This is a genomic window from Vicinamibacteria bacterium (assembly GCA_035570235.1).
Classification (GTDB): Bacteria; Acidobacteriota; Vicinamibacteria; order Fen-336; family Fen-336; genus DATMML01.
Genome location: DATMML010000103.1, coordinates 1 through 113,112, shown reverse-complemented (window position 1 = coordinate 113,112; position 113,112 = coordinate 1). Strand labels below are relative to the sequence as shown.

The following is a 113,112-nucleotide window of genomic DNA, read 5'->3' as shown; positions in this document are numbered from 1 at the left end:
AAGCTCGCGCGGGCGGTGACCGGGAGGAAGGTCAGATCAGCGGGACGGCTGCGAGCCCCTACTTCGTGGCCGGGACGACCGTTACCTGGACCTTGATCTCGAGGAGGGCGGTGGTGGGGTCGTTGGAGCGCACCAGGATCGTGCGCTCCACCTTTCCCGAGTACTCGCGGGTCTGCAGGGAGACGCGCAGGGGGGTGGTGCCGCCGGGCTTGACCACCTTGCTGTCCATGAGGGCGGCCGTGCACCCGCAGGTGGTGGAGACGTTCTCGATCACCAGATCCTCGTTCCCGAAGTTGCGGAGGCTGAACTCCTTGTCCAGCGTCTTGTTGGGCAGGGCCTTGCCGAAATCGAACGTGGTCGGCTCCACCCGGATCTTGGGCCCCTTGGGGGCGGCCTCCCCCTTTGCCCCCTTGTCTTGCGCCCACGCGGACGAGACCAGCAGGACCACCGCCACCGCGGTCAACGCTCTTCTCACAGGGACCTCCCGGCGGCGCGTCCCCCCCGCCCCTTCTTCTTGGCGGCGGTGAGCTTCCGCATGTAAGCGTCCAGCATCTCGTTCTCGTAGGTCACCGAGTTCAGGAACAGGCTCTCGACAAGGTAGCGCTTGCGCTCCTCCTCGTCCATCTGGGCCACCAGCCCCTCGATCTCGCGCATCATGTCCTCGAAGCTGACCCGGAGCTGGTGCTTCAGGGTAACCTCCCGGTAGAGGGCCTCCAGGATCCCGAGGAGATCACCATCCAGGCTCAGTTCGTGACCGGTGGTGAGGCGCACCCTACGCATCGCTCTTACCCCGCCCCTTCTTGATCCCGAATGAGCTCAAGGCCTCCGCCACTTCCCGGCGGATGTCGATGATCTTGTGCACCCCCGTCATGGAGATCATGGTCTCCACCCGCGGCTGCAGGCCGGCCAGCTTCACCGCCCCCGTCTTCTCCTGGAGCAGGCGGTGGATGTCCATGAGGCAGCCGATGGAAGCGCTGTCGATGTAGCTCACCGCCCCCAGGTCGATCACCACCTTGCGGATCCCCCCGTCCACGAGCTGGCGGACCTCGCTGAAGAAGGAGGATAGGACCGGGTAGGTCAGCTTAGCCTCCTGCACCCGGACGATCCGGACGTCACCGCGTTCCTCCACTGCGAGCTGCATCACCTCACCTCCGGACCTCTGCGCGCGGCCACCCGGCCCCTCTTCCCCCGCAACGGCTGCTGGGCCCGGAGCAGGAGGCGGGAGAGCTCCTCGCGTCCGCGGTTGATGCGGCTCTTCACGGTCCCCTCCGGCAGTTCCAGGCGGTCCGCCATCTCCTGGTAGCTCAGGCCCTGCAGGTCCCGCAGCACGACCGCCTCCCTCAGCTTGTCGGGGAGCATGTCCAGTCCCCGGCGGAGAAAGCTGCGCCGGTCCTGGTCCTCGAGGGCCCGATGAGGGTTGCCGGAGGAGGCGGGGGCGAGGTCGAAGGCCACCAGGTCCTCGACCAGCACCTCGCGCTCCCGCTTGCTCGCGCGATAGTGGTCGATGCAATAGTTGCGGGCCACGCTGCTCAGCCAAGTGGAGAAGTCGGCGTCGCGGTTGAACTTGTCCAGGCTCTTGAAGACCTTGAAGAAGATCTCCTGGGTCAGGTCCTCCGCCTCGTCGTGTTTCCCGGTGAACTTGTAGGCGATGTGGAAGATCTTCCGCCGGAAACGGGCGACGACCTGGTCCCACGCCGAGTTGTCCTTCCGGAGGCAGCGCTCGATGAGCTCAGCGTCGGAAGGGGACACCATTCCCTCGTCCAAGGGCCTCGTTCCGTGAAAGTGTACCGGGAGAACCGCCGTGATTCTCCGATGATAATGACATGCTCGGGGACGGTCAAACCGCGCGGAGGCCGCGCCCTTCCCTTACTTGAGCTCGGGGCGTCCGGCCTGCGTCCAAGCCGTGTACCAGTAGCTCCCCGCATCCGAGGCCGCGCGGCTCAGGCGCTCCTTGGTGATGGGCCCCACGCGGCGCTCCAAGTCCTCGTAGTAGATTTCCGTGTATCCCGCCTTCCCCCGGCGGGCCAGCTCCTCCTGGTAGAGGAGGTTGTCCAGCCAGATGTAGGTCCCGTTGATGATGGAAAAGACGTACTGCTTGGGGTCGTCGAGAAAGACGGCCGTCTCCGGGTTCAGGCCGAGCCGGGTCTGCCAGGCCTCCAGCGAGCGCTCCGAGAACCGGGCCCCCAGGCCGTTCTGACCGGTCTTCTGGCCGTCGGAGTTCTCGGTCAGGGAGAGCGGGTTGTTGAGGTCGGCCACGAGCCCGGCCAGGGTGTCGGACTCGGTCAGGATCTGACCCTTGTCCCGAGAGCGGAACGCCTCCAAGAGCCGCGCGTAGGATTCTTGAATGAGCCAGGGCAGGCGGCCCACCTTGGCCGACACATCCTCCCCGAACTTCTCCTGCAGGCCCTTCTCCGTTCGGGGCAGCTCGAGGAAGGGGAAGGGCAGCAGCCGGTCCACCTCGAAGCGGCGGTCCGGCGTCCTCGGCCCCGGCCGGCTGTCCGGGGCGAGGGAGGGCATCTCTAGCCGATGGTCCTTGTAGAACTTGTTCAACGGTTTGGGCAGGGTGTCGACGGCCCGCGCGATCACCAACCGCTCTCCGATAGGACCCCAGGCCCCGGCGGGCGCGGCCAGCAGCAGCAGCCCCAGCGCCCCCACGGTCCCCGCCCGCTTCCCTCGGCTCCGCTCTTTCAAGACGTCCTCCCCTCGTAGACCCCTAAGCGACCCTCGCCACCGTCAAGAGTCGGACCTCGGCCGCGCCCGCGGCCCGCAGAGCCCTCGCGCAGGCCCGGGCAGTGGCCCCGGTGGCGAGCACGTCGTCCACGAGGACGACCACCCGCCCCGCGATCTTTGTCCGCCGCCTCACCGCGAAGGCCAGGGCCATGTCCTTCCGTCGCCGGGCCGCGGAGAGGCCGGCCGGGGGCGGGGTGTCCAGGCGCCGCACCAGGGCCTCCTCCGAGCAGGGCAGGCCGCTGCGCCGCGCCAGCTCGCGGGCCAAAAGCGCGGACGGGCTGAAGCCCCGCTCGCGCCGGCGCCGCGGGTGGAGGGGGATGGGCACGAGGAGGCCCCCCGTGGACAGCACCCGACGCGCGGCCCCGTCCGCGAGGAGCGTTTCCGCCAGCCGCGCCGCTAACCGGGGTCGCCCCCGGTCGGAAAGCTCGTGGACCAGAGCGCGAAGCCCGCCCTCGTAGGGGCCCAGGCTGGCCCCCGCGGCCAGGGGCTGGAGGCCGCGCCGACAGCGCCCGCAAGGGGTGCCCCGGCCGGCCATTCCGCAGGCGCACGTGGGGCCGCGGTGGCGGGGCAGCGCCTGCCAACACGGATCGCAGAGCGGGCCCCCCCGGAGCGCGAGGGGCTCCGTGCAGACCCGGCAGAGGGAAGGGAAGACCACGGCCAGGACCGGCTCCACCAGGCGGCGGGCGGTGCCCGCGGAGAGCAGGCTCACCGCCGCCTCACAGCAGCCCCTGCTCCTGCTTCTCCTGACAGGGCAGGCAGTGGCGGGCCCAGGGCACGGCGTCCAGCCGCTTTTGGTTCATCTCGTCCTCACATGAGACGCAGTACCCAAACCGGCGGCCGTCGATGCGGCCCAGAGCCTCGTCGACCATCCGCAAGAGGTCCCGCTCCGTGTTGGACAGGCTGAACAGGAATTCCTTGGTATAGGAGTTCGAGGCCTTGTCGGCGATGTCCTGGGCCCCCTCCTCGTCGGCTTCCTTGCCGTAGGTCTTGTTCTTGTTGTACGCCTCCAGGATGTCCTGCTTTTTTTGGACCAGCTTGTCCCGGAAGAGCTTGAGCTTCTTTTGTTCCATTGTCATTCCTTAAGGGATCCCAAAGCGTCGACGTTTCTCCCAGAGCGCCTTGCGGCTGATGCCCAGGATGGCGGCGGCGCGGGTCTGGCTGCCCCCCACCTGGTCCAGCACGTAACGGATGTAGGCCTGCTGCACGTCTTTCAGGGAGGGGCGGCGGTCCCGCCCCGCCCACAGGGTCGAGGGCTGCTCGAGGATGAATCCAGGCAGGGCCGCGGGCAGGATCGCCTCTCCCGCCGAATACAGGGCGGCCCGTTCCACCACCGACCGCAGCTCACGCACGTTGCCGGGCCACAGGTAGCCCCGGAGGGCCTGCGCCGCCTCGGGGTCGAAGTCTTTGGCTTTGGTCGTCCCCCTCTCCCTCTCGCGGAGCAGGAAGAGCTCGGCCAGGGGCCGGATGTCCTCCCGCCGGTTGCGCAAAGGGGGCAGCTTCAAGGGGACGACGTTCAGACGGTGAAAGAGGTCCTCCCGGAAGCGTCCGGCCCCCACCGCCTCCCGCAGGTCCACGCTGGAGGAGGACACGACGCGCACGTCCACCTCGATGGTGCGCGTTCCCCCCAGTCGCTCGAAGGACCTCTCCTCCACCACCCGCAGGAGCTTGGCCTGCAGCGCCATGGAGAGCTCCTGGGCCTGGTCGAAGTAGAGGGTCCCCCCCGCCGCCATCTCGATCTTGCCCAGCTTGGCCTGCTTGGCGTCCGTGAAGGCCCCCCGCTCGTGGCCAAACAGCTCCGACTCCAGGAGGTCCTCCGGAATCGAGGGGCAGTGGACCTTGATGAGGGGGCCGTCGCGGCGGGCCCCGGCGTAGTGCAGCCAATGGGCGACCAGGTCCTTGCCGGTGCCGCTCTCCCCTTCGAGGAGGACCGCGCTCTTGGCCTCGGCCAGCCGCAGGATCACGGGCAGGAGCTCGCGCATGGCGGGGGACTCCGCCACCACCCCGGTCAAGCCCTCGCGCAGCGAGGCCGGGCTCATCCCGCTATCTCCACCCGGGTGGCCCCCCCCCAGAGCCGCTCCAGGTCGTAGAAGCTCCGCATGCGGGGGGTGAAGATGTGAACCACGAACGCCGAGTAGTCGAGCAGGATCCATTCCTGGCGCGGGTATCCCTCCATGTGGTCGGGGCGATAGCCCTCCCCGCGCAGCGCCTCCAGGACCGCGTCCGCGATGGCCAGGATCTGCCTCTGGCTCGTTCCCGAGGCGAGCAGGAAGTAATCCGTGAACGCGGCCCCGCGCCGGAGGTCGAGCACGACCACGTCCTCCGCTTTCTTGCCCAGGGCGGAGTGCGCGGCGACCTTGAGGGCGTTGATCAAGAGTAGAGCCCCCGCTTGGCGATGTAGTCCGCGACCGCGTCCGGGACCAGGTAGCGGACGGAGAGCCCCCGCCGGACGCGCTCCCTTATGGCGGTGGACGAGATGGCCAGGCCGGGGCCCTCGACCCGCTCGACGCCCCGGACCTCCGGGAGGGGGGGTGCTTGCTCCCCGCCCTCGCCCGGCCGGCCCACCACCGCCACGGCGCAGAGCGCGAACAGCCGCTCCGACTCCTTCCAGGTGCGCATCTCCGGGAACGTGTCGCTGCCCACGATCACCACGAGAGCGTCGTCCGGCCGTCCGGCCCGCAAGGCGGCCAGGGTGTCCACGGTGTAGCTCGGCCCCTCCCGCTCGAGCTCGAGGTCGGAGGGTACGAAGTGGGGATGGCCAGCGGTGGCCAGGGCGACCATGGCGAAGCGATCGAGGGCGGGCGAGAGGGGGCGGTCTCGATGGGGTGGGATGCGGGCGGGCACAAAGGCGACCTGGTCGAGGCCCAGACCCTCCCGCGCATTTTCCGCCGCCCGCAGGTGTCCGAGATGGATGGGATCGAAGGTCCCGCCCATGAAACCGATCCTCAAGCGCGCTCCACGAGAGCGTCCACGGGTGTCGTCCGCGCCATCTCCACCCGACGGGCGAGCGCCCGCTTCAGCTCCAGGAGCCCCGCCCCCGTGACCGCGGACACGGGCACGACCTCCATCCCCAGGCCGCGGGCCTCCTCGAGGAGGGCGGGCAGGGGGTCGGGCTCCGTCACCGCGTCGCGCTTGGTCGCGACCAGGAGCTGCGGGCGGGTGAGGAGCGCGGGGTCCCAGGCGCGCACCTCATCGCGCACGGTGCGGAGGTCGGCCACGGGATCGCGGCCGCTGGTGCCGGAGGCGTCCACCACATGCAAGAGCACCCGCGTGCGCTCCACGTGGCGCAGGAAGCGCAAGCCCAGGCCTGCCCCCGCGTGCGCCCCTTCCAGGATGCCCGGGATGTCCGCCACCACGAAGCTGGCCTCCTCCACCTCCACCACGCCCAGCACGGGGGTGAGGGTGGTGAAGGGGTAATCCGCCACCTTGGGCCGGGCCGCGGAGATGCGCGAGAGCAGGGTGGACTTGCCCGCGTTGGGCACCCCCAGGAGCCCCACGTCGGCGATCAGGCTCAGGTCCAGGATCAGCCAGCGCTCCTCCCCCGGCTGGCCGGGCTCCGCCTCGCGGGGCGCCTTGTTGCGGTTCGAGAGGTACGACCGGTTGCCGCGGCCCCCCCTCCCGCCCCGGGCCAGAAGCAGGCGCTCCCCGTCGCGCAGGACCTCGCCCAGGCGCTCGCCGGTGTCCTCCTGGCGGGCCGAGGTCCCGGGGGGAACGGAAACCAGCAGGTCCTCCCCTCGCCGGCCGGTCCGGTTCCCGGAGCCGCCATGCCCTCCGCGCTCGGCCCGGAACTCCGTGTGGTAGCGCAGGGGGAGAAGCGTGTTCTGGTGGGAGACGGCTAGGAGGACGACGTCGCCTCCCCCCCCGCCCACGCCGCCGTCGGGACCGCCCTTGGGAACATAGGGCTCCCGTCGGAAGCTGGAGCAGCCGCGCCCCCCGTCTCCCCCCTTGACGAAGATTTTGACTTGGTCGACGAACATGGATGGGCCGCCCCTTTGGGGGTGGCCTAAGAACTAACTCGCGGCCGGGAGCACGCTCACCCTTTGCCCGCGGGAGCCGTGGTCCTCGAACTTCACGACCCCCTCCAAAAGCGCGAAGAGGGTGTGGTCCTTGGCCAGCCCCACATTCTTCCCCGGCTTCCACGTGGTGCCGTGCTGACGGATGATGATCGTGCCGCTCTTCACCTGCTCACCGCCGAATCGCTTCACGCCCAGGCGCTGCGAATTGCTGTCGCGCCCGTTGCGGCTCGAGCCCTGCCCCTTCTTGTGCGCCATGTGTTGCCTGCCTTCGCCCTAGGCCTGGACGCGGTCGATCCGGACCGCGGTGAAGGACTGACGGTGTCCCTTGGTTCTGCGGTAGTGCTTGCGCTTCTTGTACTTGAAGATACGGATCTTGGCGTCCCGGTCCTGCTCCACCACGGTTCCCTGGACGGAGGCGTTCTCCACCCGGGGGGCGCCGATTCGGGTCGAGCCCTCGTCCCCGATCAGGAGCACGTCGTCCAGGGTGACGCTCGCTCCCACCGCCGCCGCCAGGCGCTCCACGCGGACGACATCCCCGGCCTGGACCCGATACTGCTTGCCGCCCGTCCGGATGATCGCGTACACCGCTCATGCCTCCCGCGACAGAGTCCCGCTAAAACACAACAATTTAGCACAGGGTGGAACCGGCCGTCAAACCTAGAAGTCGAACCCCAGCCAGAAGTCGAACTTCCACCCGCTGGAGTACACCTTGAGGTCGGTCAGCTTGGTGAAGTCGAAGTGGAGGGGGTAGCCCAGGAAGAACATCTGGAGGCCGTAGCCGACCGAGGCCCGCGCGTCCACCAGATGGAAGCCGGAGACGGGGTCGCCGAAGGCGCAGGCCGGATCGCCCTGGTTGATGCAGTTCACGTAAGAAGTCCCGGAGGCGCTGCTCGAGAAGCTGTAGGGCTGACCTTTGTACTTGGCCCCCCCGATCCCGAAGTAAAGGCTGCCCCGCACGGGACCCAGGATGCCGATGGGGGTGAGCATGGCGTGGATGAGGGGCAGGCGCAGCTCCGCGTTGGCGAAGAAGCCCTCGTTCCCGGAGAAGGACAGGTATGGGTATCCCCGAAGCTCCATGTTGCCGCCGAAATAGTAGATGGCGGGGTTGGAGCCGGTGGAGTAGAAGCCCCGGGCCCGCAGGGCGAGGAGGGTGGAGGTGGAGCCCAATCGGAGGTACTTGCGCGCGTCCACGTCGACGACCTGGCGGGAGAGCAAGCTGCCGATGGGGGGCGCCACCGAGTAGCCGACCGAATACGTGCTGCCGTCGAGGGGGCCCCAAGGAGCGAAGCGCGTGGTCTCGGAGACGAGAGTCAGGCTGATGGGCGCCAGGCTCCCGTTGTTCAAAACGAAGGGAACGCCCAAGGCCTGGGCCTGCGACTGGACCTGGGCTTGGGTGGTGGGGTCGGGGAACTCCTCGGCCAGCCGGTAGAACCCGGCCGAGAAGTCCAGGCGCCGGAACTTGTCCAGGGGATAGGTGCCGATTACGTTTGCGCCCGTCAAACGCTGGGTCGCGATGGCGCCCTGCCGGGAGAAGTAGTTGGTGAGAATGGCCCCGTAGGGATCGGCGTAGAAGAAGCGGGTGGTGTCGAAGGCCTCGATGCCCCAGTGGAGGCGGCTCGCGAGGTTGATGTAGGTCCCCTCGTAGGTGCGGAACTCCCGGAGGGAGTACGCGGTCAGCACGAACTGGTGGTCGCCCAAGACGTCGGTGAGCGCAACCTGGCTGCCCCCGAAGAAGTCTCCGCTCGAGGTCACCCCCAGGTTGAGGGGCGGCCGGCCCTGGAGGTAAAGACCCTCGAACAGCCGCTTGCGGCGCTTGTTCTCGGGCACCACCTGGTGGCTCAGGTCGGGCTGGAAGTCCACCGATCCCTCGGAGGCGGCCTGGACTTCCTGGTCGACCTCCTTCATGGGCTCGCTCAGGTCCTTGGTCTGGAGCCGATACTCGCCCTTGAAGTAGCTGATGAAGGCCAACCGATCGCCCGTCCTCCCCTTGAGGGGCGCGGGGGCCATGTTGCCCCCTAGGACGTCGGTGTATTGCTCGATCACCCCCGTCTCCAGGTCCAGGCTGCGCACGTTGTAGATGTCCTGGTCCTCGTTGGAGGAGTAGAAGATCTTCTTCCCGTCGGTGGAGAAGGAGGGGGCGTTGTCGTCGTGGGGCCCGAAGGTGAGCTGGGTCTTGTGGGCGGGGTCACTGAGGGGGAAGGCGAAGATCTTGTCGTGCCCGCTGATCCTTCTGGTGTAGACGACCAGGTTGCCGTCGGGGGAGACCTGGGGGTCGGCGTCGTAGAAGGGGTCCCGGGTGAGGTTCTCGTACTTGCCCGTCTGCATGTCCAGAAGATAGATGTCGGCCACCCCTTCCTTAAGGGCGGCGAAGAGGGCGTGCCGGCCGTCGGGGAGCAGGCAGGGGGCCTGCGCCTCGTCGAGGTCGAGGGAGACCCGGCGCAGGACGTTGCCGTTCAGGACCGAGACCAGGAAGAGGCTCCGCCCCTTCCCCACCCTCCCGAAGAAGGCCACGCTGTCGCCCTTGGGATCGAAGCTCAGCATGCGCCCGGCCACGAAGTCGTCATTGAAGGTGATGTTCTCGAACTCGGAGTGGCCCCGGGTCAGGTTCTGGAACACCGTCCCGTCCCGGGCGGAGAGGAGCACCACGTCGGCCTCGCCCTCCGAGCGGTTGGCGGTGACGGCGGCCACGATCTCTCCCGAAGGGCTGGGAGCGAAGCCGAAGACCTGGGTGTAGGGGGTCTTGTCCTTGTTGGGGGAGAGGTCCCTTCCGTAGTCGCTGGGCCGCTGCTTGTCGCGGTAGGGCTTGAAGCGCTCCTTCAGCCACTTGTCGAACGCCTCGTCGAACTCCTCAGGGGTGGTCCGAAACGCCTGCTTGTAGATGTCCTCGGTGGACCCGCCCAGGATCCCCTTGCGGAGGGTGTAGAGGAACTGCCGGATCCCCTCCTTTCCGTAGCGGGCTTCCATGAACTCGAAACAGGCGTGGCCCATGTTGTAGACGAGCCGGCCGCTGAAGGCCTCGAACTCGGCCCGGGAGAGCTTGGGCACCTGCTCGGTCACGGCCGCATCGCGCACCTGCATGAGGTCCAAGGGGTCCCAGATCCCGCGGAAGTAGTCGGCCAGGCCCTCGTCGATCCAGAGGGGGATCTGCCGCTGGGCGAACCCGTAGCCCATGAAGCGCGGGATGAGGTCGAACTCGAAGATATGGGTGAGCTCGTGCTGGATCAGTCCCTGCAGCCGATCGGGCGGCTCGTCGATGGGCAGCACGAGCCGTCCCCGCAGGGGCTCCGCGAAGGCCAAGACACCCTCGGGAACGAAATCGCCGAAGAGGTTGGTCTGCTCGAATTCGGAATGGGTCTTGTAGAGGATGGCGGGGATGGGGTTTGAGATCTCGTGCTTGAGGCCGGTGGCCAGCTTCAAGTAGGCGCTCTCCAGGTAGGAGACCAGCCGCGCCAGATGCTGCTCGAACTCGGGATAGTAGAAGACCTCGAAGTGGGGGCTCTTGTAGACCCGCCAGGCGAAGTTGTCGTACTTGACCTTGTTCTTCCCGTAATAGGGGATGAACTGGGCGGAGGCGGGCGCCGGCCCTCCCAGGTTCAGAAGGAAGGGGAGAGCCAGCACCCTCCCCAGCCTCCGGAGAGCAACGCCGTGCGTGTTCATGGGTTTCCTATCGCAGGAGGACCCGGGTCCCGCGGATCTTCTGGGGCGAGATCACGCCCAGGAAGTTCGGCAGCAGACGGTCCATGAGCTCGAAGTACGACGAGAGGGGGGAGATCTTCTGGTCCTCCCCGTAGAGGACTTCTTCCGTGAACTTCTCCTTGTGGAGGGTCTGCCCGGTCCGGCCGTCGACGAAGTAAAAGTCCGCGCTCAGGCTGTAGCCCTTCCGCTCCAGGTAGCGGTTGCCGCGCACGACCTGGGCCGTGTTCGAGTTGGGCCGGCGGAGCACGCGCTCCTCGGGCTGGAAGCCAGAGCGGTTCTGGGTCTCGAAACCCAGGCGGCCGGTGACGATCAGGGGATTCTGGTACTCCTCGCCGATCTTCCGCCAGAACTCGGGGTCCTGCAGGACCCGGTCGGTCTCCAGGCGGTACTGCTCCTTCTCCTGCTTGTTGTACCTGCCGCCCGGTCCCAGCTTCTCCAGCACCTTCTCGAGGGCGTCGTTCAGGGGCGGGTGGTCGGGGTCGAGGACCTGCAGCTTGGTGTTCGAGCGCAGCTGGTTCTGGAGGAGGCGCGAGGTCTCCGCACCCAAGTCCACGTCCGCCTCTCCGGGATCGGTCACGAAGCCAGCGATGAGAACGCGGCGGAAGGCCCCCACGTCCAGCTTAGACGAGAGGGGGGTCTCCACCGGCACCTCCACGAAGCTCGCGCAGGCCACGCTCGAAAGCACGGCCAGGAAGAGGAGGCTAACGTTTCTTGGTCTTGCGGTTTCGCTTGTCATCGGCCTCTCGGAAGAGGTCGTAGTTCTGCTGGATGTAAAGGCTTCCCGGCTTCTTTTTCAGGGCCTTCTCGTAGCTCTCGCGGGCCTTCGCGAACTCGCCCTGTTGCTCGAGGGCCACGGCCAAGTCGTTCAGAGCCTCCGCGCTGTCGGGGTTGAGGGCCAGCGCCTTTTCGAAGCGGAAGCGGGCTTCCCCCCAGAGGCCCTTGCGGGCCACCTCGATCCCAAATCCCAGCTCCTCGGCACCGGTCGTGCTCTTGGCCGGATCCGGGGCGGGTGCGAGGAGGAGCCAAAGGAGCGGAAGAAGCGCGTTCACGAGCCCTCTCTCGAAGCGAAGGCTTCGATGGTAGCTGGCACGCTCGGCGAAAGCAAGGGCGGTGCCACGGCTCTCCCACCGTACAATGGGGCGCGGAACGCCGCAAGGGCCCGGGATGAGGGCCCCGGGCCCTTCGGGCCGCCTCCGCTTTGTCCCGCGTCAGGGACACCCGCTGCCCCCTGACACGGACACTCCGCCTGCCTCCCAAAAAGAGCCGGACCTTGACAGGCAGGGGGTCGCCCATACAATGATCAACCCTTGGAGCGGCCGGTGACACGCAGCCATGAGAGCATTGACCCGATGACGATCGAGCGACAAACGGGGGCGGAGCGCGGCCGGGGCCGACCCGCCGGGTCGCGGTGCGCTCAGAGCGCGGCGGAGTTCGCCTTGAAGCTCGGCGTAGTGACGCCGGGCACGGTGATCGCTCCTTCACGGCACCAAGATGTGCGAATGATCTCGCGGCCGGATCCGCCTGGGAACCGGCCCCGCCTTCGAGCGCAGAGGGGCCGCGCGCGGCTTCTCTTGCTCCGCACACCTCGTTGGCGGCGGGAGGCGAGCCCGAAGCGGCGCCGACGTCTTTGCCCGCTCTTCCCGAGGAACTGAAACAACAAGGTGGCGAAAAACCTAGTCATTGTCGAGTCCCCCGCAAAAGCCAAGACCATCAACAAGTACCTGGGCCGCGACTACAGCGTGAAGGCTTCCATGGGCCACGTCCGCGACCTCCCCAAGAAGAAGCTGGGAGTGGACGTCAAGCACGGCTTCCTCGCGGAGTACGAGGTCCTGGCCACGCGCAAGAAGGTCCTCGACGAGCTCAAGGCGGCGGCCAAGGACGCCTCCACGATTTTCCTGGCCGCCGACCCCGATCGCGAAGGGGAGGCCATCTGCTGGCATCTGGCGGAGGAGCTGGCGGGGAAGAGCGTCCGCGCGCGGAAGAAGGTCCGACGCGTGGTCTTCAACGAGATCACGAAGAAGGCCATCGACGAGGCCTTCCGGAACCCGGTGGAGGTGGACGAAAAGAAGGTCGACGCCCAGCAGGCGCGCCGCATCCTGGATCGCCTGGTCGGCTACAAGGTGAGCCCCATCCTCTGGGAGAAGGTGCGGCGGGGCCTCTCCGCGGGGCGGGTGCAGTCCGTGGCCCTGAAGCTCATCTGCGACCGCGAGCGGGAGATCCGGGCCTTCGTCCCCGAGGAGTACTGGACGGTCCTCGCCCACCTGGCGGCAAAAGAGCCGCCCGTCTTCCCCGCCAGCCTCATAAAGAAGGAGGGGAAGAACCTCGAGATCGGGGGCGGGGAGGGGGCGACGGCGGTTCGGAAGGACCTGGAGGCGGCCACCTTCCGGGTGGAAAAGGTCCAGCCCAAGGAGCGGAAGCGCAATCCCGTTCCTCCCTTCATCACCTCCAAGCTCCAGCAGGAGGGCTTCAAGAAGCTGCGCTTCCCCGTCCGCAAGACCATGCAGGTGGCCCAGCGGCTCTACGAGGGGATCGAGCTCGGGCCCGAGGGGAGCCAGGGCCTGATCACCTACATGAGGACGGACTCCACGCGGGTCTCCGCCGACGCCCTGACCGCGGTGAGGGGACACATCGCGGCCACCTACGGCGAGGACTATGTACCCGAGAAGCCGGTCTTCTACCGGAGCAAGAAGGATGCGCAGGACGCGCACGAGGCGATAAGGCCGACCTACCTCGAGCGAGACCCCGAGTCCATCAAGAAGTATCTGGGCAAAGACGAGCTGGCCCTGTACACCCTCATCTGGAACCGCTTCGTGGCCTCCCAGATGCGTCCCGCGGTCTACGACGAGACGGTGGTGGACATCACGGCCGGGCCGTACCTGCTGCGGGCCAAGGGCTCCAACCTGAGATTCAAGGGATTCCTGGCCGTCTACGAGGAGACCGGGGAGGAGAAGGTGGACACCCGGCCCCCCGCCCCGGCCGGAGAGGATGGGGAGCCGGAGACGGGGGGGGCCGTGCTGCCGCCCCTGGCCGTGGGCGATGTGCTCGAGCTGAAGAAGCTCGACACCGACCAGCACTTCACCCAGCCCCCGCCCCGGTTCAGCGAGGCCAGCCTGGTGAAGGAGATGGAGGAGAACGGGATCGGGCGTCCCAGCACCTACGCCTCCATCATCTCCACCATCGAAGCCCGCGAGTACATGGAGAAGCGGGAGGGCAAGCTCTACCCCACCGAGCTCGGGTTTCTGGTCACGGATCTCCTGGTCCAGCACTTCCACGACATCATGAACGTCGAGTACACGGCGGCCATGGAGCTGGAGCTCGACGAGATAGAGGAGGGGCGGGACAACCTCCTCAACACCCTGAACCAGTTCTGGAAGAAGTTCAAGAAGGATCTCGACAACGCCAACCGCGACATGAAGGACATCAAGCGGATGGAGGAGAAGACGGACGAGGTCTGCGACAAGTGCGGCTCTCCCATGGTGATCAAGTGGGGCCGCTACGGGAAGTTCCTGGCTTGCTCCGCCTATCCCGAGTGCAAGAACACCCGCCAGCTCGCGGGCGGGGAGGGGACCGACTCTCCCGATGTGCACGAGGACGTGGCCCAGGCGGTCTGCGCCAAGGACGGCAACCCCATGGTCCTGAAGAAGGGCCGGTTCGGCCCCTTCCTGGCTTGCACGCGCTACCCGGAGTGCAAGGAGACCAAGCGCCTGGTGCGGGGAGAGGGGGGCAAGCTCCAGGTGGAAGTCCTGGCTCCCATCGAGGAGAAGTGCCCCGCCTGCGGCAACGACCTCATGTGGCGCCGGGGGCGCTTCGGGGCCTTCATCGCCTGCAGCAACTATCCCACCTGCAAGTACATCAAGAAGAAGGAAGCCCGGGAGATAGGCCTTTTGTGCCCGGACTGCGGCCAGGGCCAAGTGGTGGAGCGAAAGGGACGCTGGGGGCGCTTCTTCTATGGTTGCCGGCGCTACCCGGAGTGCAAGTTCACGGCCTACCACAAGCCCATCCCCGAGCCCTGCCCGGACTGCGGCCGCCCCTACCTTCTCGAGAAAGAGACCAAGAAAGAGGGCAAGGTCGTCTTCTGCGGCAACGAGGCCTGCCACTACAAGCGCGCGGCTTGAGCGCGCCCGCCTAGGCTCCACCCCTCCCTTCGGGGGGCGCTATACTGTTTCGAAGATGAGCTCGCCGGTGACGATCGTCGGGGGCGGCCTCGCGGGCAGCGAGGCCGCGTGGCAGCTGGCCCGGCGCGGGGTAAAGGTGGAGCTCCACGAGATGCGGCCCACCCGCCCCACCCCGGTTCACCAGACCTCTAACCTGGCCGAGCTCGTCTGCTCGAACAGCCTGCGGGGGAACGCGCTCGACCAGGCGGCCGGCCTCCTCAAGGAGGAGATGCGGCGGCTGGACTCCCTGATCATCCGGGTGGCGGACGAGGTCCGGGTGCCGGCGGGGAGTGCGCTCGCGGTCGACCGCGGTCTCTTCGCGGAAAGGGTCACCGCGGCCGTGAACGCCCTACCCGGGGTCACCATCCATCGGGACGAGGTGCTCCGCATCCCCGACGCACCCGTCTCGATCGTGGCCACCGGGCCCTTGACCTCGGAGGCGCTGGCCCAGGACGTGGCCGCTTTCGTGGGCCAGGCCCACCTCTACTTTTATGACGCGGTGAGCCCGGTCGTGGAGGCGGAGAGCATCGACTTCAGCAAGACCTTCCGAGCCTCGCGCTACGGCAAGGGGGGGGATGACTACGTGAACTGCCCCCTTACGGAGGCTGGGTACCACGCCTTCCAGGAGGCCCTGATCGCGGCCGAGTGCGCCACCCTCCACGACTTCGAGCACGAGCTCTTCTTCGAGGGCTGCCTCCCGCTCGAGGTCATGGCCCGCCGGGGCCCCGAGACCCTGCGCTTCGGCCCCCTGAAGCCGGTGGGCCTCAACGACCCCCGCACGGGCGCCCGCCCCTTCGCGGTGGTCCAGCTCCGCCAGGACAACCTGGCGGCCAGCCATTTCTCGATCGTGGGCTTCCAGACCCAGCTCAAGTGGGGCGAGCAGAAGCGCGTCTTTCAGATGATCCCCGGCCTGGAGGGGGCGGAGTTCGTGCGCCACGGGATGATCCACCGGAACACCTACGTCAACGCCCCCGCCACCCTCGAGCCCACCTTCGAGACCCGGCGGCGCCCGGGCCTCTTCTTCGCGGGTCAGATGTCGGGGGTCGAGGGATACGTCGAATCCGCGGCCTCCGGACTCATGGCGGGCATCGGCGCCGCCTTCCGGTCCCAGGGCGGCGCCCCCCCCGTCTTCCCGGAAGACACCGCCCTGGGAGCGCTCGGCCGCTACATCGCCCGGAGCGATCCCCGCCACTATCAGCCCACCAACATTGCCTTCGGCTTGCTGCCCGACCTTCCCGTCCGCATCCGGGACAAGGCGCGCAAGCGCCTGGCCATGGCGCAGCGAGCCCTGGACAGCCTGCGACGGTTCGCTCCGCGGCTCCAGGAGGGCGTAGCAACCCCCGCGCCCCGGGCCGCCACCACCGTCTAGGCCCTCTCATGCAGCGAGCGGTGGCCGCGTTCCTCCGGCACCTTGAGGACGAGCGAAACGCCTCCCCCCACACCGTCCGCGCCTACGGGGAGGATCTCAAACAGTTCCGCGCCCACCTGCGGGCGGCCGTGGGGAGGGAGGCCCACCCGCGAGACGTCGATCACCTCCTCATACGCTCCTTCCTGGCCCACCTCCATGAGCGGGGGGTCAAGAAGGCGACCGCGGCCCGGAAGCTGGCCAGCCTGCGGACCTTCTTCCGCTTCCTCTGCCGCGAGGGGACGGTGGAGCGGAACCCGGCCCGGGCCCTGCTGTCGCCCCGCACCGAGCGTCGGATCCCCGCCCACCTCGAGGAAGCGGAGGTGGCCGCGTTCCTGGACCTGCCCGGAGTGACCGACGGGGCGCTCAGGAACCGCGCCATCTTGGAGCTCCTCTATGCCACCGGGATCCGATGCGCCGAGCTCGTGGGCCTGGACCTGGGCGAGGTGGATCTCGACGCGCGGCTGGTCCGAGTCCTGGGAAAGGGGAGAAAGGAGCGGGTCGTCCCGTTCGGCACCGTCGCCCGGGCCGCTCTCATGGCCTACCTGCCCGCCCGCTCGCGCGCCCAGCCACGGACCGACGCCCTCTTCGTCAACCTCCGCGGGGGGCGATTGACAGATAGAAGTATTCGTATGATCTTCAGCAGGCGGCTGGGGGAGACGGCCCTGGCAAAGAAGATGAGCCCCCACACGCTCCGCCACAGCTTCGCGACCCATCTCTTGGAGCGGGGCGCGGATCTGCGTACGATTCAAGAGCTTCTGGGGCATAGCAGCCTCTCGACCACCCAGAGATACACCCATGTGGATGCTCGACATATACTGCAGATTTACAGAGAGCATCATCCGCGAGCATCCTGAATCTGTCTATAGACAGAATATTGGACTCTTACCAGCCACACCGCGTCCTATCTGATGCGGAGGGACATGGGGCGCACCGATGAAGCGCTGGTGGAAGCGTGTCTGGCCGGGGAGTGGTCTGCGTTCGATGAGCTGCTGGTGCGATGGGAGAGGAAGATTCGAGGCGCTATCTACAGGCTGGTGGGTTCGGAAGAAGAGGCCCGCGACCTGTGCCAGGAGGCCTTCCTTAAGGCTTACCGCGGCCTCGGAACCTTCAAGAAGGAGGCCCGCTTCTCCTCCTGGCTCTACCAGATCGCCCTCAACCTCTGCCGGGACCGGGTCCGTCGACGAAAGGGAAGGACGCTCGTGAGCCTCGATGAGTTGGAGGAGGGCGGGGAATCGCTCCCCGAGGCCCGGCCGAGCGCGCTCGATCTGCTTCAGAGGCGAGAGGTGTGCCGGACGGTGGCGGCGGCGGTGGCGGCGCTGCCCGAGGAGCAGCGCGAGGTGATCGTGCTCAAGGAGTACCAAGAGCTCACGTTCCTCGAGATTTCGCAGGTCCTCGACGTGCCGCTGTCGACGGTGAAGACACGGCTCTACCGCGGGCTCGGACAGCTCCGGCAGAGGCTCGAGCACCAGGGCCTGCGGGGCACGACGCCCCTGCCCGCCCCCACGCCCTAAAGGACGAGGAGAGACGGCTATGGAATGCAGCGTTCTTCGTGACGAGAGGTTGGACGTGCTCTACGGGGAGGCTGACCCCGCCACCCGCGAGCGCGTGGAGGAGCATCTGGCGGCTTGCTCCACCTGCCGCGAGGAGATGGCGGCCCTGCGCGGCCTTCGCGGGCAGCTCGCGGCCTGGGAGGTTCCGGAGGGTCTGCGGAAGACCGTGCGGCCCCGCTCCGCCCCCTCCCGGTTCCTGGCCGCGGCCGCCGTCCTCCTCCTGGCCGTGGGCGCGGCCTTCGGCCTCTCCGGCTCCGAGGTGCGCTACGAGAAGGGCCAGCTCGCCATCCGCCTGGGGAGCGGAGACCGGGATCTGCGGCGGCTGCTCGCCGAGCAGGACGCCCGCCACCACGAAGAGATCCAGGCCCTGCAGGCCACGCTCTCGGCCGCCCCGCGTGCCGAGCCGGCGGTCCTGCCCCAGGTCGAGGAGATGATCCAGAAGAGCGAGTTGCGTCAGGGGGAGCTCCTGCGCGCGAGCCTGGAGGACTGGACCGCGAAGAAGGAAGCCCAGCGCCGGTACGATATGGCCCGTATCAGCGCGGGCCTCTCCTATCTGGACGGCAAGAACGGACAGCAAGTGGCCCGCACCACCGAGCTCATGGGCTACGTGCTTGAGGCCGCACAGAAGAGGTGATGACCATGCCCTGGCGTCTTGCCCCCGCCGCCGCCCTGGCGACGGCGCTCCTTGTCCTTCCCGCGCGGGCCTTCGCTCAGGCGACCCCCGATCCGCGCGCCGACCTCCAGGCCGTGCAGTCCGCTCTCGTAGGGGCGGTGGCCAAGGTGAGCCGAAGCGGGACGAGCCTCGTCTTGGGGGGAGATTCTTGCCGGGCCTACCACCTCAAAGGCATGGGCGCGGTCTTCATCCTCGCCCCCCGCGCCCTCCCCGAGGAAGGGCGCGTCTTCATCATGCGGGGGCGGGCGCAGACGGGGGTGGCGCGGCTCCGCCAAGAGCAGCGACGGCTGCAGCGTGAGGCCCAGAGTCTCGCCCAGCAAGGCCGCACCGACGAAGCCGAGCTGCGGGAGCAAGACGTGAAGACTATGGTGGAGCAGGCGGAAGACCTGCAGCGTCAGGCGGAGCGTGACCGACAGAAGGCCGAGCACGACCTCGAGGAGTTCACGCAGGAGATCCAGATCCGGTTGGGGCCGCCCCCCGCCCCTTCGCCGCCCTCCGGTCCCGTCCCCCCGCCCATCCCGCCCCCCTGGCGCTTCTGGTTCGAGTCCGAGGGCCCGGAGGACACCCGCGGCCCCGGGCAGGTCATCTCCGATGTCCGCGCCGCCGTCACCAGCGCGCTCGAAGGCCAGGGTCACAGCCTGCGGATCGTGCGCCCGGAGGAGTCCGTGGTGGTGGCGGTGGACTTCGTCCCCGGGTCCCCTTTCGTGATCGCGCGTCCGCTGCGGACCCTGGTGGTGCGCGTGCGCAAGAAGGAGCTGGACGACCGGGCCGCGGGCAAGATCGCGCCCGAGGAGCTGCACCGTCGGATCGAGTACGTCGAGTATTAGGCCCGGCGGCGGCAGAGCAGGGCCAGGGTGGCGAGGGCCAGGGTCCCGTCCGTGGCCGCGAAGAGGAGGAAGGCGGCGGGCGAGCCCTCCGTGAAGTGGTCGAGCACGAAGAGGGCGGCCCCCAACCCCTTGGCCAGGACACCCGCCACCCAGAAGTAGCCGCGCCGCGCCTCGGGGTCCCGGGCCGCCCAGAAGTAGCCCACGGCGAGGGTCAGGGTGAAGATGCCGTTGAGCTGGGCGTTGAGGAGGGGCACGGGAGGAGGCGCACCGAAGAGCTCGGCCAGACGGGGTGCCGCCACCAGCATGGGCAGGGCGAGCGCGAGGTCGTAGAGTCCGGAGACGAGCGCCAGCGACTTCAGGCCCACCCACGACCTCCCGGGGGATCAGGGCCCCCCGCTTCGTTGACCCGCCCCGACGCCCCCCCCTATACTAAGCTTTTCGGTCCGTACCCGAGCCCTCCCCATGAACAGCGACACCACCCCCCACGGGACCACGATCCTGGCCGTGCGCGTGAAGGGCAGCTGCGCGATCGCGGGCGACGGTCAGGTCACGCTGGGCCAAACGGTGGTGAAGCACACGGCCCGCAAGATCCGCCGCCTCCACAACGGCCAGGTCCTGGCCGGCTTCGCGGGCTCGACCGCCGACGCCATGGCCCTCTTCGCAAAGTTCGAGGCCAAGATCGAGGAGTTCCGGGGCAGCCTGGAGCGGGCCACGGTGGAGCTGGCCAAGGACTGGCGGACGGACCGCGTCCTGCGGAGGCTGGAGGCCTTCCTGGTGGTGGCCGACCGGGACTCCTCTTTCCTCCTCTCGGGAGCGGGGGACGTGATCACCCCCGACGACGGACTGATCGCGGTGGGGAGCGGCGGCCCCTTCGCCCTCGCCGCCGCCCGCGCCCTCGCCCGCCACACAGAGATGGACGCCGCCCGCCTCGCCCTCGAGGCCATGAAGATCGCGGCCGGCATCTGCATCTACACCAACGACTCCATCCTGGTGGAGAGCCTCTAGATGCCCATCCGCCTCCCGGCCGCCAGCGAGGAGCTGCGAACCCTCGATGCCCTCTCCCCCCGCGAGATCGTGGCCGAGCTGGACCGCCACGTGGTGGGACAGGCCGCGGCCAAGCGCGCGGTGGCCATCGCACTCCGCAACCGGATGCGCCGGCAGCGCCTGCCCCCGGAGGTGGCGGCGGAGATCACGCCCAAGAACATCCTCATGATCGGGCCCACGGGGGTGGGGAAGACGGAGATCGCCCGCCGCCTGGCCCGTCTCTCCGGGAGCCCGTTCCTGAAGGTGGAGGCCTCCAAGTTCACGGAAGTGGGATACGTGGGCCGCGACGTGGATTCCATCGTCCGCGACCTCACGGAGGCGGCGGTGGACCTGGTGCGCCGCGAGAAACTGGCGGAGGTTCGGGAGAAGGCGGAAGCCCAGACCGAGGACCGCCTCCTCGACCTCCTCCTGCCGCCCCCGCGGTCTCCCTCCCCGCCCGAGACCCCGGAGGCGGCGCAGGCGGCCAGCCGCGCCCGCGACTCCTTCCGCGCCACCCGCGAGAAGCTCCGGGCCCAGCTCCGGGCCGGACAGCTCGAGGAGCGCACGGTGGAAATCGAGGTCCAGGACCGGAGCTTCCCCACCTTCCAGATCCTCTCCAACCAGGGCGTGGAGGAAATGGACATCAACGTCAAGGATCTGCTCCCGGGCCTCTTTGGCGGCAAAACCCGGCGGCGGGCGCTACCCCTCGGGGAGGCGCGGGACGTGCTTCGCCAGGAAGAGGAGAGCCGGCTCGTGGACGCCGAGCACGTGGCCCGGCTGGCCGTGGAGCGGGTTCAGGCCGCGGGCATCGTCTTCCTGGACGAGATCGACAAGATCGCGGGCCGCGAGGGGGGCGCCGGCCCCGACGTGTCCCGCGAGGGCGTGCAGCGCGACATCCTGCCCATCGTGGAGGGCACCACCATCTCCACCAAGTACGGAGCCGTGCGCACCGACCACATCCTCTTCATCGCCGCGGGCGCCTTCCACGTGAGCAAGCCCACGGACCTCATCCCCGAGCTGCAGGGCCGCTTCCCCATCCGGGTGGAGCTCACCCCCCTGGGCGAGGAAGACCTGGTGCGCATCCTGACCGAGCCCAAGAGCGCCCTCGTCGAGCAGTATCGCGCCCTCCTCTCCACCGAGGAGGTCGACCTCCGCTTCACGGACGAGGCCGTCCGGGAGATGGCCCGCTTCGCGATGGAGGTGAACGAGGCCACGGAGAACATCGGGGCCCGCCGTCTGGCCACGATCCTGGAAACCGTGCTGGACGAGGTCTCGTTCGAGGGCGGGGGGCGGGGCGCCCGCACGGTCGTGATCGATGCTCCCGAGGTGCGCCGCAAGCTGGAGCCGCTGGTCAAGGACCAGGACCTGAGCCGGTTCATCCTATAGGTACGCTCCCCCGATGCGCTCCCGCGGCCCGCAACGGCGTATCCGCCTTTCCCTCGCTCTGCTCGCTCTCTTCCTTCCCTCCTGCGGAAAGAGAGGGAATCCCCTCCCGCCCCTGCGCCGGGTCCCGCCGCCCGTCACCAGCGTTCACCTCGCCCAGCGCGGCGACCAGCTAGAGCTCACCTACGCGGCGCCGCGGGCGGCCACCGACGGCGGGCCCCTACCCGTCCTCCAATTGGAGATCCTGCGGGCCGACGCCCCCGGCGATCTGGAGAAGGTCAGCGTTCGCCATCGGCGGTCGGCCGCCCCGGGGGAAACGCTGGTGGAGGTCGGTCCCTTACCCGCGCCCGAGACCACCGTGCGCGCGACGGTGCGGGCCATCGTGCGGGGGCGTCCATCGGTGCGGGGTGCGATCGCGACCCTCACCGTCCAGCCCATACCGGCCGCCCCCAAGGCGCTCACCGCCACTCTGACGGGGGAAGGAGTGGCCCTCGCGTGGCGCGGGCCGAAGCCGGTCGTCCAGCCGCGGCCCTCGCCGTCGCCCGTGGCGCCGCCCCCGGGCGCGCCCCCGACGTTGCCGCGGCCCTCGCCCTCACCCGTGGCGTCCCTTCCGGCCACACCCCCCGCCTCCCCCCCGGCTGCTCCTCCCCTCACCTCGCCCAGCCCCGCCGGCTCGGCCGCCCCCGCCCCGTCCCCGAGCCCCCCGCCCACGCCGCCCCCGTTTGCGGGCGGCTTCTGGGTGTACCGTCGGGCGAGCGACGGGGCCTATGGCCGTCCCCTCTTCCCGCTTCCCACGGAGGCCCGCGAGTTCCTCGACGCCGCCCCCCCCATGGATCAGACCGCGTGCTACGTGGTGCGGGCGGTGGCGTCCACGGACCCCGTGGCGGAGAGTGCGGCCTCGGAGGAGGTCTGCGTTCTGGTCAAGGACATCACGCCTCCCGCCCCCCCGGTGGGCCTCACCGCTCTCGCCGGGGAGGGCCTGATCGAGCTCACCTGGAGCCCGTCCCCGGAGACGGATCTGGACGTCTATCGCCTGTACCGGTCCACGGGCGGCGCCGAGCCCACCCTTCTCGCGACCGTCCCCGGGGGCCAGACCCGGTTCGAAGACAAGGGCGCCGCGCCGGGGGTTTCCTACCGCTACACCCTGACCGCGGTGGACAAGAGCGGCAACGAGAGCGGCTCCTCGAACCCCGCGGAGGCGAATCGTCCCTGAGGCCCCTCCGTCCCATTCCCGGTGGTCGAACGGGATGTTGTTTCCGTCGCTGCTCTCCTCCCTCGGGAACCCACCCCGCGGGCACGCTCAGGAGCGGGCGGCCGAGGCCTCACGACCGCTCGAAGACGACCCTCCCGTCGAAGATCGTCATGTCCACCCTGACGTCCCGGATGGCCCCGGGCTCGATGGAGAAGATATCGTCGGAGAGCACCACCAGATCTGCCAGCTTCCCGGGCGCGAGCGTTCCCTTGAGCTCTTCCTCCCCGGACGCGTAGGCGCCCTGGTAGGTGCAGGCGCGCACCGCCTCCGCCACGCTCACCTTCTGCTCGGGGACCCAGCCATCGGGGTGCTGCCCGTCGAGCGTCCGCCGCGTGACCGCGGCGTAGATGGTCAGCAGCGGGTTCATGGGCGCGACCGACCAGTCCGACCCGAAGGCCACGACCGCCCCCGCGTCTATCAGCGATCGGAAGGCGTAGGTGAATCGGGCCCGCGCGGCGCCGATGCGCTTGTCGGCCCAGCGACCGTCGTCCAGGCAGTGGTACGGCTGCATGGACGCGATCACGCCGCCCTGGGCAAAGCGCGCGACGTCCGCGGGCCGCAAGTGCTGGGCGTGTTCGATGCGGGGGCGGCGGTCGCGCGGCCCGTTGTCCGCGGCGAGCCGGCGCCAGAGGTCGAGCGCGACGCCGTTGGCACGGTCACCGATCGCATGGAGGGCGATGCGCAGGCCCGCGGCGTCGGCCTCGCGCATGTTGCGGTAGTGCTGCTCCGGGTCGAGAATCTCGTCGCTGGGCGTGCCGCAGGTCCCCGGCGCGTCGGCGTAGGGCTCGTCGAACCAAGCGGTGGTCGAGCCGAGGGAGCCGTCGAGAAAGCTCTTGACGGCGCCGACCCGCAGCATTTCGCCTCCGTCCTCCACCCGGAGGCCGGCCTCGGCCAGTCGCCGCCACTCGGGGAGCGGGAGGTGGGCGGAGACGCGCACCCTGAGCTCCCCCGCGCGAAGCAGGCTCCGATAGGTTCTCACCACCTCGGCCATCGTCTCCGCGCCGTGGGTGCCCAGGACGCCCATGTCCTGCACGCTGGTGACTCCGTTCCGTGAGGCCAGGGCCTGGGCGGCCCGGATCGCCTCGAGCACCCGCTCCCGAGAGGGGATCGGGATCACCCGATCGACGAGGTTCTGGGCGGCGTCCTTGAACACGCCCGTGGGGCGGCCGAGGGCGTCGCGGACGATCTCGCCGCCCGCCACATCCGCCGCTCCCCCATCGACGCCCGCCCGTTTCATGGCGAGGGCGTTGGCGAGCGCCATGTGCCCGTCCAGCCGACTTACAAAGACCGGGTGGTCCGGGGTCGCGTCGTCGATCAGCTCGCGGGTCGGCAGCAGGGGGGGTGTCCAGGCTTCGTGGTCCCAGCTGCCGTGCAGGATCCATTCGCCCCTCGGGCGCGTCTTCGCGAAGGCGGCCAGGCGGTCACTGAGCTCGCGGGCCGAGGTCGCCCCCCGCAGGTCGACGCCGGCGAGGGAGTCGCCGCCCATGTAGAAGTGCACATGGGCATCATTGAAGCCGGGGACCACGCGTTTGCGGCCCGCGTCGATCTTCCGGGTGCGGGGTCCGGCTAGACCGAGGATCGCGGCCGTGGTGTCGACAGCCACGATCCTCGAGCCCGAGATGCCCAGGGCCTCGGCCTCGGGCTGCTTGGGGTCCCCCGTCCAGATCTGCGCGTCAACGATGGCCAGGTCCACGCGGGGATGATACCCGTCGCGGGGTGCGAGGGGCTCGGGAAGCCCGACCCGCGCGCTCTCCCCAATTACGGAGGGATCGTCTGGGGTGGAGTGCCGAAGAAGCCCCCGAAGGCCTTCGGCTCCCGAAGCGCCCGTCCGGTTGTCCCTGACCAGGCCCTGGCATCGGGACATCCCCATCTCGAGGCCGGGGGGGCGGTCCAGGAACGAAGTCCTGACGGACCCAGGGCCACGAGCAGGCACGAGGAATCACCCAGCTCGCCTAGGGGGGGGCGACTCATGAAGTAGGGCGTGTCCTCCGCATCGTAGGCAAAGACCCAAGGCGGCAGGTAGGCGTTCCCGGGCGGCGCTTTGGGGAGGCTCGCCGTGCTCACGGTGCGCAACGCGACGTCGTAGCGCCTGAAGCCCATTTCCTCGCAGCTCACGGCGGACTTCCCGGCCATACACCGAAGAGAGTCGATGAAAGCACCGTCGGGCGGCACGGAGAGCCGGCCATCGCTCCCCAGGAGGTCGGGAATCGGCCGGCTCTCTGCCTCCCCTTCATAAAGGATACGGAGCGGGTCAGATGGTGACGGAGAGAACAGAACCGCGGTGTCCCGGCGAAGCCTCATGACGCAACCGAAGCTCCCGTGCGCCACCTCCCTCCACCCCCATGTCGAGCGTATGCGGTAAGACTGGGTCGGCCCGGGGCCGAAGGAAACGATGCCCTTCACCACCGGCTGCTTGGCCCGGATCTGGAACCAGGAGTTCACGGCGATCTCGCGGCTCTCACTGCACGCCCCGCTGGAAAGGGCGAGCAACAGAGCGGCGCCAAGGGGGCTCCTTGGGATCGCCGTCCGGGAGACCAGGATGGTCTTCTCCCCGGACATCACAGGCGGGATCCGGGCCGCTCGACCTTGGGGACCTCCGCCGAGAACCCCTTGTCCCCCCGGAACAGCACCCGACAGGCCCCGGTCGTCGCCCGCCACGTGCCCAACTGCCGCTTTCTCAGTGAACAGCGACTTCCCGCACCGTTTCCGGAAGGGGTGTCGCGGAGGAAACGTACCCGACCCCGCCCGGTTTGCTGGCCACGAAGGCGATGACATCCTCGTTGGAGGGCTTGGTGAGGGGTGGCCGCTTGCCGGTTGAAGACACGGTCTGCAGCCAGTAGACCCTCACCGCTTCCACCGACATGCCGAGGAGCTGCTCGCAGAACGCGCGACGGACGGGAGACGTGCCGGAGAGGTCCACGGCCACGATGGGAACGCCATCGCTCCAGCGCTGGACCTTTCCGAGATAGATCTGGGCCAAAACGTCTCGGGCGATACTTCGTCCACTGGCCTTCGCATTCACGATAACCCGGAAGGCGCCGTGCGGATCGCTCGGTTGCGCCTCCAGCCTGGCCGCCAAAGCGAGGCCGAGGATGAGGACGCGCAGGGTTAAAACCGCGCTCTTGGAGCTGACTCTGGTCGGCATGACACGCATAGCTTAGCAAGAGGGCTGCCAGGCGCGCTCGCGAAGCACGATAAGGACTTCCGGGGACGTGCTTCCGCCCCTGTCCGGGACGGAGGATGCCTGGTCCGGAAAGCAGGATGCCTCTCGGCCCCGATGGAACCCTCGAATGGGGGGAATCCGAGTCGCAAGAGCAGGGAGAAGCGGGCGGGTGCCGGGCTCTGCCGGCCCACCGCGCGGAGCCTCCTCCGCCGCCTCCGCGGTCCGCCCGTCGCCCCGGCGGGGGCCGTCGCCCCTCTCCCTCTCACCGGGGGGCGGTCCATGGCGCAAGTATGGTGTTTGCAGCACTTGGGCGGCGACTCGCGTGCCTGCGGCGCGATGATTGGGGATATCATCTCCTTGAGACACACGGGCCTTGAGTCCGTGCCCTTAGTGTCCGTGGCGAGCTTTGGGGGGACGGGTAGAGCCCCCGCCATTTGTTTGGGACCTAATTCTTGAGGAAGCCATGAAGATTTTTCTGGATACCGCGAACCTCAAAGAGATCCGCGAAGCCGTGACCCTGGGCGTGATCGACGGCATCACCACAAATCCAAGCCTCCTGGCCAAGGAGAGCGGGGAACCCGAGGAGATCCTGCTCGAGATCTGCAAGACCGTGGACGGGCCGATCTCCGCCGAGGTGGTGGCCACCGACGCGGAGGGGATGGTGCGGGAAGGCCGGCACTGGGCCAAGCTCCACAAGAACATCGTGGTCAAATGCCCCTGCATCCCCGAGGGGCTGAAGGCCACCCGGGCCCTCACCGCCGAGGGCCACCGGGTCAACATGACCCTGATCTTCTCTCCTACCCAGGCCCTGCTGGCGGCCAAGGCGGGGGCCCGCTTCGTCTCTCCTTTCGTGGGCCGGCTGGACGATGTGGCCACCCCCGGCATGGAGCTGGTGGGGGATATCCTCACGATCTTCGGCAACTACCGCTTCGAGTGCGAGGTCCTGGCCGCCAGCCTCCGCCACCCCATGCACGTGGTGGAGGCCGCCAAGATGGGGGCCCACATCGGCACCATGCCCATGAGCGTCTTCTCCTCCCTCCTCAAGCACCCCTTGACCGACGTCGGCCTGAAGCGCTTCCTCGAGGACTGGGAGAAGGCCAAGAAGGAGATGGGCAGCAAGGTCGCGAGGTAGGCCATGCCCATCTACGAGTACATCTGCGCCCAGTGTGCCCACCACTTCGAGACCTACGTGCGGGCCTGGGGCCAGGCCGTGAGCTGCCCCGCCTGCCACAACGACGCGGTCGAGAAACAACTCTCGAGCTTCGCCTTCACGGGCGGCGGGGGGGGCTCCTCCGGCGGGGGCGGCGGCTGCGGGTGTGGCCGGGGGGGCTGTGGGTGCCGGGCCTCGTGAGCCCGGGCGTGCGGCCGGCCCGCCCCGCGCGTGGCCCCGGGCGGGGATGCTGATGGACCGGCTGGCCGAGCTTCGGGAAAGGGTCCGCCGCGCCGAGGAAGGGGGCGGTCCCGAGCGGCGAGAGCGCCAGCACGCGGAGGGGAAGCTGACCGCCCGCGAGCGGGTGGAGCTGCTCCTCGACCCCGGCTCCTTCGAGGAGCTGGACAAGCTGGTGGAGCACCGCTGCCTCGACTTCGGGATGGCCGATCAGAAGGTGCCCGGGGACGGGGTCATCTCCGGCTATGGCCGCATCGAGGGCCGGCCGGTCTTCGTCTTCGCCCAGGACTTCACCGTCTTCGGGGGCAGCCTCTCCGAGACCAACGCGAAGAAGATCTGCAAGGTGATGGACCTGGCCCTAAAGACGGGGGCCCCCGTGGTCGGGCTCAACGACTCCGGGGGCGCGCGCATCCAGGAGGGCGTGGCCTCGCTCGGCGGCTACGCCGACATCTTCCTCCGCAACACCCTGGCCTCGGGGGTGATCCCCCAGATCTCCGCCATCCTGGGCCCCTGCGCGGGGGGGGCCGTCTACAGCCCCGCCATCACCGACTTCAACGTGATGGTGAAGGACACCTCCTACATGTTCGTGACTGGCCCCGACGTGATCAAGACCGTCACCCACGAGGAGGTGAGCAAGGAGGACCTGGGCGGGGCCATGACCCACAATGCGCGCTCGGGGGTGGCCCACTTCGCGGTGGACGACGACCGGGCGTGCCTCGGCCTCATCCGCGAGCTGCTCTCCTACCTCCCCTCCAACAACCTCGAGCCGGCCCCCGCGCACGCTACCGAGGACCCCTCCGAGCGCGAGGATCCCGCCCTCGACACCCTGATTCCCCCGGAGGCGAACAAGCCCTACGACATCAAGAAGCTCATCACCGCCGTGACCGACGAGGGCCGCTTCCTGGAGGTGCACGCCCACTTCGCCCAGAACATCGTGGTGGGGTTCGGCCGCTTCGGGGGCCGCAGCGTGGGGATCGTGGCCAACCAGCCCGCGGTGCTGGCCGGCTGCCTGGACATCGACGCCTCCGTCAAGGGCGCGCGCTTCGTGCGCTTCTGCGACGCTTTCAACATCCCCCTCGTGACCTTCGAGGACGTGCCCGGCTTCCTGCCCGGCACCGCCCAGGAGTTCGGGGGGATCATCCGGCACGGGGCCAAGCTGCTCTTCGCTTTCGCGGAGGCCACCGTGCCCAAGATCACCGTCGTCACCCGCAAGGCCTACGGCGGGGCCTACTGCGTGATGGCCAGCAAGCACATCCGCACGGACCTGAACCTGGCCTACCCCACGGCCGAGATCGCGGTCATGGGGCCGGAGGGGGCGGTGAACGTGCTCTATCGCCGCGAGCTCGGCAAGGCCAGCGACCCCGAGGCCCTCCGCGCCCAGAAGGTCCAGGAGTTTCGCGAGAAGTTCGCGAACCCCTACGCGGCCGCGGACCGGGGCTTCATCGACGAAGTGATCGAGCCTCGGCAGACCCGCCTCAAGATCATCACCGGCCTCGAGATGGCCAAGACCAAGCGCGACCAGAATCCGCCCAAGAAACACGGCAACATCCCCCTGTGAAGCCTCCGTTCAAGAAGATCCTGGTCGCCAACCGCGGGGAGATCGCGGTCAGGGTGATCCGGGCCTGCCGGGAGATGGGCATCGCGAGCGTGGCTGTCTACTCCGAGGCCGATCGCGCCGCCCTCCACGTCCAGCGGGCGGACGAGGCCCACCCGGTGGGCGGAGCCCCGTCGCGGGAGTCCTACCTGCGGGGGGAGCGGGTGCTGGAGGCGGCGCGGAAGACGGGGGCGGAGGCCATCCATCCCGGCTACGGCTTCCTGGCCGAGAACGCGGCCTTCGCCCGCGCCTGCGAGGAGGCCGGCCTCGTTTTCATCGGGCCCCGCAGCGAGACCATTGCCCTCATGGGCGAGAAGACCTCGGCCCGCCGCGCGGCGAAGGAGGCGGGGGTGCCGGTGGTTCCGGGGACGCTCACCCCTATCCCCGACGACGCCACCATCCGGGCGGAGGCGGCCAAGATCGGCTTCCCCGTCATGCTGAAGGCGGCGGCGGGGGGCGGGGGCAAGGGCTTGCGCCTGGTGGAGAGGGAGGCCGACCTCAGCGCGGCCGCCGCCCGCGCCCGCAGCGAGGCCAAGAACGCCTTCGGAGACGACGCCCTCTACCTTGAGAAGGCCATCCTCAAGCCCCGGCACATCGAGATCCAGATCCTGGCCGACCACCACGGCAACGCCGTTCACCTCTTCGAGCGGGAGTGCTCCATCCAGCGGCGCCACCAGAAGGTGATCGAGGAGAGCCCCTCCCCCTTCGTCACCCCCGAGCTGCGGGCGCGGATGGGAGAGCTGGCGGTGGCCCTGGTGAGGCGGGTCGGCTACCGCAACGCCGGGACGATCGAGTTCCTGGTAGACGCGGACCGCAACCCCTTTTTCCTGGAGATGAACACCCGCCTTCAGGTCGAGCACCCGGTGACGGAGATGGTGACGGGCGAGGACCTGGTGAAGCTCCAGATCCGCGTGGCGGCCGGGGAGCGTCTTCCCTTCCGGCAGGAGGACCTGAGACAGCGCGGACACGCGATCGAGTGCCGGGTCTACGCCGAGGATCCGGACGCGGGCTTCCTGCCCAGCCCGGGGCGGATTCTCGGACTGCGGGTGCCCGGCGGCCCCGGGGTGCGCGACGACTCCGGGATCTACGAGGGGTACGAGGTGCCCATCCACTACGACCCCCTTCTCTCCAAGCTCGTGGCCCACGGGAGCGACCGCGAGGACGCGCTTGCGCGAATGCGAAGGGCCCTCTCCGAGTACAAGATCCTGGGCCCCAAGACCACCCTGCCGTTCTTCGAGCGCGTTCTGCGGCACCCGGCTTTCTTGGCCGGGGACTTCGACACCTCCTTCGTGCAGACGGCCTTCGCGGGAGCCGGCCGGGAGCCCGCGCGCGCCTCCGAGCTGGCGGTGGTGGCCGCCGCCATCCGCGCTTTTCGGGACCGCCAGGCCGGCCGCGCGCCCGCGGGGGACGGGCGGGGCGGGCCCTCGAGCTGGTGGCAGGCCGGCCTGCGCGAGGCGCAGCGGGGCCCCCGGTGAGTGCATCCTCATGATGTTCGAGGCCGCGGTGGACGGCCGCACCCTGCGGGTGGAGGTGCGAGGCAAGAGCGGGCGCTACACGGTGATCCTCGATGGCCGTCCGCTCGAGGTGGACCTCGAGGAGACGGGGCGCCACTTCCTGAGCCTGCTCGTCGACGGGCGCAGCTACGAGGTCGGCCTTCTGACCACGCCTCGGGGGTACACCGTGGTTCTCGACCACGAGGTTGTGGAGGTTGAGCTCCTGGCCGCGGGCCGGGTGGCTCTCCCCGGGGCCAGAGCCGAGGCCGGTCCCGTGCGCGTCACCGCGCCCATGCCCGGCAAGCTAGTGCGGCTGCTGGTCGAGGCTGGCCAGGCGGTCGAGGCGGGGCAGGGTCTGGTGGTGGTGGAGGCCATGAAGATGGAAAACGAGCTCCGGGCGACCCGGGCGGGGCGGGTGAAGGAGCTCCTGGTGCGCGAGGGCCAAGCGGTGGAGACCGGGGCCCTGCTCGTCGTCGTGGAGTGAAGGCGGGGGTGCCTTGACCCGCCGCCGCCGACTGCTGCTGCTGGCCGTCCTTTTCCTGGCCGGTCTGGCCTACGCCTTTGCCCATCTCGCCGGCTGGTCCCGCGACGCGATCGCGTCCGGCCTGGCCGGCTTCTTCCACCGTCCGGCCACGGTGGGGAGCGTGCGCTTCCACCTCGTCCCCCTGGAGGCGGAGATCCTAGACCTCCGGGTGGGCGGCTACACTCCCGAGGCCCCGCCCTTCCTGGAGATCCCGCGCACCGTCGTCACCCCCAGCCTGGCTGCCCTCTGGGGGCGCCGCCTTGTCCTCTCCCGGGTGCGGGCGGAGGGCCTGAAGGTGCGCGTCCACGCTTTCCCCGACCCTCCCGAGGGGCCGGGGGGCGACGACATCCCCAGCATGGGAAACGGGGGCGGGGGCGGCGGCCTGGACGTGAGCGTGAGCCGGGTCGTCATCCAGCAGGGCGAGTTCATTGTCGACCACGCCCGGGTGCCGCTGGACCTCGAGCTGCCCGACTTCCACGGTCGGCTCCTTGCGCGGAGAGGGGGTGGCCTCGAGGGAAACGTTTCTTTCGGCCCCGGGAAGCTCCAGTTCGGCACCGCTCCCCCCCTGGTCATGAGCACCGAGATCGACCTCAGCCTTAACCAGGGGCTGATTACGGTGCCCTCCGCGCACCTGCGCGCGCCCGGGACGGACCTCGCCTACCACGGGCAGATCCGCCTGGCCGCGCGGCCGCAGGGCCGCTTCCAGCTCACCGGTCCCGTCGACCTGGAGATGCTGGACCGCCACGTCATGCGCACCGGCTTCGGCTTGAAGGGCGCCACGCGCTGGGACGGGCTCCTGTCCGTCGACGGCTCGCACCTGCGCATCGAGGGGCGCGCGGAGGGGACGGGGGGGGTCTTCAAGGGCATGAGCGTCCCCCGCTTCGGGGGCCTCCTGAAGTACGACGGCGACGGCCTCGACCTCCACGATTTGCAGCTCGAGGCCCTGGGCGGGACCGCCACCCTGGACATCCAGGTGCCCAACGGGCCGGAGGCGGTGCGGCTCAGTGGGCCGCTGCGAGGCGTGGACGCGGAAGGCCTGATCCGGCTCATCTTCGACGTGGGCGAGATGGGCCTTGGCGCGGGGACCAGCGGAGACTTCGCGGTCAGCTGGCCCAAGGGGAAGCCGCGCCAGATTTCGGGGCGCTTCGCCATGGACCTCGAGCCCCGCGCCGACCTCCGCACGCCCCTCTCCGGCCGCGTCGAGTGGAGCGCGGAAAAGGGGGTGGAGAAACTGGAGCTGGCCGACCTCAAAACCCCGGCCACCCGGGCCCGACTCTCCGGGCGGATCGAGGTCGACGACCGCGCCGACCTGGCCCTGGATGGGGAGAGCACGGCGCTCGCCGACACCGACGACCTGCTCCGGCGCCTCCGGCGGGCCCTCGGCAACCCCGCCCCCGAGCTGGCCGGGGTCAGCGGCAGCGGCGTCTTCCACGGCCGCTGGACGGGAACGCTGCAGCTGCCGGTGTTCGGGGGGCGCTTCACCGGCCAGGAGTTCGGCTACCGGGGCGTGGCGTGGGGGGGGGCGGAGTGGGTGGGGGTCCTGGACGCCGACTCGGTGAGCTCGCGCTCCCTCGTGCTGCGCCGGGGCGGGGGTGAGATCTGGCTGGACGGCCGGGCCGAGACCGGCGACTACGGGGCTCACGACGGCAACGACTTGAGCGTCCGCCTCCGGGCCTGGCCGGCGGCGGACGTCGCGAAGGCGCTGGACTGGAAGCTGAACCTGGGTGGTCTGCTCTCCGGCGACGCCACCATCCGCGGACGACGCAGCGCCCCCGACGGCTCCGCGCGCGTGACGAGCCCGGAGGGGCGGTACTACGGGATCCCCTATGCGGACCTGGCCGTGGTCTCGCGCTGGCGCGGTCCCCTGACCGAGATCACCTCCGGCCTCGCCCGCATCGGGGGGGGAGGCGTGCGCTTCCGAGGCTCCCTGAGCGACGACGGCCTCTACGACGGGGCCGCGGAGGTGGAGGGAGTGGACGTGGACTCGGTCCTGCCCCCCCTGACCCCCCAGATCCATTTCGGGGGGAGGGTCTCGGGCCGGATCGCCCTCCAGGGCCCCCTGACCCGCCCCCGCCTGCGGGGGTCGCTCTCTTCGCCGCGACTCTTCGTGGGCGACGAGGGCCTGGGGTCGCTCGAGGCCACCCTCACCGGCTCCGGAGACGGACGGCTGGCAGTGACCGCGCGCTGCCGCTCTCCACGCGTGGACCTGAGCCTCGGGGGGACGGTGGGGGCGGACGCCCCCTACGAGGGCGCCCTGCGTCTGGAGGCCCGGGACACGAGTCTGGATCCCTTCCTCCGCGCTCCCTTCCCTTCCCTGCCCTCCCTCGTCGGCATCGTGGCCACGGGCAGCCTCGACATCCGCGGCCCCCTGCGCGCGCCCCGCGACCTCGCCCTGGACGCCACCCTCCCCGAGGTGCAGGTGCAGCTGCCGGAATACCCGATCCGCAACCGCGAGCCGCTGCACGTGACCGTGGCCGGTGGACACCTGGACCTGCGCGCGGTGCACATGGCGGGGGAGGGGACGGACCTGGTCGTGGAGGGAGGGGCCGACCTTCTCGGCCAGGGTCCCCTCCGCGTGGGCGCCAAGGGAGCGGCCGACCTGCGCACGCTCTCCGTGATCATGCGCAACCTGCGGGGGCGCGGGGCGGCCCGCCTGGCCGTGGAGGTGGGGGGCACGCTCGGGGCCCCCAAGCTCGCGGGCACCCTCACCCTCGAAGGGGCGGGGGTGCGGGTGCGCGGGTTCCCCCACGGCCTCGACGACGTGCACGGGACGGTGCGCTTCACGGAGTCCGCGGCGGAGCTCGTGGGCCTCACCGGCACCCTGGCCGGGGGGGCGGTCGAGCTCGAGGGCCAGGCCGCCTACGCGGCGGGCCAGCTCAAGTCCTTCGACATCCGGCCCTCGGGTCGGGACATGGCCCTGCGCTACCCGGAGGGGCTGCGCAGCTTGATCGACGCCGACCTCAGGCTCTTCGGGGACGCCAGCCGCCAGTGGATCACGGGCACCGTGGACGTGAAGCAAGCGGTTTGGACCCGACGCTACGACCTGGCCACCGAGCTCCTGTCCGGGGGGGGCGGCTTCGAGCAGCCCGAGTCGCTGGGCGAGGGGGTGCGCTATGACTTGAAGGTCCGCGCTCCGGGCACGCTCCACATCGACAACAACCTCGCCACCCTCCAGGCGCGGGCCGACCTCGTGGTCCAGGGCACCTTCGACGCGCCCGTGCTCCTGGGCCGGGCGGAGGTGGATCGCGGGAGGGTGTACTTCCAGGGCCGCACCTACGTCATCCGCCGGGGGACCATCGTCTTCTCCAATCCCCAACGGACGGATCCCCTCTTCAACATCGAGGCGGAGACGCGGGTCCGCTCCTACCAGATCACGCTCAAGCTTGGCGGAACCTTGAAGAACATCAACTCCACCCTCACCTCGGACCCGCCCCTGGCCGCTCTGCAGATCCTCAACCTCCTGGCGGGGGCGGACGAGAGCGCGGTGGCCAGCCTGACCCAGGCCCAGTCCGCCCAGTGGCAGCTGGCGGCCACGGGGGCGGCCTCCCTGGCCACGGGCCGGCTGGCCGAAGAGGTGGGCCTGGAGCGCGGCGCGGAGCGGGTCTTCGGCCTGAACCGCTTCTCCATCGACCCCGCGCTGCTGCGGGGGGCCACCACCAACCCCACCGCCCGCCTCACCGTGGGCAAGCGCTTGACCGCGGACCTGAGCGTGCTCTATTCCGTGGACCTGCGGGGGGTGGACGGTCCGGTATTGTCCGTGGAGTACACCCTCTCCGACCGCCTTTCCATCCTCCTCACCCAATCGCAGTTGGACGGCCTCGGCTTCGACATCCTGCTCCGACACACCAAATGACGCTGGCCGTCCTCGCCCTTCTCGCCCTCGCCCCGGGCCCCGCCCCGGAAAGCGAGATCATCCGCTCCCTGGTTGTTGAGGCGCCGGCCCCGGAGAGGCTGCTGCGCTACATCGACCTGAAGGTGGGCGCGCCCTACGACCCCGCCGCCGTGCGCCGGGCGGTGGAGCTCATGTACGCCACGGGCGAGTTCGAGGACGTGGAGGTGGGCACGCACTCCCGGCCGGACGGGCTGGACGTGGTCTTCCTGCCCAAGCCCGCTCCCCGGCTGCGGGAGATCCGAGTCGAGGGGGACCGCGTGCTCGGCCCGGGCGCGCTGAGGCGGCTGGCCCGGCTCCGCATGGGGGAACCCCTGTGGCAGGACCGGCTGAACAAGGCGGCCACCGAGGCCGGCCTCGCCCTCGCCAAGGACGGCTACCTCGAGGCCAGTGTCATTGCCATCGCCGTCTCAGCGGCCGATCCCTTCGCGGGGGCCGACGCCCTCTTTCGTGTACGCGCGGGGCCCCGGGCCCGGGTGGGGAAGGCGCTGATCGAGTCCGTGGGGGGCCCCGCCCCGGGCACCCTGCAGGACCTCATGCGGCCGCGCACCGGCCAGATCTACCGCCGCGAGGAGGCGGACAAGGCGGCGGAAGCGATGCGCAAGCAGCTGGTCGCGATCGGACGCTGGCGTGCCACGGTGGAGTTGGAGCCAGCCTATGACCCCGCCACCTCCCGGGTGGCCCTGACCTTCCGGGTGACCCCCGGGGCCTGGACCACGCTCGAGGTCGTGGGCGGACGCGTCTCCGCTGGCCTGCGCCGCCACCTCGAGGACCTGATCCGGGACGGGCAGGTGAAGGACGACGTCCTGGACCAGGCCACGGAGCAGCTCGAGGAGTATTTCCGCCACCAGGGGCATCGCAACGTGGCCGTCCGGCACCACGAGGAGCCCCGCCCCTCGGGCCAAGCGGTGGTATTCGAGATCCAGCCCGGCCCGCAATACACCGTGGCCTCCGTGCGGGTGGAGGGGGCGCCCTTCTCCCAGCCTCTGCTCGGCACCCGCGCGGGCCAGCCGCTGGAGGAGCGCCTGCTCGACGAGGACGTGCGCACCCTCACCCGGATGCTGGAGGAGGAGGGCTACGCGAGCCGCGCGGTGGAGGACGACGCCCCGGAGGGGGGCGGACCCACCCGCGTCCTCTTCCGGGTCCGCCCCGGCCCCAAGACCACCGTCCGCGAGGTCGTGATCGAGGCGACGCCCGCCCTGCCCCCCGGGGAGGGCTTTGGGGAGCTGCGCCTGAAGGAGGGGGCCCCCTACCGCGTGCGGGAGCTGGCCAGCGCGCGCAACGCGGTCCTGACCGCCTACCGCAACGCCGGCTACTTGACGGCGGAGGTGAGGCCGGAGGTGGTCTTCTCCGCCGACCGCACGGAGGCCCGCATCACCCTGCGGGTCTCTTCCGGACCCCGCACGGAGGTGGACCATCTGGTGATCGCGGGCCTCGAGCAGACCCGCGAGGAGGTCGTGCGGCGCGAGCTGCTCCTGAAGGAGGGCCAGCCCTTAGGTCTGCAGAAGCTCCTGACGAGCCAGCGGCGGCTGGGGACGCTCGCGATCTTCGAGCGGGTGGACATCCAGGAGCTGGACCCCGAGGGGGGCTCTCCCCAGAGTGTGGTGGTGGTGGCGCGGGAAGGCCCCCCCACCACGATCGCCTACGGGATCGGCTACGCGGAGCAGGACCGGCTGCGGGGCAGCGTGGAGTTGAGCCGGCGGAACCTGTTCGGCCTGGACCGCACGCTCTCCGCCTACGCCCGCGCGAGCTTCCTGGGAAACCGCTTCCTCTTGAGCTATCGGGAGCCGCACTTCCTGGCCTACAAGCAGGACCTGTTCGTGACCGGCTACCGGGAGCAGGAGGACCGGACGAGCTTCGCCTACACGCGCTTCGGCGGGCAGGCCCAGACCGCGCGCACGCTCACCCGCCGCCTCAACCTGATCCTGCGCCTCGCCTTCCAGCAGACCCGGGTCTACAACGTGCAGGTCCCGATCGAGGTGATCGACCGCCAGTTCCGCTCCTACACCGCGTCCGGCCCCTCGGCTTCGATCCTCAACGACACCCGGGACGATCCCCTCGACCCGCACCGGGGGGCCTTCCTGGGGGCGGACATCCAGCTCTCCACCCATGTCCTCGGGGGCGCCGATTTCCTCAAGGGCTTCTTCCAGGCTGCCGGCTATCGGCGGCTGGGGGGCCGGGTGGTGTTCGCCCTCTCCGGGCGGCTGGGTCTGGCCCGCACCATGGGGGCGGGGCAACCGCTCCTCCTCCCCCTGCCGGAGCGGTTCTTCGCGGGCGGCGACAGCAGCCTGCGGGGGTTCGACGTGGACTTCGCGGGGCCCCTGGCCCCCGCCTCCGACGGGACCCTGCACCCCACGGGCGGCAACGCCCTCGTCCTCGGCAACGCCGAGGTGCGCCTGGACGCCACCCACTCCCTCTCCCTGGCCGCCTTCAGCGACGTGGGCAACGTCTATCCGCTCGTCTCCGACGTGGATCTGGGGGAGCTGCGCTACACGGCCGGGCTGGGCCTGCGCTACAAGACCTCCTTCGGTCCCCTGCGCTTCGATTGGGGGTACAAGCTCAACCGGATGCCCGGAGAGTCCCCCTACCACTTCCACGTCACCGTCGGGAATGCGTTCTAGCCTGCTCGTCCTTCTCCTCCTCGCCGTTCCCGCGGGCGCGGAGGTGCGGGAGCGGATCCTGGCCGTGGTGGACGACCGGCCGATCCTCCTCACCGAGGTCCGGGTGGTGGAGCGGGTGCTCGGCCTCGATCCCGCGGGGGCCCTCGAGAAGCTCATCGACGAATGGCTCATGTTCCGGGAGGCCGCGCGCCTCCCCCAAGCCGCGGTCAGCGCGGAGGAGGAGGAGCAAGCGCTGCGCGGCCTCCTTCAATCGCGGCCCGACCTTCAAGGCGCGGTGGCGGAGGCCGACCTCCGCCGCTTGGCTCGCCGGCAGGCCGCCATCCTCAAGTACGTGAACTTCCGCTTCCGCGCCCAGATCCGCATCGCGGACGAACGCGTCCGCCAGGCCTACGAAGACGAGTACCGCGGCCGCCCCGCCCCCCCCCTCGCGGAGGTGGAGGAGACGCTGCGAGAGGGTCTGACCCGCCGCGACCTGGACGAGAGGATCGAGGCCTGGGTCAAGGAGCTCCGCGCGGGGGCGGAGATCCGCTACAACCCCTGAGCCCCGTACCGCCCGCGCAGGCCGTGCCAGCGGATGCGCAGCAGGTCCAGGAAGGCCAGGGAGCCCCGGTAGAAGCCGACCCGGCTGGCCCGGTCGTTCCGCCAGGTCACGGGAACCTCCGCGACCTTGAGGCCCCGCCGCCGGGCGATGAAGAGCGTCTCCACGTCGAAGGAGAAGCCGTCGAGGAGGGCGGCCGAGAAGCACTCCTGCGCGGCGGCGGCGGTGAAGAGCTTGAAGCCGCACTGGGTGTCGTGGAGCCCGCCCACCACCAGGAGGCGGACCAGAAGGTTGAAGAGACGTCCCATGTTCTCGCGGTAGAAGGGCTGGTGGACCTCGACGTTGGACAGAGCAAGGGCCCGGGAGGCGATCACGATGTCCTGGCCCTCGTCCATGCGGGCGACGAGGCGCGACAGCTCCTCGATGGGAGTGGAGAGGTCGGCGTCCGTCATGAGGCGACGCTCCCCCGTCGCGGCCAGCATCCCGCGCCGGACGGAGTAGCCCTTGCCTCGGTTCGTGGGGTTGCGGACGACGCTGACGGAGGCGCCGCCTTCGGCGAGCGCCCGCTCCGCCGTCCCGTCCGTGGAGCCGTCGTCCACGACCACGATCTCGTAGGACCCTTCCCTTTCGGCCAGGTATTCCTTCAGCCGCTTCAGGGTGGGCGGGAGCCGCTCCGCCTCGTTGAACGCCGGGATCACCACCGAGAGGGCGGGGGCCCTCACGAGGCGTCTTTTCCGAGGGGGGCGAGCAGCGGCTCCAGGCCCAGCCGCGCCCCCGCCAGCCCCAGATCGCGCGCCGCCCAGCGCACCTCTTCCATGAGGTATTCGAGACGGCTCCCCTCCGCCGCGCGGTCCTTGTTGAGGGCCCCAAGCGCCGCCTCCTTGCCCCGCTCCACCCCGGCCAGGAAGACGGCCAGGCGGTCGGCCAGGAGCTGCGGGGAGTGGCTCTCCACGTGCTCCCGGGCCAGGCGACCGATCGCCTGCCGGAGGGAGGGGTCCACGAGGAGGAGCCGGAGCAGGGCCTCGATCTCCGCCGCCTCCGATGGTCCCGGATCCACCGGCACCACCGCTCCCTCCGGGAACTCCTCCTCCGCCGGCGTGCCCGCGCTCACCAGGGCGGGGATCCCCAAGAGGGCGGCGCGCACCAGCTCCGGGGGGACGCCCCCTCCCGAGGGGACATGGAGGGCGAGCACCACGTCCGCGGCCGCGAGGTCAAAGAGCCGGTCGGGGGCGCTCAGAACCTCGAGGCGCAGGGACGGAAAGTCGCCCCGGAGGCGTTCCGCGACCTGCTCGGCGCGGGCCAGGCTCCGCGCCTCCCCGGCGGCGCCGATCAAGAGGTCGCGCTCGGCCAGGCCTCGGGCCCGCCGGGCCAGCTCGCGCGGAGAGCCGCCCGGGCGGGGGACGAGAAAAGGGAAGGGCAAGTGGAGGACGGGCCGGCCGGGCAAGGCGCGCGCGACCCGAGAGCGGATGTGCTCGGTCGCAGCCACCACGGCCAGGCTCCCCTCCAGCAAGCGATCGTTCAGGGGGAAGAGGGCGGGCAGCAGGTCGCCGCCCAGGCCCCTCACGATCTGGCGGGCCACGAAAGTGCCGCTCTCCCCGCCCGAGCGGCGCATCTCCCGCAGATAGCCCCGCACCCCGCCCCGCTCCCGCGTCTCCCCCCGCACCAGGGCGTGAAGGTTCCAGTCCTGCAGGAGGACCACCCCCGGCCGCCGCAAGGCGGCCCGGTAGGGGAGGGCGAAGGCGGGGCCGTCGCCGATCGGGTAAAGGTCGAGGTCGGCCGCCTCGCCGGCGGCCGGCTCGATCTCCGGGTGTCGCCACAGGTGGGGCTGGATTTCCGCCAGGTAGGGGGCGCTCTCCTCCTTTTCGGGGCTCCACACGCGGAGCCTCACCGCTCCTCCCCACCCCATCCGCGGCCGACAGCCGCGGGGTCGAGAAGAGGCGTCATCGAAGCTCCGCGCCCGGAAGAGAGCCGCCGCCGAACCAGCGTATTTTCGTCACCAACCGAGCTCGAGGCCGCGCTGGTTCAGGCGACCAGCGTCACTCGCGAACCTTGCCGGCCGCGGTAATCAACTGACCATTGACGTCGATGTTGTCGAGGACCACGAGGCCGACACCGCTGGGCTCTTCGGGAGTCGGAATGTCCGTGCCTTCGTCGTAGTTGATGACGAGGCGGCGCACCTCCGTGACCCCGAACTCGAAGGGCGGCGACGCAGGGTCGGCCGGGAAGACTTGGTCGGCCGAGAAGCGGATGCGGGTCCACTGGGTTGGATCCTGGGGGGCGGGCGTCTTGGTCCCGTCCAGGCAACCCGCGAAATAGAGCCGCTGGTCGGTGGTCACGATGTTGAAGCGGGGAGCGCCGGCGCCGCAGTGCGAGCCCATCCGGTAGTCGAAGCCCAGCTCGCGAATGGTGAAGCTCCGGCCGGTCCCCACGATGCGGGCCACGGCGGCGGAGCAGTCCGGGGTGGGGCCATTCTTGGAAAGGAGCAGCCCGAAGCGCGGATTCCTCTTGGCCGGGTTGTCGCGGGGATCAATCGGGTTCGCGTTCGGCTGGCCTTCGTCGGGGAGTCCGAGGCCGCGCATCCAGGCTGCGGTCACGATGTTCGCACCCGCGGGATAGCCCGGCCCACAGGAGCCGCTCGGCCCCACGAACACCGCGGGTATCGCGCGCAGACGGTCGGCGTCGTCGGCGTCGTTGTCCGCCTCCTCGCCCGCCCGCAGCTCGGCCGCCACCAGGCCGGCGGGCAGGTGGCGGAGGTGATTCAGGTGACGAAATTGGGCCAGCTCGTCGGGCGTCTGGCCGTGCGCCAACCGCGGGGCGACGACGAGCCAAGCCATTACGCCAAACGTCATCGAGATCGAAACGCGTCCCTGCGGCATGAGAGACCTCCGCACGTGGCTCCGAACGAATCGGTCCGGTTCCTCTTGGGCACGTCCGCGCCGCTGGCGCGACGTCTCCCTAATATACTAAAGGTTCCTCTCCACGCTCGTTGCGGACGGGCCTACCGGCGGCACCCCCGCCCAGGGACCTCGAGGGACCCCGCCCTCACTAGCGCTCGAGGTGGAGACTTAGGAGGGCCCCTCGCCTTGCGACCTCACCCATGCCTCCCTCGCGGAGCGGGGCCACGCTAGGGTGGCGCATCGCCAGCAGCCGGGTTGGACAAGGGATGCCGCGGCCTCGCGCGCACTCTTCCGGGTCCGCGTCATGGTCACGGCCTCCTCACCGCCCGCGCCAGGAGGTGAGGAGGGCGGCGGCCAGGCAAGCCGTGAGGAAGGCAGCAAAGTAGGCCGGCACGGGCAGGATGATGGCCCAGGCTATCACCGTGCTCGCGAGGGACGCCAGGACGAAGGACGCGATCATCGGGCTGGCCCGCCTCGGCTCGGTCCTGGCGAGGGACGCGAGCTGCCAGAGCAGGACCGCCTGGAGGAGGAGGGTCACGGTCAGGGTGTAGCCGAACCCCCGGTAGAAGTCCAGATACGTCCGGCTCAAACCCATGACGTCGAAGCGATGCGTCCTCATGGCCTGGAGCACGTCCGTCTCCCCCATCGGCGACCACTCTTGCGTGCCTCCCAGGGTGTGTCCCGCCGCGAAGAGCAGGGAGGTAACGGAGGCCACGCGAAGCAACAGGGTTGTTCTCATGATTCTTGGTCCTCCAACCTTGGCGAAGGCCCTTTCGGCGCCTCGCGGGAGCACGTCAACATCATGTATTTCATGTCACACCCTCACGTGGCCGGTGCGCGCCGTCTCCGGTCCTCCCTTGCTTCGCCACGGGCGCCGGGGAACCCTAGGGCGGCGGTCGCCTCCCTACGGGCTCGCGGGCGACTCCTTCCAAGACGAGCGCAGGACTTGCCAGCGAACGATGTCGAACCGTTCCCAGAACTCGTGCAGACCGTGCAGACCCGCGTGGAAATGATTATCGAGCATCTCCCGGTACGCATCATCCTTGGTCAGACCGTCGTGCAGCACCCGGTAGACGCCCACCACGAGCCCCGTGCGGTCCTGGCCGTGGGTGCAGTGCACATACATCACGCCCGGGTGCGCATCCATTGCCCGCACCGCGCTCGCTATGGACTCATCGGACGGAACGACTCGAGTCTCCATGGCCGCATTCAGGATCGCCTCCGGACTCTTCCCATCCAGCCCCGCGGGTTGAATGGAATTGACGATGACGCGCAGGCCAAGCCCTCTCGCCTCGTCGTCCGAGCCCTCGGACTCATAGTTGAGCTTGACCACGGCGGTGACGCCTTTTTCCTCCTTGAGCCATTTCCACCCCTCGGCACTCGGTTGGCCGCCGCGTAGGAGGCCCGGACCAACCTCGACCAGGTTCGGAACACCGTGTGTCGTTTTCATAGGGCTGCAACCCAAGAAAACTAGGGATACGCCCAGACACGAGAGGAGCCTCGCGGGCGCCGCTTTAGGCCACCCCCGGCCTTTCATTTCGCGTGCAAAAAAAGGGTTCAGACCGCCACCACGTAGTTAACGGGTGCGTGATCCGCCAAATCGCGGATGAGGACGTTCATCCAGAAGACCCAGGCGTACCGGAGTCGATAGGCCCAGCGGCCGGCTCGCTGGTCGGCCTCGATCTCCTCCGGGCCGAGCGGGGCGGAAAGGAGGCCGTCATGGTCGATGTAACGGAGCGCACCCACGTGGGCGTACTGCAAGTTCTCCGGAGGGACCCGGCAGACGAGGTCGCAGCAGTCGACGAAGCGCTGGACCCGGTCCGCGGGCAGGGTGGCCACGAACGCCGCGTCCCCAACGCGGGGCGAGCCGAACGTGTAGAGGGTCGCTTTCGGCCAGAGGCTTAGACAAAGGGTCGCGGCCGCCGCACCCAGGCTGTGCCCGGTGAAGAAGAGCTCGCGCCCTCTGGCCGCGTCCACAATCCGGGCCAGGGCGTCGCGAACCGGGCGCAAATAGCTGACAAAGCCCTTATGAACCCGGCCGCCTTGCTCCCAAGAGACCGGCAGTGCGTTCAGGTCCTGGAGAAGGGCTTTGGGATTGTCCGTCCCGCGGAAGGCGACGAATACGCGGGCCGCGTCCCGGGCGATGAGGGTCCGCGTTCCCTCCACATCGAGAAACTCCTGCTCCTCGAGCCCGACCCGCGCCAAGCTCCGCGTCCGTCGGTCGGCATCATTGCAGTACGAGAGCCGCGACAGTTCGGCGCAAAGAGCCGCTTGGCCCCAGCCCCCGGTCCGCGTAAAGAAGTCGTCGGCGTCTCCGGGGCGATAGAGGGAGGGCCGCCTCGGATCGTAGGGAACATGGCGCTTGTCCCAGGTCATGGAGACCTCTCGATGAGGCAGACGATATCAGACTCTAGCGCCGCTCTAAGGCTACCGCCTCACCTCAGGTCCGCGGTGAGACAATCGATCACGCGGTCCCACGTGATGTCCTCGACCCTCCGCCGGCCCTCCTCGCCCATCTCGCGCAGGCGGGGGAGGGGCAAGGTCCACAGCGAATCGATGGCCTCCGCGATCGACTCCGGTCCGGGCGCGGCCACGAAGCCGGTCTCCCCGTCGGTCACGAACTCCAGCGGGCCCCCCGCGTCGCGGGTGGTGACCACCGGCTTCTTGGAGAGGAAGGACTCCACGGCCACGTAGCCGTAGTCTTCATCGAAGGGGGCGTAGTAGGCGGCCCGGCAGCCCGCGTAGAGTTCGAGCAGCGTCTCCCCGGGGACGAAACCGAGCATGTCCACCCTGTCCCCGAGGCCCAGGCGCGCGATCTGCTTCCGGAGCTCCCCCTCCAGGGGGCCCGTGCCCGCGATCTTCAGGCGCGCCCCGCTCCGCACCCGTTTCAGGGCGTCGAGCGCCAAGTCCAGGCGCTTCAAGCGGTCCAGGCGGCCCGCATAGAAGAGGTAGTCCCCATAGGCGTCCGTGCGATAGCGGCCCAGGTGGTGGGGGGGCGGATGAAGCGGGGTACCGGAGAGGGCGTTGAAGCGCGAGAGACGGTCGGCCACGTTGCGCGAGATGGTGAAGACGGAGCGGCTCTCGGAGAGGGCCGTCTCGTCCATGGTCTTGATCGCGGCCCGCACCTCCTGGTCCTCGGGGCTCTCCGTGAAGGAGCAATACTCGGTGCCGTGGAGGTCGTAGGCCTCTCGGTGCTGGTGGAAGAGCCAGACCACCTTGCGGGGGTGGCGCACCAGGTAGCTCGGGAACTTGGTGGAGATCACGAGGTCCACCCGCCTCCCGCTCGACTCCCTGACCTCCAGGAGCCGCCAGACCAGGGCTTGCCGCACCAGCTCGGAGACGGGATGGCCGTGGAAGGGAATGTTGACCACGTCGACCTCGAAGCCGCGACGCTCCAGGTTGACCCTCAGCTCTCCGACCAGGATCTCCGCCCCCCCGAGCGTGAAGGGGGCCTGGACGGCGCAGACCAGAACCGTCTTCATCCGCGGGGGAGCCGCTCCTCCAGAAGACGCAGTCGGGCCCGCACGTCCCTGAGCGCGGACTCCCCGCTCACGCGCCCGCGCTCCACCTCCGCGAGAACGAGGTCGATCCGCCGGATGAGGTCGTGGACATGGGCCACCAGTTCCTCCTGGAGGATCAGGTGGCGCTCGTCGATGTCCGTCAGGTGGCGGCCGGTCAGGCCGAGCACCGCGTCGTAATGGCGGTGGGTGGCCGCGAACCGCGCGTCGAGGTAGGCCAGGATCTCGTTGTCCAGTTGGACCTGGCGGGCGTTGAAGGCCACCTGGGCCTCCAGGCGGGGGCGGAGGAGCCGGGCCGCGAGCCGGCTCCAGAGGCTGCGCGGCGCGTCCGGGGGCTCGGCCCGCCAGAGGGCGTTCACGGCCGCGGGGTCGGGCGGGGGAGGTGCCGCCTCCGCCGGCGGTGCGGACGCGTCCGGTCGGGGCTCCGGGGAGCGGGGCAAGAGGGCGGGGGGCAGCACGCTCCCCGGATCGCGCTCGAGCAGCGCGCGCTCGCGCACCTCCTCGCGGACCCGGCGCAGCCTCTGCGCCAAGCGTTCCTGCTCCTCGTTCACCGGCCCCTCACGCGAGGATTGTAACCGGGGGGCCCCGGAAACCGGCACCCCGTCAGGCGGGCTTGCGACCGAGCGCGACGAGGCTGGCTCCGAAGGGCAGGCCCCGCCCCCGGGTCAGATGCGCGGCCTCCGCGAGCAGGGCCTTGCGAAAGGCCCACTCCAGGGGGGCGGGGAGGAAGCCCACGTCCGAGCCCTCCCGGCCGGTCAGGCGGTCGAGGGAGCGGCGCAAGGCCACGATCGGGAAGAGCAGGGTGTTGCAGTAGCTGATGCGCTCGACCTCGAGGCCGGCCGAGGTAAGCAGGGAGAAGACCTCGCGGCGTCGGTAGCGGTGCCGGGAGTGGACGGCCTGGTCGTGCGCGCCCCACAGCATGCGGAGGGCGGGCACGCGCAGGAGGAGGAGGCCGCCCGGCCGCAGCACGCGGACCAGCTCCCGGGTCGCGACAGAATCGTCCGTGACCCAGGCGTGGTAGAGCACGTCGAAGGAGGTGACGCAGTCGAAGACCCCTTCCGGGAAGGGAAGGGCCAAGAGGCTGGCCCGGGCCGCGCTCACCCCCCGGCGTCCGCAAAAGCGGAGCGCCTCCGGGGAGAGGTCCACGCCCAGGGCCCGGCCGCGCTCCCCGAGGTAGCGGAGGTTAAGCCCCGTCCCGCAGCCCGCGTCCAGGATGAGGGGCGGCCGGCCGTGGTCCTTGAGGCGGGCCAGGGGCGGATCGAGGAGGGCGAGGCCGATGGCGCGCATCCCCGCGTACCACCACTGGGTCTCCTCCGCCTCGAACATCCGCTCGTACTCGGCGGTGTTCACGAACGGGCTTGGTCGGAGGTGAAGTAGGCGACGACCCGCTCCAGGATCTCGTCCAGCTGGACGCGGGGCTCGTAGCCGATGAGGGCCCGGATCTTGGAGAGGTCGGGCACCCGGCGCTGCATGTCCTCGAAGCCTTCCTCGTAGGCGGTGGCGTAGGGGACGAGCACGATCTCGCTCTTGGTGCCGGTGCGGGTCTTGACCCGGCGGGCCAGGTCCATGATCGTGATCTCCTCGCCGTCGTTGCCGATGTTGAAGACCTCGCCCACCGCCTCCTTGACCTCCGCCAGCCGGATCAGGGCCCCCACCACGTCGCTGATGTAGGTGAAGCAGCGGCTCTGGGTGCCGTCCCCGTACACGGTCAAGGGGTGCCCGAGCAGGGCCTGCTTCACCAGGTTGGGGATGACCATGCCGTAGCGACCCGTCTGCCGCGGACCCACGGTGTTGAAGAGGCGCACCACCACCACGGGCAGGCGCTTCTCCTTGTGGTAGGCCAGGGCCAGGAACTCGTCGATGGCCTTGCTGCAGGCGTAGCTCCAGCGCCCTTTGCTGGTGGGGCCCATCACGAGGTCGGCGTCCTCCCGGAAGGGGACCACCTCCCCCTTGCCGTAGACCTCGGAGGTGGAGGCCACGATCACTTTCTTCTTTTTCTTGTTCGCGAGCTTCAGGATCATCTCCGTCCCGTGCACGTTGGTCTCGATGGTGTTCACGGGACTCTCGACGATCAACCGCACCCCCACCGCCGCCGCCAGGTGGTAGACCACCTCCACCCGGTCCACGAGCTCGGCCGTGACGGGCTCGCTCATGATGCTCTCGATCGCGTAGTGGAAGCGGGCTTGGCCCTTCAGGTGCTCGATGTTCTCGATGGAGCCGGTGGAGAGGTTGTCGAGGACGTAGACCTCGTCGCCGCGGGCGAGGAGCGCCTCCGCGAGGTGGCTGCCCACGAAGCCGGCCCCGCCTGTGATGAGGGTCTTCATTCCAGCATGTCCTCCCGTATGGTCTCGTCGGCCTGGATGGGACGGGCGGCCCGGCGCCCGATCACGCGGTGGGCCTCCCGGGGCGGGAAGCCGGGCTCGAAGCGCGCGTCCGTGCGCTTGAAGGCCAGCATGGGCGCGGTCAGAACCTCCCCCCGCGGGATGAGGCCCCCGGCCACGATGGAGCGCGCCATCTGCCGCCGCAGGCGGCGGGCGCCCTCGCTCTCCGCCGCCGCCCCGTCCCCCCGGGCCCGCTCCGCCTGCCGCAGCAGCTCCACCATGCGGTAGAAGTCCTCGGGGCTCAGGGAGGGCTGGTAATCGGGGCCCTTTAGGGAGCGGTCCAGGGTGAAAGGCTTCTCCACGAGGTCCGCGCCCTGGGCGGCGGCGAGGGCGGGGGCCAGGAGGGCGAAGGCACTCCCCCCGTCGGTCTGGTCCAAGAAGCCCACGGGAACTCGGTAGGACTCCTTCAAGGCCAGGAGGTCGCGGAAGCGCAGTTCCTCCAGCGGGGCGGGCACGGTGGGCAGACCGTGGAGCAGCCCCAGCGGGCCCCCCACGAGGTCGCAGGCCTCCCGCACGACCGCCTCCGGCACCGCCCCCACGGTCAGGAGAACGGGCCGGCCCAGGCTCCCCACCGCGCGTATGAACTCCGGGTTCTCCATGTCCGTGGTGTGGACCTGGTGCGCGTCCACTCCCGCCTCCGCCGCCAGCTCCAGGCTAGCGTGGTCAAGGGCCTCCGCGAGCACGGCCAGGCCCGAGGCCTTGGCCGCCTTGAGCACCCCCCGCCACTCCTTGGCGCTGAGCTCGACCGCGTCCAGGTTCCGCCGGCCCGGGTGGCGCCGAACCACGAGCAGCTCGGACCGGAAGATCTGGAACTGGATCGCGTCCGCCCCCATCTTGAAGGCGGCCTCGATCATGCGCTGGGCGGTCTCCGCAGAGCCCTCGTGGGCGGAGGCCACCCGGGCCACGATCACGCAGGCCTGGCCCTCTCCCACCTGCCGCGCCCCCAGGCTGAACGTGGTCGGTCGCATGGCTAAGAAGCTATCACGCCGCCCCCGCGGGCGCGCCGGCCGCAGCCCGCAGGCGGGCGAGGAGGCTCTCCCCCGTCTCCCCCGCCCGCGGCTCCACGGTAGGGACCGCGGCCGCGCGGCAGGCGAGGAGAAGGGGGCCGGGCGCCCTCCCCAGGCACACTACCGCGGGGCGGACGGCGCGCAGGACGGCGATCGCCTGTTCGAACCGGGAGACCGCGCGGGGGAGCCAGACGAGCATCAGCTCGGCCAGGTCGCGCCGGGCCAGGTCGGCGAAGGCAACCCCGCGGTGGCTGAAGGCATCGCCCAGGGCGGGGCTCCGGCGGAGCCGGCCCCAGGTCTCCCGCAAACGCCGGGAGACCGCCCGCACCTCCCGGAGCGCCGGGTAGTCCGCGAGGGAGGGTCGCGGGGTCCTTGCCCCCACCGTGACCGCGAAGGGGCAGAGAAGGGTATCCGCGCCGGCCGCGCGCGCGAGCGAGGCCTGCCCCTCATCGGCGGAAAGGAAGAGGAGGGCCACCGCCCGGCCGCCGCACGCGGGGGCAGGCGGACCCCCGGAGAACGACGCCCGGAGGGAGCGGGCGAGTGTGGCCAGGGCCTGCACCCGGCCCCGGAACGCGGCCCCCCCGCCCGCCCCAAAGGGCCGGGGCTGGGGGCCGTGGTAGAGGATCCCGCGCCGCGTGCAGGCCCGGCCGAGGAGCAGCGCGGTCGGCCCCTTGAGGCCCACCGCCTCCACCTCGTCGGGCGTCTCCTGTTCCAGAAGGAGCTCGACGGTCTCGATGAGGCGCACGTAGTCCCCGAGCCTTGGGGACGCGCGCCAGAAGTCATCGAGGAGGTCGGCCAGGCTCAGTCCCTTCCATTCCAGAAGCTCGCGGAAACTCCGCCCGTCCACGAGGGGGATGCGGGGCCAGGCCCGGCTCCACCGCAGGGCCGCCCGCTCCACCCCCTCCGCCTGGGCGGGGGCGAGGTCGGCGGTCCGGAAGGGAATGGACGCGGCGTCCAGCGCGCCCCGCTTCTCGCCCCAGAGCACGAAGACCGCCCCTTCCCGGTGATGGCGCCGGGCCCGGTCGGGGGATCCCCCTCCCCAGAATACGAGGGTCTTCACGTCCAGAGGCGGTCGGGGGCCGGCCGCTTCCGGGGCCGGAAGCCGTAGCGGAAACGCAGGAGAGCGAAGTTGGCGAGGGCCATGTAGATCTCCTGGCCGGTCAGCTTCGAGGCTTCCCGCGCCCGGTTCTTGAAGTGGATGGGCACTTCGCCCAGCCGGAACCCGTGGATCCAGGCCTGGTAGGCCATCTCCCCGTGGACCACGTAGCCCTTGATCTTGATGCGGTCGAAGTCCGTGGCCTCCAGGACCTCGCGACGATAGGCGCGGTATCCGCTGGTGGTGTCCCGAACGGGGACGCCGGCCACGAGCGCGATGTACTTGTTGGCGAGCCAGGAGAGGACGGCCCGCGCGAGGCCCCATTCCGACGTTCCCCCCCCCGGGACGTAGCGGGAGCCGATGACCATGTCGCAGGCCTCGAGCCTCTCCAGAAACTTGGGAATCTCCCGGGGATGATGGGAAAAATCGGCGTCCATCTCGAAGAGGATCCGGTAGCGGCGGGGATCGGCCAGGCCCCGCTTGAAGGCCGCGATCACGGCCGCACCCCGTCCCCCCTTCTCCCTGCGCTCGAGGAGCTCCACCCGCCCGGGGAACTCGGCCCCCGCGGCGCGGACGGCCTCCCCGGTGCCGTCGGGGCTGCCGTCGTCGGCCACCCAGACGTCGATCTCCTCCCCCTGGGCGAGGAGTTCGCGGATGAGCGGGCCCACGTTTTCCCGCTCGTTGTAGGTGGGGACCACGACCAGGATCCGGCCCCTCACCCCGCACCGACCGTGGGGTGGGCGGTGGCCTCGCGCACGGCCGCCGCCACCGCCTGGGCTTGGGCGTCGCTGAGCTCGGGGTAGAGGGGCAGGGAGAGGATCTCCCGGGCCGCTCTCTCCGCCACCGGAAAGTCGCCCTCCCGTCCACCCAGGTCGGAGAAAGCGGGCTGGAGATGGAGGGGGATGGGATAGTGGATGAGGGTGCCCACCCCGCGCTCCTTAAGGGACGCGGCCAGGGCGTCGCGCCGAGGATGGCGGACCACGTAGAGATGATAGACCGCGTGCGCGTAGGGCTGCTCGCGGGGCAGGGTCACCCCCGCGCCCTGAAGCGCGGAAGAGTAGAGGGCGGCCAGGGCCCGCCGCCTCGTTGTCCAGGCCGGAAGGTGGCGGAGCCCGACCCTCAGGATCGCGGCCTGCATTTCGTCCAAGCGGCTGTTGGCGCCCAGCGTCTCGTGCCGGTAGCGGTCGCTCTGGCCGCCGTTGCGCAAGCGGCGGAGGCGGTCCCTTAGTGATCGGTCCGCCACGAGCAGGGCCCCCCCATCGCCGAGCGCGCCCAGGTTTTTGGTGGGATAGAAGGAGAGGGCCCCCAGCCCCCCCAGGGTGCCCACCGGCCGGCCCTTGTAGAGAGCCCCGTGCGCTTGGCAGGCGTCCTCCAGGACGTGGAGGCGGCGGTCGCGGGCCAGGGCCAGGATGGGGTCCATGTCCGCGGGATGGCCGTAGAGATGGACGGGCACGATGGCCTTGGTCCTCGGCGTCACCGCCCGCTCCGTGGCCTCGGGGGAGATGTTGAGGGTCAGGGGGTCGAGGTCGGCGAAGACGGGCCGAGCACCCGCGGCCACGATGGCCAGAGCGGTGAAGGCGGCGGAGAGGGGCGAGGTCACGACCTCGTCCCCCGCCCCCACCCCCAGGGCGGCCAGGCCCAGGTGGAGGGCGTCGGTGCCGCTGGCCACCCCCACCGCGTGCTCGGCCCCGAGCGCTCGGGCCAGCTCCTCCTCCAGGGCCTCCCCCTCCGGCCCCAGGATGAACCGGCCGGAGTCGAGCACCCGGGCCAGGGCGCCGTCCAACTCCCCCCGCAGGGCGGCCACCCGCGCCTTCAGGTCCACGAAGGGGACGGTCAAAGGTAATGCTCCTTGTGCGCGCGGTAGAAGGCGATGCTGTCCGCGAGCCCCTGGCGGAGCGCCACCCGCGGCTCCCAGCCCAGCAGCTTCCGGATCTTGGTGGTGTCCGCGTAGAAGTCGCCGATGTCGATCCTTTTCCGCTCGGGGGGAAAGGGGGTGAGGATGAAGGACCCCGCGCCCGCCACCTCGATCATGAGCTTCACCAAGTCCAAGAGCGCGACGGGGGGGGACGAGCCCAGGTTCAGAACCTGCCCGTCGGCCGCGTCCATGGCCCCCGCGCGGAGGAAGGCGTCTACCACGTCGTCCACGTGGTTGAAGTCGCGCTTCTGGCGCCCGTCGCCGAAGATCTGGATCTGCTCGCCCAAGGCGGCCTGGCGGATGAACCAGCCGATGAAGCCCTGTCGGTTGTGCTTGATGAGCTGCCGGGGGCCGTAGGTGTTGGTGAGGCGCAGGGAGGAGGCCCGGATGCCGTAAACCGAGTGGTAGACGAGGTGGTAGAACTCCCCCGAGATCTTGTTGATCCCGTTCACGTCCACCGGGTTCAGGAGGTGGCTCTCGTCCACGGGCAGCCGCATCGGCTTGCCGTAGACCTGGCGGGTGCCCGCGTAGACGATCTTCACCCCGGGGTTGCTCTTGCGGACCGACTCCAGGATCGAGAGCTGGCTCCGGCAGTTGATCTCCAGGTCCGTGAAGGGGTCGTTCATGGAATCCAGATGGCTCACTTGCCCGGCCAGGTTGAAGAGCACCTCCTGGTCCCGCACCAGGTACTCCATGCCGTGGCCGCGCACGTCGGCGATGTTGATGCGCACCCGCTGCTCGTAGCCGGCGAGGTTGAAAAGGTTCCCGCCGTAGTCGGGGAGCAGGCTGTCCACGGCCAGGACCTCCGCCCCCAGGTCGGCCAGGGCCCGGCAGAGATTGCTGCCGATGAAGCCGAGACCGCCCGTGACGAGGACTCTCCGGCCCCGGTAGAAGTCCCGGTGGTCCGCCATCAGCGCTCTTTGGGGTCGGGGGCGGGCTCGCGGACGGGAGCGGGGGCCTCCTTCAGGTGGTCGCGGCGCACCACGAGCTCCCACCAGAGCCGGGTCAGATCCACCAGGGTGCGGGCCACGCGCGGGAAGTTGAAGAACTGGCTCTTCCCGTACGTGCGGTGGTAGTGGTGGACGGGCACCTCGGCCAGGCGGAAGCCGTGGTCCTGCACCTTCTTCATGAGCTCGACGCAGATAACGCCGGAGGAGCGGGTGAGCTCCACCTTGCGGAAGACCTCCCGCCGCATCAGGCGGAAGTCGCAGTCCACGTCCCGGAGCCTGAGTCCGAAGGCGAGCTTCACGAACCAGTGGTAGATCTTTCCGATGATGAACCGGTGCAGGGGGTCATGCCGCCAGATCTTGTATCCGTTCACGAAGTCCACCCCCGGCAGGAGGGCGGCATGGAGCTTCACCATCTCCCGGGGGTCGTACTGCGCGTCCCCGTCTGTGTAGAAGATGAGCTCCTTCGAAGCGGTGCGGAAGCCGGTGCGCAGAGCGCCCCCGTAGCCCCGGTTCTTGTCGTGATGCACCACCTTGAGCCAGGGGAAATGCCGCGTCATCTCGTCCAGGATCTGGCCGGTGTGGTCGGGGCTCCCGTCGTCGACCACGATCACCTCGTGATCGTCGGTGAGGGTGCGGGCCGTCATGTGGGCGACGAGGGCGAGGCTGGCGATGGTGCCGGCGTCGTTGTAAGCCGGGAAGAAGATGGACAGGCTGGGTCGGGACGCAGTCAAGCGGGGATGCTCCAGCCGGCGGCGGGTCGCGACGCCCGCGCGCCGGAGAATGGGCGACCGTAGCACGCGTGCTCGCGGAGGGTCAAATGCGCCACCCGCGGCGGGCCAGAAGGAGGCCCACCGCACCAAGAGCGGCCAGCAGCGTCCCCGCCATGAGTCCGCGCGCGTGATGGCGGAGCACGATCCGGTGCGTCCCCGCCGACAGCACTACCCCCATGTGGGTGCCGTTGACCCGGAGGATCCGGGCTCCCACCCCGTCCACTTCTGCCGACCACCCGGGGTCCCATCCTTCCGTGATGACCAGGACGCCGGCCCCCTCCGCGCGCACCTCGAGGCGGGTCCCCACCGCCCGCACCACCTCCGCCCGCATCGTGCGGCGGCCCTCCTCGGGCACAACCACCCCCTGCGCGTCCGCCAGCGTGATCAGGGCTTCCCGGCGCGAGTCGATGCCGGCGCGGGTCGGTGCGCGCAGGGCGCTGAGCAGCGCCTCCTCCTCGGGGAAGCGGCGGAGGCCGTCCACCACCCGGGCGGGGCCGAGGCCGCGCAGCACCTGGTAGAGCTTGACGAGGGGCGTGGCCGCGGCCTCGCGGAGCCGGACGGTGTCGCTCAGGTAGGCCCCGGTAACGGAGACCGCAACCGCGCGCCCTTTGACCGCGTCGAAGACCCCCAGTCGTCCGAGGGAAAGCCGCCAGGGGCCGGGGAGGGTTCGGATGCGGACCCCGTCCAAGAGATAGCGGGCGGGGAGCATGAGGATGGCCTTGTAGTGATGGCCCTCAAAGCCGCCCTCCGGGCCGGGGAAGCTCTCCAGGACCCGCGCGCGCTGGTGGCGCACGCGCGGGAGCACGTCCGGCCGGTCGTAAGCCCACTCCGCGGTATCGACCCCCGCCCGGAAGGAGAGCGCTACCTCGCGTCCGGTGGCCAGCCGCACGAGCACCTCCGCGACCGGCGTCTCCTGGGGCACCTCGACCGCGTAGGAGAGCCAAGAGGAGAGGCGGACCTCGGTGGCGCGGGTGAGGGGAAGGGGAAAGAAGCGGGGGCGCTCCGGCTCCAGGGGGAGGTCGACGAGATCGCCGAGCCCCTCGGGATCCGCGGTCGTGGTGAGAGCGGAGGAGGGCACCTCCACCCAGCGGACACCCAGGAGCTCGAGGCGCCCGGGGTCGGTGCGGAAGAAGCCGGCGGGCAGGGCCCCCCCTGCGTCCATCCCGTCGAAGACCGAGAGCCGCAGCCGGGGGACGAGCGGGTCGTAGCCGTTGGCGTTCCGGCGTCCCGCGAGCGCGCCCAGGTTGGCGTAGGCGAGGTCGCTGGCCTCCTCCCGCGGCCACTCCCGGACGAGGGCCAGGATCCGCTCCTCCGGCCGTCCCGCCATGGCCCGGTCGATGGCCTCGCGGGTGGGCGTGCCGCGCAGGAGGTCTCCTTGGGTGGGCGCTCCCGCCCAGGCCTCGCGGCCGTGGGGCTGGAGGAGGAAGGACACGCTGAGGGGCAGCAGCCAGAGGTAGGCCTTCACGGGGTTGGGTGACTCCGCGAGGGTGAAATAAAGGATGAGGGCCAGAGCGAGAACGCCCACCGCGCCGGCCAGGGTCTGGGGCAGGGGACCGACCACGGCCGCCGCCACGGAGAGGGCGGCGGCGGAGGCCAGGGCGGCGAGCAGGAAGTGGGCCCGCATCCGCCGGCCCAGCCCCTCCCGCCGCGCCACCCATTGGGTGGAGAGAGAGAGGCCGGCCAGGACCGCGAGTGCGAGGTCGAAGACGAGGGCGGCCGCTCCCGGCGCGGAGAGGGATTCCCGACTTCCCTGAAGGGCGAGGCATGCCGCGAGGGCGAGGCCCAGCACGCGGACGCTGGGCCGGGCGAGGGCGAGGGGCAGGGCGGCCAGGGCCAGCGCGGGGGCGGGGGTGTGGGACACGTAGCGGAGCACGAAGCCGGTCACCCCCGGCAGGACGCCGACTTCCGCCGTGGCCAGCCCGGTCGGGGGGGGGCCGGCCTCGCGGGCGGCCATGAGGGTGGGCAGGAGCTGGGGGGCGGCCAGGAGGACGCCCGAGAGAAGGGCGAGCCCGCTGGCCCGCAAGGAGGGGCCGGGAACGCCGCGGGCAAAAACGTGGCCCACCACCAGGCGGCCGAGGAGGAGAGCCCCTCCCGCGCGGGCCGCCTCCGGCGAGCCGGCGAGGAGGAGCAAGGCCACCGCCGCGGCGAGGCGGATCGCGCGGCCCGCGTCCGCCATGTGTGCCTCCGCGGCCAGCAAGACCAGGAGGAGCGGGGGAGCCGCGACGATGGTGGCGGTGTCGCCCAGGTGCCCGACGAGGTAGGGGCCGAGGGCGAAGGCGAGCGCGGAAACATACGCCCCCGCCCGCTCTCCGCCCAGGCGTCGCACGTAGAGGAAGGTCAGGACAGAGGCCGCGGAGAGCGACAAGAGAACGAGCACCTGAAAGGCGGTGAAGGGAGGGAGGAGGAAGAGGAGGGCCATGGGCGGGTAGAAGGCCCCTGGCCGATAGGAGGAGAGCAGGGGCGTGCCGGAGAAGATCCCGGAGTTCCAGGAGGGGACCTCGCCGCGGTCATAGGCCCGCCAGACCTCGGTCCGGAGCGGGTAGTGCAGGGCCGCCCCATCGCCCGGACCCAAGAGCCGCCCCTGCGTCCAGGCCGGGGCGTAGGCCAGGAGCGGGAAGAGGGCCAGGAGGGCGAGGAGCAGGACGTCGCGCCGTCCCCATCCCTCCCTCAACGCCTTCGCTCCACGGCCGCGCGCCACGCGGAATAGAAGCGGAACTGCTCGAGGTTCTCCAGGATCGGGGGGGGCTCCTTCTCGCGCGGGGGGTTTAGCGCGCGGGCCGCGACCTCCCTCTCCGCGGGCGCGGCCAGGCTCAAGGCCGGGGGCTCCTGGCGGAAGGCCTCGTCGCGGGGGGCCTCGGGGGCGATGGCCTCGACCCAAGCGTTCAGCTCCAGCAGCGAGGACCCCGCCGTGGGCGCGCGTCCGAACTCAAAGTTCGCGGGGTCCAGCTCGAGCGGCCGCGGCTCGCCCCGAAGGTGGAGGTGGATCCGGTGGCCCTCCTCGGGCCGGGCGGCCGAGACCCGCCTGTGGGTGGGAAGCGCCTGGTACTCGCGGGCGATCGGGCCCCGAACCACCAGGAGGACCTGGCCGGGGGAGACCCGCAGGGCTCCCCCTTCGGCCCGCAGGCTCAGCCCGTCCGCATCCTGCGTGCCGCCCTTGGCCAGGAGGGGCCGCACGTGGGCCTCCGCCTCCGGCACCTCAATCACGAAGAGCCCGGCCCCCCGCAGCCGGTCCGTTTCCGTGGACGCGGCTTCCCTAAAGGCGATGCGGTGGAGCTGGTAGCCTCCACGCCGCACGCGCCGGGCCGCCTCGGCGGGGAGCAAGCCGAGGGCCGGGGCCAGCGTCTCCGCGGTGACCCTCGAGAGGTCGAGCACGAGGAGCAGGCGCTCGGGGGCGGGAACGGCGGGAGCGGGTGTCGGGGCCGCGGCGGCCAGGAGGTCGGCGGGCACGGCCGCCCCGCAGTAGAGGCATCGCGGCCGCACCCGGCTGAGGGGGCGATGACAGGCGGGACAGTCCATCAGCGCCCACGCCCGGAAAAGGAAATCGAAGGAATCGGCGTCAACGGCGTGCCGTTCACGGCTCTCGCGGCGTACGCCAGGGCGTCGGCGGGGCTCTGGCCGCCCGCCGCGCGTCTACGTCCGGCCCTCCTGGCCGTAGCGGCCGTCATGTGTGCGAGTCAGGGTGCCACGCACCCCCTTTGGACTCCAAATCGGGTCCCGCCGCTTTTGGCCGCTTCAGACATTGAACCGGAAATTGATGACGTCGCCGTCCTGGACCTCGTAGTCCTTCCCCTCCAGGCGCAGCGTCCCCTTTTCCCGGCAGGCGGCGAGGGAGCCCGCGCTCATGAGGTCCGTGAAAGCCACCACCTCCGCCCGGATGAAGCCGCGCTCGATGTCGGAGTGGATGGTTCCCGCCGCCACCTGCGCGCGGGTCCCGCGGCGGATGGTCCAGGCCCGGCACTCGTCGTCCCCCGCGGTCAGGAAGGAGATGAGCCCGAGCAGCGCGTAGGATGTCTGGATCACCCGGTCCAAGCCGGGCTCGCTGAGGCCGAGGTCTTCCCGGAAGGCGCGGGCGTCCTCGGGGGAGAGCAGGCCCATCTCGGCCTCGATGGGGGCGGAGACGGGGCAGAGGGCGAGGCCGGGGCGGGCCGCTAAGTTGACGAGGCCGGAGCTCTCGAGAAAGGCTGCCGCCCCCCGGATCCCGTCTTCCCCCAGGTTCACCACCAGGAGGACAGGCTTCTCGGAGAGGAAGGAGTAGCTGCGCAGGCGTCGGCGCTCGTCCTCCTCCAGCACCAGCTCGCGCAGCGGCCGCTCCCCCTCCAGCCAGTCCTTCATCTTAATGAAGACGGCGCGTTCGGCCACGTCCTCGGGCTTCTTGGCCTTCTTGATGTTCCCCTCCAGGCGCTCGAGGCGTCGCTCCACGGCGCCGAGGTCGGCCAGGATCAGCTCCAGCTCCAGCATCTTGGCGTCGCGGAGGGGGTCGACGGAGCCGTCGGGGTGGGCAACGGTCTCGGACGCGAAGGCGCGCACCACGTGCAGGAGGGCATCCACCCCCCGCAAGGCGGGGAGGTCAACGAGGGCGGCGCCCTCCCCCTTGGCCACTCCGGGCACGTCCACGTACTCCACGGTGGCCCAAGTGCTCTTCTTGGGCTTGTACATCTCGGCCAGGGCATGGACGCGGGGGTCAGGGACGCGGGCGATCCCCACCCGGGCCTCGGGTCGTCCCGCGGCGGGAGCGGCCGCTCCCGTAAGGAGCTGGAAGAGGGTGCTCTTGCCGACGGAGGAAAGTCCGATGATTCCCGCTTTCATGTCTGGGGATTATACCGATCGAAGGCGGCCACGACGGGCGTAGTAGAATGCGGGCCGGAGTATGGACGCCCTGCCTCTCCTCGGCCTGCTGCTGATGGCCGCGAGCCCGAGCCCCAAGATGACGCCCTCCGCGGCCGCTCCCGCTCCCGAGGGGCCCCTCATCCTATTCCTCATCGACAACTCCGCCTCCCTGCCCCCCCTCGATCCCGACGAGAAGCGGGTGGCGGCGCTGGAGAAGATGTTCACCTTCCTCAAAGGGCAGCGCTACCGCATGATCCTCTTCGGCGGTCGGCACGAGATCTTCGTGGACGACGTCACCAAGTACCGCAACAACGGGCAATGGACGGACTTCTACTTCGCATTCGCCAGGGCCCGGGAGCTCATCCGGGAGTACCCCCCGAGCACCGACTTTCGCATCATCCTGCTCACCGACGCCCTCCTGGACCCGAGCGCGCAGGACTGGGAGGACATGGGGGTCCCCAAGGGCGAGGACCTAAAAGCCTTCGTGGCCAAGAAGCTCCTGGGCTTGATCGGGGAGATGAAGGTCCCCCTCTACGTGATCCTGGTGGGGGAGGCGGCCAAGGAAGGGGAGGCCCCCGGCGCGCGGGAGCCGGCCCCGGGGCTGGTCCTGGATATGGTGCGCGCCGCCAACGGCGTCAAGGCCACGCCCATGGCCCAGAGCCTGGCCTCCTTCTTCGGCGACGACGGCGTCCTCTTGAAGAAGTTCGTCTTTCGGGTGGCCCCCCACGAGGGCCTCAGGAAGATCGAGCCCGTGGTGCGGCGGATCGTGGCCCCTCCCCGCGCGGGGGTGGAGCTGCGCTTCCTCGGTTTCCTCGTTCTCCCCCTCGTCCTCTTCCTGGTGCTGCTCCTGGGCGTGCTGGTGCGCTCGTTCCCCGGCCCGGGGGACGTCGAGATCGTGGAGATGAAGCTCGGGGTCCCCGTCCACATCGCGGTCGACCGTCTGCACAAGGTGGAGGCCGGGGGGTGGGGCTCCACGGGTCTGTCCCTCCTGGGCGACGCGAAGGAGGCGGCCGCCTCCCTCACCTACCAGCCCCCGGGCCAGGACCTGACGGGACAGGGCCTCGACCTGAGCGTGGCGGACGGAACGACCCAGCACCTGCTCTCCTTCAGCATCGACGATCTGAAGAAGGCCCTCGAAACCTACGCCGACCAGGGCTCTAAAGAGGAAAGGATCTACGCCCTGAACCTCGACTACATGGCCAAGAACATGACGGGGGCGGACGCGGAGCGCCTCCTGACCGCGGCCCCCGCCGACCGACGCCGGATGTCGGCGGTGGACTTCCTGCGTGCCAAGGCCCATCTCATCACCAACGACACCCTGCGCCGGAAGCTCACCGAGCCTCGGGCCTACCTCCAGGGCTACGGGAAGGATGCGCGTCGCGTGGAGCTGTTGCCGGGAGCGTTGGCGCGGGTCGGGCGCTACGGCTTCGTGGTCAAGGATGTGGCTCGGGGTGGGCGCAAGGACGCCCGCCTCGTCCTCTACTACGACCACGTCCCCTCCCTGCTCGGCCTCAAGTCGATCCTGCCCGACGCCTTCCAGCGGGCCTTCCGCCTCCGCCGCAGTAGCCAGCGCATCGTGACCTGACCCTCTCCGCCCTATGCCATGACGCCTCCCATCCTCGCGGCCGGACTCGACAGCCGCAGCCTCGTCCTCGAGGTCCCCGTGCTGCTGCGCAACGGCGAGGCCCTGGAGGAGAAGGCCTCCGCCCGCGAGCTCATCGACGACCTGGGCCGCGGGGGCGCCCGGCTGGTGATGCTCGGTCCGCTCCTGCCCGACCTCCCCCTCCCCGAGGTCATCCGGCGGATCCGCGCCCTGCCCCTGACGCGCCACGTGTCCGTGCTGGTCCTCCTCCCCGCGGGTGAGCCCCTGGAGCTGGACGAGATCGTGTCCGCGGCGGGCGCGAACGCGGTGCTGCGGCGGCCCCTGGAGCCGGCGCGGCTGGAGTCTTGGATCGCGAAGCTCTTGGCCGTCCCCCGCCGGGTGCAGGCTCGGGTGCCGGTGCACGGCCAGGTCGTGGGCACCCCCCGCACCTCGAACACCGGCCACTTCTACGGCCTCAGCTACAACCTCAGCGTCCACGGCATGCTGATCGCGAGCCCGGTACGGCTGGCGGAGTCCCCGGACCTGGACCTCGAGTTCCAGCTCCCCGACGGCATGAGCCGCGTGCGCGCCCTCGGCCGCGTGGTGAGGGAGGCGGGGGAGGTGGCCTGGCCCTACCTGGGCTACGGCCTCGAGTTCCTCTTCGTGCCCCCCGACAGCCTGGCCGCCATTGACGCCCTAGTGTCGAAGGTGGCCAGCCTGAGCGCGCTCACCCCCGAAGGCCCGGCCGCGCGCATCCGGGCCACCCTCCGCCACCGGATCTGGATCTACGAGATCCTCGAGCCCGTGCGCTACGCGGCTGGCTACCTGGTGGAGATACGCCGAGGTCCGCGCGAGGGATGGCGGCCGGGCCTCTCCGGCCCCTTCTACGTGGTGGAGGGGAGCTCGCCGGAGGTCGCCCTCCTCTCGGCCCGCGACTTCGTGGGTCGCCAAGCCTGAGATGCCGCGGGTCAGTGTGCTCCTCCCCGTGCGCGACGCCCTCCCCACCCTCGCGGACTGCCTGCGCTCCCTGGGCGCGCAGACCCTGGAGGACCACGAGGTGGTGGCGGTGGATGACGGCTCCCGGGACGGGAGCGCGGAGCGGCTGGAGGCGCACGCCCGCACCGACCCGCGCCTGCGCGTGGTACGGACGGAAGCCCGGGGACTGGTGGCCGCCCTCAATACCGCCCTCGGGGAGGCGCGCGCTCCCCTCGTGGCCCGCATGGACGCCGACGACCTGGCCCACCGGGAGCGGCTCGAGCGCCAGGTAGCGCGGCTCTCCGCGGACCCCGGCGTCGACGTCCTGGGCTGCCGGGTGAGCTTGCTCGCGGAACGAGGGGCGCGCAACCACGGCATGCGCGCCTACGTGGCCTGGCTCAACTCCCTCCTCGACCACGAGGCCATCACGCGCGACCTCTTCGTGGAGTCCCCCCTCGCCCATCCCAGCGTGATGATGCGGACCACGGCCCTCCTCGCCCTGGGCGGCTACCGCGCCTTCGACGGCCCCGAAGACTACGATCTTTGGCTGCGCGCGCACGCGGCGGGTCTCCGCTTCGCCAAGCTCGCAAAGACCCTGCTCCTCTGGCGGGATCGCCCGGATCGGCTCAGCCGTACCGATCCCCGCTACGCGTCCGACCGCTTCTTGGACCTGAAGCTTGAGGCCCTCGCGCGCGGGCCCCTGGCCGGGCGCCGAGGGGTCGTGATCTGGGGGGCGGGGCCGGTGGGGAAGGGCTGGTCCCGCGCCCTCGCTCGCCACGGCCACCAGGTGGCGGCCTTTGTGGAGGTGGACCCCCGGAAGATCGGGGGGTCAATCCACGGGGCCCCCGTGGTCTCGGTAGAGGCGGCGGCGGCGTTCCGGGGACCCCTCCATCTGGCCGCGGTGGGGCAGGCGGGGGCGCGGGCGCGCATCCGCGAGGAGGCGCGTCGGCGGGGCCTCCAGGAAGGACGGGACCTCCTGGCCGTGGCCTGAGCCCCCTACGCGGCCCCTAAGAGCGCGCTTGCTATAATCGACCTCTCCATGCCCGCGCTTTCCTTCCCGCGCCGCGCCGCCTTCCTGTTTCTCCTGACCGCGCCGGTCCTTTTGGCGGTCGCTCCCCCGCCACGCCGCCGCCCGGAGAAACTCACGCGGATCCTTGCCCTCGAGGACACGCGGAGCACGGGGGGGGGTGAGCTGGACCGCTACCTGCGCGATCCTGACCGGAGCCTGCGCCGGCGAGCCGCCCTCGCCGCGGGGCGCGTTGCCGACCCCGCGCTCGTGCCCACCCTCGTGGACCTCATGAACGATCCCGAGCCCGAGGTGCGGCAGGTGTCCGCATTCGCGATGGGCCTCATCGGGGAGACCTCGGCGGTGGACCGGCTGGTCGCCTCCCTCGCCGACTCGGACCCCGTGGTGCGGGGCCGCGCCGCGGAGGCGCTGGGTCGGATCGGCGATGCGCGCGCGGCGGGGGAGGTGGCCAAGCTCGTGCTGGCCGCGGTGCCCAAGGGCGCCGGCCTCGTGACCGTGCGCGGCGATGACCCGGGCAGCCCCGCCGATCCCTGGCTAGAGCTGCGCCTGGGACTCCTAGCCCTGGCCCGCCTCAAGGACGCACGAGCCGTGGAGACCGCCCTCCTCGCCGGGGGTCGGCCACGCTTCGACTGGTGGGCGGCCACCTACGTCGCCATGCGCGTCGAGCTGCCGTCCCTTCGCCCGGTGCTGGTCGCTTCCGCCTCCTCCGGCGATCCCCTGAGCCGGGCCCTGGCCGCGCGCGGCCTAGGGGCCCTCAAGGACGCCAGTGCGGTCGAGATCCTGGCCAGCCTCAGCCGCGACAAGGATGAGAGGGTGGTGGTCTCCGCCCTCCGCGGCCTGGCCACCATCGGCGACGCCAAGGGGGTTCCCGCCGTGGCCGCTGCCCTCGCCACCGCCCCGCTCATCATCAAGCGCGAGGCGCTGAAGGCGCTGGCCCTGCTCCCCCCGGACCCCGCTCTGGGCTCGAAGATCGTGCCCTACGTCGGGGCCCGGGAGGCGTGGATCCGGGCCGCCGCCCTGCCCGCCCTCGCCCGCACCGACCGCGAGGAGTTCGCCCTCGTCCTCTCCGGCCTCGACCCCGACCCGGACTGGATAGTGCGGGCCGCCCTCGCCTCCGCTCTGGGGGAGGCGGGGGACGAGGCCAGTCTGGTCACTCTCCTGGGGATGCTCAAAGACGAGGACACGCGCGTCCTCCCATCGGTGCTCGAGGCCCTCCGCAAGGCCCGAGGCAACGACGCCGTGGACACCCTACGCCGCCACCTCGAGCATCCGGACTTCGCGGTGCGGGCGGCGGCCGCGGAGGGCCTGGCCGCGCTCAAGGCTCCTGGCCAATCCGCGGCCCTCCTCGCCGCTTACCGCCGGTCCCTGGAGGACGCCGACCTCGACGCCCGGCTGGGCCAGGTGGCGGCCTTGGCCGTGCAGAAAGACGAGGCCGCCCACGCCACCCTCCTCGAGATCGCGAAGAGCGATCCCGCGCGGCCGGTGCGCGCCCAGGCCGCCGCCGCCCTCAAGGCTCGGGGGGACGCCTCTCCGCCCCCGCCCGGCGCGGAGAGCGTGGAGCGCCCCCCCCTGGACTACCGGCTGGCCATGGCTCCCTACGAACCCGTCCCCAGCCTCCCGCTCTTCACCCCGCGGGCCTTCATCCACACGGCCTACGGCGCCATCGAGATCCACCTCGACACCGTGGAAGCCCCCCTGACGTGCGCCTCCTTCATAGCCCTCGCCCGCCGTGGCTTCTACAACGGCCTCTCCTTCCACCGCGTAGAGCCAAACTTCGTGATCCAGGGCGGCTGCCCGCGCGGCGATGGAAACGGCGGGCCCGGCTACACGCTCCGGGACGAGATCGGCGAGCGGCCCTACGGGCGGGGGGCGGTGGGCATGGCCCTCTCCGGAAAGGATACGGGGGGGAGCCAGTTCTTCATCACGCACTCCCCGCAGCCGCACCTGGACGGGGGCTACACCCTCTTCGGGCAGGTGGTGAGCGGGATGGAGGTGGTGGACAAGATCCGCCCCGGCGACGTGATCGAGCGGATCGAGATCTGGGGCGGCCGCTGAGGGGAGCTCGCTTCCGGCTCCTCGCCCTCGACATCGACGGGACCCTGCTCACGAGCGAGAAGGGCCTGTCGCCCCGCACGCGCGCGGCGGTCGGGGCGGCGCGGGCGGCGGGCGTGCATCTCGTCCTGGTCACGGGCCGGCGCTATCCCTCCGCGCGGCGCGTGGCGGAGGACTTGGGGGGCGAGATCCCGCTCGTGCTACACAACGGGGCCCTGGTCATCGAGCGGGGGGCCGTGATCCGCTGCCGGCCGCTGCGTCGGGAGGCCGCGCTCCGGGCCGTCCATTACGGCCACGATCACGGCGCGACCCCCGTGGTCCACTGCGGCCTCGACGGCGAGGGGCAGCTGCTCGTGCAGAGCTCGGCGCGCGGGAGCACGCTCGTGGCCTACTACCTGGACCGATCCTCTCCCGACGTGTCCACGGTCCAAGACCTCGCGGCCGCGCTCCCGGAGGCTCCCATCCAGGTCATGTTCGGGGGCCCCCAGGCGGAGATGGACGCTCTTCGGCCCGGACTGGAGTCGGTCCTGGGGGAGGAGGCCAAGGTCGTGCGCACCGTCTATCCCCAGAGCGGAGTGGGCCTCCTGGACGTGCTCCAGGGCTCGGTGGGGAAGGGCGAGGCGCTCGCCTTCCTGCAGGAGCGGTGGGGGCTCAGGGCCGAGGAGACCCTGGCCATCGGCGACAACTGGAACGACCACGAGATGCTGGAGGGGGCGGGGCTCGGCCTCATCATGGGCAACGCCGATCCCGAGCTCAGGCGCCTGGGTCTGCCCGTCCTCCCCACCAACGACGAGGACGGCGTGGCGGTGGCCATCGAAACCCACATCCTATCCGGGGCCGGCGCCGCCTCTTCGTGAACCGAGCCGCTCTCGGCGGCGTCTGGCTCATTGGAGGAGCGATGCATGAGGTGGCCGGCCGCTACCCCGGGAGCCTGGTGAGCCTCGGTGGCTCGGGAGAGAGCGACTTCGAGGCCCGGCTCGCCGACTGCGCGACCTTGGCCGTGCGCGTGGCCTACGGCGTTCTGCGCAACCGGGCGGACGCGGAAGAGGTGGCGCAGGAGGCCTTCACCCGGGCCTACCGCCGGTTCTACCTCCTGCGGGACCGTGAGCGCTTTCGCGGCTGGCTCGCCCGCATTTCCTGGTGGCTGGCCCTCGACCGCCAGCGCGCCGACCGGCGCCGGGCGCGGCGGGAGCTGGCGGCGGTCGACCTCGTTCCGGAGCCCAGCGTCGAGGAGGTGGCGGCGCGGGCCGAGTTCCAGTCCCACCTCTGGGATGCGGTGGGGGAGTTGCCGGAGAAGCTGCGGGTGGTGGTGATCCTCTGCGCGATGGAGGAGCACGGGGTCGGGGAGGCGGCGCGGTTCCTCCGTTTGCCCGAGGGCACAGTGAAGTCGAGGCTCCACCTCGCGCGGAGAGCCCTGGCGGAGAAATTGCGATGGCTTGTGACCGGCACGAATCGGACCTGAGGGAGGCGGCCCTGGGGGCGCCGCTCTCGGTGGAGCTCGAGTCCCATCTCGAAGGCTGCCTCTCCTGCCGGGCCGCCCTTGGGGAGGAGGAGTCGCTCCTGCGTGCGATCGATCAGGGACTGGCCGCCGGGCTCGGGATCGAGCCCTCCCCCACGTTTCCGGCCCGCGTGCGGCGTGGGGCGGAGAACGATCACGCGCGCTCGTGGCTCCCCCTCGCGGCGGGCATGGCGGCCCTGGCCGTGGGGGTGGGCCTCCTGATCCGCGGGGGCGGCAACGATCGACCGCTGGGAGAGCCGACGCTCGTGATCCCGAGCGCCACCCGGGCCGCGCGGCCCGTGCCGCCGGAGACGAGCGCCCCGCCTCCGCGGGCGGTGCCCTTCCCGGCCGTCACCCCGGGAGCGCGCCCCGCGAAGGGGGAGCCGGTGGTCCTGGTCCCCCCCGGGCAGGAGCTGGCCCTCCTTCATTTCCGGGAGGCGCTCCGTGGGCGCGAGATCTCGCCGACGTCGCTGCTCGCCGCCGAGGAGGCGGGACAGGCGCCCCTGGAGCCGGCGGAGCTCGGCGTGCCGCCGCTGGAGGTCAAAGCCCTCCCCGCGCCGGAGCCGCAGCCGGGGGACGCCGAGAACACAGGTGAAGGAAGGAGGCCGTCATGAGGGAGACGATGGTGGCTTTGCTGGGGCTCAGCCTGCTCAGCATTCCCGCTGGGGCACAGGAGAAAGCGGAGCCGACCCCAACCCCGACCCCGACCCGCAAGAACCCGATCCCCATCAAGGTGCAGGTGGTCTTCGCCCGCTACGCGGGCGAGAAGAAGATCAGCAACCTGCCCTACGCCCTCTCCCTCGGCGCGCCCGGGCGGCCGGCGCGCCTTCGCATGGGCATCGAAGTCCCGGTATCGGTCGGCAAGGGGACGGGTACGCTACAGTACAAGAACGTGGGAGCCAACCTCGACTGCTCGGCGGAGCCGCTTGAGGACGGCCGCTACCGGCTAGAGCTCACCGTCGAGCAGTCGTCGATCTATGCTCCGGAGGGAGACAAGACGAACTCGGACAGCCCCCTCTTCCGTTCCTTCAACGCCAGCTTCACCGAGTTTCTGAGGGATGGCCAGAGCGCCTCCCACGTGCTGGCCGCGGACCCCCTGAGCGGAGAGCTTCTGAAGCTGGACGTCACCTTCGCCGTGCTCAAGTAGCGAAGCGGGGTCGTCGGAGTCGGCGTCCTGAATGTGCCGTTCACGCTTCCCGCGGCGTCCGCCACATCGGCCCCGCGATTCCGCAAAAAACAAAAGGGGGTGATTGCTCACCCCCCAATCGTGGCCGACGGCGGCCTTACCTCTTCTTCTTTGGAGCTGCCTTCTTCTTCTTCTTCATCGCCTTCATCCCCCCTCTCAAACCGTACGGAGTGATCTGCCGGCGATGGGCGCCGTCAGCTCACGAAAGAGACGGGGAGGGTGACTTCACCCCCCCTCTTCCCTGGGCGCCTACTTCTTCTTCTTCGTCGCCTTCTTAGACGCCTTCTTCTTCGCCGGCATTCCTGAGATCCCCCCTTTCGGTCCAGGACTGGACGCTGAGCGCACCCCTCTTCAACATCTCGCGTACTAAGGGGCTTGACATACTAGGGGTAGCGTAGGGATCAAGCCATACCTTGTCAAGCTTTTTTTGAGTGGGCGGCCCGTCCCATGCTCCACAACTGAAGGGGCTTAGCCTGTGGAAGGAAATGTCAGAATCGCTGAAACCCGCGCCAGATGGGCGTTTCAGCGATTCCATGCGGGGAAATGGCTGTCCCGCAGGGCCTTCCGCGAGGACGCGCCTTGAGAGCTTCCCAAAGCGGAAATGTTCGTCCTTATATACTACTTTGGATAGCAAACAAATCGCCGGACGCGCTCGGGACGGGAGAGGGACCGCTCTCCGGCGTGAAGCGACGCCGCAGCCCCTCCGCGGCCCGCGCGCGCAAGGCCTCGCGCCCGTATGGTTCCTGCAATACCTTTTTGTATTCTTGAACGGCTTCCTCCCGGCGGCCCTCCAGATCCCGGAGCTGGCCGTAGAGGAGCGCGGCCCAGGGCCGGGCCCAGGGAGGGCGGACTCCCTTGTCCTCGCCCAGGCCTTCGAGGATCTCGCGCGCCTCGTCCCGACGGCCGCGTTTGAGATCGGACTCCGCCACGCAGAGAGCGGCTTCCGTGCTGCGCGGCCAGGCCGCCTGCGCGCGTCGGCAGGAGGCCACCGCCTCTTCCTCGTGCCCGGCCTCGCGCTCCCGGCGCGCGGCGGCCAGGGCTTGGTCGGCGCTTAGCTCCCCGGCGGGGAGGGGAGAGGCGAGCGCGGCCTGGGCGCGGCGGCGGAGCTCGCGATCCGGCCCTTGCGCGGCCGCGCGGTAGTGCGAGAGGGCGGCGTCGCGGTCCCCTTCCCGCTCCAGGCTCCGGCCCAGGAGAAAGTGGACGCGGGGCGCGATCCAGGGGGCCTCGGGAGAGCCCTCCTGCGCGGGCAGGAGGGAGGCCCGCGCCTTCGCGAAGCGCCCGTCGAGGAGCAGCGACTCGGCCAGAGAGACGCGGGCCATGGCCGCCACAACGGCTTGGTAGTTGGAGTGCTTCCCTTCCTCCGCGATCTCCAGGACCGTGCGCGCCACCGCCGCGCTTTCCTCGTAGAGGCCGAGCCGGTCGCGCAGGTGCTCGGCCAGGCTCAAGCCCCAGCGCGGCCAACCCGGATAGCGGGCCCAGAGGGCCCGGATCTCCACGAGCGCCCGGTCGGGCTTGTCCTCGTAGAAGGCGTAGATCCCGTAGAGCTGCACCCGGGCCTCGGTGTCGTGAAAGAGCGTCCCCGCCTGGGCTTCCTCCAAGAGGGCCAGCCCCCGTTCGCGGTCGCCCCCCGGCATCCCCGAGAAGAAGCGCAGCAGCTTCACGACCTTGGGCAGCACGTCCGTGTAGTAGTCGTAAAGGCCCAGGCCGAAGCGAACGTCGCCGTCCGTGACTCCCTGCGCGCGCGCCTTGAGCAGGTCCTCCCGCATCCGGACCGCGTCCTTGGCGGCGTCGCTCCGGTGCTGGCGGAAGATGTGGTAGCGGCTCCGCACCCCGTAGGCGGCGCCGCGCGCCAGCCGCGCGCGGGCGTCGTCTTTGTCTCTCTTCAAACGCGCCTCCGCGAGGGCGAGAGCCTGGTCCGTCTTCTGGAGGAAGGCGTCGTCGAGGGCCGTGCTTTCCGGTCGCTGCTCCAGCTTCCAGCAGAGGGCCAAGGCCTGGAGGTAGGGGCCGACGGGGTCTGCGGGCGCGGAGGCGGAGAGGGCGGAGAGCCGCTCTCGCGCGGCATCGAAGGCCCCGTTGTAGACGAGCGCCAAGGCCGCGCGATAGGCCTCGTCCCCGGGCGCGGCCACGCTGAGGCCCGCGGCCAGGAAGAGGCCGATCATGCAGGGGCCGGGTCCCTCCCCGGGGGCCGATAGTCGGTGCGCAGCCCGGCGCGTCGGGCGTAGCGCTCGCGGGCGAGATCCACGAGACGGCCCAGGAGATCGGGGTAGGGGAGCCCGCTCGCCTCCCAAAGCTTGGGGAACATGCTGATGGAGGTAAAGCCGGGGATAGTGTTGATCTCGTTCACGAGGAGCCGGCCGCTCTCCCTCTCCAGGAACAGGTCCACCCGGGCGTAGCCGCAGGCATCCACGGCCCGGAAGGCGGCCTTGGCCAGACGCTGGGCCTCCGCCACCGCTCCGGGGGCAAGAGGGGCGGGGATCTTGAGCTCGGTGCGACTCTGGGCCGAGTACTTTGAGTCGTAGTCGTAGAACTCGCGGTCGGGCAGGATCTCGCCCGGGAGGGAGGCCTCGGGATCGTCGTTGCCGAGGACGGAGACCTCGATCTCCCGCGCGTCGATTGAGGCCTCGATCACCGCCTTGAGGTCATAGGCGAGAGCGGCCTCGAGGGCGGGGCCGAGGCCCGCAGCCTCCTTGACCTTGGTCACGCCCACGCTGGACCCCAGGTTGGCGGGCTTGACGAAGAGGGGCAGGCCCAGCTCGGCGAGGAGGCGCGCCTCCTGCCCCGGGTCGCGCCGGCGGAGGACCCGGTAGGGGCCCTGGGGGACGCCCGCGTGCGCGAAGAGCGCCTTGGCCAGCTCTTTGTCCATGGCCGCGGCCGAGGCCGCCACCCCCGCCCCCACGTAGGGCACGGCGGCCAGCTCCAGCAGTCCCTGCACGGTGCCGTCTTCACCGTAGGTCCCGTGCAGCACCGGGAAGTAGACGTCGGGCCGGGCCACCTCCACCGCGTCTTGCCGCCGGCGCAGCCGGCCACCCTCCGCCGGCTCCGGGGCTAGGAAGACGGGGGTGCCGTCTCCCGCGTCCAGGCCCCCTCGCAGGAACCAGCGGCCGGAGTGGTCAATGTAGACGGGCAGCACGTCGTAGCGATCGGCGAGGGCGGCGGCTACGGAGGCCGCGGAGCGCACGCTCACCTCGTGCTCACCGGAGCGGCCGCCGAAGAGGAGCGCGATCTTCAGGCGCATGGCCTCGGTCAGTCTACGCGAGGGGCGGACACGGGGCCAGCTATACTCCGCCTCCATGACCACGTTCTCCTTCGCCCTCGAGGCCACGGACGGTCGGGCCCGGGCGGGGAAGCTCGAGACCCCGCACGGGACGGTGGAGACGCCGGCCTTCATGCCGGTGGGGACGGCGGGGGCGGTGAAAGCGGTGACGGGGCGGGACCTCCGGGAGGTGGGCGCCCAGATCCTCCTCGCCAACACCTACCATCTCATGCTCCGGCCCGGCGACGCCCAAGTGGCGGAGCTGGGCGGTCTGCATGGCTTCACCGGCTGGACCGGCCCCTTCCTCACCGACAGCGGGGGCTACCAGGTCTTCAGCCTGGCCAATCTCCGGCGGCTGACCGAGGAGGGCGTGACTTTCAAGAGCCATCTGGACGGGTCCGCGCACCTCCTCACTCCCGAGCGGTCGGTGGAGATCCAGGAGCGGTTGGGGGCGGACATCATCATGGCCTTCGACGAGTGCCCCCCCGGACATGCCGAGCGCGCGGTGGTGGAGGAGGCGGTGGCCCGCACCACTCGCTGGGCGCGGCGCAGCCGGGAAGCCCACGCCCGCCGCGACCAGTGGCTGTTCGGGATCGTCCAAGGGGGGACCCACCTCGACCTCCGCGAGCGGAGCGCGGGCGAGATCGTGGCCCTCGATTTTCCCGGCCACGGCATCGGGGGGGTCTCGGTGGGAGAGCCGAGCGACTCGCGGGCCCCGGTGCTGGAGCTCATGGACCGCACCCTGCCCCATGAGAAGCCGCGTTACCTGATGGGCGTGGGCACCCCCGGAGATATTCTGGAGGCGGTGGCCCGGGGGGTCGACCTTTTCGACTGCGTGCTGCCCACGCGGAACGCGCGCAATGGGCAGCTCTTCACCCGGAAAGGCCGCCTCTCCATCCGCAACGCCCGCTTCCGCGGCGACCCCCGGCCCCCCGATCCGGACTGCCCCTGCCCCACCTGCCGGACCGCCTCCCGCGCCTACCTGCGCCACCTCCACCTCGCGGGGGAGATCACGGCCGCCACCCTCATCACGATCCACAACCTTTTCTTCTACCTTGACACCCTCCGGGGGATGAGGCAGAGTATCCGTTTGTGTCGATTCGAAGAGTTCCGGTCCGACACCCTGCGCGCCCTCTCCAGCGAGGGGGACGATCCCGCATAGCCCGGCGGAGTTGATCCCGGCCGCGCCCCCCAGATCTTAGAGAAGCTATGGATCCACGGATGCTCCTGGCCCTGGCCGGCTCGCCCCAAGGCGGCGAGAGCAACCCCTTCGGGAGCCTCATCCTCATGGGGCTCATCTTCGCCATCTTCTACTTCATTCTCATCATGCCCATGCGGAACAAGCAGAAGAAGCTGGAAGAGCTGGTGAAGGCCCTGAAAGCCGGGGACAAGGTCATCCTGAACCCGGGCATCTTCGGGACCATCGTGGGGGTGGAAGACGACGCCTTCCAGGTGCGCATCGACGAGAAGACCCGGATCAAGGTCCTGAAAAGCGCGGTGTCCGGGCTCCAGGGCCAGCCTACGGAAACGGAGAAGAAGTAGATGCCCCCCGCGCTCGAGAACCCCCTCGTGCTGTGGTTCGTGGTCTCGGCCGCCCTGGGCGGCCTGGCCTACGCCTTCCTGCGCAAGGAACTTCACGTTCGGGCCACCGCATACGGCGCCCTCCTCACCGGCTGCCTGGTCCTGGTCTGGCCCCCCTTCGACCGGGATGGCCGGCCCGGAAAGATCAAGCTCGGCCTGGACCTGCGCGGGGGGATGCACCTCGTGCTCCAGGTGGTGGTGGACGACGCCTACAACGCCACCATCGACGACGCCGTGCAGACTACCCGCGACCAGTGCACCCGCAAGGGCATCGTCTTCGGTTCCGCCCAGCGCGTGAGCAGCACCGCCTTCTCGCTCGATGGGGTGGAGCCGGCGCGGGTCAAGGATGCCCGCGACATCCTGAAGGATTTCTTCCGCGACGGCTGGGATATCCGGGAGCCCGCGGAGGGGAGCTTCCAGGTCCAGATGACGGAGCTGCAGCAACGCAACATCAAGGACCGAACGGTGAAGGAGGCGATAAGGACGCTGGAACGCCGCGTCAACGAGCTGGGGGTGGCGGAGCCGGTGATCGCGGCCCAGGGCAAGAACGGTGACCAGATCCTGGTGCAGCTCCCGGGCGTGACCGACGTGGAGCAGGCCAAGTCCGTGATCAAGCGCACGGCCCAGCTCTCGCTTAAGCTCGTGGAGGACCAGGCCCCCAGCCGCGAGGCCCTGCTGCAGAATTTCCAGGGCAAGCTCCCCGACAACATGGAGGTGGTCCAGGGCCAGGGCGAGACCCCCGGCCAGCCGGCCTTCTACCTCGTGCGTCGCGAGGCCGTGATCACCGGGCGCGACCTGAAGACCGCCCGCTCCGCCGTCGATCCCCAGACCAACGGGCGCGAGGTGGCGTTCGGGCTGAACCCCCAGGGGGCGGAGAAGTTCAAGCGCGCCACCGGCGCCAACATCGGCCGCCACCTGGCCATCATCCTCGACGGCCGCGTCGAGTCGGCCCCGGTGATCCAGGGCCAGATCTCGGATTCGGGCCGCATCACCGGCCGCTACAGCCTGGAGCAGGCGGACGAGCTGGCCAAGGTGCTGCGGGCGGGGGCCCTGCCCGCCACCCTCAAGTACCTGCAGCAATTGACGGTGGGGGCCTCCCTGGGCCGCGACTCCATCCGCTCCGGGGTGGTCGCTTCCGTCTTCGGCATGGCCTTCATCACCGTGTTCATGCTCGTCTACTACCGGCTCTCGGGCCTGAACGCGGTGGTGGCCCTGACCGCCAACCTCCTCATGCTGCTCGGGGCCATGGCCTACCTGGGGGCCACCCTCACCCTGCCCGGCATCGCGGGCGTCATCCTCACCATTGGCGTGGGGGTGGACACCAACGTGCTCGTCTTCGAGCGCATCCGCGAGGAGCTGCGCAACGGCAAGACGGTGCGGGTGGCGATCCAGAACGGCTTCGACCGCGTGCTGATCACGATCATCGACACCCATGCCACCGCGCTCATCGCCGCCGCCTTCCTCTTCCAGTTCGGCACCGGCCCCATCAAGGGCTTTGCCGTCACCCTCGTCATCGGCCTCCTGGCCAACGTGGTCGCATCCTTTTTCATGAGCAAGTTCCTCTTCGAGTGGGTCCTGGGCAAGCGCCAGGTCGCCACCCTCAGCATCTAAGGCCCGGCCATGGAGATCCTCAAGAACCCCCACTACGACTTCCTGGGCAAGACGAAGTTCTTCGTGACCCTGAGCATCCTCTTCATCGCCTCCGGCCTCTTGACCATCAAGACACGGGGAATCCACTACGGGGTCGAGTTCTCGGGGGGGACCTCTCTCATCGTCAGGTTCAGCGCCCCGCCCCAGACCGACAGGGTGCGGGGGGCGGCAGACAAAGAGGCCCCCGGGGCCGTCATCCAGACCTATGGCGAGGCGGCCAAGAACCAGGTCCTCATCCGCATCGCGGGCATCAACGAGGCGGAGCTGGACACCCACGCCCGGCGCGTGCTCGAGTCCCTGGACAAGAACTACTCCGAGAACAAGGTGATCGAGTCCTCCTCGGAGATCGTGGGCCCCATCGTGGGCCAGGAGCTCAGGCAGAAGGCCATCCAGCTCACCGCCTGGGGCCTCCTCTTCCAGCTCCTGTACATCTGGTTCCGTTTCAAGGGCTTCATCTGGGGAACCGCGGCTTCCCTGGCCGCCCTCCACGACGTCCTCATCTGCGTGGGCTTCCTGGCCTTCTTCAACTACGAGATCACCTTGAACGTCATCGCCGCCCTCCTCACCCTGGTGGGCTACAGCGTGAACGACACCATCGTGATCTTCGACCGCGTGCGCGAAAACCTGCGCCAGCGGCGTAAGGAACCCCTGGCCAAGGTCCTGAACGACTCCATCAACCAGACCTTGTCGCGCACCATGATCGGGAACGGAGTCACCTTCCTGGCCGTGCTCGGCCTCTACCTCTTCGGGGGCGAGGTGCTGCGCGCCTTCGGCTTCGCCATGGTGGTGGGTGTCCTGGTGGGGACCTACTCCACGATCTTTATCGCCACCCCCCTCGTGCTCTGGTGGAACGTCATCTCCCAGAGGCGGCGGCCGCCGGCCATCAAGGCCGCGCTGTAGAGGCTGGCCCGTCTCTTGCTAGGGAACGGGCGGGGGGGTGTCGACCCCGGGAAAGCGGAACTTCCCGCGGACATCCGGCGTCCCATCCAGAGGGCAGCGGGGTGATAAAATGTCTGCTATGAGCGGTGCGGCGCACCATCCGGCACCCCTCGAGCCCCCGCCGCCCCAGTGGCCCCGTGAAGACAGGCTCTTCTCGGAGCTCGTCGTCTCGGGGCCCCCCCCGCGCCGGCCCTGGCGGGCGGTCGAGGTCTCCATGGTCTTCCACGTGACCGCGGTGGCCCTGCTCATCCTGGTTCCTCTGCTCTGGCCCGGCTCCTCCCCCGAGCAGCCGGACTACATTCGCGCCCTGCTCTACGATCCGCCCCCGCCGCCCCCGCCCCCCTTGCCCAAGGGCAGCTCCCTCGTCAAGAAGATCGAGCGCGCCAAGCCGGTGACGCCGGATACCAAGCCGGAGGACCCCAAGTTCTCGGTCCAGATCGAGACCCCCAAGAAAGAGGAGAAGCTCACCCCCGAGGACAAGGCTCCCGAGTCCGAGCAGACGGGGAGCGAGACGGGCAGCGAGATGGGCCTCAACGAGGGGCAGGAGGGCGGCGTCGACGGCGGGCAGGTGGGGGGCGTGCTCGGCGGACAGCTGGGGGGCGTGATCGGCGGCACCGGGACGGGACCCGTCCTGGACTACGACCAGCCCCCGCGGCTCATCTTGGGCGCCAAGCCGATATACCCGCAGGAGGCCTTCGTAAAGAAGATAGAGGGCACCGTCGTCCTGGAGATTGTCATCGACGCCAACGGGTACGTGGTGCGGGAGCGGGTCATCCAATCCATTCCCCTGCTGGACGCTGCCGCCATCAATGCGGTCAAGAAATGGGTCTTCGCCCCCGCCCTGAAGCACGGCCGGCCGGTGATGATCATCGCCAACGCCCCCGTCGTTTTCCGCATCTTCTAGAGCCGCCTCGGCCGGAGGGGGACACCCCCGCGGGTGGAACCCAACCATCCCTTCCGGTGTCAAAACAGAGGAGCCCCTTTTGTGGGGCGCGCGGGCGGTGGCCGGCTTCGACCTTGACACCCCCCAAAACCCGGGATTAGAATCCGGTCTCTTTCCAAGAAGGCTCGGGAGCGGGAAAGCGAGGCGTCGATGGAACGCAGGCTCTTCGAAGACCTTATCGAGTCGGACGTGGTGGCGCACAAAACCTCGCAATCGAAGACGATCCCTGTCTCCCTCACCCTTCATGCCATCCTTCTTCTCGTCATCATCGTGGTGCCGATCCTGAGCCCGGCCGAGCTGCCCGAGCCGGCGGCGGCGGTGAAGGCCTTCTTCGTGGATCCGGTCTCGGCTCCGGCGCCTCCGCCCCCCCCACCTCCGCCCGCCCCCAAGGCGACGATAGTCAAGACCCCGCCCAAGCCGGAGATCGATACCACCCCCAAGTTCCAGGCTCCGGTGGACGTTCCCGAGCAGATCAAGCCCGAGGAGGGCCTCGACCTGGGCGTGGAGGGCGGCGTGGCGGGCGGGGTTGAGGGCGGCGTCCCTGGCGGGGTGGTGGGCGGAGTCGTGGGCGGACTCCCGGATGCCCCCGCTCCCGTGCAGGCCGTGCGCGTGGGGGGGCAGATCAAGGAGCCCAAGAAGCTCAAGCACGTCAACCCCGTCTACCCCGACATCGCGAAACAGGCCCGGGTTCAGGGCATGGTCATCCTCGAGTGCACGATCAGCCCCCAGGGCAGGGTCACGGACGTGAAAGTGCTGCGGGGACTTCCGCTGCTGGACGCCTCCGCCGTCGAGGCCGTGAAGCAGTGGGTCTACACCCCGACCCTGCTCAACGGCGTCCCCGTCCCCGTGATCATGACCGTCACTGTCAACTTCAAGCTTAATTAAGGGCCCGTCGAACTCAAGAAAAAACCAGAGTCCAGGAGGACGCAAAATGCAGTTCGATATTAGGACCATGTTCGAGCACATGGGAGGCGTTGCGTGGGGCGTCGTCATCGTGCTCTTGATCATGTCCATGTACTCAATCGCGGTGATGATCGAGCGGTACTGGACCTACTCCCAGGCCACCAAGCAATCGCGCCAGTACGCCCCCGAGGTGGCCCGCTTCCTGAAGCAGGGGAAGATCAAGGAGGCCATCGACGCGTCCCATGGCGTGGGGGTGAAGTACTCCCATCTGGCCAAGGTTCTGGTGGTGGGCCTGCAGGAGTGGCAGTACCAGCAGGAGATGGGGGAGGCGGAGAGGGACAAGGAAGCGGCGGTGGACGCGGCCAAACGCGCCATCCAGCGCGCCACCGCGGTCAACCTGGCCGACCTCAAGCGCGGTCTCTCCGGCCTGGCCACCATCGGGTCCACGGCCCCCTTCGTGGGTCTCTTCGGGACCACCTTCGGGATCATCAACGCCTTCTCGGGCATGGCCCTGACCGGCTCCGGCGGCATCGCCGCGATCTCGGCGGGGATCGCGGAGGCCCTCATCACCACCGCCTTCGGGCTCTTCGTGGCCGTGCCCGCGGTCTGGGCCTACAACTACTTCGGGGGCAAGGTCGAGGGGTTCAACGTGGAGATGGACAACAGCAGCTCCGAGCTCCTCGACTACTTCATCAAGAAGGGCGCCTAACCGGGCGGGGGCGAGAAGCCCCCGCCGTTAGCGGGAGAAGTCCACATGTCAATGGCGGTCGGCAAGAAGGGGGCGGCGATGGCGGACATCAACGTCACCCCCATGGCTGACATCATGATCGTCCTTCTCATCATCTTCATGGTCATCACGCCCATGCTCCAGAAGGGAATCGACGTGAAGCTCCCGGTGGCCGGGAACACGAAGGACCGGAAGGACGAGCCCAAGACCATCATGGTGGCGGTGCGGAAGGACACCACGACCTACCTGAGCGGCATCAAGCTCGCCAGCCAGGCCGACCTCGTGCCCCAGATCAAGGAACGCCTGCAGGACTTGCCCGAGGGGCAGCGCATGGTGTTCCTGAAGGCGGACGAGGGCCTCCCCTACTCCGAGGTCATGAAGGTTATGGACCTCTGTCGCGAGGCGGGGGTGGAGGAAGTGGCCCTCATCGCGGAGAGGGCGGTCCAGGGGTGACCATGGCCAACGCGAAGCATGGCCGAAAGCGAAGGTGGATCGTCCACTCCCACGAGGCCACCCAACCCGAGTCCGTCGGCTCCAAGTCCGATATCAACATCACCCCCTTGATCGACGTCATGCTGGTGCTGCTCATCATCTTTATGGTGGTGACGCCGCTCGCCCAGAGGGGGCTGGACATTGCCCTCCCCCAGCCGCCCCCGCCGAACCAGCCGGAGCAGCCGCAGAAGCAGAACCCGGTGGTCCTGGGCATCGAGGAGGGGGCCATCACCGTGAACAAGAACCCGGTGGCCCTCGAGGAGCTGGAGGCGCGCCTCAAAGACATCTTCCAGACCCGGTCGGACAAGACAATCTTCGTCCGCGCCTCCGGCAAAGTCCCCTACGGCAAGGTCGTCCAGGCCATGGACATCGCGCGGGGGGCGGGGGTGGAGCGGATCGGGATCATCTCGGAGAAGATGATCGAGGAGGCGGGGGGCGTGGTGCCGGGCGGAGCGCCCTAGAGCGCAGCGCGGAGCCGCCGTTCCCGGCCAGGGGCCTCGGCGAGCCGAGGCCCTTCTTGTTTGTGGGGGCGAGGGACCGCCCGACTAGTGGGGGGCCGGCGCCTCGGGAGACCCGGGGGTCGGGGTCACCGCTCCCGGTCCACCCTGCGCCTGCTGCTCCTTGCGCATCTCCATCGCCTGCTTCTGGAGCGTCTGGGCCTGCTCCAGGAACTGCTGCCGCTGCTTGGGGTTCTTGGCCACCTGGGCTTTCACCCGGTAGAGGAGGCCCTTCGAGATGATGGCCTCCCAGTACTCGGGCCGGATCTTCAGGGCCTTCTCGATCTCCTCCAGCCCCTTGTCCGAGTAGGTGTCCTTCTGGGCGTCGGTCAGGAGAGGATCCCGGTAGGCCTTGTCCCAGTAGAAGGTCGCCACCTTGTAATAGCCGGAGGCATCGTTGGGATCTAGGCTCGCGCAGCGCTCGAGCACTTGAATGGCCTGGTCGAACTTCGACTTTCCGTCCCAGAGGGGCTTGTTGTAGAAGGCGGCCAGGGCTCCGCAGGCCTTGACGTCCTTGGGGTTCAGCTCCACGACCTTGTTGTAGGTCTCCTCCGCCTCCTGGATCTTGCCGAACTTCTCGTAGAGGTTGGCGATGGCGTAGAGGTTCCGGGTGTCGTTGGGGTTGTCCTTGAGGAGCTGCTGGGCGTAGCTCAAGGCCTTCTCGAAGTCCTGGTAGGGCGGCTCCGAGTAGATGCCGGTGAGGGCGCCTAGAGTGTTGAGGCGCAGCCTCTTCAGGTTCACGCTGTCGGCCTTGTTCCCGTCCAGGGCCAGCTTGTAGTGCTCGATCGACTTGTCCAAGAGCTCCTTGTTCTCGGCCCCCTCCTTGCCGGGGCGGTAGAGGGCCTGCGCCGAGCTGGCCAAGTAGAAGTGGGCCTCGGCCATGCTGGGATCCTGGGTCACCGCCCGCTCGTAGACCTCCATCGCCTTCCGGAAGTTCTCTTCCTTGTAGAGCCGGTTGCCGTCCTTGAACGCGGCCTTGGCCTTGACCCGACTGCAACCCACGCCCGCCAGGAGGGGCACGAGCGCGACGATCGCCAAGGCCTGATAGCGGGTTCTCATCAGCCGGCTCCCCGGAAAGGATTGAGAGTAAAGAAACTCGGACATCCGTTCGAAGGCGCGGATTATAGACTCACTGGGAGAAGCAAGTCAAGGAATCGGACGCGGTGTCAACGCTCGGTTGACCGACCTGCGAGCGGCCCCTAAACTGAAGAGGGAGCGGCAGAAACGCCCCGTCCCTCATGATCAGGTTCGAGGACATCTACGAGACCGTCAAGCGCCATCACCCGGGCGCCGACCTGGAGATTTTGCGCAAGGCCTACGTTTTCTCCGCGGTCGAGCACAAGGGACAGACCCGCGCCTCGGGCGAACCCTACCTTGTGCACCCCCTGGAAGTGGCCGCCATTCTGGCCGAGCTGCGCATGGACCCCGCCTGCGTGGCGGTGGGCCTGCTCCACGACGTGCTCGAAGACACCCTGACCGACCCCGAGCGGATCAAGGAGTACTTTGGGGCCGACGTCCTCCACATCGTGGAGGGGGTCACCAAGATCGGCAAGATCCCCCTTTCTACCTCCGAGGAGCGCCAAGCCGAGAACTACCGCAAGATGCTCCTGGCCATGGTGGACGACATTCGCGTCATCTTGGTCAAGCTCGCCGACCGCCTCCACAACATGCGGACCCTCCAGTACCTGCCAGAGGACCGCCGGGTTCGCATCGCGCGCGAGACCATGGACATCTACGCTCCCCTGGCCGGACGCCTGGGGATGAGCAAGATCAAGAACGAGCTGGAGGATCTCTCTTTCCAGTACCTGGAACCCGAGGCCTACAAGGACCTCTCGGTCCGGGTGGAGGAGCGCCGCAAGCAGGCTACCGCGTTCATCGAGAAGGTGAAGGCCACAGTGGCGGAGAAGCTGAAGGTGGCCGCCATCGAGGCCAGCTTGGAGGGGCGCATCAAGCGCCTTTACTCCATCCACCACAAGCTGCGCCGGCAGCGGATCGACCTCGACCAGGTCTACGACTTCGTGGCCCTGCGCATCCTGGTTCGCTCCATCCCGGATTGCTACGCCGCCCTGGGGGTGCTCCACAACATGTGGCGGCCGGTGCCCGGCCGGATCAAGGACTTCATCGCCATGCCGCGCCCGAACGGCTACCAGTCCCTGCACACTTCCGTGATCGGGGAGGAGGGCCACCCCTTCGAGATCCAGATCCGGACCCAGGAGATGCACGGGGTGGCGGAGGAAGGGATCGCCGCCCACTGGAAGTACAAAGAAGGCCGCACCGGCTTCGACAAGGAGGACCACGCCTTCTCCTGGCTGCGCCAGCTCCTGGAGTGGCAGCAGGAGGTCAAGGACCCCCACGAGTTTCTGAACTCGTTGAAGCTGGATCTGTATCCGGAGGAGGTGTACTGCTTCACCCCCAAGGGAGAGGTGAAGACCCTGCCCCGCGGCGCCTCCCCCGTGGACTTCGCCTACGCCATCCACACCGAGGTCGGCAACCAGTGCGTGGGGGCGCGGGTCAGCGGCAAGATGGTCCCCCTCCGCTACAAGCTCAAGAACGGAGACATCGTCGAGATCCTGACCGGGAGCGGCCACCATCCCAGCCGCGACTGGCTGGCCCTGACCGTGACCAACAAGGCGCGGGCCAAGATCCGTCACTACCTCAACGTGGCGGAGAAGCAGCAGGCCGTGGACATCGGCAAGAAGCACTGCGAGCGGGAGCTGAAGCGCTACGACATCACTCTCAAGAAGCTCCTGGCCGATCCCGCCAAGGTCGAGGCCCTAGCCCAGGACCTCGGGGTGGGGACCAAGCTCGACGACCTCTTCGCCGCCGTCGGCTACGGCAAGCTCTCCATGCGCCAGGTCCTTGCCCGGCTGGTTCCCGCGGAAAAGCTGGAGGCTCCGCCCGCCCCCGACAAGCCGCGCCCGCTCGCGGAGGCGGTGAAGCGCCTGCTCCGGGTGGGGGAGGAGCGGATCAAGGTCCGGGGGACCGACGATCTCCTCGTCTACCGGGCCAAGTGCTGCAACCCCATCATGGGCGAGCCCATCGTGGGCTACATCACGCGGGGCAAGGGGGTTTCCGTGCACAGCCAGAGCTGCCCCAACGTGGTGAACCTGCTCTACGACCCCGAGCGCCGGATGGCGGTGGAGTGGGAGCACGGCAGCGAAGGGGCCTACGATGTCCGCATCGCGGTGGACGTGGAGGACCGGCCCGGCCTCCTGGCCGCCATCACCGCCGTGCTCGCGGGCATGAGCACGGACATCCGCGACGCGCAGGTGCGCACGTTCGACGATCGCACCGCCTCCATCGAGCTCACCCTTCGCATCAACGACTTGAAGCACCTGGACAAGGTCGTGAAATCGGTGCGGGGGGTGGCGGGGGTGATCGACGTGGAGCGGCAGGCCGTTCCCCGCTGAAGGCCACCCTCCCCCTTGCTATCCGGTGCTACTTGCCGATAGGCTTGGGCGCCCCGCAGGAGGACCCACTGCCCAGAAAACAAGTCACGACCAGCCACGCTCCGAAGCCGATCGGGCCCTACTCCCAGGGTGTCATCTCCGGGGGGCTGCTCTTCGCCTCCGGACAGATCCCCCTCGATCCCAAGACGAGCGAGCCCGTCGCCGGAGACATCGAGTCCCAGACCGACCAGGTGATGAAGAACCTCCTGGCCGTCCTCAAGGAGGCCAAGATGGGGCCCCAGAACGTGGTCAAGACCACCGTCTTTCTGCTCGACCTGGCCGACTTCCCGCGCATGAACGAGGTCTACGGGCGCTACTTCGGCAAGCTGCCGCCCGCCCGCTCCACGGTACAGGTCGCGGCCCTCCCCCGGGGGGCCCGGATAGAGATCGACTTGGTCGCGTCCTACTAGCTACTAGGGTGAGGTGCGCGCGGGCGGGCGCAGGGCCACGCCATCTTTGGAAGGCGGCGTAGGGGGGGAGCTTCGGTTCAGGCCGCGGAGGGCTTGGGCTGGCGGGTGGGCTTGGTGATGAGCCCGGAGCGGAGGCAGCGCGTGCAGACCCTGAGCTTGTGGTGCACGCCCTTCAGGACCGCCCGCACCCGCTGGAGGTTCGGGTTGAAGCGGCGGTGGGTGACGTTGTGGGCGTGGCTGATCCGGTTCCCGAACTGGGGTCCCTTGCCGCAGATGTCGCATCGCTGGGCCATCACGTCCTCCTTGGGGGCCCCTTTCGGCCCGGACGGTAAACTGCGATTATAGCCAGGATGCCGCCGGGTGCAAAGCGCGGCGCCCGGGGTCGGCCCGTGAATTGTGGGCCCCTGGGCCCCATGCTATAGTCACAGGCCGTCATCCGTGCGCATCCCTAGGAGTCTCTAGCGGGTCTTCTGCCCACGATATGGTCCAGTTCAACTTCAGCGAACGGACCATCAAGGCCAAAGTGGTCTACTACGGCCCTGCCCAGTCGGGGAAGACCACCAACCTCGAGCAGATCCACCGCCTGACGGACCCCGAGAGCGCCAACCGTCTGATCTCGCTCAACACCGCCCAGGACCGGACCCTCTTCTTCGACCTCCTCCCCTTCAGCCTGGGGGCGGTGTCCGGCTACGACTTCAAGATCCAGCTCTACACCGTGCCCGGCCAGGTGCAGTACAACGCCACCCGGCGGGTGGTGCTGGCGGGGGCGGACGCGGTGGTGTTCGTGGCGGACAGCCAGAAGGCGCTGCACAAGGAGAACGTGTCCGCCTTCGAGAACATGAAGGTCAACCTGCTGGCCAACCGCCTGGTCCCGGAGAAGGTGCCCCTGGTCCTCCAGTACAACAAGCAGGACCTGTCCGATCTGCAGCCCCGCCCGGAGATGGATCGGGCCTTGAACTTCTGGGGCCGCAAGGCCTTCCCGGCGGTGGCGGCGCGGGGGGAGGGCGTCCTCGAGACCTTCGTGGCCGTGGTCCAGGAGATGCTGGCCGCTATCGCCGTGAAGTACAACTTGAAGGAGAAGGGTCTCGATCCTGCCAGCGTGCCGGAGGTGGTGGAGCAGGCCTTCTCCGCCCTGCTGAAGAAGGTCCCGCCCCCCTCTCCGGGGGAGACGGTGGCCGCTCCCCCCCGCGTGATCGTGACCCAGGGAGCAGACTCCGAGCGCGCCTACCCCGTCCAAGCCACGCCCGACGGAGGGCTGGTCTCGGAAGAGCTGCTCCACCGGGCCATCCGCTCGAACGTGGAGCTGGCGGAGGCCCTGTCCGGGTTCGTGGAGGAGATGAACCTCGGCCTGGCCACGATCCTGTCCCACGCCGACCTGGCGCTTTCCTACCGGGACGAGGGCAAGCGCGCGGCGGGCATCGGCACCATCCAGAAGGAGGCCTCGCGCCTGCGCCAGATCATGAGGGGGCTGGCATCCTCGGCTCGGGCGCGCCCGGAGGCGGCCCCCGCCCCCGCCCCGACCCCCACTCCTACCCCCCCCGCTCGGCCCTCCCCGGTGGCGGCGTCGTCGCGGGAGACTCCGGTCGGCCTGGTCGCGGTGTCGCGGGAGTCTCCGCCCGCGTCCGGCCTGGAAGGACTGTTGCGGGAGTCGATGGACGCGGCCCGGGCCATCCTGGGGGCTCGGGGCGTCACCGTCGACCTTCGCGTCGCCCCCGGCACCGCCTTGCCCCGCTGCCCGCCGCCCAGCCTGCGCCGCATGGCTACCTCTCTCCTCCACGGGATCGCCGCCGTCTCTCCGCCGGGGGCCTCGATCCACGTGCGTAGCGAACGAAAACCCGTTCTCCTGCGCAGCAAGGAGGGGGACGTCAAGCGGGACTTCCTCATGGTCGCCCTCGGCCACGGGGGGATCCTTTCCCCCGAAGACCAGCAGCGGCTGCTTCAAGGGACGGATCCCGGTCCCCTGGGTGAGGCCTACCGCCTGGTCCGGGAATTGGGGGGCTTCCTCCGCTTCGCGCCCCTGCCCGGGGGATCTCTCGAGACCCGCGTCTTCCTGCCCGCGGCATGACCCCTCTCGTCTCGTGCCGCTGTTCCAAAGTCGCCCCCAGCCGGACACCACGAAGCGGTGAGAGGGGGGCTCGGTTCGCCCTCTCCTTTCCCGCCGATCAGGAGGTTCCATGCGCTTGATCCGTTTGCTCCTCCGGGGTGCCGTCCTCGCGACCGCGGCCCTCGGCCTCGTTCCCGTCTCCGCCTCCGCCGCCGGCTTTGCCATCTTCGAGGAGGGGGCCCGGGGGATGGGCTTCGCGGGGGCCTACACCGCCCAGACCCAGGACGGGTCCGCCATCTTCTACAACGCGGCCGGCATCGCCTTCCTCAAGGGGACGCAGATCTACATCGGGGGAACCCTGATCCATCCCAGCTCCGACTTCACGGGCGACGCCCCCTTCCCGGGGCCGGCGGTGACGGAGACGGGGGCGGTAGGGGTGATCCCCGTCCCCGCCGTCTATTACACCCAGCACCTCTCGCCGGGCCTGGTCCTGGGGGTCGGGATAGACTCGCCGTTCGGGCTCCGGACCCAGTGGGCCAACCCCGACACCTACAGCGGGCGCTACATCTCGCTCGAAGCGGAGGTGAAGTCGATCTCCTTGAACCCCACCCTGGCCTACAAGCTGGCCGACCGCCTCTCCATCGGGGCCGGCCTCGACGTGCGCTTCTCGAGCGTGAGCCTGAGGCGCCGCGTTCCCAGCGTGAGCCCCTTCACCCAAAAGGTGGTCGACATCGCGGAGGTCACGCTGCAGAGCAACACCAACACCGGGTTCGGCTTCAACCTGGGCCTGCTCGCCAAGCCCAGCGAGAACCTCGCCCTCGGCGTGGGCTACCGCCACCGGGTCAAGATCGATTACGACGGCGCCGCCACCTTCAAGCAGATCCCCACCGGCAACACCCAGTTCGACACCCTGGTCACGCCCAGCCTCCCCGCGACACCCCCCGCCCTCACGAGTTCCATCGAGTTCCCGTCCATCGTCACCACCGGCGCGGCCTACACCTGGAAGGATTGGACCTTCGCCGTGGACGCGGACTGGTACCAGTGGTCCACCTTCAGCCGTCTCACCTTCGTCTTCGCCGACCAGCCCAACCTCAGCCAATCCCTCCCCGAGAACTACGCGGACTCCTGGCAGTTCCGCTTCGGGCTGGAGCGTCGCCTAAACGACAGCTGGGCCGTGCGCGCGGGCTACGCGCGCGACAACACCCCCGTGCCCGCGAGCTCCGTCACCCCTCTCCTCCCCGATTCCACCCGCGACATCTTCGCCCTCGGCGTTTCCTGGACGTCGGGCCGGCTCCGGCTCGACGCCGGGGGCTGGTACGTTCGCTTCCAGGACCGGTCGACCCAGGGGCTCGACCGGGACGGCTACAACGGGACCTACCACAGCTCGGCCATCAACGGCGGCCTGTCGCTGGGCTATCGCTTCTAGCAAGGGGAATCACGATGAAGAACCACGGCCGCCTCACCCTCGCCGCCCTCGGGGGCCTCGCCCTCGCCGCCGTCTTTAGCCACGCTCAGACGGGCACCGTCACCACCCCTCCGAGCTTCCTCAGCTACGTGGCCCTGGGCGACAGCCTCACCGCCGGCGTCGTCTCTGCGAGCCTCGTGAAGACCCACCAGGTGAAGTCCTTCCCCGCCCTCATCGCGGGCCAGGCGGGCGTCTCGGACTTCCAGGAGCCGCTCGTTTCCGAGCCCGGCCTCCCCCCGGAGCTCACCCTGTTCAGCCTGCTCCCCGCGACCGTGATCGGCCCCAAGGCCTCGACCCCCGGCACGCCCGCGAACCTGACCCTGCCCCGCCCCTACAACAACCTGGGGGTGCCCGGGGCCACCTCCGTGGACTGCCTCTCGACCACGAGCGGGGGCGCCCACGACCTCGTGCTGCGGGGCCTGGGCACTGCCGTCCAGCAGGCGCTGGCCTTGAAGCCCACGTTCATCACCCTCTGGATCGGTGGCAACGACGTGCTGGGGGCGGCCATCGCCGGCGAGGCCGTCGATGGCGTGACCTTGACCCCCACCGCCACCTTCCGGGCCGTCTACGGCCAGATCGTGACCGCCCTCAAGACCGCGGGCGCTCCCATCGTGGCCGCCAACCTGCCCGACGTGACCACGATTCCCTTCGTCACCACCGTTCCCCCCGTGGTGGTGAACCCGACCACCCGCCAGCCCGTGCTCGTCAACGGTCAGCCGGTGCCCCTCATCGGGCCGAGCGGGCCGCTCAGCAGCGGCTCCTTCGTGACCCTGAACGCCACCCAGTTTTTGGCCCAAGGAATCGGGATACCCACCGGCCTGGGCGGGACGGGCGCCCCGCTTCCCGACGAGGTCATCCTCGATCCCAACAAGCTGGCCATCATCCGCGACCACGTGACCGCGGACAACCAGGCCATCGCCGACATCTGCGGTCTGGCCAACATCCCCGTCCTGGACGTCAACAGCCTGCTCCGGGAATTCGCGACCACGGGCCGGGACGTGGGCGGCATCACCTACAGCAGCGCCTTCCTGACCGGCGGGATCTTCAGCTACGACGGGGTCCATCCCACCGAGATGGGCTACGCCCTCCTGACCAACGAGTGGATCCGCGTCATCAACGCCAACGGCGGGAGCCTGCCCCCTCTCGACCTCGGCCCCTTCGCCTTCCGGTCGGGGCGTCGCCTGGCCGCCACGAGCTTCGGGAGAGGCGCGCCCGCGGCGGGGTCGCCCTTCGAGTTCACGCGGGAGGCCTACGACGAGCTCCGCGCGTTCTTCCCGAGGGTGGACGGCCGATAGTCGGGGGGGGCCGCCCGGCCCGGCGGCTCAGGTCCCCTGGCTCTCCAGGAGGGCGGTGAGGGCGAAGGCGTCCGGCACGATGTGGTCCGGGCGGTAGGCGTAGCGGGTCAGGTCTTCCCTTCGGGAGACCCCGGAGAGCACGAGCACCGTCACCAGCCCGGTCTGGAGGCCGGCGATGATGTCGGTCTCCATGTTGTCGCCCACCATCCAGGCTTCCTCGGAGTGGGCCTGCAGGTGGCGCAGGGCGGCCCGCATCATGAAAGCGCTGGGCTTGCCCACGTAGAAGGGGCGCTTGCCCGTGATGCGCTCGATGGGGGCCGCGAAGGCCCCGCAGCTGGGCCGCCCCCCGGGACCCGCTACGTCGGGGTTGGTGGCCACGAAGCGGGCGCCCTGGAGCACGAGCTGGGCCGCACGCTGGATCATGTCGAAGTTGTAGGCCCGGGTCTCCCCCAGGACCACGAAGTCGGCGTCGGTCTCGGTGAGGGTGAAGCCGGCCTGATAGAGGGCGTGGACGAGGGCGCCCTCTCCCACCACGTAGGCCCGGCGCCGGTCCCCCGCCTGATGGTCGAGGAACTCCGCGGTGGCCATGGCTGAGGTGTAGAAGTGCTCGAGGGGGATCTTGAGGCCGGCGGCCTGCATCCGGTTAGCGAGGTCAGCCGGGGTCTGAGAGGAGTAGTTGGTCAGGAACAGGAAGGGGTGGGAGGACCGGAGGAGCCAGTCCACGAGCTCGGGGGCCCCCGGCAGCGCCCGATCGTCTCGCAGCATCACTCCGTCGATGTCGAGGATGAGCGCCTTCAAGCGCCGCTCCCCCCTCCGGGGGCGAGCTCGACGGTCTCGTTCAAGTCGGGCACGTGGGCGGGGAAGCCGCGCTCCTTGACGATCTTCGCCGCCAGGGCCTCCGCCGCGTCCGCCTCGCCGTGGGTCACGTAGACGCACTTGGGCGGGCGGGAGACCGCGGACAGCCAGCGCAACAACTCCCCGCCGTCGGCGTGGCCGGACATCCCCTTCAGGCTCGTCACCTCCGCCAGCACCCGCACCTCGTCCTTGTGGATGTGCACGACCCGCGCCCCGTCCAAGAGGGCGCGCCCCAGGGTGCCCTCGGCCTGGTAGCCGGTGATGAGAAGAGTGTTCTCGGCCCGGGGCAGGCGCACCCGGCAGTGGTGCAGGATGCGGCCCCCCGAGAGCATCCCGCTCGAGGAGATGATCACGGCCGGGCCCCGGAGGGTGTTCAGGGCCTCCGACTCCGCCTGCGTGCGGTGCAGGTGCACCCACTTCCCGTAGAGCAGGCTCCGGCCCCCGATGTCGTTCAGGCTCACCCGCTGGGCGTCGGGAAACTCGCTGTAGATCCGGGTCGCATCCACGGCCATGGGGCTGTCGAGGTGGATAGGGAAGGGTGGCAGCCGTCCCTGGGTCACCAGCTCGTCCATGAGGAAGATCATCTGCTGGGCCCGCCCAACCGCGAAGGCGGGGACGAGCAGCACGCCCCCGCGCGCGAACGTCCGCTGCAGCACCCCCTCCAGCTGGTCCAGGATGGGCACTGCGGCGTGGGTCCGGTTCCCGTAGGTGCTCTCCACCACGATGTAGTCGGCCTCCGGGCAGAGCGCGGGGTCCCGGGTCATGACGGCGTCGAAGCGGCCCACGTCCCCGCTGAAGAGAACCTTGGTCTCCCCCCCCTCGCCGCGGACGACGAGCTCCACGGAGGCCGCGCCCAGGAGGTGGCCGGCCTCGCGGTAGGAGAAAGCGAAGGCGGGCGTGAGCTCGCGCCGCTGGCCCAGAGGGAGGGTGCTAAAGAGCTTCAAGCTCTCCGCGACGTCCGCCTCCGTGAAGAGGGGCAGGGCAGGCTGGTGCTTGGTCAGCCCCTTGCGATTGAGATACTCCGCGTCCTCTTGCTGCAGGCGCGCCGCGTCCAGGAGAAGTATCTCCGCGAGCTCCCGGGTGGGGGGCGTGCAGTGGATGGTCCCCCGGAAGCCCTGCTTCACCAGGCGCGGAACGCGGCCGATGTGGTCCATGTGGGTGTGGGTGAGGACGAGGTGGGGCACGGAGGCGGGTGCGTAGCTGGGCTCGGCCCAGTTCCGCTCGCGCAGGGCCTTGTCGCCCTGGAACATCCCGCAGTCGATCATGACGCGGGCGGTCCCCGTCTCCAGGAGGTACTGCGACCCGGTTACGGTCTTGGCCGCGCCCAGGAAGCTAAGCCGTGCCATGGATCGAGGGCTCCCTAGCGGAGCATCTTCCGCAAGACGGTCTGGAGGATCCCGCCGTTGCGGTAGTAGTTGATCTCGACCGGGGTGTCCAAGCGGGCCGTGACCGGGAAGGAGCCGCGGGTGCCGTCGGCCCGCTCCACCTCCACCCTCATCTCCTGCCGCGGCTTCAGGCCGCCGCTGATGCCGGCGATGGTGAGCGCCTCCCGGCCGGTGAGGCCCACCGACTCCGCGCTCTGGCCGGCCTGGAACTGGAGGGGCAGCACCCCCATCCCCACCAGGTTGCTGCGATGGATGCGCTCGTAGCTCTCCGCGATCGCCGCCCGCACGCCCAGGAGGAGCGTCCCCTTCGCCGCCCAGTCCCGCGAGGACCCGCTGCCGTACTCCTTGCCCGCCACCACCACGAGCGGGGTCCCCTCCGTCCGGTACCGCTCCGCGGCATCGTAGATGTCCATGCGCTCCCCGCTGGGGACATGGACGGTCACCCCCCCCTCCACCCCCGGGACCATGAGGTTCTTGAGGCGGATGTTGGCGAAGGTGCCCCGCACCATCACCCGGTCGTTGCCCCGTCGCGAGCCGTAGGAGTTGAAGTCCTTCTTCTGGACTCCTTTGGACTTCAAATATCGCCCGGCCGGGCTTGCCTCCGCGATGTCCCCCGCGGGGGAGATGTGGTCGGTGGTGACGGAGTCGCCCAGGAGCGCGAGCACGCGCGCGGCGCGGATGTCGGTCGTGGGGGCCGGCTCCGGGGTCAGGCCCGAGAAGAAGGGGGGATCCTGGATGTAGGTGGAGTCCTCCTTGAAGGCGAAGAGGTCGCCCCCCGCCACGGGGATGGCGTTCCAGCTGGGATTCCCGTCGAAGACGTTGCCGTAGGCGGACCGAAACATGTCGCCGCTGATGCCGGCCATGAGCTCCGCCACCTCGCCCGGGGCGGGCCAGATGTCGGCCAGCATGACCGGCCGGCCGCTCCCGTCCTTGCCGAGGGGCTCGCGGGTGAGGTCGAGGTCGGTGGTGCCGGCGAGGGCGTAGGCCACGACCAGGGGGGGCGAGGCCAGGTAGTTGGCCTTCACGTCGGGGTTGATCCGCCCCTCGAAGTTGCGGTTGCCGGAGAGCACGGCCGCCGCCACCAGCTTGCCCTCGTTCACGGCCCGGGAGACGGGAGGGGGCAAGGGGCCGCTGTTCCCGATGCAGGTGGTGCAGCCGTAGCCCACGAGGTGGAAGCCCAGGGCCTCCAGGTCCTTCATGAGCCCGGCCTTGCGCAGGTATTCGGTCACGACCTTGGAGCCGGGGGCCAGGCTGGTCTTGACGTAGCCCGGGACTTTGAGCCCGCGCGCCGCCGCCTTGCGGGCCAGGAGCCCCGCCCCCAGCATGACCGAGGGGTTGGAGGTGTTGGTGCAGCTGGTGATGGCGGCGATGACGACCGCCCCGTGCTTGAGCTCCGCCCTCTTCCCCCCGACATCCAGGGAGGCGCTGCGCGAGAGGTCCTCCGCCCCCATCCCGAAGCCGCGCTCCTTCACGGGGGCGGTGAGCGCCTTGCGGAAGGCCTCCTTCATCTGATGGAGGGCCACGCGGTCCTGGGGGCGCTTGGGCCCGGCCAGGCTGGCCTCCACTCTCCCGAGGTCCAGCTCCAGGGTCTCCGTGAAGACAGGGTCGGGCGTCTGCGCGGTGCGGAAGAGGCCCTGCTCCTTGAAGTAGCGCTCCACCAGCTGCACCTCCGCGGGGGAGCGGCCGGTGCGCCGCAGGTAGTCCAGGGTCTCTTGGTCCACGGGGAAGAAGCCGCAGGTGGCCCCGTACTCGGGGGCCATGTTGGCGATGGTGGCACGGTCGGCCAGGGTCATCTGGCCCAGGCCGGGCCCGTAGAACTCCACGAACTTCTCGACCACGCCCTTCTTGCGCAGGATCTGGGTCACGGTCAGGACGAGGTCGGTGGCGGTGACGCCCTCGCGCAGCCCACCCACGAGCTTGAAGCCCACCACCTCAGGGGTGACCATGTAGAGGGGCTGACCCAGCATCACCGCCTCCGCCTCGATCCCCCCCACCCCCCAGCCCAGCACCCCCAGCCCGTTGATCATGGTGGTGTGGGAATCCGTGCCCACGAGGGTGTCCGGAAAGGCCACCGTGCCCCCGTCCTCTTTCTTCGTGAGCACGACTTTGGCCAGGTACTCCAGGTTCACCTGGTGGACGATCCCAGTGGCGGGGGGCACCACCCGGAAGTTGGCGAAGGCCATCTGGCCCCAGCGCAGGAACTCGTAGCGTTCGCGGTTGCGCGCGAACTCGATCTCTGCGTTCTTGGCCAAGGCCTCGGGGGACCCGAACACGTCGACCTGCACGGAGTGGTCCACCACCAGGTCCACGGGGACGAGGGGGTTGATCTTCTTGGGATCGCCCCCCAGCCGTTTCACCGCCCCCCGCATGGAGGCCAAGTCCACCACCGCGGGCACCCCCGTGAAATCCTGCAGGATCACGCGGGCGGGCATGTAGGGCAGCTCCACGTCCCGGGGGGCGGGCGCGTTCCAGCCGGCCAGGTTGCGCACGTCCTCCGCGGTCACCAGTTCCCCATCCACGTTCCGGAGCACGGCCTCCAGAAGCACCCGGATCGAGAAGGGCAAATGGGGAAGACCGGGGGCCAGGCCCGCCTTCTCGAGGGTGTCCAGCCGATAGAGGGTGGCCGGCCCCTGTCCGGTCTCGAAGGTCGCGCGCGCGCCGAAAACGTCCGTCTTCATGGATCTCCTTCGCCCGGCCCTTCCGCCTTCCGCGCCGTCTGATGCAGGGACAGGACCTGGATGAGGACCCGCATCTCCCAGATATACTCCGTCGAGCCCGGACTGAGTTCTCGCCAGTACGCAGGGGCGCCGCCCGTCGCCACCACCCTCTCCCAGCAAAGGAGCGGGACCCGCTCGCCGGGATGCCCGTTCCAAACGAGCTTCTCCGTGGACCGATTCTGTCTCTCTTCCTCGGTGAGGGGGGCCCGGAAGGCCACCCGGTAGCGCATGAGCTGGTAGAGCGCCTGGCGTCCGGGGTTCACGTAGAAGCGGTAGGCGCCGGCCGCGTGCGTGTTCTCGAACTTTCCCTCCACCACTTCCCATTCGGAGACGTTGTCGACACCCGCGGGAGCGGGGGAGGTGAACTCGGCGAGCTGGTCTCCCCGCGTCGCCGGCTCTTCCGCGGCCGCGCCCGCCAGGAGGGAGAGCAGAAAGAGGGCTCCACGCATGGAGCTTCCAGCTTACACCAGGGGCGCGATCCGCGGCGCGTCCCAGGGACGAGTCAGGCTCGTTCCCCGCGCGGGGGTGCGGGCGCCGCCCGCCGCCGGCGCGGGCGGGCGAAACGGGGCGAGGAGACGGCGGGGCTTGCGGGATCGAAGAAGCGCAGCCGCTCCTCCGCGGCGAGGCGGACGCCCACGCGCGGAGAGACCTTAACCTCCGCCGGGGCCCGTCCCGCCCGCAGGGTGAGGGCGGCGTCGGAAGCGAAGAGGTTGGAGCCGGAGAGGCGGGTGTCGATTCCCAGCGCCCGGCAGAGCCGCCCCGGCCCGCGGCAGGAGAGGCGGGGCAGGGGAGTCAGGGGGAGGGGCTCCGCGGCCCGGATCAGCACGCAGCCGGGCACGCCCGGCCGGTCCGCGGTCAAGTTGAGGCAATGGTGCATGCCGTACACGAAGTAGACGTAGATGGTTCCGGTCGGACCCCAGAGCGGATCCGTGCGGGGCGTGCGGCCGTGGAAGACGTGGGCGGCGGGATCGGACTGTCCGAGGTAGGCTTCGGTTTCCACGATCCTTACCGCGAGCGCCTGCCGGCCGCGCCCCGACACGAGGATCTGTCCCAGGAGGCCCCGCGCCGCCTCCGCGGGAGGCTTCGTGAGCAGCGCCCGCAGGCGCTGCCGCTCGCGACCGCGCGGAGGGTCTCGGAGCCGGGGCATGGCCCGCAGTATAGGGTGGGGTCCTCCTGGCAGTAGCATAGGGCATGGTCAACTCGGGCCGCTCCGGAGGGGGTACTGCCCTCGACACTGCCCCCGAGCGGTTGGTCCTCCTGGTGGAGGATGAGCCCCAGATGCGCCGTTTCCTGCGCGCGGCCCTCGTGGGGCACGGTTACCGCCTCGCGGAGGCGGAGACCGGAACCGCGGCCCTCACCGAGGCCGCCACCCGGAACCCGGAGGTGGTCCTCCTGGACCTGGGTCTGCCCGACATGGACGGAATCGAGGTCACGCGACGGCTGCGCGAGTGGTCGCAAATACCCATCATCGTGATCTCGGCCCGGGGCCAGGAAAAGGACAAGGTGACCGCGCTCGACGCGGGGGCGGACGATTATCTGACCAAGCCCTTCGGAGTGGACGAGCTGCTGGCCCGCATGCGGGTGGCCCAGCGCCACCACGAGGCCCTCGCGGGCGGAGACGAGAAGGCGGTTTTCACGCGCGGCGAGATCCGGGTGGACCTCGCCCGGCGGCAGGTCTTCGTGGGGGGCGAGGAGAAGCACCTCACGCCCACGGAGTACCGCCTCCTGGCCGCCCTCGTGCGCAACGCGGGGAAGGTCCTGACCCACCGCCACCTGCTCAAGGAAGCCTGGGGCCCGGCCTACGCCTCCGAGACCCAGTACCTGCGCGTCTACATGGGCCAGCTCCGCCACAAGCTGGAGCCCGATCCCGCGCGGCCGCGGTACCTGGTCACGGAGCCCGGTGTCGGCTATCGGCTCCGGCTGGAGTAGGGACCTAGGAGCGCCGCCAAAGCCGGCTCCCCCCGGCCGGCCGCCCCGCTCTCGGGTAGGATTGCGGCAAGGTGCACCGCGTGGTCCTCATCGACTGGAGTCCGCCGCTCTCGGCCGCCCGCCATGCGCGGTGGCTCAGGGATGCGGGCTACCTCGTCGAGGTCCGGGCGCCCCAGAATGGCGGCGAGATCAAACCCCTGCAGGACCGCCCGCCCTACGCCTTCGTGATCGATCTCGGCCGCCTCCCCTCCCAGGGGTGTGGAGTGGCGGTCTTGCTTCGTCAGCGGCGCGCGACGCGCGGGGTGCCCATCGTCTTTGCCGGGGGCGAGCCGGAGAAGGTGGCCCGGGTCCGAGGCCTCCTGTCCGACGCAACCTACGCGGAGTGGCGGGGGATCCGCGGCGCCCTGAAACGAGCGCTGACCGCGCCTCCCGCGCGCCCCCTGGTCCCCTCCACGATGGCGGGGTACTCCGGCACGCCCTTGCCGAAGAAGCTGGGCTTGCGACCGGGCAGCCTGGTCGCCCTTCTCGGCGCCCCGCCGGGCTTCGAGCGGAAGCTCGGTGCCCTCCCGGACGGCGTTTGTCTGCAGAGGCGGACCCGGCCACGCCCCCGCGTCATCGTCCTTTTTGCCCTCTCCCGGGCGGACCTGGCCCGGCGCTTTCCCGCTCCCGCCCGTGCTCTTTCGGAAGGCGGCGCGCTCTGGATCGCCTGGCGGAAAAAGGCCTCGGGCGCAAAGACCGACCTCGACGAGCGCGCGGTTCGCGAGTTCGGGCTCCAAGCCGGGTTCGTCGACTACAAGATCTGCGCGATCGACGAGACCTGGTCGGGCCTGTGCTTCGCGCGGCGCTCAACCGTCCCTCGCCCCCGGCCGGTCGGCTAGGGCGCGGGGGACGGGGTGCGGAGCCACTCCTCCACCACCCGATGCTCCTCCGCCACCTTTAGCCGGCGCAGGAGAGGCTCCGACTTCGACCGCACCACGGCGGCACGGTCGAAGGGGAGGCGCTCGTACATCTGGCCGCCCGGGAAGTGGCAGGGCATGCAGCATCGCTCGAGGATCGGCTGGACGCGGCTCCGGAAAGAGTCGTCACCCGAGCTCCTCGCGGCGAGAGCCACCGGGCTGGGGGCGGTTGCGCTGGGCGTACCCGCGGGGGCCGGCGTGGGCGCGCTCTCCGCGGGCGGGCGGGCCGCGGTCTCGGAGGCCAAGGGGGTACGGGACGGAGCCGCCCTGGGCAGGCAGGAGACGGTGCCCGTGATCAAGAAAATGACCGCCGCGACCTCGAGCGGCCGTGAACTCATGGGAGCTCTTGCTGCAATCAACTATAGGTCACGCCCGTGGCGAGCGCTCGCAAATAAGTGTAAATAGCGTCCTCGGGGGATCCCGCCTCCGGCGAGGCGGCTCGTCCGAGGCCCGGGTGGAGCCGCGCCGCGGGGGTGCTCGCTTTTGGCGGTACACTCTGCACTCCCCCGGAGCCCGGGTGAATCAGTGGAGGTCCGGTCATGAAGCCCCTCAGCCTTTCCGTGATTCTTGCCGCCTCCGCCCTGGCTTCGGCCGACGGACCCGCGAAGCCAGCCGTGATGGGCTCGGCCGCCGTCGCCTGGGAGGACATCGTGGCCAAGCCGGCCAAGGGTCTGTCTCGGCCCGTGTTTCAGGCCCCCACCGCCACCCTGGACGAGCTTGAGGTCCACGTGACGACCCTGCCCCCCGGCGAAGCGCCCCATCCCCCCCACAAGCACCCGGACGAGGAGATCATCATTATCAAGGAAGGCACGGTCGAGGCCATCGTCAACGGCGAGACCCGCCGGCTGGGGGCGGGCTCCGTCATCTTCCAGGCCGCCGGTCAGCTCCACACCATAAAGAACGTGGGCGACGTACCGGCCGTGTACCACGTGATCAAGTGGAACTCCCCTGGCATGCTCAAAGCCCGGCAGGGGTAGGGGACCCGGTGGGGCTTCGCGCGACCCGGGGGTCAGCTACGGAGGAGGTTCCATGCCGCGGATCGGGCTCCTGTTGTTTCTTGGCTTGGCCATGACGACCGCGGAGGGGCCGCCTCCGATCAAAGCGTCGAGCCCCCCCGGGGGCCTGCTGCTGGTGGCCAACAAGGGCGACCACACCCTGGGGATCATCGATCCCCAGCAGAGCCGCCAGCTGGCCACGGTAGAGGAGAGCGGCGTCACCGGGCACGAGGTGATCGCCTCCCCGGACGGGCGCACCGCCTACGTGCCCATCTACGGCGACTCCGGCGTGGGGCGGCCGGGGACGGATGGGCAGACCCTGGACGTGATCGACATTGCGTCCGGGCGCCGCCTGGCCACCATTGACTTCGGCCGTCCCGAGCGGCCCCACTGTCCCCTGTTCGGGACCGACGGTCGGCTCTACGTCACCACCGAGCTCACGAACACCGTGACCGTGATCGATCCCAAGACCCGCCAGATCGTGGAGCGGATCCCGACCGGCCAGCCGGAGTCGCACATGCTGGCCCTGACCCGGGACGGCAAACGCGCCTACACCTCGAACGTGGGCGTGGGCACGGTCAGCGCCATCGACCTCGTGGCCCGGAAGGTCTCGGCGGTCATACCCGTCTCCGGCCGCGCCCAGCGCATCTCCCTCTCCTTGGACGACCGCTGGGTGTTCACCGCCGACCAGACCCAGCCGCGGCTCGCGGTCATCGACACCGCCACCAACCAGTTGAAGGAGTGGGTGAGCCTCCCCGGCATCGCCTACGGCACCGCCCCCACCCCGGACGGCCGTCGGCTGCTGATCACCCTCCTCGGCGTCAACGGACTGGGTGTGCTCGACCTGCCGTCCCTGAAGCTCTCGCGCACCATCAACGTGCCGCGGACCCCGCAGGAGGTGGTGGTGCGGCCGGACGGCCGGTTTGCCTACGTCTCCTGCGACCACAGCCACCAAGTGGCGGTCGTGGACCTGGAGACATGGAAAGTCGAGCGGCTGATCGAGGCGGGGTCGTTGGCGGACGGGTTGGCGTGGGCGGTCGCCCGCCCGTGAGCCCGCAAACGCGAAGCCGCGCTCGGGAGCGGTGACCCCCCCGCCCCCGGTGGCGAATCGGGCTGGCCGCCTTTGGGCGGGGCAGAAAGGACTCGTATGGGACAAGGTCGCAGGATGGGAAGACTCGCACTCGTGGCCGCTCTCGCCGCCATTCCCTCGGGCCCGGCCGCGGCGGGGAGCATCCCTTGTGGAGCCGCTCGACCCGGCCTGGAGCTGATCTCCAACGCGGAGGGGCTGGTCATCGCCCCCGACGGCACCATCTATTTCTCGCAGCCCTTCGTGGGCCCGAACACGCAATACCTGGGCCGCTACCGCCCCCCCTATGACCAGCCCCCGGAGACGCAGTGGGTGGACATGGGGGGCACCAATGCGCTCGGGATCGCCCTCGATCCCCAACGCAAGGTACTCTACGCGGGCTCGCGGACCCTGAAGAAGCTGCTCCGCGTGACCCTGACCGACCCCCCCACCCTGCGGCCCCTCGCCGACGTCGAGGGGGGCATCAACGGGGTCACCCTGGGCGAAGACGGGGCGGTGTACTACAGCGATCAGGACGGCGGCCATCTCTACCGGGTGGACCCCGAGGGGGCGAAGACCCGCGTGACGGCCAGCCCGATCACGGAGCCCAACGGGATCGCGTTCGGCCCCGACGGCAAGCTCTACGTGGTGTCCTGGGCGACCACCGAGGTGACGCGCCTGGACCTTGCGAACGGCGTCGAAACGGGCCGCGTGCTGTTCGCCACCCTTCCCCAGGTGAAGGGGGACGGGATCGCGTTTGACGCCCGGGGCCGCGTCTACGCGACGGCCTCCTCGACCCTCTACGAGATCAGCCCCGACGGCAAGGAGGTCCATCCGCTCGGCCGCACCGCGGGCGCGAACATAGAGTTCGGGGCGGGGGCCCTCGCCTGCACGGACATGTACATCGCCGGTGTCGGGCAGGGGATCCGCCGGTTCCAGCACGACACGGCGGGCCTCGACGTTCCGTGGCACCGCCCGGCTCCCTCCCCCCCCTCCCCCCCGCCGGCCCCGCCCGTCATCGCCTTTCCCGGCCAGTACGCTTCCTCGCCCCCGGACTGGAGGTTCCCCGTGTGGCCTTCCGGGTGTCGCCGCTTTCCCGGGGAAGAGAAGGCCTGCCTCGAGTTCGTGGCCCTCGACTACGGCCGGCTCTCCCGCTACGCCGCCGCCAACGCCGCCCTCGGCCCGCCCCGCCCCCGGGAGGCCAGGGTCGTCTTCTTCGGGGACTCCATTACCGACAACTGGTCCAAGGCGGGCTACGGGGGCTTCTTCCCCGGCAAGCCCTACCTGAATCGGGGGATCGGCGGCCAATCCACGTCGCAGATGCTGCTCCGCTTCCGGGCCGACGTGATCGGGGTCAAGCCCAAGGTGGTCGTGATCCTGGCCGGGACCAACGACATCGCCGGGAACTCGGGTCCGGTCGCGCTCGACGTCGTCGAGCAGAACTTGTCCAACATGGCGGAGCTGGCGCGGGAGCACAACATCCGGGTCGTGCTCGCCTCCCTCCTGCCCGTGTCCGACGACAAGCGGGACCAGAGGGGCGCTCCCATCCTGCGCACCAAGGACCGGCCGCCGGAGAGTCTGCGCGCGCTCAACGCGTGGATGACCGCCTACGCCTCCGCGACGGGGGGGGTGTACCTCGACTATTTCTCGTCCATGGCGGACTCCAACGGGGCCTTCAAGCCGGAGCTGAACGACGACGGCCTCCATCCGAACGCGGCGGGCTACGCGGTGATGGCGCCGCGGGCGGAGAAGGCAATCTCGGAAGCCCTGGCCCGCCGCTGAGCGGCGAGGGGAGTTAGGCGAGGGCCTCGAGGGAAGCGCCCCCGGCCGGCCGGCAGACGTAGGCCTGGGGCGTGAGGCCGGTGCGCTCCCGGAAGGCCGCCGAGACCCGAGCCGAGAAGGCTTCGGCTTCCTCCCCCCGCACCAGGGCGATCGCGCAGCCCCCGAAACCGGCCCCCGTCAGGCGGGCCCCGTAGGCCGCGGCGTCGCTTTGGGCGCAGGCGACCATCGCCTCCAGAGCCGGGCTCGAGACCTCGAAGTCCTCGCGCAGGCTCTGGTGGCTGGCGTTGAGGAGCCGGCCCAGGGTGGCGGCGTCCCCGCGCCGCATGGCCTCCGCCGCGGCCAGCGTGCGCGCGTTCTCGGCCACCACGTGCCGGGCCCGCCGAAGGACCGTGGCCTCGAGCGCGACCTCCGATCGGGCCAGCTGCTCGGCGGTCACATCGCGCAGGGCCTTCACCCCGAGGCCCCGCGCCGCCTCCTCGCACTGGGCGCGCCGCTCGTTGTAGGCCGAGTCCACGAGGGCCCGGCGCGTCGAGGTGTCGAGGACGACCACCGCTGCCGCCGGGGGCAGCGGCACCGGGGTCGTGGCCAGGGATCGGCAGTCGATGAGGAGGGCGGAGCCCGCGACCGCGGCCGCGGATGCGAGCTGGTCCATGATCCCGCACTTCATCCCCACCCAGGCGTTCTCGGCTCGCTGGGCCACCAGCGCCATCGGCCTCGGCTCCCACGGGAGGGCGCTGCTGGCGGCGAGGGCGCGGGCCGCCGCGAGCTCGACGGCGGCGGACGAGGAGAGCCCCGCCCCCATGGGCACGTCGCCCCCGAGCACGCCGTCGAACCCGCGCAGGGAATGCCCCTCCTCGCCCAGCGACCAGGCGACGCCCTTCACGTACTCGGCCCAGGCGGGGCCCGTCTTGGAGAGCCCCTCCAGATCGAACTCGGTGGCCTGGTCGAACTCCAGGGAGAGAAGGTGCACGCGCCCGTCGGGGCGGGGCCGGAAGGCGATCCAGGCCGCGCGGTCGATGGCCATGGGGAGCACGAAGCCCTCGTTGTAGTCGGTGTGCTCGCCCACGAGGTTCACGCGGCCGGGGGCCCGGGCGAGCCAAGCGGGCCGCCCGCCAAAACGAAGCGCGAAGGCCTCCCCGACCTCCGGGGGCAGGCTCACGGCCCGCCCTTGTCGCGCCCCTCCTTCCGCGCGCGCGACCGGCCCAGGTACAGCATGGCCGCCCCGAAAGCGAGAAGGACCGCCCCCCAGTCGAGGTTGACGTTGATGCCCAGCGAGCGCGCATACAGGGAAGGGTCGGAGACGAGTCCGTAGCCCGTGAGCAAGGCGCCCAGGAGTAGGAAGAGGAGGCCGATGGGGAGGCGGATGTCCAGCATGACTCTCCCCCTACCAGAAGACGGCGTTGAGCAGGATGGCGAGGAGGAGGATGACGACGCCCAGCCCCTCCGGCCGCTTCCAGAAGGCAACGTGCTCGTCCTCGGCCCGGGGGGTGAGGGCGTAGACGAGCCCCTTCAGCTCGGCTTCGCTCTTGGTGGGGCGGGTCATGAGGGAGATGACGATGGTCAGGGCGAAACAGGTCGTCCACGCGCAGATCGCGGTCCAGAAGTTCTGGGCCATCTCGCTGGGGTAGGCGCCATAGGCGCCGAGCCAGCCGCCCTTGATTCCCGCCATCGCGTGCGCAGGGAGGGTCAAGCCATGGTGGAGGGCGGCGGCCAGGGTGCCCAGGAGCAGCCCAAAGAAGGCGCCGTGCCCGGTGGCCCGCTTCCAGAACATGCCGAGCAGGAAAGTCGCGAAGAGGGGGGCGTTGACGAAGGCGAACACGAGCTGCAGGAAGTCCATGATGTTGTTGAAGCGGGTGGCGAGGTAGGCAGTGGCCACGCTCAGGAGCACCCCGAACACGGTGGCCATGCGCCCGACCCAGAGCAAGTGGACATCGGAAGCCTGGCGGCGGATATAGCCCTGGTAGATGTCGTAGGTCCACACGGTGTTGAAGGCGGTGACGTTGCCCGCCATCCCCGACATGAAAGAGGCCATGAGGGCGGTCAGGCCCAGCCCCAGGAGCCCGGGCGGGAAGTAGTGGGCCAGCATCATGGGCATGGCGAGGTCGTAGTCGAACCCCTCGCCCTTGCGGGGGAGGGCGAATCCGCTGTCCCCCGTGAAGGTGAGGGCGATCGCGATCATGCCGGGCAGGATCACGAGGAAGGGAAAGAGCATCTTCGGGACGGCGGCGATGAGCGGGGTCCGGCGGGCCGCGGAGAGCGATCGCGCGGCCATGGCCCGCTGGACGACCAAGAAGTCGGTGCACCAGTAGCCGAAGGAGAGCACGAAGCCGAGCCCCATCACGAGGCCGAACCACTCGACGCCCATGGGATTCGCCTGCGGAGTTGTCAGGTGCGACCAGGACTGGCTCCAGGCCCCGGGGGCGAAGCCGTTCGCGACCGCGACCCGGGCCAGGCGGGAGTCGAGCCCGGCCCAGCCCCCCACGTCCTTGAGGCCCAGGAAGACGAGGGGGAGGAAGCCCAGGACGATCAAGAAGAACTGGAGCACCTCGTTGTAGATGGCGGAGGTGAGGCCCCCCAGGTAGATGTAGAGGAGCACGATCAAAGCCGAGATCCAGACGCTGAAGTTGAAGTCCCAGCCGAGCACGATCTCCAGCAAGCGGGCCAGCGCGTACATCGAGATCCCCGAGGAGAAGACGGTCATGGTGGCGAAGGAGACCGCGTTGAGCCCCCGCGTCTTCTCGTCGAAGCGCAGCTTCAGATACTCGGGCACGGAGCGCGCCCGCGAGCCATAGTAGAAGGGCATCATGAAGACACCCACGAACACCATGGCCGGGATCGCCCCCACCCAGTAGAAGTGGCTGGTGGCGATGCCGTACTTGGCCCCGGAGGCGGCCATGCCGATGACCTCCTGGGCGCCCAGGTTGGCGGAGAGGAAGGCCAGGCCCGCGATCCAGGCCGGGATCGAACGCCCGGAGAGGAAGAAGTCCTCGCTCGTCTTCTGGTGGCGCCTCAGCGCCCAGCCAATCCCGAGCACGAAGGCGAAGTAGAGGCCGAGGATGACGTGGTCGACGAGGGCGAGCTTAATCCCCGTCATGGCGGCAGCGATCCTAGCACGCGGCCCGGTTAGAATCCCCCCTGGGCGCGGGGGTGCGCCCCGAGGTCCTGGATGTGATCGGCCCGCATCGCCGCTACAACCCGTTGCTGGAGGAGTGGGTGCTGTGCTCGCCGCAGCGCCTCTCGCGGCCGTGGGAGGGAAGGGTGGAGGCGACGCGGGAAAGCCCTCTGCCCCCCTACGACCCGGAGTGCTATCTCTGCCCGCGCAACCTGCGGGCGAGCGGCGAGCGCAACCCCGACTACACCGCGACCCACGTCTTCGACAACGATTTCCCGGCGCTACTTCCGAGCGCCTCCCCGGAGACCCTGGACGAGGACGGGTTGCTGGTGGCGCGCCCAGGGCGCGGCCTCTGCCGCGTGCTTTGTTTTTCCCCCCGGCACGATCTCACCCTCGGCGAGATGGAGGTTGGCGCGATCCGCTCGGTCGTGGACGCCTGGGCGGAGGAGGTGGCCAGGCTCGGCGGGCGCGACTTCATCCAGTACGTCCAGGTCTTCGAGAACAAGGGCGCCATGATGGGCTGCTCCAACCCGCACCCGCACTGCCAGGTTTGGGCCACGGGGCACGTGCCCCAGATCCCGGCCCGCAAGACGGCCACCCAGCGCGGGTACCTCGAGGCCCAGGGCCGCGATCTACTCGGGGCCTATCTGGAACGCGAGCGGAGCCACGGGGAGCGCATCGTCTGGGGCAACGACCACTGGACCCTTCTCGTGCCCTTCTGGGCGGTGTGGCCGTTCGAGACCATGCTCCTCCCGAGCCGGCGGGTGCCGGACCTGCCGTCGCTCCTTCCCCCCGAGCGCGATGCCCTCGCGGAGGCGCTCAAGGAGCTGAACCGGCGCTACGACGCTCTCTTCGGGACCGCCTTCCCCTACTCCATGGGCTGGCACGGCCGACCCAGCGATGGGGGCGAGCATCCGTACTGGCGCCTCCATGGCGTCTACTTCCCGCCCCTCCTGCGCTCGGCCACGGTGCGGAAGTTCCTGGTCGGGTACGAGATGACGGCGGAACCCCAGCGTGACCTGACCCCGGAGGAGGCGGCCGAGCGGCTGCGCAACCTCTAGAGCCGGGGCGTAATCACGTACGAGGACCAGGAGATCCGATCCCATGAAGCTTGCGGTTCCAGAGTCGGTCATTCGCTGGCGGGGAGTTCTCATCGGCGTGCTCTTGGTCTCGGCGAACGGGAGCGTTCAGGCGGCCGCCCCCCAAAGCCTAAGCTCGCCGGACGGCCGTCTTGAAGTTCGCATCGAGGCGGGCGACCGTCTGCGTTGGAGCCTCCTCCTCCGGGGCCAGCCCCAGCTCCAGGACGCCACTCTGTCTCTCACCGTTGATCAAGAGACGTTGGGCCTGGCCCCCCGGCTGAGCGCGGCCAGGCGGCAGAGCGTCGAGCACGAGATCGAAGTCCCCGTGCCCCGGCGGGCCGCCCGGCTGCGGGAGCGGTACAACGAACTGCGCCTGGAAATGCGCGGCGGCTACGCGGTCATCTTCCGAGCCTACGATGAGGGGGTCGCCTACCGTTTTGAGACCGCGCTGCCCGCTTCCGCAGTGAAGGTCCGCTCCGAGGAAGTGGGCCTCCGCTTTGCCGGAGAGGGCCAGGCTTATTACCCCCAGGAGGAGAGCTTCTTCTCCCACAACGAGAGGCACTATCTCCGCCTTCCCCTGAAGGACATCGCGGAGACGCAGATTGCCTCCCTGCCCGCCGTGGTGGAGCTCGCGGGGGGGATCAAGATCGCGCTCGCGGAGTCGGACGTCGAGGACTATCCGGGTCTCTGGCTGCGCGGCACCAAGGGGAATGGCCTCGCGGGAACGTTCCCGCCCTACCCGCTCGAGGAGAGGCTGGAGCGGGACCGCGACTACCGGGTGACCAAAGCCGCCGAGTACATCGCCCTCACCCGCGGCCACCGCCGCTATCCCTGGCGTGTCTTCGGCCTTGCGGAGAAGGACGAGGATCTCCTCACCAACTCCCTTGTCTACCTGCTGGCTCGGCCCTCTGCGATCGGTGACACCTCCTGGATCCGCCCCGGCAAGGTGGCCTGGGACTGGTGGAACGCGAACAATCTCTACGGCGTGGACTTCAAGGCCGGCCTCAACACCGAGACCTACAAGTACTACATCGACTTCGCCTCCCACTACGGCATCGAGTACGTGATCCTGGACGAAGGCTGGTACCCCCTGGGTGACCTGCTGAAGGTGGTACCCACCATAGACATGGAGACCCTTCTGGCCTACGCCAAGGAGAGAAACGTTGGCCTGATCCTGTGGGTGGTGTGGAAGACGCTCGACGACCAATTCGAGGCCGTCCTCGACAAGTTCGAGAAGTGGGGCGTCAAAGGGCTGAAGATCGATTTCATGCAGCGGGACGACCAGAAGCTGATGAACTTCTACGAGCGCACCTGTCGGGAGGCCGCGAAGCGGAAGCTGCTGGTCGACTTTCACGGGGCGATCAGGCCCGCCTTAATGACCCGCACCTGGCCGAACCTGCTGACCACGGAGGGGGTACTCGGTCTGGAACACTCCAAATGGAGCGCGAACTCGGATCCCCAGCACGCGGTCACCCTGCCTTTCACCCGCCTCTTCGCGGGCCCCATGGACTACACGCCGGGGGCCATGCGCAATGCCGCCCGGAAGAGCTTCGTGCCTGTCTTCGACCAGCCCATGAGCCTCGGCACCCGCTGCCAGCAGCTCGCCATGTACGTCGTGTACGAGAGCCCCCTGCAGATGCTGGCGGACACGCCCTCCAGCTACCTGCGCGAGTCGGAGATCATGGAGTTCCTGGGACCGGTCCCCACCGTCTGGGAGGAGACGCGGGTCCTGGCCGCGAAAATGGGCAGCTACGTGGCCGTGGCTCGGCGCCGAGGGCGCGACTGGTGGGTCGGCGCCATGACCGACGAGAGCGCGCGCGACCTGGAGCTGGACCTCTCGTTTCTCCCCCCCGGGCGCTTCGGACTGGACTCCTACCAAGACGGCGTGAACGCCGGCCATTGGGCGAGCGACTACAAGCGCGTGAAGGGGGAAGTGGACCGGACCACCACGCTCAAGGTCGGGCTCGCGGAGGGCGGGGGGTTCGCGGCGCGGCTGTCTCCACTTCCCTGAGCCCCCTGACCCCGGGTCGGGCTCAGAGCCCCGCCACCCCCCCTTGCCGGCCGGGGCGGTCGACCTTCAGCTCCGGCAGGAGACAGGCCAAGAGGGCAGCGGGGAAGAGCAGGAAGCCGGCGTAGAGCAGGGCCAGGCGGAAATCCCCCACCTGCGCGAAAAAGCCGAAGAAGACGGTGCCCAAGGCGGCCACGATGCGTCCGATGTTGTAGCAGAAACCGGCGCCCGTGGTGCGAAGGAGGGTCGGGAAGAGGGGCGGCAGGTACATGGTGAAGAGCGCGAAGACGCCCGAGAAGATGCCGATGACGGCCAGCCAGAAGATCAGGGAGGCGTGCTCGCGGGGGACGGCATAGGCGGCGCAATAGGAACCGAACAGGCCGAAGCAGGTGAGGGCGATGGCGCGACGGTAGCCGAGCCAGTGGGCAAGGAGGCCGGCCAGAAAGTTCCCGAAGCACGAGGCCACGATCACGATGAAGAAAGACCGGCTGACGAGCTGCTCGACGCGAGCCGTCGGCCAGCCTGCCACCTCGGGCAGGTTCCGCAGGTGCTGCTGGTTCCAGAACAGAAAGGCCCACCAGGCGCTGAGGGTCAAGGAGCAAACGAGGATCGTCTTCAGGGTGACGGCACGCACCTCGCCCGCGAAAAGCGCGGAGACCGGCGGCCGCACGTGGCCCGCCCTGGACTTGGCCTCCCGCCACTCCGCGGGCTCGGGTACGGCCCGGCGGATCCAGAAAACGAGGAGGGCGGGGGCAACCCCAACCAGGAAGACCCAGCGTGGGTTCTGGTCCGCCATCAAGTAGACGGTGACGCAGGCGAGAAGGGTTCCGATGTTGACGCCCAGCTGCAGGACGGCGGCGATCCAGGGTCCCCACCGGCGCGGCCAGGTCTCGGCCAACAGCGAAGAGCCCACCGCCCACTCGCCTCCCACCCCGAGCGCGGCCAGGAAGCGGAAGGCCAGGAGGTGCCACCAAGTCTGAGCGAAGGACGAGAGCCCGGTGAAGAGGGCGTAAGTCCCGATGGTCAGGCTCAGCGCGCGGCTGCGCCCCAGAAGATCGCCCAGCCGGCCAAAGAAACCCCCGCCCAGCGCCCAGCCGATGAGAAACGCGGCCTGGATCCAAGAGCTGTACCGCTTGACCAGGGGATCGGCGGGGCTTGCTGCCTGAAGGAGCTGCATCACGAACGGCGCCGCCACGAGCGTATAGAGATGCATGTCCAGGCCGTCGAACAGCCAGCCCAGCCAAGCCGCGATGCCGGACTTCCACTGCTCGGGCCGCAGGGTCCCCAGGCCCTGAACCTCGGCCCCGTCTGCCCAGGGCGGAGCCGGGCCGGTGGCCGTCACAGGCGTCGCGCAGGAGGAACGGTTCGCGCCTGGCCCCCGGCGGGAGTGGCCCGGGGGACACTCGGGGGGAGGGGGTGAGCGCAGGCGCGAAAGGCTCCGGGGATGGCGCTCACCGCCAGATCAAGCGCGACCGCGTCGATCAGCAAACGCCGCCCGAGCGCCAGCCGGCGGTGCATGATGGCCCGACGGACGGCTTGGCCCGGCGAGATTCCGTCTCGATTCGTGGTCGCCATTCTGCCCGTGGGCGCGGATGCAACCACGGCTCTCGGCCGCGGCCCCGCGGCACATATGGTATATGCTTCCGCGCCGCGAGCCCTCGCGGGCGTGCCTCCCCTGCATGGACGTCCCGTCTTGCGCTCGGCCCCGCCCCGCCGGAGGGGGGCGGGAGGTCGCTTCCGCCGCCGGGAGTCTGGTGGTACGGTTCACGCCGTAGCGGGAGACGAAGAGGCCATGTTCCGTCTGGACGGCAAGGTTGCGGTGGTGACGGGCGCCGGCTCGGGCATCGGGCGGGCGATCGCCCTCCTCTTTGCCCGCCAGGGGGCGCAAGTGGGGGTGCTCGACCACAACCCGACCACGGCCCAGGCCACCACCGAGAACATCCGCGCCGCCCAGGGTAAGGCGGCGACCCTGGTTTGCGACGTGGCAGACGCCGTTCAGGTGGAGGCGACGTTTAAGCGAGCAGTCGCGGAGCAAGGGCTGATCGACATCCTCGTCAACAGCGCGGGCGTCGCCCACGTCGGGAGCGTGCTCAGCACCACCGAGGAAGAATTCGACCGCGTCTACCGTGTCAATGTGAAGGGCGTTTACCTGTGCTCCCGGGCCGCCCTCCCGCACATGCTGACGAAGGGCGCAGGCGTGATCCTGAACCTGGCCTCCATCGCGTCGCACATCGGGCTCCCCGACCGGTTTGCCTACTCCATGAGCAAGGGCGCAGTCCACACCATGACCATGTCCATCGCCACGGACTACATGAAGAAGATCCGCTGCAACTGCATCTCACCCGCCCGCGTCCACACCCCCTTCGTGGACGGTTTCCTGGCCAAGAACTACCCGGGGCGGGAGAAGGAAATGTTCGAGAAACTCTCGGCCTCCCAGCCCATGGGCCGGATGGGCACGCCGGAGGAGGTGGCACTTCTGGCCCTTTACCTCTGCTCGGACGAAGCCGCCTTCGTCACCGGCCAGGCCTATCCTATTGATGGAGGTGTCTTGGGCACATGAAGCTCATCCGCTTTGGCGAGCCGGGCCGGGAGAGACCGGGGGTGCTGCTCGGGGACGGCGTGCGGGTCGACGCGTCCGGAGTCGGCTCTGACTACGACGAGGACTTTCTGGGTGGGGGGGGGCTCTCCCGCCTCCCGGCCTGGCTGGACAAGAACGCGGGCTCCGCGCCGCGCGTGGACGCCCGCGTCCGGCTCGGGGCTCCCCTCCGGCGGCCCAGCAAGATCGTCTGCATCGGGCTCAACTTCCGCGACCACGCGGCGGAGACGGGCGCGGAGATCCCCCGGGAGCCGGTCATCTTCTTCAAGTCCACGACCGCGTTGGTCGGTCCCAACGACCCTCTGGTCATCCCTCGTGGGGCCTCCAAGGTGGACTGGGAGGTCGAGCTGGCGGTTGTCATCGGCAAGACGGCCCGCTACGTGGAGGAGGCAGAAGCCTACGAGTACGTGGCGGGTTACGTGCTCCACAACGATTACTCGGAGCGCGCGTTCCAGATGGAGCGGGGCGGACAGTGGGTGAAGGGCAAGAGCGCGGACACCTTCGCCCCCGTGGGCCCGTTTCTCGCCACCCGCGACGAGATCCCCGACCCCCACCGCCTCGAGATGTGGCTGAAGATCAACGGCGTGTACCGGCAGCGCAGCACGACCGCGAACATGATCTTCGGGGTCCCGGCCCTGGTCAGCTACGTGACCCAGTTCATGACCCTCCTGCCCGGCGACGTGATCAGCACGGGTACACCGGCCGGGGTGGGCCTAGGAATGAAGCCGCCGCAATATCTGCGCGCCGGCGATTTCGTGGAGCTGGGCATCACCGGCCTGGGGGAGTCGCGCCAGGAAGTGGTGGCTCCCCGGTGAAGAAGCGGGACCTCTTCACCCTCGACCTCAAGGATGATCCCTCCGCCATCGCCGCCTATAGGAAGCATCACCGTGCGGTCTGGCCGGAGGTGCAGCGGAGCCTGCGTCGGGTCGGAATCCGGAACATGGACATCTACCTGCTAGACCGGCGCCTGGTGATGGTGCTGGAGACCCCGGGCCGCTTCGACCGTCGGAGGGCTTTCGCCCGCCACCTCCGTTCCCACCCGCGCTGCGCCGAGTGGGAGAAGCTGATGAAGACTTTCCAGAAGAGGCCGCCGGGGGCGCGGCCCGGGGAATGGTGGGTGCGCATGGAGCCCGTGTTCCACCTGGGGGGGAGGGACGGCCGCGGCGCGGGCACCTCGCGGCCAAGGCGCCCCCACCCGTGACCGCGGGTCCGGGGCCGCCCGCGGACGGTCCGGCCCTTCGCCCTCCCCGCATCGACGCCCACCAGCATTTCTGGCGGTACGACCAGCAGGAGTACGCCTGGATCGATGAGCGGATGGGAGGCTTGCGACGCGACTTCCTGCCCGGGGAGCTCAAAGGGGAGCTGGACCGCGTCGGCTTCGATGGCTGCGTGGCCGTCCAGGTCCGCCCGAGCCTGGCCGAGACGCGATGGCTGCTGGAGTTGGCGGACCGCCACCCCTTCATCCTGGGCGTGGTCGGCTGGGTCGACCTGCAGTCGCCCGCGGTGCGCGGGGAGCTCCAGGAATTCGCCCCCCATCCCAAACTGGTGGGCGTGCGGCATGGGGTGCAGGACGAGCCCGACCAGTCGTTCCTCCTCCGGCCCGAGTTCGCGCGCGGGGTGGCCCTCCTCGAGTCTTTCGGGTTGGCCTACGACATCCTCATCTACCCTCGCCATCTCCCGGTCGCGACCGAGTTCGTCCGGCGCTTCCCGGGCGTCCGCTTCGTGCTCGACCATGCGGCCAAGCCCGAGATCCGGAAAGGCGAGCTCCGGGCCTGGGCACGTGATCTATGCCTTCTCGCTTCTCTTCCCAACGTGGTGTGCAAGCTGTCCGGCTTGGTCACGGAGGCGGATTGGGACCGCTGGACCCCCGAGGATCTGGTGCCCTGCCTCGAGGTCGCCTTCGACGGCTTTGGGCCCCAGCGGCTCCTCATCGGGTCCGACTGGCCGGTGTGCACGCTGGCCGCCGACTACGCCCGCACCCTGGGGGTGGTGATGGATTATCTCGGCCCCCGCCCGGGGGCGGAGGGCGACGCCGTGCTCGGCCTGAACGCCCTGCGCTTCTGGAACCTCGCCCGGCAGGAGGGAAAGACATGAACGAGACCCTGAGGAAGGCGGCCGCGGTCGTGGCCCTGCTCTTGGCGGGCGCCTGCGGGGGAGGCCGCCGCGACAAGGACAAGCTGATCCTGGCGGTGATCCCCAAAGGCACCTCGCACGTCTTCTGGCAGAGCATCCACGCGGGCGCCAGCAAGGCGGCGGCGGAGCTGGGGGTGGAGGTCATCTGGCGCGGGCCCCTGCGCGAGGACGACCGCGACTCCCAGGTCTCCGAGGTCGAGGGGTTCATCAGCCGCGGGATCTCGGGCATCGTCCTCGCCCCCCTGGACGAAACCGCGCTCGCCCGGCCGGTGGCGGCGGCGGCCAAGAGCGGGATCCCGGTGGTGATCATCGACTCCGGCCTCAAGGGCGAGGGCTACGTCAGCTTCGTGGCCACCGACAACGAGAAGGGCGGCCGCCTGGGCGGCGAACACGTGGCCCGGGTCCTGGGCGGCAAGGGCAAAGTCGTGCTTTTGCGCTACGCGGAGGGCTCCGACAGCACCAACAAGCGCGAGGAGGGGTTTCTGGAGGTGATGAAGGAGAACCCCGGCCTCGAGGTGGTGAGCTCCAATCAGTACGGGGGGTCGGACGTGGAGAGCGCATACAAGAAGGCCGAGGCCATTCTCTCCAACTACAAGCAGCCCGACGGCAGCCTCGGGCTGGGCGGGATCTTCTGCCCCAACGAGTCCACCGCCTTCGGCATGCTGCGCGTGCTCCAGGACAACGGCTGGGCGGGGAAGGTGCACTTTGTGGGCTTCGACGCCTCTCCCAAGCTGGTCAAGGGGCTGCGCGACGGCCACATCGACGGGCTGGTCCTCCAGGACCCGGTGCGCATGGGCTACCTCGGAGTCAAAACGATGGTGGCCCACCTCCGGGGGCAGACGGTCGAGAAGCGCATCGACACCGGCGTCCACCTGGCCACCCGCGAGGTCATGGACCAGCCGGAGATGAAGGAGCTGCTCTCCCCTGACCTCTCGAAATGGCTGAAGAACTAGGGGCCGCCGGGCCGCGCTTCGCCATGCGGGGCATCCGCAAGGCGTTCGGCGCCACCGCGGCCCTGGATGGCGTGGACCTGGCCGTGCGCGGGGGTGAAGTCTGTGCACTGGTCGGCCAGAACGGGGCCGGGAAAAGCACGCTCATGGGGATCCTGGCTGGCGCGCTCGCCCCCGACGCGGGGGAGATGCGCCTGGACGGTGAGCCCTTCCGGCCGCGCAGCCCGCAGGAGGCCCGCCGCGCGGGTGTGGCCATGATCTACCAGGAGCTCTCGCTCGCGCCCCATCTCACGGTGGCAGAGAACATCGTGCTGGGAGAGGAGCCCACGCGGCTCGGCCTGCTGCGGGGGGAAGAGATGCGAGACCGGGCCCGGCGGGCGCTCGAGCAGCTCCAGCATGCGGACATGCCCCTTCAGGCCGTGGTCGGCGCCCTGTCCCTCGCCGAGCAACAACTGGTGGAGATCGCGCGCGCCTTGGCCGGCTCCTGCCGGATTCTGGTCCTGGACGAGCCCACCAGCAGCCTGGGCCGGGAGGACGTCCAGCGACTCTTCGCGCTCATCGCCCGTCTCAAGGGCCAGGGGCAGGCCATTGTCTACATTTCCCACTTCCTCGAGGAGGTCAAAGAGGTCGCCGACCGCTTCGTGGTCCTGCGAGACGGGAAGAACGCGGGCGGGGGCGAGACCGCGCCGGTGAGCGCGTGTGAGATCGGCGGCATGATGGTGGGTCGCCCCGTGGACGACCTGTTCCCCCGGTCGCCGCGCCGGGCCGGCGAGGTGGCCCTCGCTCTTGAAGGCTTCGGAGCGAGCGGGGCGACCCTCACCCTCCGGCGGGGTGAAGTGCTCGGCATCGCGGGCCTGCTCGGCGCCGGCCGAACCCGGCTACTTCGCGGGATCTTCGGCCTGGCCCCGGTACGGGAGGGCACCGTTCGCGTGGCCTCCTACACGGGCCATCCCTCCCCGGGACGGAGCTGGCGGGAAGGGGTGGGCTTCCTGAGCGAGGATCGCAAGGAGGAAGGGCTGGCCGCAGGGCTGTCCGTCGCCGACAACCTGACCCTCTCCCGCCTAAAGGGACTGGGCCCGGGGCCGTTCGTCCTCGCCCGGGCCCAGGAAGCGGCGGCCCGGGACTGGATCGGGCGGCTCGGCATCCTTTGCCGGAGCCCCGGGCAGCCGGTGGGGGAGCTGTCGGGCGGCAACCAACAGAAGGTCGCTTTCGCACGGCTTCTCCACCACGACGTCGACGTGCTTCTCCTCGACGAGCCGACGCGCGGAATCGACGTTGCCAGCAAGGCGCAGATCTACGGCCTCATCGACGCCCTCGTCTCGGGGGGTCAGGGCCGGTCTCCGAAAGCGGTTCTGCTCGTGAGCAGCTACATGCCGGAGCTTCTCGGCCTTTGCGACCGGATCGCCGTCATGCACCGGGGCCGGCTCTCCGCCGCCCGGCCCGCGGAAGCCCTCGATGAGCACCGGTTGATCCTGGAGGCGAGCGGGGCGGGAGCGGCATGAAGGCCCGGGATCTCCTCTCCCGGAGCGGGCCCTTCCTGGGCCTGGTGGGGGTGTCGGTTCTCTTCGGCTTCCTGATCGGACCCGGATTCTTCCGGCCCGCCAACCTGGACCTGATCACGCGCCAGACCGCGATCGTGGGCATCGCCGCCCTGGGCATGACCCTGGTCATCGCCGCCGCCGGGATCGACCTCTCGGTGGGGTCCACCGTCGCCCTCTCCACGATCGTGATCGCACTCTTGCTCCGTTCCCAGGTGAGCCCGGCCTTGGCGGCCCTGGCCGCGGTGGGCGCGGGTGCGCTCTGCGGGCTCTTGACCGGACTGCTGATCACGCAGCTGAAGCTCGTTCCCTTCATCGTGACCCTGGGGATGATGCTGCTGGTGCGGGGCGCGGCCAAGGGGTTGGCGCAGGAGCAACGCTTGGAGGCGCCGGGAACGTGGCTCAACGACCTCCTGCGGACGCTGCCCGCGGGCGAAGGCCTGCTCGTGCCTTTGGGGATCTGGACGTTCCTCACCCTCGCGCTGCTGGTGGCGGGGGTGCTGGGCTACACGCGCTTCGGGAGGCACCTGCTCGCCATCGGCTCCAACGAGCGGACGGCGCGATTGTGCGGCGTGCCCGTGGAGGGGTGCAAGATTGCGGTCTACACCATCGCCTCCGCGCTCGCCGGGGTGGCGGGGGTGATGGAGTTCGCGAAGCTCTCGGTGGGGGACCCCACCGTGGGCATCGGCCTCGAGCTGGACGCGATCGCGGCCGTGATCATCGGCGGCGGCAGCCTCACGGGCGGGAAAGGAACGGTGTTCGGGACCCTGGTGGGGGCGGTCTTGATGACCGTGATCCAGATCGGCTGCTCGCAGGAGGGACTGCCCAACTGGGTGCAGCAGATTGTCACGGGCGGGGTCATCGTGGCCGCCGTGACCCTCGACCGTTGGCGCCAGGGCCTGCCCGGCAGCTGAGGCGGGGGAGAAGCCTATGCGCTACGCGGACAAGGTCGTGGTCGTAACGGGGGGCAGCAAGGGGATCGGCGAAGGCTGCGTGCGCGTCTTCGTCGAGGCGGGGGCCAAGGTGGTGTTCTGCGCCCGGGGCCGGGCGGGGGGCGAGCGGCTGGCCCGGGAGCTAAACGCGCGGGGCCCCGGGGAGGCGCACTTCGTTCCCGGCGATGTCTCCCGGGTCGAGGAGATCGAGAGCCTGATCAAAAAGGCGGTCGAGCGCCACGGCCGTCTCGACTGCCTGATCAACAACGCGGGCTGGCATCCCCCCCACAAGCCCATCGACGGCTTCTCGGTGGAGGAGTTTCGCTCCCTGCTGGACCTGAATCTGGTGAGCGTCTTCGCGGCTTGCAAGTTCGCGCTGCCCCACCTGCGCAGAACCCAGGGCAACATCATCAATCTCTCGAGCCTGGTGGGGAGCATGGGCCAGCTCCACGCCACGACCTACGTCGCGACCAAGGGGGCGATCACGGCCTTCACCAAAGCCCTGGCCGTGGACGAGGCCGCCTTCGACGTTCGCGTCAACTCCGTCTCTCCGGGGAACATCTATACCCCCCTCTGGCAGGAAGCGATCGACGCCGCCCCCGATCCCGCGCAGTGCCGGGCCGACGGGGAGGCCGCGCAGCTCCTGGGGCGCATGGGTACCATCGAGGAGACCGGAAGGCTATGCCTTTTTCTGGCCGCGGAGGCGACCTTCACGACCGGTGTCGACCACATCCAGTCCGGGGGCGCGGAGCTTGGCTACGGGCGCAAGACGCGCAAGAGCTAGAGGCGCCCTCCTCCCGGGGAGCGCCATCCCCCTCGTCGGGTGCTCGCCGTGGGCGCGACCGCCCTCGGCCCACGGCTCCGGGGGGAGGGAACCGCCCAACCCCTACCGCTCGACTTGTTCTCCCTCGAACTCAACCACGACCACGGTGGCGGTGGCATCGTAGAACGGCCGCGGAATCACCAGGAGCGTGCGTCCGTCCTCTACCTTGGTCTCGACGGCGACGCCGTCCGCGAGGCGATAGACGCGCCCGATCTTGTTCTTGATGGCGGGAAGGGGGAAGGGCACGCGCGGCTCCTCGAAAAAGGTGAGGTACAGCTTTCCCGGCTTGGTCGTCACCCGCCATTCCTTGCGGACCAGGAAAAGGGGCTGGCCGCGCAGATCCCGGGTGCCCCGGGCGCTGGGCTCGCCCAGCTCATCCCCGAAGGGAGTCGGCCCGGCGCCGTAGACGGCCTCGCCGTTGGTTTTCAGCCAGCGTCCGACGGTGCGCAGCACGTCCTGGCTGGGGGGAGGGAGGACGCCCTCCGCCGTGGGTCCGACGTTGAGCAGGTAGTTACCGCCCTTGCTCACGATGTCCAGGAGCTTGAAGATGATGTCGCCGGGCGCCTTCCAGTCCTGATCGTCTTTCCGGTAGCCCCAGGTGTGGTTGATGGTGGCCGGAGTCTCCCAAGCCTGGGCCTGCACCTCGGGGGGGATCACGTTGTCCCCGGTGGTGAGGTAGTCGCCGGTGGCCCCGAGGCGGCCGTCGATGAGGCAGTCGGGCTGGAGGAAGCGGACGATGTCGGTGAAGCGCTGGGCCCGCTCCCCCGTCATCATGCGAGGGGTATCGAACCAGACGAGAGCGACGGGCCCGTAGCCGGTCAGGAGCTCGCGCACCTGCGGCTCCGCCTTCCCGCGCAGATACTTGTCGAAGTCCTTCCGCTCGTCGGGGCCGAAATCCCAGTCGTTGCCCGCCCCGTTGGGCTCGTGCCAGTCCTGGGCCTGCGAGTAGTAGAACCCGAGCCGCATTTGGTGGCGCCGGCAGGCCTCGGCCAACTCCTTGAGCACGTCGC

The 113,112-nt window shown here is 69.8% G+C and carries 108 protein-coding genes; 54 read left to right on the top strand and 54 right to left on the bottom strand.

Translation table 11 applies throughout. From position 1 onward, the window contains the following. Nucleotides 1-58: 58 nt before the first annotated feature. The 16 genes from VN461_19475 to VN461_19400 all read right to left on the bottom strand — a co-directional run bounded on the left by VN461_19475 (nt 59) and on the right by VN461_19400 (nt 11,488). Nucleotides 59-475, bottom strand: coding sequence for a DUF1573 domain-containing protein (locus tag VN461_19475; GenBank protein HXB56953.1), 417 nt, complete (start codon nt 473-475; stop codon nt 59-61). Continuing rightward, on the bottom strand, nt 472-780 hold the full coding sequence (locus VN461_19470) for a hypothetical protein (GenBank protein HXB56952.1): 309 nt from the start codon (nt 778-780) through the stop codon (nt 472-474). Before VN461_19470 ends, VN461_19475 begins: the two co-directional genes overlap by 4 nt. Beyond that, complete coding sequence (locus VN461_19465) at nt 773-1,141, bottom strand: STAS domain-containing protein (protein ID HXB56951.1); 369 nt, start codon at nt 1,139-1,141, stop codon at nt 773-775. Before VN461_19465 ends, VN461_19470 begins: the two co-directional genes overlap by 8 nt. Then, nucleotides 1,141-1,752, bottom strand: a complete 612-nt coding sequence (locus VN461_19460; protein ID HXB56950.1) for an RNA polymerase sigma factor — start codon at nt 1,750-1,752, stop codon at nt 1,141-1,143. Before VN461_19460 ends, VN461_19465 begins: the two co-directional genes overlap by 1 nt. Nucleotides 1,753-1,866: 114 nt before the next feature. Then, nucleotides 1,867-2,691 (bottom strand): hypothetical protein, encoded by an 825-nt coding sequence (locus VN461_19455; GenBank protein HXB56949.1) that lies wholly within the window; start codon nt 2,689-2,691, stop codon nt 1,867-1,869. Nucleotides 2,692-2,713: 22 nt separating this feature from the next. Then, nucleotides 2,714-3,439, bottom strand: a complete 726-nt coding sequence (locus VN461_19450) for a phosphoribosyltransferase family protein (protein ID HXB56948.1) — start codon at nt 3,437-3,439, stop codon at nt 2,714-2,716. A 7-nt stretch (nt 3,440-3,446) separates the two neighbouring features. Continuing rightward, the gene (locus VN461_19445; protein HXB56947.1) at nt 3,447-3,806 is read right to left on the bottom strand and encodes a TraR/DksA family transcriptional regulator; all 360 of its coding nucleotides are present in this window, start codon (nt 3,804-3,806) and stop codon (nt 3,447-3,449) included. A gap of 3 nt (nt 3,807-3,809) precedes the next feature. Then, a complete protein-coding gene (locus VN461_19440; protein HXB56946.1) occupies nt 3,810-4,766 on the bottom strand; it encodes a sigma-54 dependent transcriptional regulator in 957 nt (318 codons plus the stop codon). Further along, the gene (gene rsfS, locus VN461_19435) at nt 4,763-5,101 is read right to left on the bottom strand and encodes a ribosome silencing factor (GenBank protein HXB56945.1); all 339 of its coding nucleotides are present in this window, start codon (nt 5,099-5,101) and stop codon (nt 4,763-4,765) included. Before rsfS ends, VN461_19440 begins: the two co-directional genes overlap by 4 nt. Next, complete coding sequence (gene nadD / locus VN461_19430; GenBank protein HXB56944.1) at nt 5,098-5,676, bottom strand: nicotinate-nucleotide adenylyltransferase; 579 nt, start codon at nt 5,674-5,676, stop codon at nt 5,098-5,100. Before nadD ends, rsfS begins: the two co-directional genes overlap by 4 nt. After that, on the bottom strand, nt 5,673-6,704 hold the full coding sequence (gene obgE / locus VN461_19425) for a GTPase ObgE (GenBank protein HXB56943.1): 1,032 nt from the start codon (nt 6,702-6,704) through the stop codon (nt 5,673-5,675). Before obgE ends, nadD begins: the two co-directional genes overlap by 4 nt. Before the next feature lie 33 nt (nt 6,705-6,737). Further along, nucleotides 6,738-6,998 carry a 50S ribosomal protein L27 gene (rpmA, locus tag VN461_19420; protein ID HXB56942.1) on the bottom strand — a complete coding sequence of 87 codons (261 nt, stop codon included), beginning with the start codon at nt 6,996-6,998 and terminating at the stop codon, nt 6,738-6,740. A gap of 18 nt (nt 6,999-7,016) precedes the next feature. Beyond that, nucleotides 7,017-7,328, bottom strand: coding sequence for a 50S ribosomal protein L21 (rplU, locus tag VN461_19415; GenBank protein ID HXB56941.1), 312 nt, complete (start codon nt 7,326-7,328; stop codon nt 7,017-7,019). Between the two features lie 72 nt (nt 7,329-7,400). Then, complete coding sequence (locus VN461_19410; protein ID HXB56940.1) at nt 7,401-10,400, bottom strand: hypothetical protein; 3,000 nt, start codon at nt 10,398-10,400, stop codon at nt 7,401-7,403. 7 nt (nt 10,401-10,407) lie between these two features. Beyond that, on the bottom strand, nt 10,408-11,175 hold the full coding sequence (locus VN461_19405; protein ID HXB56939.1) for a hypothetical protein: 768 nt from the start codon (nt 11,173-11,175) through the stop codon (nt 10,408-10,410). Further along, on the bottom strand, nt 11,141-11,488 hold the full coding sequence (locus VN461_19400; protein ID HXB56938.1) for a tetratricopeptide repeat protein: 348 nt from the start codon (nt 11,486-11,488) through the stop codon (nt 11,141-11,143). The genes VN461_19405 and VN461_19400 overlap by 35 nt, the downstream gene beginning before the upstream one ends. A 612-nt stretch (nt 11,489-12,100) precedes the next feature. Here VN461_19400 and topA point away from each other — a divergent pair. From topA to VN461_19370, 6 genes are all read left to right on the top strand, one after another. Further along, nucleotides 12,101-14,554, top strand: coding sequence for a type I DNA topoisomerase (topA, locus tag VN461_19395; GenBank protein HXB56937.1), 2,454 nt, complete (start codon nt 12,101-12,103; stop codon nt 14,552-14,554). A gap of 55 nt (nt 14,555-14,609) precedes the next feature. Continuing rightward, nucleotides 14,610-15,962 carry a methylenetetrahydrofolate--tRNA-(uracil(54)-C(5))-methyltransferase (FADH(2)-oxidizing) TrmFO gene (trmFO, locus tag VN461_19390; GenBank protein HXB56936.1) on the top strand — a complete coding sequence of 451 codons (1,353 nt, stop codon included), beginning with the start codon at nt 14,610-14,612 and terminating at the stop codon, nt 15,960-15,962. Between the two features lie 8 nt (nt 15,963-15,970). Continuing rightward, entirely contained in the window at nt 15,971-16,855 is an 885-nt protein-coding gene (gene xerC, locus VN461_19385) for a tyrosine recombinase XerC (GenBank protein ID HXB56935.1), read from the top strand. Between the two features lie 66 nt (nt 16,856-16,921). Beyond that, nucleotides 16,922-17,512: a sigma-70 family RNA polymerase sigma factor gene (locus tag VN461_19380; GenBank protein ID HXB56934.1), complete on the top strand. Its 591-nt coding sequence runs from the start codon at nt 16,922-16,924 to the stop codon at nt 17,510-17,512. Between the two features lie 19 nt (nt 17,513-17,531). Continuing rightward, the gene (locus VN461_19375; GenBank protein ID HXB56933.1) at nt 17,532-18,185 is read left to right on the top strand and encodes a zf-HC2 domain-containing protein; all 654 of its coding nucleotides are present in this window, start codon (nt 17,532-17,534) and stop codon (nt 18,183-18,185) included. Further along, nucleotides 18,185-19,051 carry a hypothetical protein gene (locus VN461_19370; GenBank protein HXB56932.1) on the top strand — a complete coding sequence of 289 codons (867 nt, stop codon included), beginning with the start codon at nt 18,185-18,187 and terminating at the stop codon, nt 19,049-19,051. Before VN461_19375 ends, VN461_19370 begins: the two co-directional genes overlap by 1 nt. Here the strand turns inward: VN461_19370 and VN461_19365 are convergent. Beyond that, a complete protein-coding gene (locus VN461_19365) occupies nt 19,048-19,416 on the bottom strand; it encodes a hypothetical protein (protein ID HXB56931.1) in 369 nt (122 codons plus the stop codon). The two genes, VN461_19370 and VN461_19365, sit on opposite strands and share 4 nt — an antisense overlap. A 97-nt stretch (nt 19,417-19,513) precedes the next feature. Here VN461_19365 and hslV point away from each other — a divergent pair, with 97 nt between their 5' ends. The 3 genes from hslV to VN461_19350 are packed head-to-tail and all read left to right on the top strand — an operon-like array spanning nt 19,514 to nt 22,670. Continuing rightward, nucleotides 19,514-20,056, top strand: coding sequence for an ATP-dependent protease subunit HslV (gene hslV / locus VN461_19360; protein ID HXB56930.1), 543 nt, complete (start codon nt 19,514-19,516; stop codon nt 20,054-20,056). Beyond that, a complete protein-coding gene (gene hslU, locus VN461_19355; GenBank protein ID HXB56929.1) occupies nt 20,057-21,460 on the top strand; it encodes an ATP-dependent protease ATPase subunit HslU in 1,404 nt (467 codons plus the stop codon). Between the two features lie 13 nt (nt 21,461-21,473). Beyond that, nucleotides 21,474-22,670, top strand: a complete 1,197-nt coding sequence (locus VN461_19350; protein ID HXB56928.1) for a fibronectin type III domain-containing protein — start codon at nt 21,474-21,476, stop codon at nt 22,668-22,670. A gap of 109 nt (nt 22,671-22,779) precedes the next feature. Here the strand turns inward: VN461_19350 and VN461_19345 are convergent, their stop codons facing one another. The 3 genes from VN461_19345 to VN461_19335 all read right to left on the bottom strand — a co-directional run bounded on the left by VN461_19345 (nt 22,780) and on the right by VN461_19335 (nt 25,854). After that, nucleotides 22,780-24,402, bottom strand: a complete 1,623-nt coding sequence (locus VN461_19345; GenBank protein ID HXB56927.1) for an amidohydrolase — start codon at nt 24,400-24,402, stop codon at nt 22,780-22,782. Between the two features lie 65 nt (nt 24,403-24,467). Next, nucleotides 24,468-25,268: a hypothetical protein gene (locus VN461_19340; GenBank protein HXB56926.1), complete on the bottom strand. Its 801-nt coding sequence runs from the start codon at nt 25,266-25,268 to the stop codon at nt 24,468-24,470. A gap of 118 nt (nt 25,269-25,386) precedes the next feature. Then, nucleotides 25,387-25,854 (bottom strand): hypothetical protein, encoded by a 468-nt coding sequence (locus VN461_19335; protein HXB56925.1) that lies wholly within the window; start codon nt 25,852-25,854, stop codon nt 25,387-25,389. Between the two features lie 481 nt (nt 25,855-26,335). Between VN461_19335 and fsa the strand changes: the two genes are divergently transcribed. The 8 genes from fsa to VN461_19295 are packed head-to-tail and all read left to right on the top strand — an operon-like array spanning nt 26,336 to nt 37,920. Next, a complete protein-coding gene (gene fsa / locus VN461_19330; GenBank protein HXB56924.1) occupies nt 26,336-27,004 on the top strand; it encodes a fructose-6-phosphate aldolase in 669 nt (222 codons plus the stop codon). Nucleotides 27,005-27,007: 3 nt separating this feature from the next. Further along, nucleotides 27,008-27,223 carry a zinc ribbon domain-containing protein gene (locus VN461_19325; protein HXB56923.1) on the top strand — a complete coding sequence of 72 codons (216 nt, stop codon included), beginning with the start codon at nt 27,008-27,010 and terminating at the stop codon, nt 27,221-27,223. Nucleotides 27,224-27,275: 52 nt separating this feature from the next. Beyond that, complete coding sequence (locus tag VN461_19320; GenBank protein ID HXB56922.1) at nt 27,276-28,817, top strand: acyl-CoA carboxylase subunit beta; 1,542 nt, start codon at nt 27,276-27,278, stop codon at nt 28,815-28,817. Next, a complete protein-coding gene (locus tag VN461_19315; GenBank protein ID HXB56921.1) occupies nt 28,814-30,328 on the top strand; it encodes an acetyl-CoA carboxylase biotin carboxylase subunit in 1,515 nt (504 codons plus the stop codon). The genes VN461_19320 and VN461_19315 overlap by 4 nt, the downstream gene beginning before the upstream one ends. A gap of 10 nt (nt 30,329-30,338) precedes the next feature. Then, nucleotides 30,339-30,830, top strand: a complete 492-nt coding sequence (locus VN461_19310; GenBank protein HXB56920.1) for a biotin/lipoyl-containing protein — start codon at nt 30,339-30,341, stop codon at nt 30,828-30,830. A gap of 13 nt (nt 30,831-30,843) precedes the next feature. Next, complete coding sequence (locus tag VN461_19305; protein ID HXB56919.1) at nt 30,844-34,722, top strand: translocation/assembly module TamB domain-containing protein; 3,879 nt, start codon at nt 30,844-30,846, stop codon at nt 34,720-34,722. After that, nucleotides 34,719-37,379: a BamA/TamA family outer membrane protein gene (locus VN461_19300; protein HXB56918.1), complete on the top strand. Its 2,661-nt coding sequence runs from the start codon at nt 34,719-34,721 to the stop codon at nt 37,377-37,379. The genes VN461_19305 and VN461_19300 overlap by 4 nt, the downstream gene beginning before the upstream one ends. Continuing rightward, on the top strand, nt 37,369-37,920 hold the full coding sequence (locus VN461_19295; protein ID HXB56917.1) for a hypothetical protein: 552 nt from the start codon (nt 37,369-37,371) through the stop codon (nt 37,918-37,920). Before VN461_19300 ends, VN461_19295 begins: the two co-directional genes overlap by 11 nt. Here the strand turns inward: VN461_19295 and VN461_19290 are convergent. The 19 genes from VN461_19290 to ychF form a co-directional block, all read right to left on the bottom strand. Then, nucleotides 37,908-38,639, bottom strand: coding sequence for a dolichyl-phosphate beta-glucosyltransferase (locus VN461_19290; GenBank protein HXB56916.1), 732 nt, complete (start codon nt 38,637-38,639; stop codon nt 37,908-37,910). The two genes, VN461_19295 and VN461_19290, sit on opposite strands and share 13 nt — an antisense overlap. Beyond that, nucleotides 38,636-39,805: a hypothetical protein gene (locus tag VN461_19285; protein ID HXB56915.1), complete on the bottom strand. Its 1,170-nt coding sequence runs from the start codon at nt 39,803-39,805 to the stop codon at nt 38,636-38,638. Before VN461_19285 ends, VN461_19290 begins: the two co-directional genes overlap by 4 nt. A gap of 148 nt (nt 39,806-39,953) precedes the next feature. Next, nucleotides 39,954-40,793: a hypothetical protein gene (locus tag VN461_19280; GenBank protein ID HXB56914.1), complete on the bottom strand. Its 840-nt coding sequence runs from the start codon at nt 40,791-40,793 to the stop codon at nt 39,954-39,956. 340 nt (nt 40,794-41,133) lie between these two features. Continuing rightward, entirely contained in the window at nt 41,134-41,553 is a 420-nt protein-coding gene (locus VN461_19275) for a hypothetical protein (protein HXB56913.1), read from the bottom strand. Between the two features lie 165 nt (nt 41,554-41,718). After that, nucleotides 41,719-42,264, bottom strand: coding sequence for a tyrosine-protein phosphatase (locus VN461_19270; protein ID HXB56912.1), 546 nt, complete (start codon nt 42,262-42,264; stop codon nt 41,719-41,721). Nucleotides 42,265-42,371: 107 nt separating this feature from the next. After that, nucleotides 42,372-43,190, bottom strand: coding sequence for a lipase family protein (locus VN461_19265; GenBank protein HXB56911.1), 819 nt, complete (start codon nt 43,188-43,190; stop codon nt 42,372-42,374). 59 nt (nt 43,191-43,249) lie between these two features. Then, nucleotides 43,250-44,296 (bottom strand): glycosyltransferase family 4 protein, encoded by a 1,047-nt coding sequence (locus VN461_19260; GenBank protein ID HXB56910.1) that lies wholly within the window; start codon nt 44,294-44,296, stop codon nt 43,250-43,252. Further along, nucleotides 44,293-44,883 (bottom strand): hypothetical protein, encoded by a 591-nt coding sequence (locus VN461_19255; protein HXB56909.1) that lies wholly within the window; start codon nt 44,881-44,883, stop codon nt 44,293-44,295. The genes VN461_19260 and VN461_19255 overlap by 4 nt, the downstream gene beginning before the upstream one ends. Before the next feature lie 52 nt (nt 44,884-44,935). Continuing rightward, nucleotides 44,936-45,682, bottom strand: coding sequence for a class I SAM-dependent methyltransferase (locus tag VN461_19250; protein ID HXB56908.1), 747 nt, complete (start codon nt 45,680-45,682; stop codon nt 44,936-44,938). Beyond that, nucleotides 45,679-46,656, bottom strand: a complete 978-nt coding sequence (locus tag VN461_19245) for a GDP-mannose 4,6-dehydratase (GenBank protein HXB56907.1) — start codon at nt 46,654-46,656, stop codon at nt 45,679-45,681. Before VN461_19245 ends, VN461_19250 begins: the two co-directional genes overlap by 4 nt. Continuing rightward, entirely contained in the window at nt 46,653-47,681 is a 1,029-nt protein-coding gene (locus VN461_19240; GenBank protein ID HXB56906.1) for an N-acetylneuraminate synthase family protein, read from the bottom strand. Before VN461_19240 ends, VN461_19245 begins: the two co-directional genes overlap by 4 nt. Before the next feature lie 13 nt (nt 47,682-47,694). Next, nucleotides 47,695-48,780 carry a hypothetical protein gene (locus tag VN461_19235; GenBank protein ID HXB56905.1) on the bottom strand — a complete coding sequence of 362 codons (1,086 nt, stop codon included), beginning with the start codon at nt 48,778-48,780 and terminating at the stop codon, nt 47,695-47,697. Further along, the gene (locus VN461_19230) at nt 48,777-49,535 is read right to left on the bottom strand and encodes a polyprenol monophosphomannose synthase (GenBank protein HXB56904.1); all 759 of its coding nucleotides are present in this window, start codon (nt 49,533-49,535) and stop codon (nt 48,777-48,779) included. Before VN461_19230 ends, VN461_19235 begins: the two co-directional genes overlap by 4 nt. Next, entirely contained in the window at nt 49,532-50,653 is a 1,122-nt protein-coding gene (locus VN461_19225) for a DegT/DnrJ/EryC1/StrS family aminotransferase (GenBank protein HXB56903.1), read from the bottom strand. Before VN461_19225 ends, VN461_19230 begins: the two co-directional genes overlap by 4 nt. Continuing rightward, nucleotides 50,650-51,642: an NAD-dependent epimerase/dehydratase family protein gene (locus tag VN461_19220; GenBank protein HXB56902.1), complete on the bottom strand. Its 993-nt coding sequence runs from the start codon at nt 51,640-51,642 to the stop codon at nt 50,650-50,652. The genes VN461_19225 and VN461_19220 overlap by 4 nt, the downstream gene beginning before the upstream one ends. Beyond that, on the bottom strand, nt 51,642-52,412 hold the full coding sequence (locus VN461_19215; protein ID HXB56901.1) for a glycosyltransferase family 2 protein: 771 nt from the start codon (nt 52,410-52,412) through the stop codon (nt 51,642-51,644). Before VN461_19215 ends, VN461_19220 begins: the two co-directional genes overlap by 1 nt. Before the next feature lie 82 nt (nt 52,413-52,494). After that, nucleotides 52,495-55,122: a YfhO family protein gene (locus VN461_19210; GenBank protein ID HXB56900.1), complete on the bottom strand. Its 2,628-nt coding sequence runs from the start codon at nt 55,120-55,122 to the stop codon at nt 52,495-52,497. Continuing rightward, nucleotides 55,119-55,898, bottom strand: coding sequence for a hypothetical protein (locus VN461_19205; GenBank protein HXB56899.1), 780 nt, complete (start codon nt 55,896-55,898; stop codon nt 55,119-55,121). Before VN461_19205 ends, VN461_19210 begins: the two co-directional genes overlap by 4 nt. Nucleotides 55,899-56,183: 285 nt before the next feature. Beyond that, the gene (ychF, locus tag VN461_19200) at nt 56,184-57,257 is read right to left on the bottom strand and encodes a redox-regulated ATPase YchF (protein HXB56898.1); all 1,074 of its coding nucleotides are present in this window, start codon (nt 57,255-57,257) and stop codon (nt 56,184-56,186) included. A 61-nt stretch (nt 57,258-57,318) separates the two neighbouring features. Here ychF and VN461_19195 point away from each other — a divergent pair, with 61 nt between their 5' ends. The 8 genes from VN461_19195 to VN461_19160 are packed head-to-tail and all read left to right on the top strand — an operon-like array spanning nt 57,319 to nt 65,559. Then, a complete protein-coding gene (locus VN461_19195) occupies nt 57,319-58,863 on the top strand; it encodes a VWA domain-containing protein (GenBank protein HXB56897.1) in 1,545 nt (514 codons plus the stop codon). An 18-nt stretch (nt 58,864-58,881) separates the two neighbouring features. Continuing rightward, the gene (locus tag VN461_19190) at nt 58,882-59,817 is read left to right on the top strand and encodes a PilZ domain-containing protein (protein ID HXB56896.1); all 936 of its coding nucleotides are present in this window, start codon (nt 58,882-58,884) and stop codon (nt 59,815-59,817) included. A gap of 1 nt (nt 59,818) precedes the next feature. Beyond that, nucleotides 59,819-60,826 (top strand): glycosyltransferase, encoded by a 1,008-nt coding sequence (locus VN461_19185; GenBank protein ID HXB56895.1) that lies wholly within the window; start codon nt 59,819-59,821, stop codon nt 60,824-60,826. A 48-nt stretch (nt 60,827-60,874) separates the two neighbouring features. Beyond that, a complete protein-coding gene (locus tag VN461_19180; protein ID HXB56894.1) occupies nt 60,875-62,917 on the top strand; it encodes a HEAT repeat domain-containing protein in 2,043 nt (680 codons plus the stop codon). Beyond that, the gene (locus VN461_19175; protein HXB56893.1) at nt 62,902-63,771 is read left to right on the top strand and encodes an HAD family hydrolase; all 870 of its coding nucleotides are present in this window, start codon (nt 62,902-62,904) and stop codon (nt 63,769-63,771) included. Before VN461_19180 ends, VN461_19175 begins: the two co-directional genes overlap by 16 nt. 41 nt (nt 63,772-63,812) lie before the next feature. Next, nucleotides 63,813-64,376 (top strand): RNA polymerase sigma factor, encoded by a 564-nt coding sequence (locus tag VN461_19170; GenBank protein ID HXB56892.1) that lies wholly within the window; start codon nt 63,813-63,815, stop codon nt 64,374-64,376. Then, complete coding sequence (locus VN461_19165; GenBank protein HXB56891.1) at nt 64,346-65,026, top strand: hypothetical protein; 681 nt, start codon at nt 64,346-64,348, stop codon at nt 65,024-65,026. Before VN461_19170 ends, VN461_19165 begins: the two co-directional genes overlap by 31 nt. After that, entirely contained in the window at nt 65,023-65,559 is a 537-nt protein-coding gene (locus tag VN461_19160; protein ID HXB56890.1) for a hypothetical protein, read from the top strand. The genes VN461_19165 and VN461_19160 overlap by 4 nt, the downstream gene beginning before the upstream one ends. A gap of 650 nt (nt 65,560-66,209) precedes the next feature. On the opposite strand, the gene VN461_19155 is transcribed toward VN461_19160, so the two are convergent. Continuing rightward, entirely contained in the window at nt 66,210-67,757 is a 1,548-nt protein-coding gene (locus VN461_19155) for a hypothetical protein (protein HXB56889.1), read from the bottom strand. Further along, nucleotides 67,754-68,890: a D-alanine--D-alanine ligase family protein gene (locus VN461_19150; protein ID HXB56888.1), complete on the bottom strand. Its 1,137-nt coding sequence runs from the start codon at nt 68,888-68,890 to the stop codon at nt 67,754-67,756. Before VN461_19150 ends, VN461_19155 begins: the two co-directional genes overlap by 4 nt. Between VN461_19150 and tgt the strand changes: the two genes are divergently transcribed. The 9 genes from tgt (at nt 68,889) to VN461_19105 (ending at nt 76,547) form a co-directional block, all read left to right on the top strand. Next, on the top strand, nt 68,889-70,013 hold the full coding sequence (gene tgt / locus VN461_19145) for a tRNA guanosine(34) transglycosylase Tgt (GenBank protein HXB56887.1): 1,125 nt from the start codon (nt 68,889-68,891) through the stop codon (nt 70,011-70,013). The genes VN461_19150 and tgt overlap by 2 nt on opposite strands. Nucleotides 70,014-70,060: 47 nt before the next feature. Then, complete coding sequence (gene yajC, locus VN461_19140; protein HXB56886.1) at nt 70,061-70,393, top strand: preprotein translocase subunit YajC; 333 nt, start codon at nt 70,061-70,063, stop codon at nt 70,391-70,393. Next, nucleotides 70,394-72,043 (top strand): protein translocase subunit SecD, encoded by a 1,650-nt coding sequence (gene secD, locus VN461_19135; protein HXB56885.1) that lies wholly within the window; start codon nt 70,394-70,396, stop codon nt 72,041-72,043. It begins immediately after the preceding gene. 9 nt (nt 72,044-72,052) lie between these two features. Then, nucleotides 72,053-72,982 carry a protein translocase subunit SecF gene (gene secF, locus VN461_19130; GenBank protein ID HXB56884.1) on the top strand — a complete coding sequence of 310 codons (930 nt, stop codon included), beginning with the start codon at nt 72,053-72,055 and terminating at the stop codon, nt 72,980-72,982. Between the two features lie 118 nt (nt 72,983-73,100). After that, on the top strand, nt 73,101-73,925 hold the full coding sequence (locus VN461_19125) for a TonB family protein (GenBank protein HXB56883.1): 825 nt from the start codon (nt 73,101-73,103) through the stop codon (nt 73,923-73,925). 189 nt (nt 73,926-74,114) lie between these two features. Further along, nucleotides 74,115-74,849, top strand: coding sequence for a TonB family protein (locus VN461_19120; GenBank protein HXB56882.1), 735 nt, complete (start codon nt 74,115-74,117; stop codon nt 74,847-74,849). A gap of 46 nt (nt 74,850-74,895) precedes the next feature. Further along, on the top strand, nt 74,896-75,576 hold the full coding sequence (locus tag VN461_19115) for a MotA/TolQ/ExbB proton channel family protein (GenBank protein ID HXB56881.1): 681 nt from the start codon (nt 74,896-74,898) through the stop codon (nt 75,574-75,576). Between the two features lie 45 nt (nt 75,577-75,621). Continuing rightward, nucleotides 75,622-76,047: a biopolymer transporter ExbD gene (locus VN461_19110; protein HXB56880.1), complete on the top strand. Its 426-nt coding sequence runs from the start codon at nt 75,622-75,624 to the stop codon at nt 76,045-76,047. 2 nt (nt 76,048-76,049) lie between these two features. Beyond that, complete coding sequence (locus VN461_19105; GenBank protein ID HXB56879.1) at nt 76,050-76,547, top strand: biopolymer transporter ExbD; 498 nt, start codon at nt 76,050-76,052, stop codon at nt 76,545-76,547. An 84-nt stretch (nt 76,548-76,631) separates the two neighbouring features. On the opposite strand, the gene VN461_19100 is transcribed toward VN461_19105, so the two are convergent. After that, on the bottom strand, nt 76,632-77,642 hold the full coding sequence (locus VN461_19100; GenBank protein HXB56878.1) for a tetratricopeptide repeat protein: 1,011 nt from the start codon (nt 77,640-77,642) through the stop codon (nt 76,632-76,634). 179 nt (nt 77,643-77,821) lie between these two features. Between VN461_19100 and VN461_19095 the strand changes: the two genes are divergently transcribed. Next, a complete protein-coding gene (locus tag VN461_19095) occupies nt 77,822-79,993 on the top strand; it encodes a bifunctional (p)ppGpp synthetase/guanosine-3',5'-bis(diphosphate) 3'-pyrophosphohydrolase (GenBank protein HXB56877.1) in 2,172 nt (723 codons plus the stop codon). Between the two features lie 44 nt (nt 79,994-80,037). Next, nucleotides 80,038-80,442, top strand: coding sequence for a RidA family protein (locus VN461_19090; protein ID HXB56876.1), 405 nt, complete (start codon nt 80,038-80,040; stop codon nt 80,440-80,442). Nucleotides 80,443-80,519: 77 nt separating this feature from the next. On the opposite strand, the gene rpmB is transcribed toward VN461_19090, so the two are convergent. Further along, nucleotides 80,520-80,735 (bottom strand): 50S ribosomal protein L28, encoded by a 216-nt coding sequence (rpmB, locus tag VN461_19085; protein ID HXB56875.1) that lies wholly within the window; start codon nt 80,733-80,735, stop codon nt 80,520-80,522. 188 nt (nt 80,736-80,923) lie between these two features. Between rpmB and VN461_19080 the strand changes: the two genes are divergently transcribed. The 3 genes from VN461_19080 (at nt 80,924) to VN461_19070 (ending at nt 85,246) form a co-directional block, all read left to right on the top strand. Beyond that, on the top strand, nt 80,924-82,507 hold the full coding sequence (locus tag VN461_19080) for a GTPase domain-containing protein (GenBank protein ID HXB56874.1): 1,584 nt from the start codon (nt 80,924-80,926) through the stop codon (nt 82,505-82,507). 109 nt (nt 82,508-82,616) lie between these two features. Beyond that, nucleotides 82,617-83,912: an outer membrane protein transport protein gene (locus tag VN461_19075; GenBank protein HXB56873.1), complete on the top strand. Its 1,296-nt coding sequence runs from the start codon at nt 82,617-82,619 to the stop codon at nt 83,910-83,912. A gap of 14 nt (nt 83,913-83,926) precedes the next feature. Then, the gene (locus VN461_19070) at nt 83,927-85,246 is read left to right on the top strand and encodes a GDSL-type esterase/lipase family protein (protein HXB56872.1); all 1,320 of its coding nucleotides are present in this window, start codon (nt 83,927-83,929) and stop codon (nt 85,244-85,246) included. A gap of 27 nt (nt 85,247-85,273) precedes the next feature. Here VN461_19070 and VN461_19065 read toward each other — a convergent pair whose 3' ends face one another. Genes VN461_19065 through VN461_19045 form a run of 5 tightly spaced genes read right to left on the bottom strand, consistent with a single transcriptional unit; the run spans nt 85,274 to nt 91,350 of the window. After that, entirely contained in the window at nt 85,274-86,044 is a 771-nt protein-coding gene (locus VN461_19065; GenBank protein HXB56871.1) for an HAD-IIA family hydrolase, read from the bottom strand. Further along, nucleotides 86,041-87,447: an MBL fold metallo-hydrolase gene (locus tag VN461_19060; protein ID HXB56870.1), complete on the bottom strand. Its 1,407-nt coding sequence runs from the start codon at nt 87,445-87,447 to the stop codon at nt 86,041-86,043. Before VN461_19060 ends, VN461_19065 begins: the two co-directional genes overlap by 4 nt. Nucleotides 87,448-87,461: 14 nt before the next feature. Then, nucleotides 87,462-90,164, bottom strand: a complete 2,703-nt coding sequence (acnA, locus tag VN461_19055) for an aconitate hydratase AcnA (GenBank protein HXB56869.1) — start codon at nt 90,162-90,164, stop codon at nt 87,462-87,464. Further along, nucleotides 90,161-90,652 (bottom strand): hypothetical protein, encoded by a 492-nt coding sequence (locus tag VN461_19050; protein HXB56868.1) that lies wholly within the window; start codon nt 90,650-90,652, stop codon nt 90,161-90,163. Before VN461_19050 ends, acnA begins: the two co-directional genes overlap by 4 nt. 53 nt (nt 90,653-90,705) lie before the next feature. Next, nucleotides 90,706-91,350, bottom strand: a complete 645-nt coding sequence (locus VN461_19045) for a DNA-3-methyladenine glycosylase (GenBank protein ID HXB56867.1) — start codon at nt 91,348-91,350, stop codon at nt 90,706-90,708. 44 nt (nt 91,351-91,394) lie between these two features. On the opposite strand from VN461_19045, the gene VN461_19040 reads away from it, so the two are divergent. Both VN461_19040 and VN461_19035 read left to right on the top strand, forming a co-directional pair. Then, nucleotides 91,395-92,132, top strand: a complete 738-nt coding sequence (locus VN461_19040) for a response regulator (protein HXB56866.1) — start codon at nt 91,395-91,397, stop codon at nt 92,130-92,132. Nucleotides 92,133-92,203: 71 nt separating this feature from the next. Then, on the top strand, nt 92,204-93,010 hold the full coding sequence (locus VN461_19035; protein HXB56865.1) for a hypothetical protein: 807 nt from the start codon (nt 92,204-92,206) through the stop codon (nt 93,008-93,010). On the opposite strand, the gene VN461_19030 is transcribed toward VN461_19035, so the two are convergent. Then, nucleotides 93,007-93,426 carry a hypothetical protein gene (locus VN461_19030; GenBank protein ID HXB56864.1) on the bottom strand — a complete coding sequence of 140 codons (420 nt, stop codon included), beginning with the start codon at nt 93,424-93,426 and terminating at the stop codon, nt 93,007-93,009. The genes VN461_19035 and VN461_19030 overlap by 4 nt on opposite strands. Nucleotides 93,427-93,627: 201 nt before the next feature. Here VN461_19030 and VN461_19025 point away from each other — a divergent pair, with 201 nt between their 5' ends. The 3 genes from VN461_19025 (at nt 93,628) to VN461_19015 (ending at nt 96,931) form a co-directional block, all read left to right on the top strand. Further along, the gene (locus VN461_19025) at nt 93,628-94,065 is read left to right on the top strand and encodes a cupin domain-containing protein (protein HXB56863.1); all 438 of its coding nucleotides are present in this window, start codon (nt 93,628-93,630) and stop codon (nt 94,063-94,065) included. 52 nt (nt 94,066-94,117) lie between these two features. Further along, complete coding sequence (locus VN461_19020) at nt 94,118-95,134, top strand: cytochrome D1 domain-containing protein (GenBank protein HXB56862.1); 1,017 nt, start codon at nt 94,118-94,120, stop codon at nt 95,132-95,134. A gap of 114 nt (nt 95,135-95,248) precedes the next feature. Beyond that, entirely contained in the window at nt 95,249-96,931 is a 1,683-nt protein-coding gene (locus VN461_19015; GenBank protein ID HXB56861.1) for a GDSL-type esterase/lipase family protein, read from the top strand. A 13-nt stretch (nt 96,932-96,944) separates the two neighbouring features. On the opposite strand, the gene galK is transcribed toward VN461_19015, so the two are convergent. From galK to VN461_19000, 3 genes are read right to left on the bottom strand one after another with little or no spacing between them, the layout of a single operon-like run. Then, entirely contained in the window at nt 96,945-98,090 is a 1,146-nt protein-coding gene (galK, locus tag VN461_19010; GenBank protein HXB56860.1) for a galactokinase, read from the bottom strand. Continuing rightward, nucleotides 98,087-98,305 carry a hypothetical protein gene (locus VN461_19005; protein ID HXB56859.1) on the bottom strand — a complete coding sequence of 73 codons (219 nt, stop codon included), beginning with the start codon at nt 98,303-98,305 and terminating at the stop codon, nt 98,087-98,089. The genes galK and VN461_19005 overlap by 4 nt, the downstream gene beginning before the upstream one ends. Before the next feature lie 10 nt (nt 98,306-98,315). Further along, the gene (locus VN461_19000) at nt 98,316-100,025 is read right to left on the bottom strand and encodes a sodium:solute symporter family protein (GenBank protein HXB56858.1); all 1,710 of its coding nucleotides are present in this window, start codon (nt 100,023-100,025) and stop codon (nt 98,316-98,318) included. 53 nt (nt 100,026-100,078) lie between these two features. Here VN461_19000 and VN461_18995 point away from each other — a divergent pair, with 53 nt between their 5' ends. Both VN461_18995 and VN461_18990 read left to right on the top strand, forming a co-directional pair. Further along, nucleotides 100,079-101,104: a UDP-glucose--hexose-1-phosphate uridylyltransferase gene (locus VN461_18995; GenBank protein HXB56857.1), complete on the top strand. Its 1,026-nt coding sequence runs from the start codon at nt 100,079-100,081 to the stop codon at nt 101,102-101,104. Between the two features lie 43 nt (nt 101,105-101,147). Beyond that, a complete protein-coding gene (locus VN461_18990) occupies nt 101,148-103,133 on the top strand; it encodes a glycoside hydrolase family 97 protein (GenBank protein HXB56856.1) in 1,986 nt (661 codons plus the stop codon). Nucleotides 103,134-103,155: 22 nt separating this feature from the next. Here the strand turns inward: VN461_18990 and VN461_18985 are convergent, their stop codons facing one another. Beyond that, entirely contained in the window at nt 103,156-104,472 is a 1,317-nt protein-coding gene (locus VN461_18985; protein HXB56855.1) for an MFS transporter, read from the bottom strand. A 450-nt stretch (nt 104,473-104,922) separates the two neighbouring features. Between VN461_18985 and VN461_18980 the strand changes: the two genes are divergently transcribed. The 8 genes from VN461_18980 to VN461_18945 are packed head-to-tail and all read left to right on the top strand — an operon-like array spanning nt 104,923 to nt 112,063. Continuing rightward, complete coding sequence (locus VN461_18980; GenBank protein ID HXB56854.1) at nt 104,923-105,690, top strand: SDR family oxidoreductase; 768 nt, start codon at nt 104,923-104,925, stop codon at nt 105,688-105,690. Continuing rightward, on the top strand, nt 105,687-106,541 hold the full coding sequence (locus VN461_18975; GenBank protein ID HXB56853.1) for a fumarylacetoacetate hydrolase family protein: 855 nt from the start codon (nt 105,687-105,689) through the stop codon (nt 106,539-106,541). Before VN461_18980 ends, VN461_18975 begins: the two co-directional genes overlap by 4 nt. Further along, complete coding sequence (locus VN461_18970) at nt 106,538-106,927, top strand: L-rhamnose mutarotase (protein HXB56852.1); 390 nt, start codon at nt 106,538-106,540, stop codon at nt 106,925-106,927. Before VN461_18975 ends, VN461_18970 begins: the two co-directional genes overlap by 4 nt. Beyond that, complete coding sequence (locus VN461_18965; protein ID HXB56851.1) at nt 106,924-107,820, top strand: amidohydrolase family protein; 897 nt, start codon at nt 106,924-106,926, stop codon at nt 107,818-107,820. Before VN461_18970 ends, VN461_18965 begins: the two co-directional genes overlap by 4 nt. Continuing rightward, nucleotides 107,817-108,812 (top strand): substrate-binding domain-containing protein, encoded by a 996-nt coding sequence (locus tag VN461_18960; protein ID HXB56850.1) that lies wholly within the window; start codon nt 107,817-107,819, stop codon nt 108,810-108,812. Before VN461_18965 ends, VN461_18960 begins: the two co-directional genes overlap by 4 nt. After that, entirely contained in the window at nt 108,797-110,311 is a 1,515-nt protein-coding gene (locus VN461_18955) for a sugar ABC transporter ATP-binding protein (GenBank protein ID HXB56849.1), read from the top strand. The genes VN461_18960 and VN461_18955 overlap by 16 nt, the downstream gene beginning before the upstream one ends. Then, the gene (locus tag VN461_18950; GenBank protein HXB56848.1) at nt 110,308-111,261 is read left to right on the top strand and encodes an ABC transporter permease; all 954 of its coding nucleotides are present in this window, start codon (nt 110,308-110,310) and stop codon (nt 111,259-111,261) included. The genes VN461_18955 and VN461_18950 overlap by 4 nt, the downstream gene beginning before the upstream one ends. Nucleotides 111,262-111,277: 16 nt before the next feature. Then, complete coding sequence (locus VN461_18945) at nt 111,278-112,063, top strand: SDR family NAD(P)-dependent oxidoreductase (GenBank protein ID HXB56847.1); 786 nt, start codon at nt 111,278-111,280, stop codon at nt 112,061-112,063. Nucleotides 112,064-112,165: 102 nt separating this feature from the next. Here VN461_18945 and VN461_18940 read toward each other — a convergent pair. Further along, nucleotides 112,166-113,112 (bottom strand): alpha-L-fucosidase (locus VN461_18940; protein HXB56846.1); only part of this gene is annotated, 947 nt, incomplete at its 5' end.

Coding starts and splice junctions, on each gene's coding strand:
- VN461_19470 (HXB56952.1), bottom strand. CDS start 780: ATGCGTAGGGTGCGCCTCACCACCGGTCACGAACTGAGCCTGGATGGT.
- VN461_19465 (HXB56951.1), bottom strand. CDS start 1,141: ATGCAGCTCGCAGTGGAGGAACGCGGTGACGTCCGGATCGTCCGGGTG.
- VN461_19460 (HXB56950.1), bottom strand. CDS start 1,752: ATGGTGTCCCCTTCCGACGCTGAGCTCATCGAGCGCTGCCTCCGGAAG.
- VN461_19445 (HXB56947.1), bottom strand. CDS start 3,806: ATGACAATGGAACAAAAGAAGCTCAAGCTCTTCCGGGACAAGCTGGTC.
- VN461_19440 (HXB56946.1), bottom strand. CDS start 4,766: ATGAGCCCGGCCTCGCTGCGCGAGGGCTTGACCGGGGTGGTGGCGGAG.
- obgE (HXB56943.1), bottom strand. CDS start 6,704: ATGTTCGTCGACCAAGTCAAAATCTTCGTCAAGGGGGGAGACGGGGGG.
- rpmA (HXB56942.1), bottom strand. CDS start 6,998: ATGGCGCACAAGAAGGGGCAGGGCTCGAGCCGCAACGGGCGCGACAGC.
- VN461_19410 (HXB56940.1), bottom strand. CDS start 10,400: ATGAACACGCACGGCGTTGCTCTCCGGAGGCTGGGGAGGGTGCTGGCT.
- VN461_19405 (HXB56939.1), bottom strand. CDS start 11,175: ATGACAAGCGAAACCGCAAGACCAAGAAACGTTAGCCTCCTCTTCCTG.
- trmFO (HXB56936.1), top strand. CDS start 14,610: ATGAGCTCGCCGGTGACGATCGTCGGGGGCGGCCTCGCGGGCAGCGAG.
- xerC (HXB56935.1), top strand. CDS start 15,971: ATGCAGCGAGCGGTGGCCGCGTTCCTCCGGCACCTTGAGGACGAGCGA.
- VN461_19380 (HXB56934.1), top strand. CDS start 16,922: ATGGGGCGCACCGATGAAGCGCTGGTGGAAGCGTGTCTGGCCGGGGAG.
- VN461_19375 (HXB56933.1), top strand. CDS start 17,532: ATGGAATGCAGCGTTCTTCGTGACGAGAGGTTGGACGTGCTCTACGGG.
- VN461_19370 (HXB56932.1), top strand. CDS start 18,185: ATGACCATGCCCTGGCGTCTTGCCCCCGCCGCCGCCCTGGCGACGGCG.
- hslV (HXB56930.1), top strand. CDS start 19,514: ATGAACAGCGACACCACCCCCCACGGGACCACGATCCTGGCCGTGCGC.
- hslU (HXB56929.1), top strand. CDS start 20,057: ATGCCCATCCGCCTCCCGGCCGCCAGCGAGGAGCTGCGAACCCTCGAT.
- VN461_19350 (HXB56928.1), top strand. CDS start 21,474: ATGCGCTCCCGCGGCCCGCAACGGCGTATCCGCCTTTCCCTCGCTCTG.
- VN461_19340 (HXB56926.1), bottom strand. CDS start 25,268: ATGTCCGGGGAGAAGACCATCCTGGTCTCCCGGACGGCGATCCCAAGG.
- VN461_19335 (HXB56925.1), bottom strand. CDS start 25,854: ATGCCGACCAGAGTCAGCTCCAAGAGCGCGGTTTTAACCCTGCGCGTC.
- fsa (HXB56924.1), top strand. CDS start 26,336: ATGAAGATTTTTCTGGATACCGCGAACCTCAAAGAGATCCGCGAAGCC.
- VN461_19325 (HXB56923.1), top strand. CDS start 27,008: ATGCCCATCTACGAGTACATCTGCGCCCAGTGTGCCCACCACTTCGAG.
- VN461_19320 (HXB56922.1), top strand. CDS start 27,276: ATGGACCGGCTGGCCGAGCTTCGGGAAAGGGTCCGCCGCGCCGAGGAA.
- VN461_19310 (HXB56920.1), top strand. CDS start 30,339: ATGATGTTCGAGGCCGCGGTGGACGGCCGCACCCTGCGGGTGGAGGTG.
- VN461_19300 (HXB56918.1), top strand. CDS start 34,719: ATGACGCTGGCCGTCCTCGCCCTTCTCGCCCTCGCCCCGGGCCCCGCC.
- VN461_19295 (HXB56917.1), top strand. CDS start 37,369: ATGCGTTCTAGCCTGCTCGTCCTTCTCCTCCTCGCCGTTCCCGCGGGC.
- VN461_19280 (HXB56914.1), bottom strand. CDS start 40,793: ATGCCGCAGGGACGCGTTTCGATCTCGATGACGTTTGGCGTAATGGCT.
- VN461_19275 (HXB56913.1), bottom strand. CDS start 41,553: ATGAGAACAACCCTGTTGCTTCGCGTGGCCTCCGTTACCTCCCTGCTC.
- VN461_19270 (HXB56912.1), bottom strand. CDS start 42,264: ATGAAAACGACACACGGTGTTCCGAACCTGGTCGAGGTTGGTCCGGGC.
- VN461_19265 (HXB56911.1), bottom strand. CDS start 43,190: ATGACCTGGGACAAGCGCCATGTTCCCTACGATCCGAGGCGGCCCTCC.
- VN461_19260 (HXB56910.1), bottom strand. CDS start 44,296: ATGAAGACGGTTCTGGTCTGCGCCGTCCAGGCCCCCTTCACGCTCGGG.
- VN461_19245 (HXB56907.1), bottom strand. CDS start 46,656: ATGAAGACCCTCATCACAGGCGGGGCCGGCTTCGTGGGCAGCCACCTC.
- VN461_19240 (HXB56906.1), bottom strand. CDS start 47,681: ATGCGACCGACCACGTTCAGCCTGGGGGCGCGGCAGGTGGGAGAGGGC.
- VN461_19220 (HXB56902.1), bottom strand. CDS start 51,642: ATGGCGGACCACCGGGACTTCTACCGGGGCCGGAGAGTCCTCGTCACG.
- ychF (HXB56898.1), bottom strand. CDS start 57,257: ATGAAAGCGGGAATCATCGGACTTTCCTCCGTCGGCAAGAGCACCCTC.
- VN461_19195 (HXB56897.1), top strand. CDS start 57,319: ATGGACGCCCTGCCTCTCCTCGGCCTGCTGCTGATGGCCGCGAGCCCG.
- VN461_19190 (HXB56896.1), top strand. CDS start 58,882: ATGACGCCTCCCATCCTCGCGGCCGGACTCGACAGCCGCAGCCTCGTC.
- VN461_19185 (HXB56895.1), top strand. CDS start 59,819: ATGCCGCGGGTCAGTGTGCTCCTCCCCGTGCGCGACGCCCTCCCCACC.
- VN461_19180 (HXB56894.1), top strand. CDS start 60,875: ATGCCCGCGCTTTCCTTCCCGCGCCGCGCCGCCTTCCTGTTTCTCCTG.
- VN461_19170 (HXB56892.1), top strand. CDS start 63,813: ATGCATGAGGTGGCCGGCCGCTACCCCGGGAGCCTGGTGAGCCTCGGT.
- VN461_19165 (HXB56891.1), top strand. CDS start 64,346: ATGGCTTGTGACCGGCACGAATCGGACCTGAGGGAGGCGGCCCTGGGG.
- VN461_19160 (HXB56890.1), top strand. CDS start 65,023: ATGAGGGAGACGATGGTGGCTTTGCTGGGGCTCAGCCTGCTCAGCATT.
- VN461_19155 (HXB56889.1), bottom strand. CDS start 67,757: ATGATCGGCCTCTTCCTGGCCGCGGGCCTCAGCGTGGCCGCGCCCGGG.
- tgt (HXB56887.1), top strand. CDS start 68,889: ATGACCACGTTCTCCTTCGCCCTCGAGGCCACGGACGGTCGGGCCCGG.
- VN461_19150 (HXB56888.1), bottom strand. CDS start 68,890: ATGGAGGCGGAGTATAGCTGGCCCCGTGTCCGCCCCTCGCGTAGACTG.
- yajC (HXB56886.1), top strand. CDS start 70,061: ATGGATCCACGGATGCTCCTGGCCCTGGCCGGCTCGCCCCAAGGCGGC.
- secD (HXB56885.1), top strand. CDS start 70,394: ATGCCCCCCGCGCTCGAGAACCCCCTCGTGCTGTGGTTCGTGGTCTCG.
- secF (HXB56884.1), top strand. CDS start 72,053: ATGGAGATCCTCAAGAACCCCCACTACGACTTCCTGGGCAAGACGAAG.
- VN461_19125 (HXB56883.1), top strand. CDS start 73,101: ATGAGCGGTGCGGCGCACCATCCGGCACCCCTCGAGCCCCCGCCGCCC.
- VN461_19120 (HXB56882.1), top strand. CDS start 74,115: ATGGAACGCAGGCTCTTCGAAGACCTTATCGAGTCGGACGTGGTGGCG.
- VN461_19115 (HXB56881.1), top strand. CDS start 74,896: ATGCAGTTCGATATTAGGACCATGTTCGAGCACATGGGAGGCGTTGCG.
- VN461_19110 (HXB56880.1), top strand. CDS start 75,622: ATGTCAATGGCGGTCGGCAAGAAGGGGGCGGCGATGGCGGACATCAAC.
- VN461_19105 (HXB56879.1), top strand. CDS start 76,050: ATGGCCAACGCGAAGCATGGCCGAAAGCGAAGGTGGATCGTCCACTCC.
- VN461_19100 (HXB56878.1), bottom strand. CDS start 77,642: ATGAGAACCCGCTATCAGGCCTTGGCGATCGTCGCGCTCGTGCCCCTC.
- VN461_19095 (HXB56877.1), top strand. CDS start 77,822: ATGATCAGGTTCGAGGACATCTACGAGACCGTCAAGCGCCATCACCCG.
- rpmB (HXB56875.1), bottom strand. CDS start 80,735: ATGGCCCAGCGATGCGACATCTGCGGCAAGGGACCCCAGTTCGGGAAC.
- VN461_19080 (HXB56874.1), top strand. CDS start 80,924: ATGGTCCAGTTCAACTTCAGCGAACGGACCATCAAGGCCAAAGTGGTC.
- VN461_19075 (HXB56873.1), top strand. CDS start 82,617: ATGCGCTTGATCCGTTTGCTCCTCCGGGGTGCCGTCCTCGCGACCGCG.
- VN461_19070 (HXB56872.1), top strand. CDS start 83,927: ATGAAGAACCACGGCCGCCTCACCCTCGCCGCCCTCGGGGGCCTCGCC.
- VN461_19060 (HXB56870.1), bottom strand. CDS start 87,447: ATGGCACGGCTTAGCTTCCTGGGCGCGGCCAAGACCGTAACCGGGTCG.
- acnA (HXB56869.1), bottom strand. CDS start 90,164: ATGAAGACGGACGTTTTCGGCGCGCGCGCGACCTTCGAGACCGGACAG.
- VN461_19050 (HXB56868.1), bottom strand. CDS start 90,652: ATGCGTGGAGCCCTCTTTCTGCTCTCCCTCCTGGCGGGCGCGGCCGCG.
- VN461_19045 (HXB56867.1), bottom strand. CDS start 91,350: ATGCCCCGGCTCCGAGACCCTCCGCGCGGTCGCGAGCGGCAGCGCCTG.
- VN461_19040 (HXB56866.1), top strand. CDS start 91,395: ATGGTCAACTCGGGCCGCTCCGGAGGGGGTACTGCCCTCGACACTGCC.
- VN461_19030 (HXB56864.1), bottom strand. CDS start 93,426: ATGAGTTCACGGCCGCTCGAGGTCGCGGCGGTCATTTTCTTGATCACG.
- VN461_19025 (HXB56863.1), top strand. CDS start 93,628: ATGAAGCCCCTCAGCCTTTCCGTGATTCTTGCCGCCTCCGCCCTGGCT.
- VN461_19020 (HXB56862.1), top strand. CDS start 94,118: ATGCCGCGGATCGGGCTCCTGTTGTTTCTTGGCTTGGCCATGACGACC.
- VN461_19015 (HXB56861.1), top strand. CDS start 95,249: ATGGGAAGACTCGCACTCGTGGCCGCTCTCGCCGCCATTCCCTCGGGC.
- VN461_19005 (HXB56859.1), bottom strand. CDS start 98,305: ATGCTGGACATCCGCCTCCCCATCGGCCTCCTCTTCCTACTCCTGGGC.
- VN461_19000 (HXB56858.1), bottom strand. CDS start 100,025: ATGACGGGGATTAAGCTCGCCCTCGTCGACCACGTCATCCTCGGCCTC.
- VN461_18990 (HXB56856.1), top strand. CDS start 101,148: ATGAAGCTTGCGGTTCCAGAGTCGGTCATTCGCTGGCGGGGAGTTCTC.
- VN461_18980 (HXB56854.1), top strand. CDS start 104,923: ATGTTCCGTCTGGACGGCAAGGTTGCGGTGGTGACGGGCGCCGGCTCG.
- VN461_18975 (HXB56853.1), top strand. CDS start 105,687: ATGAAGCTCATCCGCTTTGGCGAGCCGGGCCGGGAGAGACCGGGGGTG.
- VN461_18960 (HXB56850.1), top strand. CDS start 107,817: ATGAACGAGACCCTGAGGAAGGCGGCCGCGGTCGTGGCCCTGCTCTTG.
- VN461_18955 (HXB56849.1), top strand. CDS start 108,797: ATGGCTGAAGAACTAGGGGCCGCCGGGCCGCGCTTCGCCATGCGGGGC.
- VN461_18950 (HXB56848.1), top strand. CDS start 110,308: ATGAAGGCCCGGGATCTCCTCTCCCGGAGCGGGCCCTTCCTGGGCCTG.
- VN461_18945 (HXB56847.1), top strand. CDS start 111,278: ATGCGCTACGCGGACAAGGTCGTGGTCGTAACGGGGGGCAGCAAGGGG.